Source organism: Mesobacillus subterraneus (genome assembly GCF_023715485.1).
Lineage (GTDB): Bacteria > Bacillota > Bacilli > Bacillales > Cytobacillaceae > Mesobacillus > Mesobacillus subterraneus_B.
In genome coordinates this window covers 173,015-288,357 of the sequence record NZ_JAMBOF010000007.1, presented here as the reverse complement: position 1 = coordinate 288,357, position 115,343 = coordinate 173,015, and the positions used below count along the sequence as shown (strand labels likewise).

The 115,343-nt window shown below is 41.0% G+C and carries 124 protein-coding genes and 1 riboswitch (2 of these 125 running past the window's edge); of the genes, 25 read left to right on the top strand and 99 right to left on the bottom strand.

All coding sequences use genetic code 11. The features are described from left to right. The 3 genes from M3204_RS12720 to M3204_RS12715 form a co-directional block, all read left to right on the top strand. Positions 1–557, top strand: partial view of a DNA topoisomerase III gene (locus tag M3204_RS12720; protein ID WP_251482311.1) — the final stretch only. Its footprint begins 1,537 nt before the window's first position; only the last 557 of its 2,094 coding nucleotides appear in the window; its start codon lies off the left edge, out of view; it ends in the stop codon at positions 555–557. Positions 558–732: 175 nt separating this feature from the next. After that, complete coding sequence (locus tag M3204_RS23715) at positions 733–864, top strand: hypothetical protein (protein WP_285856942.1); 132 nt, start codon at positions 733–735, stop codon at positions 862–864. Positions 865–992: 128 nt separating this feature from the next. After that, entirely contained in the window at positions 993–2,261 is a 1,269-nt protein-coding gene (locus M3204_RS12715) for an MDR family MFS transporter (protein ID WP_251482307.1), read from the top strand. Positions 2,262–2,530: 269 nt separating this feature from the next. Here M3204_RS12715 and M3204_RS12710 read toward each other — a convergent pair whose 3' ends face one another. Beyond that, positions 2,531–2,926 (bottom strand): hypothetical protein, encoded by a 396-nt coding sequence (locus M3204_RS12710; RefSeq protein WP_251482304.1) that lies wholly within the window; start codon positions 2,924–2,926, stop codon positions 2,531–2,533. A 219-nt stretch (positions 2,927–3,145) separates the two neighbouring features. Between M3204_RS12710 and M3204_RS12705 the strand changes: the two genes are divergently transcribed. Then, entirely contained in the window at positions 3,146–4,378 is a 1,233-nt protein-coding gene (locus M3204_RS12705; protein WP_251482302.1) for an aminopeptidase, read from the top strand. A gap of 162 nt (positions 4,379–4,540) precedes the next feature. After that, positions 4,541–4,813 carry an acylphosphatase gene (locus M3204_RS12700; protein ID WP_251482299.1) on the top strand — a complete coding sequence of 91 codons (273 nt, stop codon included), beginning with the start codon at positions 4,541–4,543 and terminating at the stop codon, positions 4,811–4,813. 280 nt (positions 4,814–5,093) lie between these two features. Here the strand turns inward: M3204_RS12700 and M3204_RS12695 are convergent, their stop codons facing one another. The 3 genes from M3204_RS12695 to M3204_RS12685 are packed head-to-tail and all read right to left on the bottom strand — an operon-like array spanning position 5,094 to position 7,340. Next, the gene (locus M3204_RS12695; RefSeq protein ID WP_251482297.1) at positions 5,094–6,359 is read right to left on the bottom strand and encodes a hypothetical protein; all 1,266 of its coding nucleotides are present in this window, start codon (positions 6,357–6,359) and stop codon (positions 5,094–5,096) included. Between the two features lie 12 nt (positions 6,360–6,371). Beyond that, positions 6,372–6,752, bottom strand: a complete 381-nt coding sequence (locus M3204_RS12690) for a DUF6114 domain-containing protein (protein ID WP_251482295.1) — start codon at positions 6,750–6,752, stop codon at positions 6,372–6,374. Positions 6,753–6,767: 15 nt separating this feature from the next. Beyond that, entirely contained in the window at positions 6,768–7,340 is a 573-nt protein-coding gene (locus M3204_RS12685) for a DUF6230 family protein (protein WP_251482292.1), read from the bottom strand. A 209-nt stretch (positions 7,341–7,549) separates the two neighbouring features. Between M3204_RS12685 and M3204_RS12680 the strand changes: the two genes are divergently transcribed. From M3204_RS12680 to M3204_RS12665, 4 genes are all read left to right on the top strand, one after another. Beyond that, entirely contained in the window at positions 7,550–9,049 is a 1,500-nt protein-coding gene (locus M3204_RS12680) for a response regulator transcription factor (RefSeq protein ID WP_251482289.1), read from the top strand. Between the two features lie 108 nt (positions 9,050–9,157). After that, on the top strand, positions 9,158–9,526 hold the full coding sequence (gene mscL / locus M3204_RS12675) for a large conductance mechanosensitive channel protein MscL (RefSeq protein WP_251482286.1): 369 nt from the start codon (positions 9,158–9,160) through the stop codon (positions 9,524–9,526). A 76-nt stretch (positions 9,527–9,602) separates the two neighbouring features. Further along, entirely contained in the window at positions 9,603–10,238 is a 636-nt protein-coding gene (locus M3204_RS12670; RefSeq protein WP_251482284.1) for a Bax inhibitor-1/YccA family protein, read from the top strand. Between the two features lie 992 nt (positions 10,239–11,230). Beyond that, positions 11,231–11,563: a DUF3243 domain-containing protein gene (locus tag M3204_RS12665; RefSeq protein ID WP_251482281.1), complete on the top strand. Its 333-nt coding sequence runs from the start codon at positions 11,231–11,233 to the stop codon at positions 11,561–11,563. A 121-nt stretch (positions 11,564–11,684) separates the two neighbouring features. On the opposite strand, the gene M3204_RS12660 is transcribed toward M3204_RS12665, so the two are convergent. Continuing rightward, on the bottom strand, positions 11,685–12,623 hold the full coding sequence (locus M3204_RS12660) for a magnesium transporter CorA family protein (protein ID WP_251482278.1): 939 nt from the start codon (positions 12,621–12,623) through the stop codon (positions 11,685–11,687). Positions 12,624–12,843: 220 nt separating this feature from the next. Here M3204_RS12660 and M3204_RS12655 point away from each other — a divergent pair, with 220 nt between their 5' ends. Next, positions 12,844–13,098 carry a hypothetical protein gene (locus tag M3204_RS12655; RefSeq protein ID WP_251482277.1) on the top strand — a complete coding sequence of 85 codons (255 nt, stop codon included), beginning with the start codon at positions 12,844–12,846 and terminating at the stop codon, positions 13,096–13,098. 80 nt (positions 13,099–13,178) lie between these two features. After that, positions 13,179–13,847: a TrkA C-terminal domain-containing protein gene (locus M3204_RS23875; protein ID WP_251482274.1), complete on the top strand. Its 669-nt coding sequence runs from the start codon at positions 13,179–13,181 to the stop codon at positions 13,845–13,847. 5 nt (positions 13,848–13,852) lie between these two features. On the opposite strand, the gene M3204_RS12645 is transcribed toward M3204_RS23875, so the two are convergent. From M3204_RS12645 to M3204_RS12630, 4 genes are all read right to left on the bottom strand, one after another. Then, a complete protein-coding gene (locus M3204_RS12645; protein ID WP_285856954.1) occupies positions 13,853–14,239 on the bottom strand; it encodes a DUF1284 domain-containing protein in 387 nt (128 codons plus the stop codon). Positions 14,240–14,354: 115 nt separating this feature from the next. Beyond that, a complete protein-coding gene (locus M3204_RS12640) occupies positions 14,355–15,686 on the bottom strand; it encodes a polysaccharide biosynthesis protein (RefSeq protein WP_251482269.1) in 1,332 nt (443 codons plus the stop codon). Positions 15,687–16,137: 451 nt separating this feature from the next. Next, the gene (gene abc-f / locus M3204_RS12635; protein WP_251482267.1) at positions 16,138–18,021 is read right to left on the bottom strand and encodes a ribosomal protection-like ABC-F family protein; all 1,884 of its coding nucleotides are present in this window, start codon (positions 18,019–18,021) and stop codon (positions 16,138–16,140) included. A gap of 166 nt (positions 18,022–18,187) precedes the next feature. Further along, positions 18,188–18,343: an RAxF-45 family protein gene (locus tag M3204_RS12630; protein WP_251482265.1), complete on the bottom strand. Its 156-nt coding sequence runs from the start codon at positions 18,341–18,343 to the stop codon at positions 18,188–18,190. Positions 18,344–19,090: 747 nt separating this feature from the next. Between M3204_RS12630 and M3204_RS12625 the strand changes: the two genes are divergently transcribed. Then, entirely contained in the window at positions 19,091–19,285 is a 195-nt protein-coding gene (locus tag M3204_RS12625; RefSeq protein ID WP_251482262.1) for a hypothetical protein, read from the top strand. 74 nt (positions 19,286–19,359) lie between these two features. On the opposite strand, the gene M3204_RS12620 is transcribed toward M3204_RS12625, so the two are convergent. From M3204_RS12620 to M3204_RS12595, 6 genes are all read right to left on the bottom strand, one after another. Continuing rightward, positions 19,360–19,542: a hypothetical protein gene (locus M3204_RS12620; RefSeq protein ID WP_251482260.1), complete on the bottom strand. Its 183-nt coding sequence runs from the start codon at positions 19,540–19,542 to the stop codon at positions 19,360–19,362. Between the two features lie 18 nt (positions 19,543–19,560). Further along, positions 19,561–20,193, bottom strand: coding sequence for a response regulator transcription factor (locus tag M3204_RS12615; RefSeq protein ID WP_251482259.1), 633 nt, complete (start codon positions 20,191–20,193; stop codon positions 19,561–19,563). Next, on the bottom strand, positions 20,186–21,232 hold the full coding sequence (locus M3204_RS12610) for a sensor histidine kinase (protein ID WP_251482257.1): 1,047 nt from the start codon (positions 21,230–21,232) through the stop codon (positions 20,186–20,188). Before M3204_RS12610 ends, M3204_RS12615 begins: the two co-directional genes overlap by 8 nt. Beyond that, positions 21,229–21,963, bottom strand: a complete 735-nt coding sequence (gene liaF, locus M3204_RS12605; protein WP_251482255.1) for a cell wall-active antibiotics response protein LiaF — start codon at positions 21,961–21,963, stop codon at positions 21,229–21,231. The genes M3204_RS12610 and liaF overlap by 4 nt, the downstream gene beginning before the upstream one ends. A gap of 135 nt (positions 21,964–22,098) precedes the next feature. Further along, positions 22,099–22,743, bottom strand: a complete 645-nt coding sequence (locus M3204_RS12600; protein ID WP_251482252.1) for a PspA/IM30 family protein — start codon at positions 22,741–22,743, stop codon at positions 22,099–22,101. Positions 22,744–22,815: 72 nt separating this feature from the next. Beyond that, entirely contained in the window at positions 22,816–23,160 is a 345-nt protein-coding gene (locus M3204_RS12595) for a flagellar basal body rod protein (RefSeq protein WP_251482247.1), read from the bottom strand. A 209-nt stretch (positions 23,161–23,369) separates the two neighbouring features. On the opposite strand from M3204_RS12595, the gene M3204_RS12590 reads away from it, so the two are divergent. Further along, the gene (locus tag M3204_RS12590) at positions 23,370–23,870 is read left to right on the top strand and encodes a hypothetical protein (RefSeq protein WP_251482244.1); all 501 of its coding nucleotides are present in this window, start codon (positions 23,370–23,372) and stop codon (positions 23,868–23,870) included. A 147-nt stretch (positions 23,871–24,017) separates the two neighbouring features. Here M3204_RS12590 and safA read toward each other — a convergent pair whose 3' ends face one another. Next, on the bottom strand, positions 24,018–24,629 hold the full coding sequence (safA, locus tag M3204_RS12585; protein WP_251482242.1) for a SafA/ExsA family spore coat assembly protein: 612 nt from the start codon (positions 24,627–24,629) through the stop codon (positions 24,018–24,020). A gap of 118 nt (positions 24,630–24,747) precedes the next feature. Between safA and M3204_RS12580 the strand changes: the two genes are divergently transcribed. After that, a complete protein-coding gene (locus tag M3204_RS12580) occupies positions 24,748–24,891 on the top strand; it encodes a hypothetical protein (RefSeq protein ID WP_251482239.1) in 144 nt (47 codons plus the stop codon). A 350-nt stretch (positions 24,892–25,241) separates the two neighbouring features. Here the strand turns inward: M3204_RS12580 and M3204_RS12575 are convergent, their stop codons facing one another. The 3 genes from M3204_RS12575 to M3204_RS12565 form a co-directional block, all read right to left on the bottom strand. Continuing rightward, a complete protein-coding gene (locus M3204_RS12575) occupies positions 25,242–25,799 on the bottom strand; it encodes a general stress protein (protein ID WP_251482236.1) in 558 nt (185 codons plus the stop codon). Positions 25,800–25,877: 78 nt separating this feature from the next. Continuing rightward, a complete protein-coding gene (locus M3204_RS12570) occupies positions 25,878–27,020 on the bottom strand; it encodes a trans-sulfuration enzyme family protein (protein WP_251482234.1) in 1,143 nt (380 codons plus the stop codon). Positions 27,021–27,089: 69 nt separating this feature from the next. Beyond that, positions 27,090–27,192: riboswitch (SAM riboswitch) on the bottom strand. Between the two features lie 184 nt (positions 27,193–27,376). After that, on the bottom strand, positions 27,377–28,624 hold the full coding sequence (locus tag M3204_RS12565; RefSeq protein WP_251482232.1) for a CBS domain-containing protein: 1,248 nt from the start codon (positions 28,622–28,624) through the stop codon (positions 27,377–27,379). A gap of 196 nt (positions 28,625–28,820) precedes the next feature. Between M3204_RS12565 and M3204_RS12560 the strand changes: the two genes are divergently transcribed. Beyond that, a complete protein-coding gene (locus tag M3204_RS12560; protein ID WP_251482229.1) occupies positions 28,821–29,687 on the top strand; it encodes a YitT family protein in 867 nt (288 codons plus the stop codon). Between the two features lie 204 nt (positions 29,688–29,891). Here the strand turns inward: M3204_RS12560 and M3204_RS12555 are convergent, their stop codons facing one another. The 6 genes from M3204_RS12555 to M3204_RS12535 form a co-directional block, all read right to left on the bottom strand. After that, positions 29,892–30,101, bottom strand: coding sequence for a hypothetical protein (locus tag M3204_RS12555; protein WP_251482227.1), 210 nt, complete (start codon positions 30,099–30,101; stop codon positions 29,892–29,894). Positions 30,102–30,160: 59 nt separating this feature from the next. Beyond that, complete coding sequence (locus tag M3204_RS23705) at positions 30,161–30,295, bottom strand: hypothetical protein (protein ID WP_285856941.1); 135 nt, start codon at positions 30,293–30,295, stop codon at positions 30,161–30,163. Between the two features lie 25 nt (positions 30,296–30,320). Beyond that, positions 30,321–31,808 (bottom strand): amidase family protein, encoded by a 1,488-nt coding sequence (locus M3204_RS12550; protein ID WP_251482224.1) that lies wholly within the window; start codon positions 31,806–31,808, stop codon positions 30,321–30,323. Positions 31,809–31,874: 66 nt separating this feature from the next. Continuing rightward, entirely contained in the window at positions 31,875–32,093 is a 219-nt protein-coding gene (locus tag M3204_RS12545) for a hypothetical protein (protein ID WP_251482221.1), read from the bottom strand. A 168-nt stretch (positions 32,094–32,261) separates the two neighbouring features. After that, entirely contained in the window at positions 32,262–33,407 is a 1,146-nt protein-coding gene (locus M3204_RS12540) for a DEAD/DEAH box helicase (RefSeq protein WP_251482218.1), read from the bottom strand. 386 nt (positions 33,408–33,793) lie between these two features. Then, the gene (locus tag M3204_RS12535) at positions 33,794–36,181 is read right to left on the bottom strand and encodes an immune inhibitor A domain-containing protein (RefSeq protein WP_251482210.1); all 2,388 of its coding nucleotides are present in this window, start codon (positions 36,179–36,181) and stop codon (positions 33,794–33,796) included. A 429-nt stretch (positions 36,182–36,610) separates the two neighbouring features. Here M3204_RS12535 and M3204_RS12530 point away from each other — a divergent pair, with 429 nt between their 5' ends. Then, entirely contained in the window at positions 36,611–37,663 is a 1,053-nt protein-coding gene (locus tag M3204_RS12530) for a M20 family metallopeptidase (RefSeq protein WP_251482199.1), read from the top strand. A 26-nt stretch (positions 37,664–37,689) separates the two neighbouring features. Here M3204_RS12530 and M3204_RS12525 read toward each other — a convergent pair whose 3' ends face one another. From M3204_RS12525 to M3204_RS12245, 57 genes are all read right to left on the bottom strand, one after another. Continuing rightward, positions 37,690–38,868, bottom strand: a complete 1,179-nt coding sequence (locus tag M3204_RS12525) for a hypothetical protein (RefSeq protein WP_251482198.1) — start codon at positions 38,866–38,868, stop codon at positions 37,690–37,692. Positions 38,869–39,009: 141 nt separating this feature from the next. After that, a complete protein-coding gene (locus tag M3204_RS12520) occupies positions 39,010–40,194 on the bottom strand; it encodes an HD-GYP domain-containing protein (protein ID WP_251482195.1) in 1,185 nt (394 codons plus the stop codon). A 231-nt stretch (positions 40,195–40,425) separates the two neighbouring features. Further along, positions 40,426–41,652, bottom strand: coding sequence for an ATP-binding protein (locus M3204_RS12515; RefSeq protein WP_251482191.1), 1,227 nt, complete (start codon positions 41,650–41,652; stop codon positions 40,426–40,428). Between the two features lie 176 nt (positions 41,653–41,828). After that, a complete protein-coding gene (locus M3204_RS12510; protein WP_251482188.1) occupies positions 41,829–42,182 on the bottom strand; it encodes an SCP2 sterol-binding domain-containing protein in 354 nt (117 codons plus the stop codon). 119 nt (positions 42,183–42,301) lie between these two features. Next, positions 42,302–43,093 (bottom strand): ABC transporter permease, encoded by a 792-nt coding sequence (locus tag M3204_RS12505; protein ID WP_251482185.1) that lies wholly within the window; start codon positions 43,091–43,093, stop codon positions 42,302–42,304. 11 nt (positions 43,094–43,104) lie between these two features. Beyond that, entirely contained in the window at positions 43,105–43,893 is a 789-nt protein-coding gene (locus tag M3204_RS12500) for an ABC transporter permease (protein WP_251482182.1), read from the bottom strand. Continuing rightward, positions 43,868–44,893, bottom strand: a complete 1,026-nt coding sequence (locus tag M3204_RS12495) for an ABC transporter ATP-binding protein (RefSeq protein WP_251482179.1) — start codon at positions 44,891–44,893, stop codon at positions 43,868–43,870. The genes M3204_RS12500 and M3204_RS12495 overlap by 26 nt, the downstream gene beginning before the upstream one ends. Positions 44,894–45,182: 289 nt before the next feature. Next, positions 45,183–46,721 (bottom strand): SulP family inorganic anion transporter, encoded by a 1,539-nt coding sequence (locus tag M3204_RS12490; RefSeq protein ID WP_251482373.1) that lies wholly within the window; start codon positions 46,719–46,721, stop codon positions 45,183–45,185. A 135-nt stretch (positions 46,722–46,856) separates the two neighbouring features. Further along, a complete protein-coding gene (locus M3204_RS12485; RefSeq protein WP_251482176.1) occupies positions 46,857–47,153 on the bottom strand; it encodes a DUF5658 family protein in 297 nt (98 codons plus the stop codon). A 54-nt stretch (positions 47,154–47,207) separates the two neighbouring features. After that, positions 47,208–48,200: a nucleotidyltransferase family protein gene (locus tag M3204_RS12480; protein WP_251482173.1), complete on the bottom strand. Its 993-nt coding sequence runs from the start codon at positions 48,198–48,200 to the stop codon at positions 47,208–47,210. 15 nt (positions 48,201–48,215) lie between these two features. Then, positions 48,216–50,027, bottom strand: coding sequence for an ABC transporter ATP-binding protein (locus M3204_RS12475; protein WP_251482171.1), 1,812 nt, complete (start codon positions 50,025–50,027; stop codon positions 48,216–48,218). Then, the gene (locus M3204_RS12470; protein WP_251482168.1) at positions 50,003–50,494 is read right to left on the bottom strand and encodes a S24/S26 family peptidase; all 492 of its coding nucleotides are present in this window, start codon (positions 50,492–50,494) and stop codon (positions 50,003–50,005) included. The genes M3204_RS12475 and M3204_RS12470 overlap by 25 nt, the downstream gene beginning before the upstream one ends. Then, on the bottom strand, positions 50,484–50,744 hold the full coding sequence (locus M3204_RS12465) for a PqqD family protein (protein ID WP_251482164.1): 261 nt from the start codon (positions 50,742–50,744) through the stop codon (positions 50,484–50,486). The genes M3204_RS12470 and M3204_RS12465 overlap by 11 nt, the downstream gene beginning before the upstream one ends. Beyond that, positions 50,744–51,226 carry a hypothetical protein gene (locus tag M3204_RS12460; RefSeq protein WP_251482162.1) on the bottom strand — a complete coding sequence of 161 codons (483 nt, stop codon included), beginning with the start codon at positions 51,224–51,226 and terminating at the stop codon, positions 50,744–50,746. The genes M3204_RS12465 and M3204_RS12460 overlap by 1 nt, the downstream gene beginning before the upstream one ends. Positions 51,227–51,561: 335 nt before the next feature. Continuing rightward, entirely contained in the window at positions 51,562–51,738 is a 177-nt protein-coding gene (locus M3204_RS12455; protein ID WP_251482160.1) for a hypothetical protein, read from the bottom strand. A gap of 158 nt (positions 51,739–51,896) precedes the next feature. Further along, positions 51,897–52,340, bottom strand: coding sequence for a VanZ family protein (locus tag M3204_RS12450; protein ID WP_285856940.1), 444 nt, complete (start codon positions 52,338–52,340; stop codon positions 51,897–51,899). Between the two features lie 133 nt (positions 52,341–52,473). Continuing rightward, a complete protein-coding gene (locus M3204_RS12445) occupies positions 52,474–53,640 on the bottom strand; it encodes an acyltransferase family protein (protein WP_251482158.1) in 1,167 nt (388 codons plus the stop codon). A 66-nt stretch (positions 53,641–53,706) separates the two neighbouring features. Continuing rightward, complete coding sequence (locus M3204_RS12440; protein ID WP_251482156.1) at positions 53,707–54,423, bottom strand: metallophosphoesterase family protein; 717 nt, start codon at positions 54,421–54,423, stop codon at positions 53,707–53,709. Positions 54,424–54,511: 88 nt separating this feature from the next. Then, on the bottom strand, positions 54,512–56,062 hold the full coding sequence (locus tag M3204_RS12435) for a lipopolysaccharide biosynthesis protein (RefSeq protein ID WP_251482154.1): 1,551 nt from the start codon (positions 56,060–56,062) through the stop codon (positions 54,512–54,514). A 1-nt stretch (position 56,063) separates the two neighbouring features. Continuing rightward, complete coding sequence (locus M3204_RS12430) at positions 56,064–57,095, bottom strand: glycosyltransferase (protein ID WP_251482152.1); 1,032 nt, start codon at positions 57,093–57,095, stop codon at positions 56,064–56,066. A 39-nt stretch (positions 57,096–57,134) separates the two neighbouring features. Next, a complete protein-coding gene (locus M3204_RS12425; RefSeq protein WP_251482151.1) occupies positions 57,135–58,328 on the bottom strand; it encodes a glycosyltransferase in 1,194 nt (397 codons plus the stop codon). A 19-nt stretch (positions 58,329–58,347) separates the two neighbouring features. After that, the gene (locus M3204_RS12420) at positions 58,348–59,442 is read right to left on the bottom strand and encodes a polysaccharide pyruvyl transferase family protein (RefSeq protein ID WP_251482150.1); all 1,095 of its coding nucleotides are present in this window, start codon (positions 59,440–59,442) and stop codon (positions 58,348–58,350) included. Positions 59,443–59,450: 8 nt separating this feature from the next. Then, positions 59,451–60,644 (bottom strand): glycosyltransferase, encoded by a 1,194-nt coding sequence (locus M3204_RS12415; RefSeq protein ID WP_251482148.1) that lies wholly within the window; start codon positions 60,642–60,644, stop codon positions 59,451–59,453. A 26-nt stretch (positions 60,645–60,670) separates the two neighbouring features. Further along, positions 60,671–61,105, bottom strand: coding sequence for an adenylyltransferase/cytidyltransferase family protein (locus M3204_RS12410; RefSeq protein ID WP_251482146.1), 435 nt, complete (start codon positions 61,103–61,105; stop codon positions 60,671–60,673). After that, the gene (locus M3204_RS12405) at positions 61,092–62,267 is read right to left on the bottom strand and encodes a CDP-glycerol glycerophosphotransferase family protein (RefSeq protein ID WP_251482144.1); all 1,176 of its coding nucleotides are present in this window, start codon (positions 62,265–62,267) and stop codon (positions 61,092–61,094) included. The genes M3204_RS12410 and M3204_RS12405 overlap by 14 nt, the downstream gene beginning before the upstream one ends. Before the next feature lie 55 nt (positions 62,268–62,322). After that, positions 62,323–63,366, bottom strand: a complete 1,044-nt coding sequence (locus M3204_RS12400) for a glycosyltransferase family 2 protein (RefSeq protein WP_251482142.1) — start codon at positions 63,364–63,366, stop codon at positions 62,323–62,325. A gap of 70 nt (positions 63,367–63,436) precedes the next feature. Beyond that, entirely contained in the window at positions 63,437–63,778 is a 342-nt protein-coding gene (locus tag M3204_RS12395; RefSeq protein ID WP_251482139.1) for a helix-turn-helix domain-containing protein, read from the bottom strand. A 26-nt stretch (positions 63,779–63,804) separates the two neighbouring features. Next, positions 63,805–64,986 (bottom strand): aminotransferase class I/II-fold pyridoxal phosphate-dependent enzyme, encoded by a 1,182-nt coding sequence (locus M3204_RS12390; RefSeq protein WP_251482137.1) that lies wholly within the window; start codon positions 64,984–64,986, stop codon positions 63,805–63,807. Beyond that, the gene (locus M3204_RS12385; RefSeq protein WP_251482134.1) at positions 64,987–65,631 is read right to left on the bottom strand and encodes an acetyltransferase; all 645 of its coding nucleotides are present in this window, start codon (positions 65,629–65,631) and stop codon (positions 64,987–64,989) included. It lies immediately after the preceding gene. Then, complete coding sequence (locus M3204_RS12380; protein WP_251482130.1) at positions 65,628–66,242, bottom strand: sugar transferase; 615 nt, start codon at positions 66,240–66,242, stop codon at positions 65,628–65,630. Before M3204_RS12380 ends, M3204_RS12385 begins: the two co-directional genes overlap by 4 nt. A 27-nt stretch (positions 66,243–66,269) precedes the next feature. Further along, a complete protein-coding gene (locus M3204_RS12375) occupies positions 66,270–66,419 on the bottom strand; it encodes a hypothetical protein (RefSeq protein WP_251482127.1) in 150 nt (49 codons plus the stop codon). A 14-nt stretch (positions 66,420–66,433) separates the two neighbouring features. Continuing rightward, the gene (gene galE / locus M3204_RS12370) at positions 66,434–67,516 is read right to left on the bottom strand and encodes a UDP-glucose 4-epimerase GalE (protein WP_251482124.1); all 1,083 of its coding nucleotides are present in this window, start codon (positions 67,514–67,516) and stop codon (positions 66,434–66,436) included. A gap of 14 nt (positions 67,517–67,530) precedes the next feature. Then, entirely contained in the window at positions 67,531–68,730 is a 1,200-nt protein-coding gene (locus M3204_RS12365) for a glycosyltransferase (protein WP_251482121.1), read from the bottom strand. Positions 68,731–68,758: 28 nt separating this feature from the next. Further along, positions 68,759–69,847, bottom strand: a complete 1,089-nt coding sequence (locus tag M3204_RS12360) for a glycosyltransferase family 1 protein (protein ID WP_251482366.1) — start codon at positions 69,845–69,847, stop codon at positions 68,759–68,761. 70 nt (positions 69,848–69,917) lie between these two features. After that, positions 69,918–70,988, bottom strand: a complete 1,071-nt coding sequence (locus M3204_RS12355; protein ID WP_251482118.1) for an EpsG family protein — start codon at positions 70,986–70,988, stop codon at positions 69,918–69,920. A 16-nt stretch (positions 70,989–71,004) separates the two neighbouring features. Then, positions 71,005–71,889: a glycosyltransferase family 2 protein gene (locus tag M3204_RS12350; protein WP_251482115.1), complete on the bottom strand. Its 885-nt coding sequence runs from the start codon at positions 71,887–71,889 to the stop codon at positions 71,005–71,007. A 12-nt stretch (positions 71,890–71,901) separates the two neighbouring features. Then, on the bottom strand, positions 71,902–73,005 hold the full coding sequence (locus tag M3204_RS12345; protein ID WP_251482113.1) for a glycosyltransferase family 1 protein: 1,104 nt from the start codon (positions 73,003–73,005) through the stop codon (positions 71,902–71,904). Next, positions 72,990–74,150, bottom strand: a complete 1,161-nt coding sequence (locus tag M3204_RS12340) for a glycosyltransferase family 4 protein (protein ID WP_251482364.1) — start codon at positions 74,148–74,150, stop codon at positions 72,990–72,992. Before M3204_RS12340 ends, M3204_RS12345 begins: the two co-directional genes overlap by 16 nt. A gap of 4 nt (positions 74,151–74,154) precedes the next feature. Next, positions 74,155–75,039, bottom strand: coding sequence for a UTP--glucose-1-phosphate uridylyltransferase GalU (gene galU / locus M3204_RS12335; protein WP_251482111.1), 885 nt, complete (start codon positions 75,037–75,039; stop codon positions 74,155–74,157). A gap of 13 nt (positions 75,040–75,052) precedes the next feature. Further along, positions 75,053–76,879 carry a polysaccharide biosynthesis protein gene (locus tag M3204_RS12330; protein WP_251482108.1) on the bottom strand — a complete coding sequence of 609 codons (1,827 nt, stop codon included), beginning with the start codon at positions 76,877–76,879 and terminating at the stop codon, positions 75,053–75,055. A 20-nt stretch (positions 76,880–76,899) separates the two neighbouring features. After that, complete coding sequence (locus M3204_RS12325) at positions 76,900–77,040, bottom strand: hypothetical protein (protein WP_251482106.1); 141 nt, start codon at positions 77,038–77,040, stop codon at positions 76,900–76,902. Between the two features lie 250 nt (positions 77,041–77,290). Continuing rightward, the gene (locus tag M3204_RS12320) at positions 77,291–77,947 is read right to left on the bottom strand and encodes a CpsD/CapB family tyrosine-protein kinase (protein WP_251482104.1); all 657 of its coding nucleotides are present in this window, start codon (positions 77,945–77,947) and stop codon (positions 77,291–77,293) included. Further along, positions 77,934–78,644: a YveK family protein gene (locus tag M3204_RS12315; RefSeq protein WP_251482101.1), complete on the bottom strand. Its 711-nt coding sequence runs from the start codon at positions 78,642–78,644 to the stop codon at positions 77,934–77,936. The genes M3204_RS12320 and M3204_RS12315 overlap by 14 nt, the downstream gene beginning before the upstream one ends. A 161-nt stretch (positions 78,645–78,805) precedes the next feature. Beyond that, positions 78,806–80,602, bottom strand: coding sequence for an ABC transporter ATP-binding protein (locus M3204_RS12310; RefSeq protein ID WP_251482360.1), 1,797 nt, complete (start codon positions 80,600–80,602; stop codon positions 78,806–78,808). Then, complete coding sequence (locus M3204_RS12305) at positions 80,599–81,801, bottom strand: nucleotidyltransferase domain-containing protein (RefSeq protein ID WP_435367723.1); 1,203 nt, start codon at positions 81,799–81,801, stop codon at positions 80,599–80,601. The genes M3204_RS12310 and M3204_RS12305 overlap by 4 nt, the downstream gene beginning before the upstream one ends. A 6-nt stretch (positions 81,802–81,807) precedes the next feature. Next, a complete protein-coding gene (locus M3204_RS12300; protein WP_251482096.1) occupies positions 81,808–82,266 on the bottom strand; it encodes a lasso peptide biosynthesis B2 protein in 459 nt (152 codons plus the stop codon). A gap of 6 nt (positions 82,267–82,272) precedes the next feature. After that, positions 82,273–82,569 (bottom strand): lasso peptide biosynthesis PqqD family chaperone, encoded by a 297-nt coding sequence (locus tag M3204_RS12295; protein ID WP_251482092.1) that lies wholly within the window; start codon positions 82,567–82,569, stop codon positions 82,273–82,275. Next, positions 82,570–83,496 (bottom strand): aldolase, encoded by a 927-nt coding sequence (locus M3204_RS12290; RefSeq protein ID WP_251482090.1) that lies wholly within the window; start codon positions 83,494–83,496, stop codon positions 82,570–82,572. Positions 83,497–83,625: 129 nt separating this feature from the next. After that, positions 83,626–83,751 (bottom strand): paeninodin family lasso peptide, encoded by a 126-nt coding sequence (locus M3204_RS12285; protein ID WP_251482088.1) that lies wholly within the window; start codon positions 83,749–83,751, stop codon positions 83,626–83,628. Between the two features lie 14 nt (positions 83,752–83,765). Further along, a complete protein-coding gene (locus M3204_RS12280) occupies positions 83,766–85,706 on the bottom strand; it encodes an asparagine synthase-related protein (RefSeq protein WP_251482085.1) in 1,941 nt (646 codons plus the stop codon). 219 nt (positions 85,707–85,925) lie between these two features. Beyond that, on the bottom strand, positions 85,926–87,596 hold the full coding sequence (locus M3204_RS12275; RefSeq protein ID WP_251482082.1) for an acyl-CoA dehydrogenase family protein: 1,671 nt from the start codon (positions 87,594–87,596) through the stop codon (positions 85,926–85,928). Further along, a complete protein-coding gene (locus tag M3204_RS12270; protein ID WP_251482079.1) occupies positions 87,593–87,958 on the bottom strand; it encodes a MerR family transcriptional regulator in 366 nt (121 codons plus the stop codon). The genes M3204_RS12275 and M3204_RS12270 overlap by 4 nt, the downstream gene beginning before the upstream one ends. Before the next feature lie 167 nt (positions 87,959–88,125). After that, on the bottom strand, positions 88,126–89,292 hold the full coding sequence (locus M3204_RS12265) for a murein hydrolase activator EnvC family protein (RefSeq protein WP_251482077.1): 1,167 nt from the start codon (positions 89,290–89,292) through the stop codon (positions 88,126–88,128). Positions 89,293–89,567: 275 nt separating this feature from the next. Further along, the gene (gene sdaAA / locus M3204_RS12260) at positions 89,568–90,473 is read right to left on the bottom strand and encodes an L-serine ammonia-lyase, iron-sulfur-dependent, subunit alpha (protein ID WP_251482074.1); all 906 of its coding nucleotides are present in this window, start codon (positions 90,471–90,473) and stop codon (positions 89,568–89,570) included. Between the two features lie 24 nt (positions 90,474–90,497). Further along, positions 90,498–91,163 (bottom strand): L-serine ammonia-lyase, iron-sulfur-dependent subunit beta, encoded by a 666-nt coding sequence (sdaAB, locus tag M3204_RS12255; RefSeq protein ID WP_251482072.1) that lies wholly within the window; start codon positions 91,161–91,163, stop codon positions 90,498–90,500. A gap of 161 nt (positions 91,164–91,324) precedes the next feature. Further along, positions 91,325–92,350: a GGDEF domain-containing protein gene (locus M3204_RS12250; protein WP_251482069.1), complete on the bottom strand. Its 1,026-nt coding sequence runs from the start codon at positions 92,348–92,350 to the stop codon at positions 91,325–91,327. Between the two features lie 335 nt (positions 92,351–92,685). Then, positions 92,686–93,390, bottom strand: coding sequence for a pseudouridine synthase (locus M3204_RS12245; protein WP_251482066.1), 705 nt, complete (start codon positions 93,388–93,390; stop codon positions 92,686–92,688). Positions 93,391–93,672: 282 nt separating this feature from the next. Between M3204_RS12245 and M3204_RS12240 the strand changes: the two genes are divergently transcribed. Together M3204_RS12240 and M3204_RS12235 are read left to right on the top strand one after the other, a co-directional pair. Next, a complete protein-coding gene (locus tag M3204_RS12240; protein ID WP_251482064.1) occupies positions 93,673–94,026 on the top strand; it encodes an ASCH domain-containing protein in 354 nt (117 codons plus the stop codon). A gap of 11 nt (positions 94,027–94,037) precedes the next feature. Continuing rightward, on the top strand, positions 94,038–94,478 hold the full coding sequence (locus M3204_RS12235) for a hypothetical protein (protein ID WP_251482062.1): 441 nt from the start codon (positions 94,038–94,040) through the stop codon (positions 94,476–94,478). A gap of 239 nt (positions 94,479–94,717) precedes the next feature. On the opposite strand, the gene M3204_RS12230 is transcribed toward M3204_RS12235, so the two are convergent. Next, positions 94,718–95,290, bottom strand: a complete 573-nt coding sequence (locus M3204_RS12230; protein ID WP_251482060.1) for a cysteine hydrolase family protein — start codon at positions 95,288–95,290, stop codon at positions 94,718–94,720. A gap of 189 nt (positions 95,291–95,479) precedes the next feature. Between M3204_RS12230 and M3204_RS12225 the strand changes: the two genes are divergently transcribed. Beyond that, positions 95,480–95,902 (top strand): Lrp/AsnC family transcriptional regulator, encoded by a 423-nt coding sequence (locus tag M3204_RS12225; protein ID WP_251482058.1) that lies wholly within the window; start codon positions 95,480–95,482, stop codon positions 95,900–95,902. 15 nt (positions 95,903–95,917) lie between these two features. Here M3204_RS12225 and M3204_RS12220 read toward each other — a convergent pair whose 3' ends face one another. The 7 genes from M3204_RS12220 to M3204_RS12190 all read right to left on the bottom strand — a co-directional run bounded on the left by M3204_RS12220 (position 95,918) and on the right by M3204_RS12190 (position 101,211). Then, positions 95,918–96,067 (bottom strand): MerR family DNA-binding transcriptional regulator, encoded by a 150-nt coding sequence (locus M3204_RS12220; protein ID WP_251482055.1) that lies wholly within the window; start codon positions 96,065–96,067, stop codon positions 95,918–95,920. Positions 96,068–96,467: 400 nt separating this feature from the next. Next, entirely contained in the window at positions 96,468–96,890 is a 423-nt protein-coding gene (locus M3204_RS12215) for a protein-tyrosine phosphatase family protein (protein WP_251482053.1), read from the bottom strand. Positions 96,891–96,905: 15 nt separating this feature from the next. Beyond that, positions 96,906–98,678, bottom strand: coding sequence for an arsenical pump-driving ATPase (gene arsA / locus M3204_RS12210; RefSeq protein ID WP_251482051.1), 1,773 nt, complete (start codon positions 98,676–98,678; stop codon positions 96,906–96,908). 15 nt (positions 98,679–98,693) lie between these two features. Then, a complete protein-coding gene (gene arsD, locus M3204_RS12205) occupies positions 98,694–99,041 on the bottom strand; it encodes an arsenite efflux transporter metallochaperone ArsD (protein WP_251482049.1) in 348 nt (115 codons plus the stop codon). 75 nt (positions 99,042–99,116) lie between these two features. Then, positions 99,117–99,536, bottom strand: coding sequence for an arsenate reductase (thioredoxin) (arsC, locus tag M3204_RS12200; protein ID WP_251482046.1), 420 nt, complete (start codon positions 99,534–99,536; stop codon positions 99,117–99,119). 19 nt (positions 99,537–99,555) lie between these two features. Next, positions 99,556–100,851, bottom strand: coding sequence for an arsenic transporter (locus M3204_RS12195; protein WP_251482043.1), 1,296 nt, complete (start codon positions 100,849–100,851; stop codon positions 99,556–99,558). 15 nt (positions 100,852–100,866) lie between these two features. Next, positions 100,867–101,211 carry an ArsR/SmtB family transcription factor gene (locus M3204_RS12190; RefSeq protein WP_251482041.1) on the bottom strand — a complete coding sequence of 115 codons (345 nt, stop codon included), beginning with the start codon at positions 101,209–101,211 and terminating at the stop codon, positions 100,867–100,869. Positions 101,212–101,480: 269 nt separating this feature from the next. On the opposite strand from M3204_RS12190, the gene M3204_RS12185 reads away from it, so the two are divergent. From M3204_RS12185 to M3204_RS23700, 4 genes are all read left to right on the top strand, one after another. After that, entirely contained in the window at positions 101,481–101,813 is a 333-nt protein-coding gene (locus tag M3204_RS12185; RefSeq protein ID WP_251482357.1) for an ArsR/SmtB family transcription factor, read from the top strand. A 74-nt stretch (positions 101,814–101,887) separates the two neighbouring features. Further along, the gene (locus M3204_RS12180) at positions 101,888–102,055 is read left to right on the top strand and encodes a hypothetical protein (protein ID WP_251482039.1); all 168 of its coding nucleotides are present in this window, start codon (positions 101,888–101,890) and stop codon (positions 102,053–102,055) included. Between the two features lie 25 nt (positions 102,056–102,080). Further along, complete coding sequence (locus tag M3204_RS12175; RefSeq protein WP_251482036.1) at positions 102,081–102,944, top strand: permease; 864 nt, start codon at positions 102,081–102,083, stop codon at positions 102,942–102,944. Positions 102,945–102,980: 36 nt separating this feature from the next. Then, positions 102,981–103,115, top strand: coding sequence for a hypothetical protein (locus M3204_RS23700; protein ID WP_285856939.1), 135 nt, complete (start codon positions 102,981–102,983; stop codon positions 103,113–103,115). Positions 103,116–103,198: 83 nt separating this feature from the next. On the opposite strand, the gene M3204_RS12170 is transcribed toward M3204_RS23700, so the two are convergent. The 4 genes from M3204_RS12170 to M3204_RS12155 form a co-directional block, all read right to left on the bottom strand. Then, entirely contained in the window at positions 103,199–104,464 is a 1,266-nt protein-coding gene (locus tag M3204_RS12170) for a hemolysin family protein (RefSeq protein WP_251482032.1), read from the bottom strand. 316 nt (positions 104,465–104,780) lie between these two features. Further along, positions 104,781–105,281 (bottom strand): flavodoxin domain-containing protein, encoded by a 501-nt coding sequence (locus tag M3204_RS12165; protein ID WP_251482029.1) that lies wholly within the window; start codon positions 105,279–105,281, stop codon positions 104,781–104,783. A gap of 133 nt (positions 105,282–105,414) precedes the next feature. Then, complete coding sequence (locus M3204_RS12160; RefSeq protein WP_251482026.1) at positions 105,415–105,939, bottom strand: methylated-DNA--[protein]-cysteine S-methyltransferase; 525 nt, start codon at positions 105,937–105,939, stop codon at positions 105,415–105,417. Beyond that, on the bottom strand, positions 105,929–106,492 hold the full coding sequence (locus M3204_RS12155; protein WP_353056040.1) for a bifunctional transcriptional activator/DNA repair enzyme AdaA: 564 nt from the start codon (positions 106,490–106,492) through the stop codon (positions 105,929–105,931). Before M3204_RS12155 ends, M3204_RS12160 begins: the two co-directional genes overlap by 11 nt. A 319-nt stretch (positions 106,493–106,811) precedes the next feature. Here M3204_RS12155 and M3204_RS12150 point away from each other — a divergent pair, with 319 nt between their 5' ends. After that, the gene (locus tag M3204_RS12150) at positions 106,812–109,859 is read left to right on the top strand and encodes a GNAT family N-acetyltransferase (RefSeq protein ID WP_251482020.1); all 3,048 of its coding nucleotides are present in this window, start codon (positions 106,812–106,814) and stop codon (positions 109,857–109,859) included. A gap of 11 nt (positions 109,860–109,870) precedes the next feature. Beyond that, positions 109,871–110,725 carry an amidohydrolase family protein gene (locus tag M3204_RS12145; RefSeq protein WP_251482017.1) on the top strand — a complete coding sequence of 285 codons (855 nt, stop codon included), beginning with the start codon at positions 109,871–109,873 and terminating at the stop codon, positions 110,723–110,725. A gap of 114 nt (positions 110,726–110,839) precedes the next feature. Here M3204_RS12145 and M3204_RS12140 read toward each other — a convergent pair whose 3' ends face one another. The 5 genes from M3204_RS12140 to M3204_RS12120 form a co-directional block, all read right to left on the bottom strand. Next, positions 110,840–111,367: a chromate transporter gene (locus tag M3204_RS12140; protein WP_251482014.1), complete on the bottom strand. Its 528-nt coding sequence runs from the start codon at positions 111,365–111,367 to the stop codon at positions 110,840–110,842. Then, positions 111,367–111,939, bottom strand: a complete 573-nt coding sequence (locus M3204_RS12135; protein ID WP_251482012.1) for a chromate transporter — start codon at positions 111,937–111,939, stop codon at positions 111,367–111,369. The genes M3204_RS12140 and M3204_RS12135 overlap by 1 nt, the downstream gene beginning before the upstream one ends. 25 nt (positions 111,940–111,964) lie before the next feature. Further along, the gene (locus M3204_RS12130; protein WP_251482009.1) at positions 111,965–113,575 is read right to left on the bottom strand and encodes a gamma-glutamyltransferase family protein; all 1,611 of its coding nucleotides are present in this window, start codon (positions 113,573–113,575) and stop codon (positions 111,965–111,967) included. Positions 113,576–113,722: 147 nt separating this feature from the next. Further along, on the bottom strand, positions 113,723–114,712 hold the full coding sequence (locus tag M3204_RS12125) for an ABC transporter ATP-binding protein (protein WP_251482007.1): 990 nt from the start codon (positions 114,710–114,712) through the stop codon (positions 113,723–113,725). Beyond that, positions 114,669–115,343 carry the 3' portion of an ABC transporter ATP-binding protein gene (locus tag M3204_RS12120; RefSeq protein ID WP_251482003.1) on the bottom strand. It continues 360 nt past the right edge of the window, so the window shows 675 of its 1,035 coding nt (coding positions 361–1,035); its start codon lies off the right edge, out of view; the stop codon is at positions 114,669–114,671. The genes M3204_RS12125 and M3204_RS12120 overlap by 44 nt, the downstream gene beginning before the upstream one ends.

Below are 115,343 nucleotides of genomic sequence, written 5' to 3'. Positions count from 1 at the left end.
CAACAAAAAAGGGCAAGCAGCTCATTGATCTTGTTAATGATGAACTTACTTCCCCAGAACTGACAGCAAAGTGGGAAAAAGAACTCGAGGAGATTGCACGAGGCAAAGGTGATCCTAAGCAATTCAAGCAGCGGATCCGCGAACAGACTGCCCGCCTCGTATCCGAAATCAAAACGAGCGATAAATCGTATCGCGCCCACAACCTGACAGGCTCAAAGTGCCCTGAGTGCGGCGAGTTTATGAAGGAAAGAAAAACAAAAGAAGGCCGCATTCTTGTATGCTCAAGCCCAGAATGCAGCTTCCGCAAGCACAAGGACCCTAAACTATCACAGCGCAGGTGCCCTCAATGCCACAAGCGGATGGAAATCCACAACGGCAAGGCTGGAGCGTACTTCCAATGTCGTCGATGCAATGTCGTCGAAAAGGCGGAAGACAAGAAAAAAGGCGTATCCAAGCGTGAAGAACGCAAGCTGAAAGAGAAATACTCACCAGCAGAATCCAATTTTGGAACGAGCCTCGGAGACTTGCTGAAAGCGGCCCTCGAGGATAAAGAATAATCAAATCAAAGCGGCCCATGTGCCGCTTTTTTTAGGCTGACGAAAAAAAGCTTTATTGAAGGATTTAACTTGTAAAATATTCCTGCCTAATAGTATGATATTCGTTGGTCTTATTTAGAGATAAGAAAAGCGCAAGCGCCTTGGTCAGCTCCGACAAGCGCTGGAGGGCCTGACAGTGAAGTCGTTCTTTGACTTCATTGGCAGGACCGAAATCGAATTGTGTAGCCGACTGCCCAGAAACGCAGAAACTGGAGACTCCGACAAAGAAGCGCTTTTTGCTTCTGCCGGCGGAGTTGAAGTTTCGTAGTTTCTAGGAGGCGACACTAGACAATTCGAAAAGCTGAGGCGACTGTTCAACTCCGACATGCGCTGGAGCTGGACATTTCTCGAAGTGAAATTTTACACTTCCTTATATATTAAAAAAGGAGAAACACCATGAGATTGAGAGATTGGGATCAAAATTTGAAGGTCCGCCTGTTTGGCGAGGCTTTGATGAATATTACATTTTGGATGTTTTTCCCGTTTTTAACTATTTATTTTGCTGAAAGCTTTGGTAAAGGAAACGCGGGATTCCTGCTCGTCTTATCCCAGGTTTTTTCGGTTTTTGCCAACCTAATGGGCGGCTATACCGCTGACCGGTTCGGACGCAAGCGCATGATGGTCCTGTCTTCCTTTGGCCAAGGTATTGCCTTCCTTATTTTTGCTTATGCGGTTTCACCATGGTACACTTCCCCGCTGCTTGGCTTCATCTGCTTCACGCTTGTCGGTATGTTTGGCTCGATTTACTGGCCAGCCAGCCAGGCAATGGTCGCAGATGTTGTACCCGAAAAGGACCGGAGCAGCGTTTTCGCGATATTTTATACATCGATCAATATTGCCGTAGTAGTTGGTCCGATTCTCGGAGCTATTTTTTACGTCAAGTATCGTTTTGAATTAATGGTTGCTGTGGGAATCATCTCGATCCTTCTTTCACTTGTCCTGGCAAAGTGGACTCGCGAAACATTACCTGCTTCCTCGCAACAGGAAAAAGCAGTTGATGGAAAATGGTATGATTTTTTGCTGAAACAACTTGCCGATTATAAAGTAATTGTTCAGGATAAAGTTTTCTTGCTGTTTATCATCGCAGGAATCCTGGCTGCACAAACCTTCATGCAGCTTGACCTGTTATTCCCTGTTTACACAAAGGATACTGTCACGAATCAAACGGTTCTTGAGCTCGGCAGCAAGGTTTTCACCGTGAATGGCGAGCAGGCCTTCGGTTTGATTCTTTCAGAAAACGGGCTGCTAGTCGCCCTCTTCACTGTTGTGGTGACCAAATGGATGATGCGTTTTCGCGAAAGGAATGTGTTTGTGTTGTCGTCCATCGTTTATGCAGTGGCGATTCTGATGTTCGGAGCAACGAATTGGATCTGGGGATTGATTGCGGCGATGGCCGTTTTCACATTAGCTGAATTGATGACAGCCGGCCTCCAGCAAAGCTTCATTTCCAATCTGGCACCTGAGCATATGCGCGGACAGTACTTCGCCGCAGCTTCATTGAGATACACAATTGGCCGGACAATCGCGCCAATCAGCATCCCGCTCACTGTCTGGATTGGCTATGGCTGGACATTTGCCATTCTTAGCATACTCGCGATTTTAAGCGCAGGACTGTTCTGGATGATGTTTCGGATGTATGACAGCAGGAAGTCAGCTGGAGTTTAGGTGACATTTATATCGTCGACAGTTTGGATTTTGGAATTGGCAGTTTGGATCTAAGCTGAAATTTGAAATCGGTAGCAAGGATTTAAGTTGTAATTATGGAGTTGGTCGATATATTCGTTTTTTCGCTGATATAGTTCAAAAAGTGGTCGATATATTCAATTTCCGCTGATATATTCCAAAATGTGGTCGATATATCTATTTTTTCGCTATTAAAATTTCACGGAGTTAAAAAAATCCATGCAGTACTGGATCTGCATGGATTTCTTCATTTATTTTACCTTTGCGTCGCTATATTTGAATGTCATGAACACAAATAACAGGAAGCTGAGCAATAATGTCGAGCCGCCGACAATGTAGAACACCATCGTGAAGGTTTCGGGCAGCGGGAATGGCTTGACGTTATATAGCCACATGCCAACAGTCAATCCGAAGCTTCCGAGGATCGCTGTCCAGACATGCAATAATGCTAGTTTGGAAGTTTTTGGTACTTCATAAGCACGGTAATAGCTGGAGAACGCAAACAGACTTAGCCAGCCGACAACCAAAATATGTGCATGGACCGGACGGACCGCATAATCGCCTGCACCAGCCATGTGTGAACCCAGGAAGGCCCCGATGAATGCGTAAATCGCTGATAACCTTAACAAGACTACATCGTATTTCATATGAAAAAGTCCTCCTAATACCCCTTTTATATACCGCTATATTTTAACCTACACTGCCCCTGGATGCCAGTATCATAGGCTAGCAAAATTAGACAACCAATCTCTATTAAAATGTTTCGCTTCCCTAATAAGTGTCTGTTAAAATCGAATGTCTTAAGTTTCTTTTTTCCTATAAAATCGTTACAATATAAAAGAACATTCAGAAAAGGGGCGAAATAGATGAGTGATTTCCAAACGAATTTAGAAAAATATGCTGATCTTGCTGTCAAGGTTGGCGTTAACATCCAGAAAGACCAGACGCTTGTTGTCAACACTACGATCGACGCAGCAGAATTTGTGCGTCTGGTTGTTAAAAAAGCGTACGAAGCTGGCGCTAAAAATGTCGTTGTTAACTGGAATGACGATACTGTTAACAGAACGAAATATGACCTTGCACCTGATGAGGCTTTCAACGAATATCCTGAATGGCGCGCGCGTGAGGTTGAAGACCTTGCTGAAAACGGTGCAGCATTCATGTCAATCGTTTCATCAAGCCCGGACCTGTTAAAGGGTGTTAAGCCTGAACGCATCGCGAATTTCCAGAAAGCTGCTGGAACAGCACTTTCAAAATACCGTAAATACATACAATCCGATAAAGTAAGCTGGACTGTAGTCGCCGCTCCATCTGAAGGCTGGGCAAACATGGTCTTCCCTGATGAGCCAGCTGAATCAAGAGTGCAAAAGCTTTGGGATGCTATTTTTAAAGCAGTTCGCGTTAATACTGAAGATCCGGTTGCTGCATGGAAAGAGCATGATGCCTCATTACATGAAAAAGTTGATTACTTGAACAGCAAACGCTATAAAAAGCTTCACTATAAAGCACCAGGCACAGACCTGACAGTCGAACTTCCGGAAAAACACCTCTGGGTTGGCGCTGGCAGTGTGAACGAGCAAGGCAACGAGTTCATGGCAAACATGCCGACTGAAGAAGTCTTCTCAGTTCCATCAAAAACTGGCGTAAATGGCTATGTTTCAAGCACGAAGCCGCTTAGCTACGGCGGCAACATCATCGACAACTTCAAGCTGACATTTGAAAACGGAAAAATCGTCGGCGTTGAGGCTGAGGAAGGCGAAGAAATCCTGAAGCAGCTTGTCGCAACAGATGAAGGCTCACATTACCTTGGTGAAGTGGCTCTTGTGCCATTCAACTCACCAATTTCCCAATCAAATGTATTGTTCTTCAATACATTGTTTGACGAGAATGCGTCTAACCACTTCGCAATTGGCAGCGCTTATGCTTTCTGCGTAGAAGGCGGCAAGCAAATGTCATCCGAAGAACTGGAAGCAAACGGATTGAACGAAAGCATCACACACGTCGACTTCATGGTTGGTTCCGATAAAATGGACATCGACGGCATTACTGCAGATGGTACTGCTGAGCCTGTATTCCGCAATGGAGACTGGGCGTTTTAAAACTTAAACCATATTTAGAACAGCCGTACACACAAAAAAGTGTACGGCTGTTTTTTTACCTTATACGGTTAAAACCAGTGTGCTATAATGAAATTAACAAGAAATCTTTACATATTATATTAGATATATTGTTAACCTAATTGTTTATCTGGGGGCGACGTCTTGATCCAATTACAAATTATTGTGTCAGGAGAAGTTCAGGGTGTGGGGTACCGGTATTATACACAAATGAAAGCCATTCAATTTGGAATTACAGGCTGGGTAAGGAATCTGCAGGAGGGCGGCGTGGAAATCCTTGCTTCAGGCTCAAAGGCTGATCTCGAAAGTTTTGTGGATGAAGTCCGCAGAGGAAACCCATTTTCAACTGTTGACCATATTGAAGTACTTGAAACCGAGAAAACCGAAACCTATAAATCATTCGCAATAAAATACTAAAAGAGGGTGTCCCAAAAGGTATAAACTTTTGGGCACCCTCTTGTTTTTTAGGCTTGCTTGTAAATATGGTCCGTTGATTTCCGTTCCAGGCGCTTCGCTTTCCGCGGGGCTGGCGCTGAGCCTCCTCGCCGCCGTTGGCGTCTGCGGGGTCTTACCTGTCCAGCTTGAGCCCGCAGGACATTGATTGACTTCCCCGAACCTTCCCACGCACGATGGAAATGCGTTAGCATTTTCGGAGGAGTCTTCGCGCCTTCCACTCCAATCAACTAAGGTTTATAGTCTATTCAAATTTAATAACCGATCCGTCAGGCTCTTTCGCAATTGCCTCCCGCATTTTCTTCAGCTGTTCTTCCTCACTTAACTTTATTCCGGCAAGCGACAGCAGGCCGAGTGAATCGAGCAGGTCCTTCGTCCATTTCTCAAGATATTGAGTTAAGGTCGTGTCTGTGGGGCATAGTTCTTCGAGCAGTTTGTTCTGTTCGAGCGCCTTGTCGATCAATTCCAGCGCCAGTTCTTTTGTGATTTTGCCATTTGCGGCCGCCAGTTTTTCGCATGATGTTTTGTCTGCTTGATCCAAGGTTTTCGTTACGGGTTCCACTACAGGCTCTGTCACATTTTTTGCTGTGTCAGCCGTTTTCTTTACGGTTTCTTTTACTGGTTCGGCTGCCTTCCCGACTGTATCTTTCACAGGGCCAGTCACTTTGTCTACCGTATCCTGAATTGGGTCGGTCACTTTGCCAATCGTCCCTTCGAGAGGATCCGTAATTTTGCCTATGGTATCTTCAAGTGGATCGGTTACTTTTCCAATGGTATCTTCCAATTGGTCCGTAACTCCTCCCGCTAGCTCATCAACTGGATCGCTCACTCCTTCAAGTGCATCCTCCACTGGGTCGGTTACTTCTGCAAGCTCCCCCTCTTCTTCAGGAGCTCCCTCGCACGTCAACGGTAATTGTCCAGAGGTGATTTTTTCGATTTCCTTTTTCATCTGCTCAAATGGCATTGAGCCCAGGTCCTGCAATATTTTCAAAGTTCCAGGCTTTTGGACTCCGCCATCGCCATTTACCGTCTGCAGCTGAAGCTGGTCGAGGCTGCTGCTGGCAGCATTCATGGAATGGGCGACCATTGTTACCCCTTCAAGTGCTGCATTCGGGACAACCTTTGCAGCATGGACACAGGCTCCTTTGAATGAAATTGCGCTTGTATCTACCTGCATTCCTTTCATATGGACCGGCCCGCTTGCTTTCATTGTGATACTGACTGTCCCTCCAGGTGTCTGGAACTGCTTGGTCAGCCTCATGCCATAAATCTGTGCTGAGCCATACGTGATCCTCAGCATCGGCTTGGCATTTGTCCCGGATGTTTCGCCGGCGCCAATCGTCGCCTTCATATTTTCACCAACAACTCTGTCTGCCTGGATGATGAATCCGCCAGAATCATCTGTGGCCGCATCTGCTTTTTGGATAAAAGGGAAAAAAGACAAAGCCGCAAGCTGAATACTCAATCCAAATAGAAATAATTTATGTCTTACCAGCCAGGAAAACTTCATTTTGTCTCTCCTTTACCCCGTTTTGGCAGGCTTTGCAGCCACGTCGCTACTTGGTGCTGCTGCGGGAACAATCCGCCAGGCAGTAAGCAGCGCGCCGCCGATGATTCCAAAGATCGTCCCGAACAGGAATCCGCCGAGCGCTCCAATCACCGATAAAATTGACAGGAAAATGACGATTATACCCAACGCTTTAGAAGCACTAGGCAAAAAGAAAGACATCAGCCCCATCAGCGTGATCAACCCGCCAAACAACAATCCGATCACAGCAACTGAGCCTGGAAGGAATGTGCTCAAATATAGATTGAGCGGCACCCATAAAATCATCAATCCGCTTAAGACAGTTAAGATTGCTCCGAAAACTGGCCTCGTATGCCTCCATTTTTTAAACACCATTACTCGTCACCCCGATTATTTCTTATCGATTTTCTCGACGGTCAATTTCATGCCGTTCATATTGATGGTTTCCTGAAATAAGTAATGCGTTTTCAGTTTTGCATTTTCAAGTGTAATAGTGCTGGAGGTCTGCTGGAATTGCTTTGTCCAGTCCGTGCTGTTGTTTTCTTCAAGAAGGAGGTTCTGGAACTTCGCGTTTGCTTCGATCAATCCGGCATCATGCTGCAGGCCAGAAATCTGCACTGGTTTGGATGCCTGGATTTTCACGCGGATCCATTCCCCGCCTACCTGAAAATCCTTGTACAGCTGCAGATTATCAATTGTAAGCGACTCAATTAAATTAGTGCCTTGAGGAGCAGCATCTGAACTGCTGGTCTCCCCCAGCTTCGGATAAAATTTGTACCCTTGCCCCTCAAGCTTGTCAAACTCTACATAGAAATCACCAACACCTGCAATTGGCACTGCATATGCCACGCCTGATAAACCGAAAGACACAAGCAAAAGCCCAAGCGCAAGGAGCCCGGATGCCAGAGCCCCCCAAAAAACCTTCTTATTTGTCTTGCTTTCCATCACGACAGCTCCGTTCAAGGAAGCCACCTCCGTTTAAATATTTTTAAAATTCAAAATTAACTAACTTACCCATACCCCATCCCCGAAAAGATACACTCACAACCGCGAAAAATATCGTTAACATCGTGTTAACCCCGTAAAATGTCGGGTATAGAAATGATAACGTACAAAAATCTGAATTTTTAAACGAATGATATTTTACGAGGAAACGAGAGAGAGGGCCCCTGATGGAACATAAGATTGAAGATTTAGCAATTAGAGGATTGTTTCTTCTGAAAGATTGCGAGAAACCTTTTCTTAAAGAATGGACCAATTTTAAGAAAGACCTAAAGGCGTGGCAGAACGAGCTCGTCTCGGAATTTGAACAAATGATTATGTTCGGCTTCAATAATATATCTAAAACTACTTTTGAATCTTTAAATGATTTCATCCTTGCGTTAGTACATAAATGGCAAAAGCGCCATCCTGAATTTGCCGATGATTTTGACGCCATCTTTCTGATCAGTGCGATTGAAAACTTATTCCATAAAGTCCTGGAAAAACAGAATGCCAGTTTCTTAGAACACCAGGCGATCCAGATTTTTTTCACAAGAATCCTGGATAAGGTGCTGCGCACACAACAGCTGGAGTACCAGGATGACAAGTGGCTGCGCACGATTCTAAATTTGCGGGCTGTTCCAAGCGATTGGCTCGCAATCATCCGGAATGAAAAGTCACAATATAAGGTAAGCAAAGTGGTATGCACTGATGCGCTTTCGGCGAATGAACAGTTGATTGCCATGTGTGAAGGGCTGCAGGCCGACAATCCCGGCGACCTATCGGTGGCCCTGTCACGGCTGCTGACTCCCGGACAGCAGTCCCCTCAAATCATTACCGTTCCTTGCATCACGGAAACACTATTGATTTGCGTGAAGGAACAGGCTGATACGATTACAGAGGAACAAAAAGAGACGCTGCGCAAGATGTATTTGAAACAGATGAAGCTCAACCACCTTGAGAGTGAGCTCGAATGGAAGGACGCCTCCCTGCTATTCCAGCAGCGCTTAATCCATTCACAAAGTGCCACAGATGCCGTCAAAATGATCACCCAGGGACTGGTTGATTACCTTCCATTTTCGCGGTGCGCTTTATTCATCTATTCGCCGGGCGAGCATAGCGGTGTCGGGGTCCATGCTCATAATGTCAACACGGGGTCTGTCCAGCATATTAAGGAGAGCATCGCTGATTTTCCGCTGCTTACCAAATACTTAAAGCTCTTCAGCCATTCTAAACCAATTTTTATCGAAGATGCGGCAGAGATATTGCCAGAGAAATATATCCGGGATTATAGCTTGAAGTCACTAGTTGTCCTGCCAATCTATGTACCTGCAGAAAATAAATTGATCGGCCTCGCCCTGCTCGACCGAGGCGAAAATACAGCATTCACCGTTAACAATCAAACACTCACCGCTCTGATCAAGTTCGGCCAATACGGCGGTGAGCTGTTAAATCAGTACTATGAGGATGCTGTCCATCTTTTTGGTGTGCAGCGCGCGGTCCTGACAATTCGCGAACGTGAGGTCCTTAAGCTGGTTGCTGAAGGTGCCTCCATCAACGAAGCAGCAGATGCCCTCCACCTTAGCAGCTATACCGTCCGGGATTACATCTCGGCAATCATTCAAAAACTCGATGCCAAAAACCGCACAGACGCTGCGGTCAAAGCCTTAAAAATGCGGCTAATTCAATAAAATCATGCTGGGCCTGAATCCTGTTTGCAGGGAGCAGGCCCTATTGCATTTAATTCGAGTTTCTCGCAAAATAGTAGAGATAAAAAAATTTTTAGGGGGTACCATTCCATGTGGGGAGAATTTAAGAAATTCGCCTTTAAAGGCAATGTTTTAGACCTGGCTGTCGGGGTCATCATCGGCGCCGCTTTCGGAAAAATTGTTTCTTCGTTAGTGGATGACATCATCATGCCGATTGTGGGACTTTTTGCAATAGGCGAGGATTTTTCATTACTTACATACAAGACTGTAAAATACGGAGCATTTATGCAATCCATCGTTGACTTTTTCATCACAGCATTTGCAATTTTTCTCTTCATTAAGCTCATTACACGTTATCGGAAAAAGGAAGAGGCAAAACCTGCTGATCCTAAACCTGATTTAAAGGAAGAGCTATTGATCGAAATCCGTGATCTTTTGAAAGAAAAAAATCGCATTTAATTGAAGATTTTGGATGAAACCTATAGTGCCTGTCATCCGTATATATAAACAAATAAAATTATGAGGTGACATTTTCATGTACGCTTATTCCGAAAAGAAATTGATGCCATCTGTTATGCGCACTTTTGCGCTTTCACTGGCAATTGCCTTCATTGGCACGATGGCAGGGGTTTTTGTACCGCCAGCGCTGTTCTTGCCATTAGTTATCATCGAAATTGCGATGCTGATCGGTGTGTTCTTTTTACGTAAAAAGAAAGCAATTTCCTACACTTTCTTGTATGTATTTACATTCATTTCAGGGATGACATTGTACCCGGTCATTGCCCATTATGTAGCTACGACTGGCGCTAACGTGGTAATCAACGCTCTCGGAACAACAACTGTCGTGTTCGCTGGTTTGGCGATTTATGCTACAAAAACAAAGCGTGATCTCAGCTTCCTCGGCGGCATGCTGATGGCAGCCTTGCTGGCGCTGATCGCCATCAGCATCTTTAGTTATTTCTGGCCGCTAAGCTCCACGGGAATGCTAGCCTATTCCTTCATTGGAATTTTAGTATTCAGCGGATATGTGTTATTCGATTTCAATAGAATGAAGCATTACGGTGTGAGCGAAGAAGAAGTGCCGTTGATGGCCCTTAACCTGTATCTCGATTTCATCAACTTGTTCCTATACATCCTTCGCTTTTTCGGAGTTCTATCAAGCAGGGATTAAAAGCTTATTTTACAAGGCAGCTCAATGGCTGCCTTTTTTACGTCTACCATTTTTTAGATGAAATACCAACTTTTAATCAAGTTTATTAAGTTTTCAGTTTTTTCTGCCGGGTATATAAAGAGTGCAAGGCCAATACAAAACAAAGAAGGGACTGGTTAAAGTGGAGAACTTTACGGCGACTTCAGAATATGTCATTGGCTTAGCAAATGGAGGAAGATTCGCGTTGCTGTCTCAAGGCACGCTGGTCTTAAATCGATGGACTTAATGTCGATTCACCCCAGTTAGGTTTTTGAGTAAGCGATAAACGAATACTCCTTCATAGTCGGTCCATTGGATCGACCAAGGCCAATTACTAAAACGGAAGGGACTGGTTAAAGTGGAGAACTTTACGGCGACTTCGGAATACGTCATTGGCTTAGCAAAAGGAGGAAGATTTGCGTTGCTGTCTCAAGGTACGCTGGTCTTAAATCGATATATTTAAGATCGATTTGTCCCAGTGAGTTATTTTGAAAAGCAATAACAGATACTCCTCCAAATTGTCCGCAGGATTAGTAATGCCAAGATCAACATAGAAGGGACTGGTTAAAGTGGAGAACTTTACGGCGACTTCGGAATACGTCATTGGCTATGCAAGCGGAGGAAGATTCGCGTTGCTGTCTCAAGGCACGCTGGTCTTAAATCGATATATTTAACATCGATTTACCCCAGTGAGCATATTGAATAGCAAAAACTGAATACTCCTCCCATTGTCCGTTTGTCGGACTTAAAAAAGGTGCTGGCCTAGTGGCCTGCACCTTTTTTAATGAAGCTCTTATCATCTTACTATTGAATCACAAACAAGGAAAAAATCGGCTTTTTGCAGTATGACTTCTATTTAAGTTCAGAAAGACCATGATCATCCACTCAAACCATACCTGGTAATGTGCTTCGCAAGGTTTATAAAATTTCAACAATGGATATTTAATTACTATCTTTCTCAAGGAGGTTTTACGATGGAAAAAGATCATATGATTCATAAAGACGGCGAGGTTGATACAAGCAAGGTGGATGACACTCTTGACCGCATGGATAGCGAGCAAGCTGATGAGATCCTTGGGGATTTCAACGAATTCAGGTCATATCTGAGCAAGCGTATCCAGCTTGGCAAAACGGCAGGACTGAATGAAGAACAGCTTGCTAATACGGCACAGAAGGTTGCTGACTACCTGGCGGATAAGGTAACACCTCGCAACAAAGAAGAGCAGCTGCTGAAAGAGCTATGGCTAGTCGGCACTGAAGAACAACAGCATGCACTTGCGCATATGCTTGTAAAACTAGCTGAATAACAACAAAATCGCCCTAATGGGCGATTTTTGTTGTCTAAGGACTTTTTTTATTCCTAGGTGATTGCCTCATTCTCTTTTCAGAAACCGCTTATACTTTTGCACCGATGTCTAAGAAAATACACTATTTAAAAAACCTGTTCTTCCCTTTTACTTTCAATATATCACCCATCCAGCCTTTCATTTTCAGATAAATGTAAAGACCCACAGTAGAAATCACAATCAAGGCTCCAGCAATCGCATATCCATACTTCCATTCCAGTTCTGGCATGACTTTAAAGTTCATGCCCCACAGAGCGCCCCATGACATCACAGGGGTAAATAGGATCGTCATTACAGTCAAGGTCTTCATGATTTCATTCCCGCGATGTGTAGATACCACTTCTTCTAGATTGATCATTGTATCGATCTCCTGCTGATATTCACTCAATAGTGTCCGTGCTCGATCAACTCGTGTAACAACCCGGCTGAATTCCGCCATTTCATGAATTTCCTTGCCAAACGCTTCTTCCGCAATGAATTTCAATTCAGTGACAGGCACCAATAGATTTTTCCAAATCAATAATTCATGCCTGTTTTCATAAATTTTCTCTAAAATCTCAAGGTTATTATGCTCTTTCATTTTCCACAAAAGTTCATGCAAGCGTTCTTCATATTCATCTATTCTAAGTAGGTAGCTTGATAAAATTTCACCGAGCAATATAAAAAAGCCTTCCACTCCATTTTCCGCCTGCTCCATTTGCTTGTTGACACCCATTGGATTAGCTTCCAGGACGGTGAAATCGAAGTCTATCGTGATAAAGAACTCTTTGCAAATATAAAAATGGAAGATATTTTTTTCGCGTTTCTCTTCTATATCCTGTCGATAAATCAATGAGCCCCAAATATATTCCTCTCCCCTAGTTTGTGTATTCAATTGGAGAAAGTTGGCCTTATTCTGTTTGATTTCAGTATACCAACTGTTACATGTTGGGTATTTGGAGGTAATCTCCTTAATTTCGTCTGTTCGTGCTTTCTCAAAATCATACCAAATCCATTTTTCCCCGTTAAATGTATGCTGCATAGGTTTCAGACCTTTCCGCTACTAAGATTCTTAAATAATAATTTTCCCTTATTTAAAATTTTAAAACGGCTTATCGTTAATACTTGGCAACACTTCCATTTTTAAAATGTTTCTTTATTTGTAAGACCGGGTAAACAAAAGACATACGAGGCAGACAAAAATCGCTTCAAGCCTCTAAGACACTTTTTAAAAAAGTGTTATTCATAGGAGGGACTTTACGATGCAAACAAAATCAGCAGTCATGTTAGGTGTAGGTGCTGCAGCATTATGGATGGCTATGAAACCTGAAAATAAAAACAAACTTACGAATATGGCAACTCAGATGAAAGACAAGATCATGCCATCAAAAACAGACGTAATACCTGTACAGAAAGCAGGAAACCCAGACCCGATGGATCTCGAAGACAACAAGATGGTCAGCGAAGGCTCCATGTACGGGGTTAACTACTACAACGAGAACTTACAGCATCAATAATCAATCCGGGGAATTCCTTCCCCGGACTATTTTTGTTTATTTTGACCCTCGACAACTAATACTATGAAGTATCGAGGGAGGTGGAGGTAATCGGTATTTTATTTATCTTTATATACCTTTTCATTGTGTTTACTGTAATTGAAATTAATACTTCCATTTTCGTCGCCACTGGACTTGATAAAAAAATCGCCAAATTCCAGGTGATTTCCATGCTTACTGGCACCGGTTTTACTACCGGCGAATCGGAGTTGATCATCGACCACCCCGTCAGGAGAAGATTGGGAGCTTTTTTGATTTTGTTCGGCGCTTTCTCGCTGGCTGTTATCATTTCCGCGATCAGCCAGCTTTTATCTGACAATTTTTTCGCGCTGGAAATTGCCTATATTGCAGGTGGTCTAGTCGTTCTGCTATTCCTTTTAAGGGCACCATTTACCCAGAACTTCATGTCTAAAAAGATGAAGAGTGAAATGGAGGAGAATTATGAGTTGGCCGACTTGCCAATCAGGGATGTCCTCTTGATGGATGATGAAGACGAGGTTCGGGAAGTTTCGATTGTGGAGGATTCTCCCTTCTCGGGCAAGACATTCGATGAAATCATCGCCAGGGAAGATGACCTCATGCTCCTATTCATTAAAAGAGGAGATATAAATATCCGCAACAAATCTTACGATACAAAATTAGAACCGGGCGACCGGCTCGTTTTATATGGCAATAATCCGTTAATCGATAAGAAATTTAAAGATGCCTGACCCCGTTAACTACCGTGGGACAGGCATCTTTTATTTTCACGCAGCTCGGCGATTCCTTCCTTGCACACTCCGTATGGCAGCCATGAACAGTTCTTGCAAAGATAATCGAGATCATCCGGTTCGACCTTTTCTGCCGTGAGTTTTACAAGCTGGGACTTCAAATAGCTTTTACCCGGTACGAGACCTAAATGGCGAATGATTTTTCCGTCCATCGACAGCACATGCTCATTCGATCCTTCGCTCGCTTCACAGATTTCAAGACCCCGGTGCGGACAAGACATGCAGGCATCATCGAACGCTGCCACAACCTTTATGAAAAAATCCTGCTCGGGATCGCGGATATCTTTCACGATGCTTTCCATTTTCTTAACGAACTCCGGACTGTAGCCCATCCCCCTGAAACCGTGAACGCAGAGGAGATGGTGACCGCGCAACACCTTTTCCACTCCATCACTCCTGAAAAAATATTATATGATTAAATTCTATGAATATCTTGAATCTCCTTCTTTAATACCGAGAGTCACTAATACTGCTCTTTGCCAGCCAGGTGATGCCGATTTTTTTGCAAATCGTCAAGTAATGCAAAAATAAAATCACCAGGCTGCCAGTATTCATTCCTACAATAACACCCTCCATCCCCCACTCAGGCCTCGACCCAACCAGATAGATCAGTGAAAAAGTAACTACCGTCGCGTAAACAGAATGTATGAAGGCGTCCTTGACCAAGCCAAGGCCAATTAAATAGGCCTGCATCGGTATCGTGAAATAATGGAACAGGAAGTACGGAGCCAGCAGCTGCAAATAAATCGCCGCATCTTTCGAGTGAAAAAACATATTGGTCATGGGCTCGGCTAAAAAGTAGAAGGCCGTGACAGCTGGCAGACCGTATAAGAATGTCAGCAGCATCACCTGCTGCAGCAATTTTTGCAGCTTATGGAACTCCTTTTCCGCATATGCCTTGGACACGGTAGGAATCAGGATAATCAAGAACGAATGGGCAATGAAGGCCGGAAAGAATCCAACTGTCATCGCGATTCCGGCTAGCATCCCAAACTGCTCTGTTGCCATTTCCGGAGATATCCCCGCACTTATGACCGCTGCTTTGATTAAAAATGGCTGGACGGCATGTGTCAGTGAATGGAAGATTCGCAGACCTGTCGTCGGAACAGAAACAGCAATAAGGTCTTTTCTGACTTCCCTCCCACTAACCGGCTTACCGGGAACCCGCTTGATCCTCTGGTAAGACATGATAAAAAGGTGCAATAAATAAAGAAAAACGACGAGCTCACTTCCTGCAAGCGTGCAAAACGCGACCAGCAGTGCCGTTTCACTGCCAAACGCAAAATACTGAAACACAACCGTCAGCAAGACAAGCTGCACTGACCTTCTGAGAAAATGGGAGATTGCAATCTTGCCCATTTCTTGTTTTCCCATAAAAAATCCCCTGGCAATGGCGGAAATCGTCATCACCGGAATGAGCGAAAGGACGACCCACTTCAACAAAGGATGATAATCGTTGAACACAGGAATAACTGGCAGCACGAATGCGGCTGCAATTAATAAAACGGCAGTAAACGTCACTGCCAGCCTGACTGCATGGCCGATCATGCTCCGGTGGTACAACTCGTCCTTCTCAGCGACCATCTTCGAGATCGAAACCGGCAATTCAAAGGTCGCCAGCATCATGATCAGAAAAATAGTCGGCAAAATCGTCATGTAATGCCCCATCCCGCTTTCCCCAAGCTCCCTTGCGAGAATCATATTAACGAGGAACTCCACCACTTCAGCCAAAAAGGTAGCAATAACAAGAACAGACATCCCTTTTAAAAAAGTACTCATCGCTTCTCTCCCAATCCTGTCTCATTTACTTTTATAAACATATGAGACAAGTCCGGATAATATTAAGGAAAGTGTGAGATGGGGTTCAATACGTTAAAAAAAGCTCATTTCGCAAGATGTATGCTTCGCAATAGCGTTATTTTTCATTGTTGTGGGCGCATTTTTTTTTGCTGAATTAAAAATTTTTTATAGCGGAACCATCTCTTTTTATCATTGAACCATCTCTTTTTATAGCTGAGCTTGCTGTTTTTATAGCTGAATCTTGTTTTTATAGCGAAAAAATCTTTTTAATAGCGAAAATGAAAATTTAATAGCGAAATCTTACTTTTTATAGCGAATTCCTACTTTTTATAGCGAAAATCAATTTATTATAGCGAACTGGAAATTCTTCGCGATTTTTCCCAGTAAATAAAAGGAAGAACTGCTATCCTCAGCAGTTCTTCGTCCGTCTCTATGATATCTCCTCAAACTTTGTATAAAGCTGATTACATTTTCTCTCTAACTCTTCTTTTTCAGCGTGCAACTCCTGAAGGATTGCCAGGTCGGTGATGGCAGCCATTTTATTTTCGAGTGCACCAATCGCTTTTTCCTGTGCTTCGATTTGTTCTAGCAACAGACTCTCATCCATCGCAGCAGCCGTTTTTTTCACAGCTGGCTGCCTGGCAGGCGTAACAACAGTAATAGGTGCTGCCTCCCACTGCTTCCGCTTTTCCGCCATTTTCACTCTTGCCCGGTTGTAATCGCCCTCGATTTCCGTCAGCTCTCCGCTCTCTAACCAGTAAATTTTATCGAAAAGCTTATTGAGGAAAAAGCGGTCATGCGATACAGCGAGCAGCGTGCCTTCAAAACCGTCCAGCGCTTCCTCGAGCACTTCGCGTGAATCGATATCAAGGTGGTTGGTCGGCTCATCAAGGATCAGGAAGTTAAGATCCTGGTGCATCAACTGCGCAAGGCGCAGTCTCATCCGCTCACCGCCGCTTAATTGCGACACCTTCTTAAACACAGCAGGGCCATAGAACAGGAAGCCGGCGAGAACATTCCGTGACTCTCCCTCATTCATCACGACTTCGCTTCGGAATGCATCTAGTACAGTTCCAGCCTTGCTGGATAGCTCCATATGCTGCGACAAGTAGCCAATTTTCACGTTGCTGCCCAGCCTTGCTTCACCTTCGTCAGGTGCAAGCTCACCCTGGATGAATTTCAGCAATGTCGTTTTTCCGGAGCCATTTTCACCGACAATCGCCGCCCGGTCTTGATACTGCAGCTGGATATTTACCCTCTCAAAAAGTTCCCTGCCGCCGAACGACTTCTTAACCTCCTTGATCACAAGCACATCTTTCCCGCTGCGCGCGCCAGTTTCCAGTTCGAAGTTCATTTTCTTCCTGTTTAAAATTGGGCGGTCGAGCTTTTCCATCCTGGCTAAAGCTCTCTCCATATTCGTGGCCCGCTTATGCATCGCGGAGCTTGGCGGATTCGAACGGTTAGCCCAATCACGCAGCCTTTTTATCGCTTCCTTCATCTTCTTGATTTTTTTCTGCTGCTCTTCATAAGCCTGGAATTCACGTAAAAGCTTCTCTTCTTTTTCTTTAAGGAATCCTGAGTAATTGGCATGATACAGCTCGATTTCACCATCCTCCATATCAAGAATCTTGGTTGCCGTTTCATCAAGGAAATAACGGTCATGCGAAATGATCACGACGGTGCCCTCGTATGAATTCAGGAACTCCGCAAGCCATTCCGCTGCCATGATATCGAGATGGTTCGTCGGCTCATCAAGCAGCAGCAAGTCTGGCGTTCTCAGCAGGCTAAGCGCGAGCCCGACCTTCGTTTTCTCACCGCCGCTCAAGCTGTTAAAATGAGAATCCAGCAACCCGCCAATCTTCAAGCCATTGGCAATCCGATCAATATTGGCATCCATTTCATAGCCGCCCTCAAGAGAAAACTTCTCCTGGAGCACCCCATACTTAGTCAGCAGTCTTTCCAGCTTAAGCGCATCCTCAGAGGCTGCTGTCATCTCATCTTCAAGCTTCTGCATTTCCTCATGAACATTCCTCAACTCTTCATAAGCGGTTGCTAAAACATCCCTGACCTTCATCGTCGCCTCGTAACCAGGAATCTGTGCCAGGTAACCAATCTTCAAACCCTTCTTCCAATGGATTTGGCCGCTGTCCTGCTCTTCCATACCAGCAATCAGCCGCAATAGCGTCGTTTTGCCGCAGCCATTCCTGCCTACCAGGCCAACCCGGTCTTTCTCACTTATTTCAAAGCTCAAGTCCTGAAAGATTACATTACCGCCGTACATTTTGCTTATATGGTTAACACTGCATGCTATCATTATTTTTTCCTCCTATATTACCTCCTCCACTTAAAAGCGTCCGAGCCACTAAATCTCTGTGCTGGAGAACGCAAAAAAGCCAGGGGCAGACTGCTCTGCCCCTGGCTTCAATAACTCAATGAATACAAAAGGAGGGCAAAGAGCCCTCCCCATTCACCGTAGCTTATTAAGCGGGAAAAGAGATGATCTCACCGTTTGTTTTCGATATTGAACTGCTCAAAAAGGGCATACGTATCCCGTTGGCAGCTGCAACAGCAAATTTTGCACGGCAAAAATAAAGGAATTCATTCCAGAATCCGTGCACTAAAACAGTCTTGATCATCTCTCTTCACCTCCGTTCAATAATAGTTTGTTTTATTTTACAATCACCGTATTATTTTAGCAAGTTTTTCCTGAAGTGTTCCTGATATGTTAGATTTCTTTTCTATTGAGGAAACCGGGCATTATAAAAAACGGATATGTGGCCGGTCTCGTGTTAAAACGGAATAACCGGGTACATAAACTACGGATATGTGACCGGTATCGTGATGAAACGGAATAACCGGGCACATAAACTACTAATATGTTCCCGGTCTCATGATGAATCGGAATAACTGGGCACATAAACTACGGATATGTGACCGGTCCCGTGATGAATTGGAATAACCGGGCACATAAACTACGGATATGTGACCGGTCCCGTGATAAAACGGAATAACCGGGCACATAAACTACGGATATGTGACCGGTCTCGTGATGAATTGGAATAACCGGGCACATAAATAACGGACAGGTGACCGGTCTCGTGATGAATCGGAATAACCGGGTACATAATTAAATAACGGACAAATTTTCGGCTTCAACAACAATTTCTGTCCGTTCAAAATCATCCAGCTTCAGCCACTGTTTCTGCCCGTTACTGTCTGATTCAATAGCATTTTCATTGTTAATCAAACGTTTGATTAAATTCTATTTAGCTCCGCTATCATAGGCATTTCTCAATTTTTCCCAAACAGCATAATCTTGTGGAATAAGCGTTTAAGCAAGCTCGTCCCGCGGGTATTGTTAACTAACGAAGGAGTGGGTGGCAATGCTTAGACACTTGGAACTTTCAGATTACCAGCTCTGGATGTGCAAAAAAATAAAGGAAAAGTTAGCTGAAAAGCATGACTATATAAATAGCGCTTCCCATTACCCAAATGAATTTGAAGAACGGGAAGTCATATCCATAGCCTTAAGCGAAATGCTTATGAAATTAGACGTAATCGACAAAAAAGCGAATTAGATTCCCAGGGGCCCATGGCCTCTTTTTTTTTTACCCTAAACTGTTGAATTTGCTTTAATCAACATAGCCTTTGGTTATTGGTTCAGGTAATCGTTATCCGTATTCTTCCTTCTCAGCTCTGCAAGGATATCCTTCATCAAGGCTTCTTGTCTCTTTGTGCTGGTTACGAGCATGATAAACAAGACAATCATGGCAATTGGCAATACTAGTGAGATCAATATCCCCATTAGGCCAAACACACCAATAAATGGTTCCATGCGTAACCCTCCCTTCTGTTATTTTACAATTGAATGCCTGAACGCATAGATGACCGCCTGTGTGCGGTCCTGCACCTGGAGCTTGCTCAATATATTGCTCACATGAGTTTTAACCGTCTTCAGGGCAATGAACAGTTCGTCGGCGATTTCCTGGTTCGTCTTTCCTTCGGCAATCAGCATCAAAACTTCCATCTCGCGTTCAGTTAACTCCTCATGTGGTTCAACGTTGTTTTTCTGGCGCATTTTCATCATCATTTTCCCGGTAACCTCCGGCTCCAGCACAGGCTGCCCGGAATAGGTAACCCTCACCGCATTTGCGATCTCGCTCGCCTTTGAAGTTTTCAGCATATAGCTTGTTGCCCCGGCTTCAAGCGCCGGATACACTTTTTCATCATCAAGGAAGCTCGTTACAATGATGATCTTCGCTTCTGGCCATTTTTCAATGATCTGCTTTGTCGCTTCAATTCCGTCCATTTCTTTCATGACAAGGTCCATGAGGATGATATCCGGGCGCAGCTCAAGCGCCATCTCGACACCTGTTTTGCCGTTATCCGCTTCGCCAATCACCTCGATATCTGGTTGAGCTGATAAATAGGAGGAAACACCGATCCTAACCATTTCATGATCATCCACAAACACAACTTTAATCATTTTTCTCACCTGCCACCACTAATATTGGAACCTTGACCTCAAGCCTGGTTCCTTTCTTTTCAACACTGACAATCTTCAATGTTCCGCCGATTTCCCCGGCGCGTTCGTGCATATTCTGGAGGCCATATGATCCTGCTTTCGTTTCTTCCACGTTAAAACCGAGCCCATCATCGACAACTCTCAAAATCGCCTTGTCGTCACGCTTGATCAGCAGCACTTCCAGCTGCTCCGCTTTTGAATGGCGAAGGGTGTTCGAGACCGATTCCTGTAGGATTCGGAATAAGTGGTCCTCTACTCCCTTATCAAGAGGGAACGGCTCCACCTTCCACTTTATATTCATGGTGACTTTTTGTCTTAATTCGATTAACAGCTCTTCAATTCCTTCCTGCAGGCTTTTTCCTTTCAACGCAGCAGGTCTAAGGTGCAGGAGCAATGCTCTCATTTCAAGCTGGGATTGATGGATCATATCCTCGACCATTTTCAGCTGCTTCGCTTCACGTTCCTCGGAAGGTCCCTTTGTTTCATTGATCGCCGACATCATCATGGATGCTGCGAACAGCTGCTGACTGACCGAATCATGCAGTTCCCGTGCCAGCCGGTTTCGTTCCTGTGACACGATCTCCTGGATGCGCGACTCCAGCTCCTCTGCTTTTTCAGTCGCAAGCCTTTGTGACAGCATCGCTTTTTCAGAAATCTGCTTGTGCAGCTTCCCGACCCTTTTCGAGATCGATGAAATTTCCGCATATGACTGAGTGTGTTCAATTTCGGGCTGCTGCCCTTCCTCGAGCTGGAACAGCCAGCTGTCCACTGTTTTGAACTGCTTCCGCCAGTATATTCCTGACGCCATTCCAAAGGCGACGCCAAGCACGATACTGATGCTGAATGTAAAAATGATAAAAGGAATATCCATCAATTCGCGGTTCCATAAATCGGACAGCCTTGTTACCGGAAAAACAAGCACAAAAGACAGCGTCAGCGCGATAAACAAGATTACTCCGAGGGTCAGCCCCCATAAAATCTGGCGCATGGCTGTTGTCATATCCGTTTCACCTCGACATTCCCCACCATCATCGACGTGAAAATTTTCACCTTTTGCTCGGCCAAGTCATATCCAGGCGTTTGCAGGAACAGGCTCTGGTTCAGAACCCTGCCTTCTTCATGCTCAAACACCTCTGCAGATCCGACTATCGCAGAGTGGCGGAGCGTCACTTCTAAATCATATGGCACAAATACTTTAACATTGCCAATGATATTCCTGATGAAGACCACCGTTTCCCCCTTCGGCAGCACAGTCAGGCTTAAATCAATCACACTGTCACCAACCCCGGTCTGGATATTGACGTCATTCCACTCATACACATGCGGCGGCGTTTCCTGATGTCCAAACAGGCGATTCTTAAATAGTGGCGGCTTTTCAATCACCGGCTCCTTCCGAAATTCCTTTTCAGGTTCCTGTAAAACTGGCGTTATGACTTCCGGCTTCTTTTTCGACTGGGCAAATTGATAGGCAAGATAAATTAGCACAGCCAATAGGAAAAACCTGAAGGTCATCATGCTGAAAACACTGCTCAGGAAAAAGAACAACCCTGCCCAGAACAAAAGCTTTCCAGATTTCCTCGGCGTTAAAGATCGGCCAAAATAGATCATCGCTCCACTTGCAAGAAGGGAGAAAACAAGACCTTCGTTAAAAAACGAAACCTCAAGCAAAAGCAGTATTAGTCCAGTAATCACAATCCAGCTGATATAATCATTTTTCAAGTTGTTCAACATGCTGTTTTCCTCCCTTCCTCTAACTTTACAAACTTGGATAATATTTTTATGAGGAGATGATATGAAGAAAGTTTGAGGTGGTATACCCAAAAGGCGCAGCTGCCTGCGCCTTTTAAGAATACCATGTTTTGCCTATTAAATAGAATGCGTTTCTTTACTTTTAAATTCTTTTTCAAGCTGTGCGATCCGGCCATCAATCGTGTTTCGGTAGTAAGAGCTGTTCACTTTCTGCTCAAGGTTATCAAGATATGTCTCCATTTCCGTGAATCTTGAATAGGCTTTGTCTGAATATGCATTGTTATCAAGGACCTGATCCATCCGGTGGTGTGCGCGGCTAACGTTCTCACGGCCCATCAATTCCATGCGGCGGATATGCATATCTTTTAACTTATGTTTCATCTCTTCATATTTCCGCTCCAGCTCCAGCTGCTGCTTGCCAGCGTTTTCCATTGCTTCCTTCAGCCTTGCAGCCCGTTCTTCATATTGAGCCTGTTCCTGGCTGGCAAAGGCCTGGAGTTCATTTTCTCCTGCTCTCATCGCGATCTCTGCCTGGTATTTACGCTTTTCCGCCATTTCCAGAGCTTCATGATGTTCGCGTGTGAACTGGTCCTTTAATTGTCCCTGGCGCTCAAGCAGCTTTCGGACTTTTTCTGTTTCGCCTTCACATTCGCGAAGATATTGATTCAGCAGCGTAATCGGGTTCTTTTTTTCCTTTTGGTCAAGTGCCTCATGCAGGTCCGCCATTACCGTGTTCTTGATTCTAGTTAATAGATTTGCCATTTTATTTCTCTCCTTTTAAATGTTTAGTAGTACGTTATTTCCAGAAACTCCAGATGATGCCCTGCGAAAATCTTAGTTGTTTTTCAATTGTGCCCATTGCTTTTCGAAGTTGACGAATGGATCGCTTTCTTCATGCACTGATTCCTCTTTTTTGTCCCAGTTTTTATACACCAGGTACAGGACATATGCAGCAGCGATGCCTAGGATAGCTGGTACGTTAGAGGCTGTTGCCATCAGGATGAAGAAACCTGCTGCCCCCCAGCCGATTTTCGCGGCAGTGGTATCCGTCTTTAAGAATTGCTTCACCACAAAATACAGCACCAGCAAGCTGACTCCAAGGCCGACTAATGGACCAAGGTTGGAAATCAGCACCATGGCAGCAACGAAACCAGCGACAAGCAAACCAAATTTTTTCATATTCAATTCCTCCTTATCTCTTATGGTTTAATCTTACCTTTATCTTAAAAAGTCTATAACGTGCCTGAGCTTGATTTTGAAGTAGGACCTGAGTCTGAGAGAGCGGCAGGACCGCTGTTTTTGTTTTGATGGGTATGGAGGAATAAATTAGCTGTTACAGCTTGATTTAAAAGGGTATCAGGTATAAGGCAGCATGAGGAGGTAAAAACATGTTTGGATTTCAAGATATCATTAAGTTTCTTTGGGCCTTTTTCTTAATTTTCCCTGTGGTCATTATCATTCATTTGCTAGGCCACATCACATTCGCCGCCATCTTTGGCGCGAAAGGAATAAGGGTGACACTAGGCAGCGGCAAGAGTCTGTTTTCCTTCTGGAAAATAGATGTTCATCAATTCTATTTCTGGTCAGGAGACTGCCAATTTGAATATGTAGCCTTCAATAACCGATTTTCTAAATCAGTCATTTTATTAGGCGGTTCTATTTTTAATTTATTAAGTATGCTTTTGGTCAATCTTTTGATTTGGTTTGATCTGTTCGAGCCATCGATCTTTTCATATCAATTCATTTATTTCTCTTTTTACTACGTATTCTTTGCACTGCTTCCAATGGATTACCCCGGCGGAGGGCACAGCGACGGCAAAGCTCTTTACCGCTTGTGGAGAAAAGGAGAACGCGGGGTTTCATCGGTTGACTGCCAGTACAAGTACTAGTTTTACAGGATTCTTTTTGTAAGCTTTGTTGCTTTAGGATTGGATCTTCGAAAAGAGCGTTGTGAAAGGATTCTATTCTCGAGCATAAAATCAAAATCGCAAAAGAAAAGACCCTGATGGATTTCCTCAGGGTCTTTTTGATGTCCTTTACTTTGAAATAAACAACTGTGTCCAGTAATGCCCGTATGCACCGCCTGATGCATAACCGGATCCCATATGGGTGTAAGAAGCATTCAATATGTTTTGTCTGTGGCCCGGGCTGTTCATCCAAGCCTGAACGACTTCATTTGCAGTCCTTTGTCCTGCGGCAATGTTTTCTGCCGCGCTTCGGTAATTAACCCCGAAGCTCCGTATCATATTGAAAGGGCTGCCGTATGTAGGGCTTGTATGGGAGAAGTAATTCTTATCCCTCATGTCAAAAGATTTGTATCTGGCTGCCCTTGACAGCTCCCAGTCAGCGGTAAGCGGTGTGAGTCCATGTTTGGCACGTTCAGCGTTTGTCAGCCTAATGACTTCATTATCAATACTTTTCGCTGCGCCTAAGCTGGGAATATCGATTTTTTGGCCAGGATAGATCAGATTTGGATTTTTTATCTGAGGATTAGCGGCGATGATCTCAGACAGCCCTATCTGGTAACGCACCGAAATTTTCCACATTGTATCACCTGCTTGAACAGTATACACCTGCTGCGCAAATGACATGGCCGGGACCAGCCAGAACAGCAGTAATATTGCCAGTATTACTTTCTTTCCCATCATTCATTCCTCCTCGAATGTTAGGATGAGAATATTCTTGGAAAATATACTCTTATTTCTATTCTGAATGAAAACATCGTAAAGGTGATGCATATAGTTTTATAAGGGAGGAATGCAAATTATGGGATATCTTTGGGTGATGACCATCGGTTTTGTCATTTGTCTCGGCTTAGTTGGCAGCGCATTTATGTACTTTATTTTATCTTCTTTTAATTTAGAAGACGCAAGTCGGATTGATTTGCATGATACGCGAAAAGAAGAATAATATTAAGCTGGCTTCCCTCTTTGCGGTAGCCAGCTTTATTATTTGGCTCTGTTAGATTAGACTGTTGATTTACGTTCCAGGCGCTTCGCTTTCCGCGGGTGGCCTGGGGAGCCTCCTCGGCGCTATAAGCGCCTGCGGGGTTTGCCCTGACCCATGCTCCCGGAGGAGTCTTCGCGCCTTCCACTTCAATCAACAGGGTTAAATAACAACATTGAGCTTAACACCTACTTTTTTAATCATACTGGAGTGGCAATCCAGAGCCTCTTTACTTAACTAAACTAACGCTCTCATTCATCCTAAAATGCCAAAAGGCCGCCAAATAATTGGCAGCCTTTTTTTATGACAGTGATTTAAAAGTCTTTAGTGTTGTCAAAACGAGTGTTGGCAGGGTTGTCCGAAGTCAGGGGTGCATCGACTGTGTCTACCACATTCGTTCTTGTTGTATCATTCAAGCCAACTAGATTTTCGTCGCGCTCAACAACAACAAGAATTTTCCCTTCTTTTACATAGCCTTCGTAACGGTCTGCTTCATCTTCAGGAATTCCCATTCCGATAAGTGCTCCAGCTAAACCGCCTGCCCCAGCTCCGACAGCTGCACCTGTAAGTGTAGCTGCGATTGGTCCCGCAGCCACGATCGGCCCGATTCCAGGAATCGCAAGCGCACCGATGCCCGCCAATAATCCAGTAAGGCCGCCTAATACGCCGCCAGTTGCTGCACCTGCAGCAAGACCTTCCTCAGTCTTCGTACCGGTTGCTTCATTAATGTGATCAACTTCATCATCGTTTTTGCCAATAACAGAGATATCCTCAGTTGAATATCCTTGCCTTTTCAAATCCTCAACTGCCTGGATTGCATCACGCTCGTTATCGTATACTCCAACTAGATGTTTTTCATGTTCATTATACATATTAATAGCCTCCTTTAGACGAGTAGTCCTTATTAAAGATACCCGCATACAGGAGGCGTAAACATAATGTCGAATGGTTTATTTTACGGCTGCATCCAAGGCCGCTTCGAATTGTTCGATTATATCAGCTGCATGCTCAATGCCAACTGAAATGCGGACTACTTCATACGTGATGCCGAGTTCAGCCTGGGCCTCAGGAGGAAGTGCGCGATGCGAGGTTTTCAACGGATGCGACACAGTCGTCTCAACACCAGCCAGCGTGGGAACAATCTTTACCCAGCCGAGCGATTTGAAAAATCGGTTTGTATCCACGTGTTTCGCAAGCTCAATCGTAACGATGGCACCATACCCTTTTTCCCCTTTTTCAAATGGATAATAGACCTTAGCGACCTTCTCGTTTCCACGTAATCTTTCAGCAAGCATTCTCGCGTTTTCCGATTGCGTCCTCATCCTTAAGGCAAGGGTTTTTAACCCTCTGCATGTTAGCCAGGCTTCAAACGGACTGAGGTTCGCACCGAGGTTCACGATCCTGGCACGCGCTTCGGCAATCAAATCTTTTCTGCCGACAACGACACCAGCAGTAACGTCGCTGTGACCGCCAATGTATTTAGTCGCACTGTGGACAACCAGATCCGCTCCTAACAAATAAGGACGGACATGAAGCGGTGTGGCAAATGTATTATCGATTAATACAGTGAGGCTGCGTCTCTTTGCCAGCGCGATAACATCCTCCAAGTTTTCAACACGGAGCAGAGGGTTTGTGATTGATTCAGTATATAACAGCTTTGTATGATCCTTGATTGCCCCTTCAACTTTTTTTAAATCGGAAAAAGGCACAAATGTCGTCTCGATTCCAAAGCGATCAAGCTCTGATTTTAGCAAATGGAAGCTGCCGCCATATAAATCATCCGCTGCAACGATATGTTCACCGTTTTTCACCACAGCAAGGACACCAGCAAGAATCGCTGAAAGTCCAGAGGAAGCTGCCACTCCATCTTCAGCATGCTCCAGCGCGGCCACAGATTGTCCCAGTTCATCCGTATTCGGGTTTCCGACTCTTGAGTACAAATAGCTGCCCTCACCCTGGTAAAAGCCCTCCAGCTCATCCAGATCATTGAATGTAAATGCTGAAGTCTGATAAATAGGCGTTGCCTTGCTTTTAATCCCCTCTGCTTTCTTATGTATTGAATGAAGAACTTCCGTCTCAAAATTCCCTGTCATCTCTTCCACCCGCTTTTCTAAAATGTAAAAAACCTCTTCAATAAGAAGAGGTTCCGCACGCAGCATCCTCTCTTATCTTCAGACGTAAATCTTCAGGAATTAGCACCTTTCATATTAAAATGAAGGTTGCCGGGCTTCACAGGGCCTGTCCCTCTGCCGCTCTGGATAAGAGTTATTGTGCTCTTTTTTTAAAAGAGCCTTTTTATATTAGCTGCAGTATATCAGCAAGGCTGGCGCCTCGTCAATGGACTATGTTCTTTTCGTAAACCAGGAGCCTTCGCACTCAAAAGTTTACGGGTTATTTAGCATTCTGGTTTTGGAACATCTTGAAATGAACATCTAATCGATTATGTTGATCAATCTTCCGCCGGGTCACTGTCGAGCAAGTCCCATGGAGTAATGACGCCAATCGGCTTCCCATGACGATCCCCGGTTTCTGTGATGATGACAGCCTGAAGCTTCTTGCCCCTTGTATGATAGCGTTCAAACAATTCTTCAATTTCGTATAGCGAAGCTTGTTCCGTTACGAACGTGACAAAATAATTTTTCCCCTTTTTCAGCAGCTCTTTGACGCGAACATCTTCAATAGTCACGACATTATCTGAAAAATGCTTGGCCATCCACTGGATGATTTCAGTCGAAGTAAGCAAAGCGACATATTTGTCGTCCTTGTCGTAGACCGGGAATCTTGTAAAATCGAACTTATTGATTACCTTTAGAACATCTTTGAGATACGCATCCTCGTAATAGTAGAACACCGGACTTGTTGCGATCGACAATGCCGTCTGCGGCTTCTCAAACTCCTTGCATATCTCCTCAATTCGTTCAACAACCTCAATGTGAGGCTCGGCGATATAATAATCCGCATTCACCCGCTCATGGACAATCGCATTCCGGAGCTTGGCGAACTGGTGCAGTTCACTCTTATATTTCCTGATCAATGAATGATTTTTATAGCCCGAGTACAGCAGCTCCACAAACGCATCGCTATCCGTCCCCTTGACCATTTCCTTCAACGATTTATGAATCCTGTTAAAAGCAGTCTCAAATTTCCCGGACTGCTCCTTATGCTTCACATCATGGTCAATGTTGGAATCTGCTTGGTTTTTATTTCTCTGCTCTGATTGTTTATTAACTTGGTTTCCATTCTCCTTTTGGTTTGCAGGCTTCTTCCCGTGATTGTTACGAGTTGACGATTTCTTGCTATCTTCTATTTGGTTATTGGTTCGGTTTGAAGTATTCTTTTTTTGATTAGGAGATGTTTTACGCATATCGCCTTGGTTCTCGTTGTTTTTAATGGCAGAATTGTCACTTTGACTTGAAGACTTCTTTCCATTTTGATTTGATGACTTCGTGTACTCAGATGTCCTGTCTTTAGATTCGGCTGCCTTGATCGTTCTATTGTCTTGTTTTTCAGCTGTTTCAAGCTTTATTTCAGCCCGTTTGGTTTTGTTTTGGTCTGCTTCTTTAGACTTTGGACTTGCTTTTAAATATTGCTTATCATTCAGTTTTTTATTTGTTTTTTCATCATGCTGGTTCTTTCGATTTGTTGAACCTTCTTGCTGTTTTTTCGATCTATATTTAACTTGAGTTTCATTAGCCAAAAATGGTCCCTCCAAAAATTCAAATATCCTACTCTCATCATTACCCAAAAATGCCGAATTTCTAATCCTGGTTATATAATCTAAAAATACCAGAACTAAGACTGAATAACCTTTTATTTTTTACCTATTTAAAAGTTTGCTACAATTAATACAAGCTTTAACACAATACATATAAATGAAAAGGGTTTGATATTCAGTGGCAGCAACGAAGAAAAAACGGGTTTTAAAAGAAGTTACAAAGTTTGTGACGATTACGATTGGGGCAATCATCGCCGCGTTTGGACTAGATCTGTTTTTAGTGCCAAATGCTATCCTGGACGGCGGTGTAATCGGCCTATCCATCATCGCAGCCGAATTGACCAACGTCTCGATGAGTATATTTTTAATCATTTTGAATCTCCCATTCCTTTATATTGGATACCGAAGAATGGGCTGGAAGTTCACGCTTCGCACTCTATATGGAGTCATCATTTTATCCAGCGCAACAGCCTTCTTTCACCATTTTGATCCAGTAACTGACGATCTGTTTTTAGCGACGGTCATCGGTGCAGTTATCCTTGGCACAGGTGTTGGCCTAGTCATCCGTGCAGGCGGCGCGTTGGATGGTACGGAAATCATCGCGATCCTTGTCAGCAAAAAGCGTACGATATCAGTGGGCCAGATTGTCATGATCATGAACTTGTTCATTTTTATTTTGGCCGCATTGCTAGTATTCAGCTGGGAAACCGCGATGTACTCAATCATCACCTATTTCATTGCCTTTAAAATGATTGATGTTGTCGTCGAAGGTATGGAAGAGCTAAAATCGGTCACCATCATATCGGATGTCCCAGAGGAAATAGCCGAAGCTTTACTGAAGCAACTTGGACGAGGCATGACCTATATCCAGGGCCAGGGTGTTTTTTCAAATGAACCGAAAAAAATCATCTATACGATTGTGAGCCGTATCGAATTATCCACCTTGCGCTCGGTCGTGGAGGATATCGATCCAAATGCCTTAGTGGCAATCGAGAACGTGGCTGACGTTTCTGGAAGTAATTTTGATAAGAGCTCGGGGCATTGATTTTGGGCTGAGGTTTTTTGAAATTTTAATCATTAACAATACAGTTTTCTAAAATTCGTTGCGAAATTTATGTTAATCGCTACGGTATCTACAATATCATTATGAAATCTCAGTTAATGGCTACGGGTTTCTTTAAAATCGCTGCGAAATGTATGTTAATGACTACCGGTTTCCTCAAACTTACGGCGAAATGTCTGTCAATCACTACGGAATCTGCAATTTCGTTATGGAATCTCTGTTAATGACTACCAGTTTCTGCAAACTTACTGTGAAATGTCTTTTAATCACTACGGAAACCAACGTAATCACTACGATATCTCTCATAATCACTACGAAATTCAGCACAATCACTACGAAATTCAGCACAATCACTACGAAATTTCCATTAATCACTACGAAATCAAGCAAAATCACTACTTTTTCCATTTATCTAGAAAAAAAGTGCCCTGGCATCCCGCCGGGGCACTTTGCTGTTAATCGATTGGGTTGTTCTGCTTCTTTTCCTTTTGTCCGGTAGTAAATTCGACCAGCTCTTCCGGTGTGTTGTTCCCTTTTTTCTTGTTGTTGTTTCGTTGCGCGTTAGCGTTGCCAAGCTTTGTTTTACCCATGCTCTCTCGCTCCTTTTGGATGGATTCAAGAAGTAGTATGGATTTTTTCTTCAGTGTTTATTCTGAGTTCAGGCGCTTTGCGTACCATCGTTGCCTGCTCGTACGCGTAAGCAAGTTTAATCAGTAACGGTTCGCTGAAGGCTGTCCCTGTGAATGTTATGCCAACTGGCTCACCTTCTGCAGTGAAAGCGGCAGGTACCGTCACAGATGGATATCCCGCTCTTGATCCGATTGTCGACCCATCCATCGGAAAAAGAATCGCGTCCACTCCGTATTCCTTCAATACATAGTCGACACCCTGCTCCCTGGACATATAGAGATTATATTCAAGCTCTTGCAAGTATTCAGCCTCCGTTAACGTCCCACTCGTCGCTTCTGATTCAAGCAAGACTTCCTGGCCGTACTTCAACATTTTTTCCCCATGCTGGTAATTGAACGCGATTACATCAGCAAGTGTCCTGACTGGAATATGCGACACCAAACCATTCAGGTAGGCGTTCAAATCCGCCTTGAATTCATAACTTAACACCTTATAGCCCCATGTCGCTTTTGAAGCAGGAATCGCAACATCGACAACATCTGCACCGAGTTCAACAAGTTTATCAACCGCTTGTTGAAAAATCTGCTCCTGTTCCTCGGTTAATTTTCCTATGTACTCTTCCCTTGCCACACCAATTTTGGCTCCTTTTAGTGCTTGTTCATTTAACAGCGTGTTAAGATCGAATTCAGGCAGCTCCACCATGGTTGCAGCATCACCCGGATCCTTTCCAGCTATTGCTTCTAAAAGATAAACAGCATCTTTAACCGTTCTTGCCATCGGGCCTGCAGTATCCTGAGTATGGGCAATCGGGATGATTCCGCTGCGGCTGACCAGGCCGACTGTCGGTTTGATGCCAACCAGTGAGTTTTGTGAAGCGGGATTAAGAATCGAACCGTCTGTTTCTGTCCCCACGGCAACTGCAGCAAGATTCGCCGCAATTGAAGCTCCTGACCCGGCACTAGAACCGCCTACATCAAATTGACCAGGACCATATGGATTCAGAACCTGGCCCCCTCGGGAACTATAGCCGCTCTTCATTTCATTAGCCATGAAGTTGGCCCACTCTGTCATATTCGTTTTTCCAAGTATGACCGCTCCCGCATCCCTTAGTTTGCTGGCAACAAACGAATCCTTTGGAGCAATCGAATCTTTCAATGCTAGCGAACCAGCACTCGTGTGCATTTTATCATGTGTATCAATATTGTCTTTTACTAGCACCGGAATTCCGTGCAGCGGCCCCCTCGAACCTCTGACTTTTCGTTCCGCGTCGAGCGCGGCTGCAATATGCAGCGCATCAGGATTTATCTCCAGCACAGATTTGATTGTTTTATCAAAAGCAGCAATCCGAGCCTGATACATTAACACCAAATCATGCGATGTCAGCTCACCGCTCTCCATTTTTGCCTGCATATCATCAATCGTCGCTTCCGGAAGCCAGTCTTCCATCAACGCTTTTAACCGTGGATTTTTCACCTTCAACAATTCCTTTCAAGCTAAACTACAGTATATATTCTTAATTTTTGCGGAAAATCCTTTTTATCAATACTCATTCCTTCTTCGAAACCATAGATAAATCAAAAGCCCAACGGGACCTGTAAGCATAGTCGCTAACCAGAATACATGCCTGGTTAATCCGTCGAAATATCGCTCAGAATTATAATAAACCCATATGGCCAAGACGATGAATATGCTGAAAAGGAAGGCAATTTCAATCTGGTAACCGCTAAAATCCGTGCTGTTTGCAACAGACCAACCCATATTTTTATCCCCTTCTTTCCCAGGAACTGATTTCCTTTGTTACGGTAAAAAGTGGAAAAGGTTTCACTTGAATGTTAATTTCTTCTCCTGGCACTCGCTTTCCGTTCCAATCAAGAAACAAATCCAATATAAAAAAGCTATAGGACATAAGCCTATAGCTTTGGAATGTTATTTATTCACATCAACAATTTTACCATGGTAAAACTCTTTCAGAACTGGATCGGCGTTGAGCGCCTTGCAGAACTTTTTCAAATCGCGTTCTTCTCTTTCGTTGACGATTGAGATGACCGTTCCTTCTGCTCCGAAACGCCCTGTCCGTCCAGAACGATGGATGTATTGGTCCTGCTCCCTCGGGAAGTCGAAATGAACGACATGGGTGACACCTTTAATATCGAGTCCGCGTGCTGCGATATCTGTGACAAGCAGCATTTCATTGTCGCCTTCACGGAACTTTTTCAAATATCTCTGGCGATCCTGCTTTGTGAGATCACTGTGAAGCTGTCCGACATGGATATCCTTGAACTTCAGCTTTTCTGCGGATATCGTCAGGTTGGCAATATCCTTGATAAAAACAAGTGTCTTCAACCCTTTAAGCCGCGCAATCTTCTCAAGGATTTTAATTTTTTCACGCTGCTCGCTGATAAAATAGATGTGCTCGACGTTTGCAGCATCGATTGTCTCATCCTTTTTCACCTTGATGACTTCAGGATCCTTCGCAAGATTTCTAACGGATTTTTCAACGGCAGGAGGAAGCGTTGCTGAAAATAGAAGCAATTGCCTTTGGTCAGCCAGCGTAGATTTTACGATATTTTTTACCGTTTCACTGTGCTCCGGTGTCAGCAGCTGGTCCCCTTCATCAAGGACAACCGTCTGGACTTTGTGCATCTTTAACTTTTTCTGCTTGATCAGTTCATACGTCCTTCCTGGTGTCCCGACGATGATATGCGGGCTCTTTTTCAGCTTATCGAGCTGCCTCTTTAAGTTGGCCCCACCGATCAGGGTTGCCACTTTAATATCAGTGCCCTCTGCCCATTTCTGGATTTCGGATAGGATTTGCATGACAAGTTCCTGGGAAGAAGCGAGGATGACGGCCTGCGTATTCTGCATCTTAGGGTCAATCTTATTTAAAACTGGCAGCAAGTATGCAAGTGTCTTGCCAGTACCAGTCGGCGATTCCGCAATGACATCTCTTCCTTCTATTAATAAAGGAATCGTTGTGGATTGGACAGAAGTTAGCGTCTGGAAGCCCGCCTTTTCCCAGGCCTCCTGCAGGAATGGTTTCAATTGCGCAATAATCGGTTGAGTCTCTGACATAATTTTCTCCTTCAAGTAAAGCATTGATAGTAATGATACTAGCTAAAATGGAGTGATAAGTCCAGTATTCCCCCGCTGTTTTGCATTTTTGCAGGTTGCCTTGCTGAAAATTTGATTTGCAAAGATCATTTCTTTGATTCGGATTAGATATAGTGTCGGTTTTATCCTGGATTATAGCGTTTATATTGAGAAATAATTATCTTTATAGCGAATTTTATTTTTTTATAGCAAAAAAAATTTTTTTATAGCGAATTTCATTTTTTTATAGCGAAAAACTATTTTTTATAGCGAAAATATCGATATTATAACGAACTGGAAATTTTGCTCGATTTTTTCCAGTTAAAAAGACATCAGGCGCAAGATGCCTGATGTCTTTAAACTAATTCTTATTTATGGATCCAGACTGCACCAGCAGAGTTATCTTTCGCTTCGCCGATTACCTGGAACTTCAATCCGTATTCAGGAAGTTTCTTTCCTGCATCTGGGATTAGTTCGTTGATGTACTTATTAGAATCATCGAACGTTGCAACGCCAGGTAGTCCTTCGTAATCATAGATTCCACGTGATGGTGAGTTGATGTACCATTCAGGAGCCTTATCTAGTGAGAATGCTGCATCAGCGATTTGGTAACGTGTGCTGCCTGTTACAGAATCCTTGCCATTCAGACTGCCGACAATTGCTTCTGGATGTGAGTCAACAACTCCAAGGAATCCTTCACCCGGGTGAACACCAACCCAGTTATCTGTGAAGCTGTCATCGCCGTACCAAACTACTAAACCTGTGTTGTACTTAACGCCGCGTCCTTCGATTAAGCCTTTATCAGCGCCAGCGTAGTTTCTCCATTCAAGGTAGTAGTAGTGGTCTTTGTCAAATAAACCATTTGTAGAGATAAAACCATCAAGAGTAACTTTTTCAGGGCCTTCAGCATCGTCAGCGAAAACCTCTGCGCCATCGACAGTCAGACTCAGATTATCCATCGCGAAGCCTTCAGGAGCAAGTCCGCCGTCTGTAACATAATCAAAAACTAATTTCACCTTCTGGCCTGCAAACTGGCTTAAGTCATAAGACTTATCTACCCATTGGCCTTGAGTCGTTTCCATGCCCCCAGCAGTGTTTTCGTCGCCGATGACATCTAACTCAACCTCTGTTCCATCTTCAGTCACACCATTTACGAATACATAGTCATAGTCATATTCGACTTCATATAATGTCTTGTAGTTGAAAGTTGCTTCAGTTGCGCTTGTAAGATCGAAAACTGGTGTTTCAAGAGCTGTATGAAGGTCATCGCCTTTTGTACTGTAGTAGTACTTCTCACCGAAAGCTGGCTCGATGCCTTTAACTTTCTTTTTAGGCAAGTTAACCTTTACAATTCCGTTATTCTTTGACTTCGTAACACTCTGGTCAAGAACTGCTGTTACACCATTCTTATTGATATCTTCATAATTCACTTCCGTAATGTTCGCCCAGTTGCCGCCCATCACTTTCTGGAAGTATTCCTTGTTCTGTGGAGAGAAGCTTGTAGGTTCTGTACCTGCTACTGCTCCATTCCAGCTGCCGCCGCTCATGATGGACCATGATGCAACTGGCTCACCTTGTCCGGTGTACTGAGTGTCGTACTCATCTGGAAGACCTAAGTCATGGCCAAATTCGTGTGCGAATACGCCAACTGCTCCGTCTTCAGGTTCGATTGTATAGTCATAAGCTGCCATTGATCCGCCCCAGTAAGGTACTTGAGCTGTTCCTTCAGTTCCAGGGACTCTATGAACCCCATTCAGCACCCAGCGGTGTGACCAGATTGCATCATCACCTAACGCTCCGCCGCCAGCTTCCTGCCCGACACCAGCGTGAAGGACCATCAAGTGGTCAACAAGGCCGTCCGGCTCATTCTGATCGCCGTCGCCATCAAGGTCATATAAATCAAATTGGTCAAACTCAGAAAGATCTGTGCCATCAGCTACTGCTGCTGCTAATGCATCTTTAACGAAGTCACGCGGTCCTTTTGGATTCAAGTTGTCATGACCGCCCTCAGGATTGTCATCACCATAATCAGCAGCATTTCCAGGTACAGTTACCCAATCAGTAACGTGCCCGTCAACAGTGTAGCTGCCGCCAGACTGTTCTTCATAGTATTGCTTGAAAGTTTGAACCTTTTCACCATTGAATAGAGTGAACTCTTCGTTTCCGAAAAGCATTTTTTCATAATGCTCGCGACTGAAGTCATCAGAATACATATAACCTTCTTCTTGCTCAATGCTATTGTGCTTGAAGTCTGCGAATTCAGCTAAAAGAACAAGAACCTTGTCTTCCCTGACTTCCCCATTATATTGCGCCTGTTTTGCAGAATCTACTTTCGCGTAGCCTGTAGGCTTTCCTGACTTGAAGTTGTCATGGCCTTTTTCAAGTTGTTTTGTCAGCTTGTCCTTTTGTTTTGTCAAAAAGTCCTTTGACTTCTTCGTCATTTCATCTTCAGCAGTGTGCTTGTCTGTCTTGCCCGCTTTTGTACCCTGCTTCTTTTTAATATATTCTGTTACTGCTTTGTTGACTTCCTCTGGTGAAGCACCTTTAGCAATCAAACCTCGTTCTTGCATTGCCTTTGCCAAACGATCCTGGTCTACTATGTTTAAATCTATCGGCGCGGATTCTGGCGCAGTTGCCGCAGCTACATTCTTAGGAGCTGCAGTCGACCCAGCAAACGAACCAGCAAATAAGGTAGAAGCGAATACCGCGCTTGCAGCTACGCTTGAAAGAACCTTTAACGTACTTTTCTTCTTCAAATGAATACCCCCTGCTATTTTCCAAGTTTCGATTTTTCATATTTTCTGAAGAATCTGTTTGAATTGTAGCAAGATTTTATAATATTGTAAATTTTTGAAATATAATAATATTTACCTATAAATTAACATTTTTTCTAGTAAAAATCGGTATTCCAAAAATCAAATCAGTCTTTTTACCTAAAAACCAATTTAAAATAAATGTAAAATTAACTATTTTAATAAAGTAATATATTGGGAAAATTTCTTCGAGTCTCTAAATTTGATTCTATTGGACTATCAGGTATATAATGGGATTTTTTATTGACAAGGGATAAAGCAAACCTGAAAATAAGTTTATCTGATTCAAACAACTGCCAACTATTTTGATGATTGAAACCGCATCTGAGTGGTATTGTAGTGTTAGAACCCTTTACGAGGAGTGTTTGTACAATGAAGGAACTATTAAAAGAACTGCTTTTGATTGACAGCTCCACGAAAGAGGGTGCCAATCAGGCGGTGGAGTTTTGCAAACAGTGGCTAATTGAGCATGAGTTACAACCTAATTTAATCGAGAATAACGGATATAAAATGCTAGTCTGTGAGATAGGCGAAGGAGAAACAACCTTTGTCTTCAATGGGCATGTCGATGTTGTCAGCGGAAAAAAGGAGCAGTTCGTTCCTGTTGAAAAAGAGGGCCGGATTTACGCACGAGGTGCAGCCGACATGAAGGCTGGGGTTGCGGCTATGATGTTCGCCATGAAAGAGCTGAGTAACCAAAGACTCGGCGTTAAAATCCAGCTGCAGATTGTATCCGACGAAGAAATTGGCGGTTATAATTGCTCGGGCTACCTTGTTGAAAATGGCTATCGCGGAGATTTCGTCATTTGTTCCGAACCTACTCAATTGGGGATCGCCTTGCAGGCAAAGGGCGTTTTACGGCTAGAGGTAGAAGTAAGCGGAAAATCCGCGCATGGCAGCCGGCCGTGGGAAGGTGACAATGCCATCGTAAAAGCTTATAAGGTCTATGAAAAGGTCCTTGAATTGCCTTTTACACAAGATAGCTCTGAGTTTTACCAGTCCCCATCAATCAATCTTGCCATCATTTCTGGCGGCGAGGTATTTAATAAGGTACCAAACCAATGCATTATGTCTCTCGATATAAGGTATCTTCCCGGGCAAAATCCGGATGTGATCGTGGAGCAAATAAAAAACATCTCTGGCGGTGAAGTGAGGATCGGCTTGAACGGAATCCCAGTTGCCACCGAGAGAGATAACCTGTTCATCACTCGGCTAAAACCTGTTTTGGAAAAGCACATTGGTGGAGAGGCGGTAATATTTGGCCAGCATGGAGCTGCGGATACCCAGTATTTCTCAGCACACGGAATACCCGCAATCGAATTTGGACCAAGCGGCGGGAACTGGCATGGGGATGATGAATTTGTGGAGTATGAGTCGATTGAAAAATATAAAGACGTCTTAGTGGATTTTATTAAGACTTACTGAAAAAGACAGCCTCACCGGCTGTCTTTTTAGCTGCTGTAACGATATTTCTTTGTCCAGGAATAAAGCAACAATCCCATTACCAATACAATTTGCAGCAAAAAGACAACCGAATCCCAAAAACGTATGCTAGAGATAGATTCTGTGAATCCAGGCAACATAATCTGATCCACGGCGAAAAAAAGTTGAGGAATGTAGTAATAGGCGGTGATGGCCATTGTAATAGCAACACCTGTAATATAAAAGCCCGCATATCGGCGGACGATTTTTTCCTCACCAGTAAATGTTTCTGTTTGTGAAACCTTAAGGAATGGCAGCCACTTTGCTAAAAAATTTTGCCCGTTTTCCATAAGATTATAGCAGCCGGTCTTGTTTTCAATCACATAGTATAAATCTGTTTTCATGAATACAGCAGCCTGATAAGTCAATCGAATGAATGTATCCAGCACAACTATCTTAAGCAGACCATTGAATACAGTACCTTCCATTTGGAAAAACTGAACAGTTAACGCCAGAAATAGAACTGCCATATCAAAATACATACCAGCGAGATAAAGTTTATTTCGCTTTTCAGCAGGCAATTTCCACACCTGCGACATATCCGTTTCCAATACGACGAAAAAAAGACGGTGGCCAAGTTCAATCTTTGCCGGCAGGCCCTCTGACCTCATCGCGAGTACATGGCCTAATTCGTGAAGCAGGACCAGCAAGAAGGAAATAAACAGCCATGCGGCCACGTTTTTGAGCATAAGATCGAAGACAAAAAGATCCGTATATCGCGGGAATAAGCCAGGATTTATTAACAACATGCCAATACTCGCAGCCAATAACCCTATATAGAGCTTTGCACTGATAGAATGAAAGAAAAAGCAGCCAATACTCGAAGGAATCCATGTAAAACCTGTGTTATCTTTCGGCTCTACAATCCTAGTTATCTCCTCACCATTAAGCTTACTCACCAGTTCAAGTTCTAGGAGCTGATGGATGAAGTCAATTATGTATACTACTTCCTCTGGATATCTTTCCTTAAGTTCATTTTCAATCACATCCAAAGGTTTACTTTGATCGATTAGCTCAATTGCATCAATACAGACTTTAGGCATTTCATAAAATTCGCCTGTCATTGTATCTTCTACAATGTAATGCTTTTTATCTTTTCGAATCACTAACGGACTGAGAGTAACTTCAGTGTCGTAGGTCAGCTCCATATGATCACCTTATTTAAATAATTAAGGGATGCAACAACACGCTAACATCCCCTCCCTATTATCAATTTGGTATAAATGCACACCACCAGCAAGTTGTTTTGATTTTGTTTAATTTGCGAATTTTCATGATGTCACCACCTCTCAACTAATATAATTTTGAACAGGAAGATCTTCATGCCATTTATATTTCACATGGAATGTGACCCATTCTGGAAAAACCTCTTTAAACTTTTCAACTAAGTCCGGATCAAACTGTGTACCTTGTCCTTCTACTATCCTTTTATAAGCATCTTCCACAGGCATTGCAGAACGATATGAACGCGATGATGTCATAGCATCGAAAGCATCTGCTATTGAAACTATCCTTGCTAAATAAGGAATATCATTACCTTTTAACTGCTCGGGATATCCCTTACCATCCCATCTCTCGTGATGAGATTTAATAATATCAATACTGTCACCGAGGCCCTTCACCTTAATAATAGCCTCTGCTCCAACTTCTGGATGCGTTTTAATAATTTCGTATTCTTCTTTTGACAATTTTCCGGGCTTCATGAGTATTGAGTCTGGTATATTTACTTTTCCTATATCATGTAATAAACACGCATATGTAAATGAACGCAATTCATCTTTTGTATATCTGCCAGTGGCTTCAGCAAGTGAGTTTGCATAGTACGCCACTCTTTCACTGTGGCCCTTAGTATATGGATCCTTTAGTTCAATAGTTGCAATAACACCTTTAACAATCCCCGATAGCTGATTATCATATGATGTCTTTATTGCTTCAACGTATCCTTGGTATCTCTTTAAAATTATGAAGCCTAATAAAGAAAGGATTATGATTACGGCAATTGGAAACAAAACCGCAGTTGTTTGAAGTAACAGTCCTAAAAATGTGTATTTAAAAATAGTTCCTAAAGAAACTGTCCAAAAGAATGCGGAATTCACAAAAATTGGAGCAAACAGTATTAAGAACACTTCCACAATATTTCCATTACTATACTCTACATTACTACCAAAATAAGTTACTGAATCGAACAGTATTGTTAAAAATGTAGAGCCTAGATAAAAAACATATTTTACCGAATAGAGTTTTCCCTTTCTTATCAAAGTCATTGCAATCGGAATTAATAATACGATTAAAAGGTGATAGTAATAGCGAGAATTGTCAAAAATCAATACTTCCTGCGACAAAACATATTTAGGATGTATATAGTAATAAAATATCTCAAATGAAATAAACAAAATATAAAACAATATCAAAAACCACTTAATTGCTCTTCTTTCCTCGTGGTGTAAGGATGGATCTTTTAATTTGTTTTGCATTTTATGTACCCCGCGTTTTCTGTCAAATGCCTAATTTACCTTCATATCGCCAGTATTCTTTTTAGTTTTATAGTTTTAGTGGAATAAGAAAAAAATGAATATAATTACCTAGTTTGACATACGCCAAATATCGACAATTTTCTTCATTATAAACCAAAAGGACTATCTGAAAAATAGTCCTTTTGGTTTATTTATTGGGTAATATTTCATTATTCTATTATAATTCTTCTTTTACTTTGCCAGAGGAAGACTTAATGTGACAGAAGATCCTTTTCCAAGCTTACTCTGTATTTGAAACAAACCACCATGTTCTTCAATAATTTTTTTCGTAACCATTAATCCTAGTCCGTTCCCATTTTGCTTAGTTGTATAAAAAGGTTCCCCAAGCTTAGCAAGCTTTTCAGGCTCGATTCCACATCCCTCATCGATTACAATGACCTCAGCAAAGTCTCCTTTTATTTCGGAATGAATAGTTACTGTGCCCCCGTCGACCATTGCTTCCATAGCATTTTTTATCAAGTTTATAAAAACCTGCTTTAATTGATTTTCATCACATAACAGCACTGGCGAATCGGTTAATTCTAGTTCGATGTTTATTTCTTTTCTTTGGGCATGTGGATCTATTACATTAACGACATACTGAAGAATATCCACCAAATTTTTAGGACTCTTAATTGCTGTACTAGGCTTTCCTAGAATCAGCAGATCCGTTACGATTGAGTTAATCCTGTCTATTTCATTAAGCATAATAGGATAGTATTGATCGTCCCCTTTATCCTTTTCCTGCTGAAGCTGAGTAAATCCTTTTAATGAAGATAAAGGATTTTTAATTTCGTGGGCAATAGCAGTTGCCATTTGGCCAATTACAGCTAGTTTTTCTTTTTGCCTAAGATCGTTATGAATCGAGGTAATGGCACTAACGTATGATTGAAAACGTGTAAGTAATATCCACGAGATTATAGCGATAAAAATAATCAATCCCAAAGCAACTATAACTTTAGGGGATTGGAACACTAACCCGGAAATCAGATATTTAATAAAAAATCCTAGAGTCATAGTCCAGAAAAATCGTTTATCTACAAAAATTGGAGAGAACAATATAAAGTATATTTCTAATACATGTCCACTGCTTAATTCTTGGTCGGATCCCCAGTAAATCATAAAGATATTAATAAAGTCCACCAGTATAAAAGAAAGAAAATATAAATATTTTATCCTTTCAGGCATACCTTTCCTTACCAAGTAAATCGCTAAAGGCAGCAACGCGAATAGAAGAATATGAAAGAAAAACCCTAAACCACCTGATGGTAAACCCACCTCTGCTTTGTTAAAATAAGGGACTACATAATAATAGATTAGATCATAAGGTAAAAGAATTAAATAAAAAGTCCATAAAAAAAACTTAACTGCTTTTACTTCCTCATATAATAACGCGGTATTTTTCTTAAATTGTTCCATAAGGAATCTCCTTAATTCTCATAAATAGTTAGCCTTATTATAACAGGATGTGTCACATCTTGTTACTTTTTGTCAGATTATAGTGCTGATTTTTAATAAATATTTTTTATGGATTGAAAAGAGTTTTTTATGGAATAAAAAATGGACCAGGCATTTTTGTGCCTGATCCTTTGTCATTATGCAGTTTCATTAAGGTTATATTCGTTTAAAATTCCTTCCAGCTTAAGGGCTAGCCCCATGCTACCCTGTACTTTCAGCTTGCCAGTCATGAAAGCTGCTGTTCCGTTCAGTTTGCCCATGATCATCTTCTTGAAGTTTTTGTCTGAAAGCTTTAGAGTGCAATCCGGATTAGCCTCTGGCCCCTCGATAACACGAGCCGTTCCGTAAGAGATCAGCAATTGGAATGTTCCGCTGTCATCTCCTGTTATGTCATACTGATATACAACATTCATTTCCAGGATTGGCTCTGGTTTTTCATTCATGACCCTCTCGATTTCCTGCCACACTTCCCTGATTGATTTGCTTTCCAACAATCTCGCCACCCCTAACAATCTATTTGTTTCATCATATTCGACCGAACTCCCATAGGGCAATCCGATAATGGCAGGGGTTATAGAAAATCCCCTACATTTATCGGGTTGATTTCAGCTTAACTGCCAGTACTTGCGAAGGCTTTCAGTCCTCTGTTCCAGAATGCATAGGCAATCACGCAGCAAACAATCGCTGCAACCGGGGTCCAAAGGGCGAATTCTTTGTAACCTGACTTATCAATAAAATAAGCCGCTGGATAAAATGCTGTGAATCCGTATGGAACAACCCAAGTGAGGAACATGCGGATGCCCTTGTGATAGATTGTCAGCGGGTAGCGCGCAAAGTCGCTCATGTTAAAAACGGCCCATACAATTGGCAGGCTGTCGATCATCCAGAAACTGAACGTCGCGAAAAATAAGTTTATCGCCACAAAGATCAAGCCCGAAGAAATAATCATTATAACCAGCATCCCGATTTCTGCTGCTCCCCATACTAAATCAAGCTGTGGAATAGCTGTGCCGAGTATAATCAATCCAATAATCAACTGGCCGAACCCGTCTTGATGGAGGCGGTCCGCCACGACATGGAACAACGGATTCACTGGCCTGATCAATAGACGGTCGAGTTTCCCCGGCCTGATGTACTGCCAGCCAAGCGTCCATAAATTATCAAAGAAAATCTGGTGAATCGACCTGCCCGTTGCTGCGATGCCGTAAATGAACAATATCTCGTAAAACGACCATCCATTGATCTGCTCAATGTGGTCGAAAACCACTTTTACAAAAAAGATGGATGCGAACTGCTCGAGCATGACGGAGAATACCCCGATCAAAAAGTCGATACGGTACTCCATCATCACCTTCATATGGCTCTTGGCAAACTCCCAATATAATCTCGTATAACGGCGCATATAATCGCCTCCTAACCTCCAAAAATCGTAATCTGTTTAATCGCCTGGGTCCAGATTACCCTTACCAATACATATAATGACACCAACCAGAAAAGCTGGATTCCAAGCGCCATATAAGCTTCAGTTCCGGTGATCAGCCCGGAATAAATCGAAACCGGCAGATAAACCATCGCCTGGAACGGCAGAAACTCTGTGATGATTCTGAGCCAATCAGGGAAAAGCGTGATTGGCACCAATGCCCCTGAGAAAAATGTAATCAAGGATTCCTTCAGCACCCTGACTCCCCAGACATTAACGGTCCAGAACGCAAGCACTCCGACCAGGAAATCAAAGAACGTGCCGATCCAAATACCTATAAGCGCACTAAGTGCAAAAAGTATGATCGTCTCAGGCGATTTTGGAAAACTTAAATCCATAAAAAAGTAAGCAATCAACACCATAGGGATTGTTCCCTGGATTAGGTACATGATTTTGCTGCCGACATCGACTGCAAATAATTTAAAAATCATATCGTAAGGACGCATCAGCTGGATTGCGACCTGGCCATCCTTGATATTCTCGGCGAGCTCATTGCCGACGCCGCCGACAAACCCCTGCAGCAGCATCGCAATCACGATATACGTCAGCATCGTTTCGAGATTAATATTTTGGATTGTTGTCTGGTTTGCATAAACCGCCTGCCAGAAGAAATAAATAATCAACAGCCGCATCACCGCAGACACGGTCCCTGCCCAGTACCAGGCAGAATAGGCAGTGTTCTCCTGCATCCGCCCTTTAGCTATTTGCCAATATTTCCTCATGCTTCCCCCCCTGTTCCTGCTTGTTGTAGAGCTCCTCTACGATTGTCTCAATCTTCGGATCCGCAATATTCAAATCACCAATTTCATACATGCTCATCATTTCTGATATGACGAACGAGCTCTTTACCGTCTCATGGTCAAAAGACAAGCTGACCTTCGTTTCTTCTTCGTTCGGTAAAAGTTCCACCTGTCCATCGAGTGACGCTGGCAGTACAAATTTTTCTTTATCGGCCAGTTCAAAATGGATGACACGCTTTTGGCCGAACTGCTTTTTAATTTCATCAAGGCCACCGTCATACAAAATCGTGCCGCCATCAATGATGATGATCCTGTCACAGATTTCTTCAATATCCTGCATATCATGTGTAGTCAGCAGCACTGTTGTGCCCCAGCGCTGGTTCATTTCTTTTATAAACTTGCGAATCTTTACTTTTACCGCAATGTCGAGACCGATTGTCGGTTCATCCAGGTAGACAACGGATGGCCTGTGAAGGAAGGCTGCAGCCAGCTCACAGCGCATTTTTTGCCCAAGCGAAAGCTGTCTGACCGGGATGCCGAGCAACGGCTCAAGATTCAAGACCTCCGTGAACATCCCGATCGTTTCCTCATACTCGTGCTCAGGAATCTCATAAATGTGTTTTAGCAGATTATAAGATTCACGCACTGGAATATCCCAGAACAGCTGCGTCCTCTGTCCAAAGACTACCCCGATGTTCACCGCGTTTTTCTGGCGGTTCTCATACGGCACAAGCCCATTCACCGTTACCTTGCCAGATGTCGGCGTCAGGATCCCAGTCAGCATCTTGATAGTCGTTGACTTGCCGGCACCATTCGCACCGATGTAGCCAACCGTTTCCCCTTGCTCGATGGAAAAATCAATCCCCTTCACCGCATGCTTAGTCTCATACTTCCTGTTAAATAGCGACTTAATCGCTCCTTTTAGACCTGGATCACGCTTAACTAATTTATATTCCTTTTTCAAATTTTCAACTGTAATCATCTATATCACCCTTCCATTAAAGAACGTACATTCGTTTTTAGACACAAAAAAACCACAGACATGCAGTCTGTGGTTGACGCAGTAATTTTACATAAAAAAATAAACGCTACTACACACAATACAGGCAGGCCGAAGGTAAAACATATGAAATTGATTTAGTTGCTTGATTAAGATCAATCATTTCGACTGCCTCCTTTAGAAATTTGAATACTTTCATATTGTACCTTTATATGAAAAATATGGCAATAACTTTATGAATAATAACAAGAGGCTGATTAGCCCCTTGTTATTATGATGGAATTAACACTTCTCCATTATTGTTGTGCAGATAAAGTAATAATTCCTCCATTGTATTAAAATGCCCGGTGGCACCAAACTTCTGGAATATATTCATCTTTCGCAGAATACCACCAAGGTCTAAGTCATTGCCGACAATATAAAGGTTCTGGCCTCGTTCCTTCAGCTGATCCTTGAGCTGCAGCAGGAGCAATGCACCAGAAGCATCAACTATTGTAACTTTTTCTAAGTCAATCACTATGTCATGGCTGTTATCCGAACTTATTGTCTTTGTTATGAGCTCTGTTGCTCCAAAATATAGCGGCCCTTCCAAGGTGTATACATTTAAACTATTTTTCGTTTTACTATTAATCTTAAATCCTTCATCACTCATCCGTTTCATGAAAATCAGCGCACTCATGACAATGCCGACACCAACTGCTACCATCAAATCGATAGCTACTGTCAAAATCATCGTCACCAGCATGACCGCTGCGTCCGTACGAGGCTCATCCTTGAGGATTTTCAAACTGTCATAATCGAACATCGTGATTCCAGTCATAATCAAAATTCCTGCCAGGACTGCGAGTGGAATTTCCTCTGCTAACGGACCGAACACAAGCATGAATAACAGCAAGGCAACACTGTGGACCATTGCCGAAATCGCTGTCTGCCCACCACTGCGCAGGTTTACTACGGAGCGAACAGTTGCGCCGGCACCAGGCATAGCGCCGAATAATCCAGCAAGTGTGTTACCGATCCCCTGGCCAATTAATTCCTTATTGCTCTTGTGTTTTGTACCTGTCATATTATCCATGACAACCGAAGTCAGCAGTGAATCGATCGATCCTAGCACAGCAATACTTAAAGCAGCTGGCATTAGCTGAATTAATGTACTTAAATCAGCTACAGGCAGATGGAATTGAGGCAGTCCTTTTGGGATTTCCCCAATTCTTGCAACGCTGTCAAAGAAGATAAAATCATTGATAAACGGCAGAGTGAAATGGACAGCCGGTACTACTTTTTCCAAAAGAATAACAACCACTGTTCCTAAAATCAGCGCCATCAAGCTTGGCGGAATGAACTTTATCCATTTTATCGAAACGAGCATAAATATAATGGTCAGTAGCACGACTAAAAAGCTGCCCGTCACATATTGCAGCTGCCCCATAATGATGATAATGGCAATCCCGTTCATAAATCCACTTACCACTGGCAATGGAATGAATTTTATATAATTGCCCGCCTTCAAAATGCCGAAAAGAATTTGAAAAAGCCCGCCAAGAAATGCCGCAATAAAGGCATACTCAAGGCCCTGTGTTGCAACAATACCAGTAAAGATAATCGTAATCGGTCCAGTCGGACCTGTAACCTGGCTCTTCGTCCCGCCAAATAAAGCAGCAAAGAACCCCGTGATAATGGCACCATACAAACCAATGATGGCCCCATCAGAATTACCCGTCGCCTGCATCCCAAAAGCCAATGCCAGCGGCAGCGCAACAACCGAAACTGTAATCCCGGCCAATAACTCACGCTTCATGGTTTGAAACATCAACCATACGCCTTCTTTCTTATACATGATAAGAAAATTATACTCCTGGAAAAATGGATATTGAATATGAAAATAGTAAAAAGAAGTGAACTTTTTCGAGGGTTAGTTAGAAGAGAGTAACATAGCTCTGACTGATCAGATGAGCTGGATCAGCCAGAATCCATGCAAGCATATCACTGAGGTATAACAAACAGCAGCAAACAAAGTCAGAGCTTTTATCAGATTTGATTTTGGAACTCTTTTATAGAAGATAAACAACCACAACGTCACAGAGAGAAGAATTTTTACCATGATGAAAACTCCCTGGTCCAGAGAATACAAACTCTCCATCAGCGGATTCACCTCTGTTATAAGCGAGTTTTCGAGTCCAGCCACTGTCAGGATTGCGTCGGCTAGGTTGAGAAGGGAAAGATAATAGAATAACAGGACCAAGTACAACACCTACCTTTTTCATATTATTATTCCCACCCCTCCACTCTCATAACACTATTTCTTACCGGGAAAAATCGTTTCAATCACTTCATTTAAAATATGGCTCGGAGTATCATAGCTGAAATATTGATAATCAATATAATCTGCATATTTCTTATAAAACCTGCTTCCATCCTTTTTAACACTTAAATTTAAGTAGTGCTTACCAGATTTATACGGGAAAGGCTTGATTTTATCTAGAAAAGGAAACTCTTGATATACAGTGGTAAGTGTCCGTACAATCCTTCTTCTTGTTTTGTGAGTTTCAGCAATTGCGACTAATTGTTCAAAATCTATTTCCTCTTTTAAACAATGAATTAGCTGAATAATATCCATAAAGTATTTCAGAGAATCCAAGTTGTGCCGCCATCCATGCAAGGTAATCATGTAAAATTCATGGGATGCGGATAATTCTTTAATAAAATCAGAATGTCCATGTTGTGTGGCTGCTCGCCAGAAATCATGTATAGAGAAATTCGCAGTTGACTCCTTCAGCAAATCCCAATGCAATTCAACAACCAACGGAATTTCCGAACCTGGCAGTTGCTTGCTGTAACTGCAATGGAAATGACCAGGAATCCTTTCCTCTTCAGTTGTGAAGCCGAGATTTTTAACCATTTTTACTGCTTCCTCAAGATTCTGTTCCTTGATTAACAAATCTATATCAGAAGTCCTCCGTGCACCCAAGTTTCCAAAATAAGTTTCTGCAAAAAAGACTCCTTTTAGCGGAACAACTTCTATTTTGTTGTCTTCAAATTGATTGAGAAGTAAATTAGTTTGATGTTTTACAAATAAATTGAGCTGCAAAGTTTGAAGGTATTGCTTCTTCAAGTACTGATAAAAAAAGCCAGGGATTTCACCGAGCTTATCTCGCTCTTTTAACAAATGATAGACCTGCGGCGCAATGGAATCGAAATCCTGATTACGTAAGAGCTGTTTATAATAGGAATCATCATTTGGCAACGCCATTCCCGGCATATACAATGCTTCCAGCAATTGAGTTGTCATGATTCGAACCTCCACTCATTTAGATACCAAGTATAAATGTTCCGCCTTCTTAGGCTTTAGTACAGTTGCATTCAGTTTTTGGTAGAGGCCCTCCTGTGCAATCAACTCTACATGTGTGCCAATCTGTACTACTTCCCCTTCGTCCAAAACAACGATTTGGTCCGCATTCTGGATTGTTGAAAGCCTGTGGGCAATCACAATTGTTGTTTTATCTTTCATTAAATGCTCGAGCGCTTGTTTTACCATGGATTCAGTATTGCTATCCAAAGCAGATGTCGCTTCATCCAGCAGCAAAATGGGCGCATCCTTTAAAATAGCCCTCGCAATCGCGATTCGCTGCTTCTGTCCGCCAGATAATTTAATTCCTCTTTCACCAATCTCGGAATCATATCCTTCAGGAAGCCCTATGATAAATTCATGGATACAAGCCTGTTTTGCCGCCTCAATCATTTCAAACTCAGTTATTCCCGGTCGCGCCATTAATAGGTTATCTCGGATACTTCCAGCAAATAAGAACGTTTCCTGAGGAACATGGGCAATTGCGCTTCTTAATTCTGACAGCGTCATTTCGTCTGTCGAAATCCCATCTATCAAAATCTGTCCCAATTGCGGCTGGTAAAAACCTTGAAGGAGATTGAACAATGTCGTTTTCCCTGCCCCGCTCGGCCCAACAAGAGCGACCATTTTTCCCGGTTCAATTTGCAGATTCAAGTTAGAGAAAATCGTTTTATTTTCATCATAACTGAATGTGACACTCTTAAATTCAATGGATTTTATGTTAGATTTTACAGGCGAGTATGCCGGGAGTTCTGATGAAGCAACAGGCTTTTCGACCAAATCAATGATTCTCTCGATCGCAGTAATCGACCTCTGAAATCCTGCCCACTGTCCTGCAATCCCTGTTAAAGGATAAACAAGATAGCCTACGAGATTCGTAAAGGTCAATAAAGAACCGATGGTCATTTCTTTTTGATAGACAAAATAAGCCCCCAGCGAGAGACAGGTAAGAAAGACAACAGAACTGATCAAGTAACCCCCGGAATAATACCAGCCCTGCAGCTTGGCGTTCTCTAGCTCCAATTTAAAGTAATCATCGTTTTCGCGTGTGAATTTTTCAAATATCTTCTTTTCCAATGTAAAAGAACGTATGACCTGGAATCCCTGGAATGTTTCATTCAAGGTGTTGTTGATCTCAGCAATCAAACTATGAAGCTTGCGGCCATTTCGTTTCAGCAGCAAACCAAAACCGGCACCTGCTACAATGGCAATAGGGGCAATCAAGACACTTATCAAGCACAAAACCCAGTTTATTTGGAATAGATAAATGAGGACGGCAATATAGGTGATCGGCAGTCGAATCAAATTAATCAAACTACTCCCCGTAACACCATCAATGCTGTGTATATCATTGGTAAAATACGAAAGAAGATCGCCGGAACGAAGGTTGGAGGCAATTCCTGCAGGCAGGCTGAGAATATGCTTGAATAAATGTTCTTTTAAATCCTTTTTCAAGCCATTTGAGGCAATCGTTTCAAAATAAATATCACAGAAGTTTGAAATGATATTCAGAACAGTAAGCCCAATCCCAATCGGAATCAGTCTTTTCAAATCTTCAAAATCACTTCGGATCGCTGCATCGGTAATATTTCCAAAGAACCATGCGAAAGCAAGGGTAAAAAAGATATCAAACCCTAATAAAAAAAGGAGTGCCGAATAAGCCTTCCAATGTTTATGAAAAAATGGCTTCAACATCGAAAAGGTCTTACGGATATCCTTCATTGAAAAGTATTGATTCGCAATCGTTACAAGCTGTTCAATTTTCGCCATAGCGTACTCCACAAATATGTATAGTGAGATTTCCAAATAAGATATTTTCGTAGTGCCCCTGAAAGGATGGGCAAGGCCAGAAGAAGTTTTCCCCACAGTTGAGGAGTGGAATCATCGGTGGATATCTCTTGTTGGTTCTTTTTGATAAATGTAAGCCTTCCAATCAGCTGATCTGCTGTAACTGGCTGATCATACCCCAGGTTCGTGTCCCCTTTGAACAGATAATGACGGACATCGTTATTCGCTTCCACCTCGATAAACCGGTGGGCAATCAGCTGTCCATGATCGTTGTGGAATAAAATGATGTCTCCCTTCATCAAGGAGCCAGGGCTGCATGGCACAAATCTGCATACATCCCCTCTCTTGATTAACGGAAACATGCTATTCCCATGAGCAGGCAGATCAAGAAATCCATCCTTCTCAATCGCAACCTTCAAAAAAAGAATCGTTTCCTGATCAAATAGCATGACTAATCAACCCACATTTCATTAAATCGGATAAGAAATTATCAATAGAAGTTTTTTCACACACCGCACCAAATTCCTGATCAATTGCCTCGCGGAGAGTATCCACCGACTGAGCCTCTTGAAGCTTCAGCCAGCAGAATCCCCCAAGCTCATTCAGCCTCGTGACCGTAAATTGTTCAGTATCCAGAATGATCCACTCATCCTCAATATGGGTCGCATCAAAGCTATTCTTTTGAATAAATTGGACCATTATGAAATCAGCTCCCAAAATGTAGGATCTTTACGGAAATACAGCTCATAAACCGGGACCTTCTCTACCAAAGTACGCAATAATCCCATAATCCGTTGCGTCTCCACCGGATCATGGCTCCAATAAAACACCTTATCCATCAGCGATAAAAGCGCATCTGGTTTGCGCGTCTTTTCCAGTCTATTCGTATCTGCCTGATGCAGAAGCTGGATGCCTCCTAATGGGCTTGGCTGTTGATAACCTGTGGATTGCAATTCACTGCGGAAAGGAGAATCGAATACAGTGATCTCATCTTCCGTGATTTTAACGATCGTTGCTTCGTCCGATAGTAGATCCCGAGGTTCGGAAAGCCTTGCAGCCGTCGACTTCCCTGCTCCCGAATGACCGGCAAAGATATGCGCCTTGCCATTCTGGACTGCGCATGACGAATGAATTATCAAGCCCCAGTTGTGGTAGACGATGTAGGAGCTATAGAGGTTCATAAGGGCGTGCTTCAACGCTAGTTCGTCGTGGACGTGGATGGTAGCTGATGTGTAGTCTGGGGTGGATTCTATTAGGTAATCGGATCTTTGAAAGGTGATTTTGTCTACTTGTTTTTTTATTGAAACTTCGTAGTCGGTGAATGAGCTACCGTAACTAGTTAAAATATTTACTTTCAAGTCTGGTACTTGAAATGTGTTTTCTATCTTTCCAAAAAACTTCTCACAATGGATAGATGGTGAAGTCGCGACGGAAATCTCGACAGTATGTTCTCCCATTTTACTCAGATATTTAAACATGACAACTCCAATATAATTAGTGTTTTTAATTCTATTTTCTAAGGCTTTTTTGGATGGTCCTTTTTTGGTTCATATGGATCGTGTGGATATTTGTCACCATCGCTCTTTCCAGGATCGCCCGAAACAGGACCGTGTCCTTTATTCCAGCTTTGTGAAGTTTCGAATTGAATTGGTTGGTGGCTTAAAACTAACGGCTGACCATTTAATTTTTCCACTTTCATAACCCCCTAACGTTCATTATATAGAACATTGAAATAAAAAATAATAGCGCGAATAACGCACTTATCTACCAATACAGTAAATTATAAAACAAGAGGTGTTCTTTTTAAAGAAAATCATTTCGACAAATAATTTATAAAAAAGTTATGCTATTTTAAGTTACACTTCTTAACCATCGGCCTATTTTTGAACTCTTTTTATAGAAATAACTTCGGTGCACCACCCACCAAAACACGACAATTCCAATTGTATCCTTCAATAGGTCTGCTATTGAAAAAGATCGAAACGGAACATACAACTGATGTATTTCGTCGACTATTCCGTAAGCAAGAGCGATTACTGCAGCAGTAACCTCTTGCCAGGTTCTCAACCTACCAAAACTGAGGAAGATTATCACTATACACAAGTACAACAAGCCAAATTGAAAGAGATGGGCGAACTCCAAACTTGCGCCGATAAGCAAATATACAGTTCTGTTTAACGTACTTGAAAAACCAACTAGACTCTCAGGGTCAAACTTACTTGATTGGATCCAAATGAAAGACATATAGCTAATGGTCAGAAATATAAAAAACAATCTTTTAAAAATCAACAGCATGAGTACCTTCCTTGGAATTAGGCATATAAATAGAATCCTATGGCTATCTTTATATCATTCTTTTCAAATTTTCTTTCTGTAATCAGTATACTGAATCAATTCCCCTTCACATGACAATTTGTTCACTTTCTAATTACACTTCACTATTCCTCGCTTTTGTTCTCCAGGCATTTTGATAATCTATATTAATATTGATTAGTAATTTACCAAGTTTAATAGCAGGCTTCTCTACCCAATAATACATAAAAGAAGACACGATTAAAGTGATTACAATGACGAGTAATAAAATCACCCACATTGGAAGAACCCCATATAATAAATGAATACTTGCGAATAGAACAATAAGATGTGTAAGGTAAAGACTGTATGAAATATTGCCTAAAAAGATAATAAGATTGTTCTTTAATATCTTTGAAAAAAGAGAAGAAGAAATTGCTAACATAATCAAAATCCCTGCTCCAAATGAAGTAAACCAAGAGTCTATTACAGTTCTGTAAAAAGGGGGGAAATCATTATATATGATACTTAAGATAAATGATGGATGAGCGTATAAATATAAACAGATTCCTGTAAAGAATAATACTAATTTCGATGTAATCTTAAAGGAAGAGATCTTATGACTTATATTGTCTTTGTACCTTGCCAATAGTGCACCGACTATAAAGATTGCTGAGTAATGAATTGATACATACGATTCTGTACCTGTAAAGTTTGGGCTTGTTTGCCAAAAGTAAATCATACTTAGTACTGATAACAAAAATGCAAATAATAATCCTTTCACAAAATTCATCCTCATTAAAATATACATAATAATTGGGAAGAAAAGTGAAATTCTCATTTCATGTACCAATGACCAAATAACATTATTTAGGTTACTCATAAAAGTTTTTACTAAAACAATATGAACCAATATAGTATTAAAATTTATAGATTGTGACCAATTTACATTAAACCAATTGCTTAGTCCCACAATTTCTTTAGTATAAAATAACCTCCAACTTATAATGGCTAGTAAAAAGGCAGCTAAGTAAGGAAGGTAAATTCTACACAGTCTTTTGATAAAATAGCCAAAATAATTAAAGGGTTTGTTAGTAATAAAAGGGAAAGACAAAACAAATCCACTCAAAACAAAAAATAATGTGACAGCCTCACTGCCTGCAGTAAATACACGTAATGGTCCGTATTCAAAAAGAATTTTCATTAGTAAAGTCTCATTAAATACTAAATAGATATGGCTACAGAACACAGTTAACGCTGCTATTCCTCGGAGTGAATCTAATTCTACTAAACGATTATTCATATATACCTCCCATATAAATAAAAACACCCCACTAATCAAGTGAGGAGTGAGCACCATAAAATATCTTTATATTTTTGCCTTTTGCAAGAGGTTTATCATGAAATCCTTGTTAGGATAATCTGATTCTCGAAATTGATTAATAACCTTATTGACATCATACTCAACTCTAATTATCGAGGTATGAAAGTTGCCACTATTAACTTCTACAACAGCATATGATGCTTTATTCAACCCATCAAAAGGAAGTCCCACACTGCCTGTATTAATAATACACTTCCCCTTTAAATACCTTATATAGGGCTTATGAATATGAGCATATACATAAAGATCTGCATCTTGAACTATCTGAGTTTTCATCAGTTTTTCCTCAGATTCATCAGAAGATACAACATCAAACAAGCTATTCGGGGTAGCATGATAAGCATGTATTTTGATGCCTTCGATCTCGATCTTCAATTCTGATGGTAGGTTGTATAGATAATCAACACTCTCCCTATCCATACGAGATAAAGTGTAGCCTCGTTCCTTATTCATTATTTCAAGAGCGGGATCCGGTACCTCGCCCTTTTGGATGCCTCGAACGATCCACTCATCTGCATTCCCTTTAATGACTGCTGTATTAAGCTTTCTCACCAACTCGACTGAACGTCGGGGTTCTGTCCCTCTATAACATATATCTCCTAATACATACACATTGTCGACATTCCGTTCTTTTATATCTTCCAGCACCGCTTCTAGAGCTGTGGCATTTCCATGGATATCTGATATAAATGCAATTTTCATATATTCTCCTTCTAAAGAATTCACTAAATTCTTGATCATTTAAGTAAAGTTTAAATAACTAAATAAAAGGAAAGAGAGTATTTTTTCCTTATCCCATAACTTTTGTTTTATTAAGCTTTACTTTATTTTTAATTTTTAGTTTTACTTTTAGTACATTCATTAAATACATAAATTCATCCGTTTTGTGAAATATAATAAAATAAATAATATTAATTATTAGTAGGCAAACTATCCCCTTGGAAGCTAAAGATACAAAGTTATTCTGAAATGGAATCCAAGTACAAAAGAATGTTGTTACACTACCTGCAATAATAGTTAATACAGCATAAAAAACATATTTCTTATAATAAATATTGACTGGTCTATTGAAGATTTGCTGAAAAACCAAATTAGGTGCTTTCCAAAATACAAATAAAATACTTATAGTTGTACCAAGAAAAATCCCGGTTATTCCTAATATCTTCACTAATAATATTGAAGTCACTAAATTAATCCCAGCACCTATCAATGGCATATATTTATCTTCAACAAAAATCCCACCTTTTACCTTAAATGTAAAAACCGAGGACCTTAGCCCACTAATGTATATATTTATAAGTAATATCACTACAGCTGATTTTTCTATTAAGTATTCCTTTCCGAGCCACCAGCTAATAAAGGGATCTAATAGATTATATAAAAAAATAACACTTACGGAGTAAACCCAAAAATTTAAAAAATATACCACATTAAAGACTTTGTATCTATTCGTATTGCTTTCTATCGCAATTAAATTTCCAACACTAGCACCTATACCATTAAATAAAGGTGCTAAAAAAGCAGTTAGCTGCCCTGTAATCATTGAATAATTTGAATATAATCCGACTGTAGTAAGTCCTAAAAAAGCTGAAATCAATATATTATCGCTACCATTTAGTGCAAAGCCTCCAATATTATGTATAAATAAGGCTTTTACTTTAGTAATGATACTGGCTTTTTCTTCATTTTTTATTAAGAATTTTTCCTTTGTATTGATAAATGGATACCTTTTTGAAACGATTAAACTACTTATAATGTTTTGCAACATAAATATAAAAAGTTCGATTAATAGATATATAATATAATTTCCAGTAATTATTAACACCAAGATTTTTGCAATAGTAATAGTTATTTGGAAGACTAAATTCAATGAAGTTAACACATACCCTTTTTGATCAGAAATTATTAGAGATATTTTATGTGCATTTAAATATGTAATTATATTTTTTGCAACAAATATAAAATATGCTACTGTAATATATGAAATTGACACTTCACCTTTCATAAAATAACCAAGGAAAGGATATAAAAAGATACTAAAAATAAGAATAATCAAAGCAATTATTTTATAAACTTTCTTATATAATTGAACTAAAGCAATAACTGTATAATTATCCTTAATAGCTAAAGGTTTATATAATGAAAATACAATAGCCGTGCCAATTCCACTTTCAACCAATGCTAGCATCGACAAAACATTAGTTAATAGGCCATTGATTCCAAGATACTCCGCACCTAGACTATCTAAAAATACCTTACGAGAAATAAATCCTAATAAGACTATTACAAGTTGGGCAAGTATACTAATAAAAATATTTTTAATTGAGTTATTAGTTCTCATATCATGCTAACCTATCTATATAACTTTGTAATTTATACTTCGCATTTACAATATTCATAAACAAATTTTTATTATTAATAATACATACTATTTTTAATACCTTGTAAAAACTTGAGGGACATTTATAGGCAATAATATCTTCTTTAAACTCTTTATCATTAAGAATTTTTGATAATATTTTATCTTTACTTTTTTTTGGGAGACTTTGTCTAACTACATCTTGCATATGCATTAAAGTGACCTCCATATAATGGTTCCGTACAATTTTTATATACTGGTTGTAATTATAGTTGTTACAAAGATCAAGTAATAATTTTTTATTCCCTAATACATATTGATACAAATCCGCTCTAAATATCTTAGTTAACGATTCCCTTTGGTGAATATAATAGTTATATAAGGGTTTATCAATAAAAACCATCTTTTTAACTACCGTAAGTAAAATTATGTTTAACTTAAAATCCTCACTATGATTTTTATTTTCATCAAATAAAATATTATATTCTTGGAATACTGATTTCTTATAAAGTTTATTGACACTGGAGACTAAACTAAAGGTACTTCCTTTTAATATTGATGGAAGTATATCATTAATAATAGTAGGTTGATGTATTGGAGAATTGATCACAGGCCATATCCTTGATAAGGAAATCGAATTATCAGATACATTTATAGACTTTATTGGACATATTACAATATCCGGATCATATTTATAAGCTGCCTTCATAAACTCTTTATACATATTAGGCTCAATAGCGTCGTCTGGATCTACAAACGCTAAATAATCACCAACAGCGTTTCGAATCCCCATATTTCTCGCTGAGGAAACTCCACCATTTTCTTTATGGAAGACACGCACTCTTTTATCTTTCATACCATAGTAATTACATATCTCTCCACTCTTATCAGATGATCCATCATTCACTAAAATCAACTCAAAATTAGTATATGTTTGTGCCAAAATCGAATCTATACATTGATGTAAATAAATTTCCACATTAAAAATTGGCACGATAATACTTATTGTGCTCATTTTATTCTCCTTTGAAATAGACGTAATTTAAACCTTTACTTATTTATTCATTAATGTAAGCAACTTATCTATTTGTCTTGTATTCTCTACTTCAACATCATGCAAATTTTCACTTAGCATTTTACGTAAACTTGGAGATTCCACCAATAGTTCAATCGCATCATACAACTGGTTTTCATCAATATCGACAATAATCCCGGTCCTACCATTTATTATTTGTTCATTTACACCATTTACTTTTGTAGATACTATTGGTTTCTCTAGACACCTAGCTTCAATAACAGTAATACAATAACCTTCGTATCTAGAAGGCTGCACATAAATATCACATTGTTCCATATAGGGATATGGATTGGTATTTGCGCCAAGGAGTATAAAGTGATTTTTCACCTTGTATTTTTCTATTAACCTTTCATAATCTTTTCGTTGGTGTCCCTCCCCTACACAGTACCATCTCACCCCATGTCCTTTTTTTATTAATTTTGCTAACACTCGTATTGCCATATCCTGTCCTTTTTCGCTTGATAGCCTTCCGACAGTTAATATTCTTATACCTGTAAAATCATCTTCAAATCCCGAACCATTCTTTGATTTTGAACGAATTTCATATGGTGATACAACATTATAAAATTCTGTTGTTAGGTCTTTTAACTCTGGAAGAGTGGTAACTAACTTGTTTTTTGCTTCTTTTGAAACAACAAATAACCTATCAAATTTTTTATATAATCTCTTCGCGAATTTTTTATTAAAACCTACCTTAGTAATATCAAAATGTATCCACTGTATTTTCTTTTTAGCGTTTATTTTATGAATAACAAAAAAGCTTATGAAGTCCATCGGACCTGCATAAGCTATAGCAGCATCATATTTGTTTTCCATGACTGAATGACCTCGAAGAATATATTTCAGCAGAATACTTCTTTCCCCCGAAATAAAGGAGATAAAAAATAGTACCAAGTATATAAACGCTTTTATAAACTTCATTTGCTTTAATAACTTTACAAGTGAAGTTTTAGGTGGATCATTAAGTAGTTCTTTAAAATTTTTATAACTATCCACAAATTCAACCTTAACTTCTTTCGGAATAAAATCCATCAATCCGCCATATTTCTCTAACATGAGTATTGTAATTTCATACTTCTCTTCTGGTAACTCGGAAATCATATTAAGTAACGCTTTCTCAGTACCACCAATATTCATATTTATTACCATAAATAATATCTTTTTTTTCACCTAAAAAACTCACTTTCTGTTAACAAATGAATTCATCTAATTTCTCAAATTGACTACTTGCGTTTAAAATCAGGTTATTTGAGCTAAGCCTATTTACTAAAGATGCAGAAGTTACTTCACTTACCTTAACTTTACTTATGTCCTTGATATAGCAACCATGCTTTTCCATTTTTAAATCTTCTAATATATTGTAAGTCTTATCGCTATATATTAACGGAAAAAAACTTTGCCCCAACACCAGGGCTAAAATAATTGAATGAAATCTAGTTCCAACGATAGTCTCACATGTGTTAAATTGATTTAAAAAATAATCTATATCCTTATCGTATTCAATTATTTTTATATCATTTTTATATTTTTCATTCATGAGATTTCTGATATGTTTAATGATCTTTAAATCTCCCTCTTTTTCACAAAAAGAAAACAATTTAATTTTATAACCAAGGTTAATATACTCTTCCATTAATTGAATAATCTTTTGATTATAGGAATTAAAATGTCGATTTAAACCTTTCCTTTTCTCAAGATCAATTATGGAAAACCCAACACATTTCTCTCTTACTTGATATTGCTTAATATCTAAATTAAAAACTATATCAGGAGCAAACCTTACATTTGGGAGTTCCTTGAATAAATTATGTGAGAGAGAATCTCTAAAACATATATCATCAAATTTTCTAAAAAACTGTTTATGTCTCTCAATAAAAAAGTCATCCTTGAAAGGTCCAAAGTTCGCTCCAAGAATAAATATTTTCTTATTATTTTTTTTAAATATATTAGGCATTAAATCTCTGTCGACTAAACCTCTTTTCCAATTTGGACTTTCCATAAAAATAGATCCACCTATGTTTAAAAATGCATCAAATTTTTTAAATTTTAAAAAGTTCATATTTATTTTAGAAAATATATCTACTGACCTATTCCCAAGCATCAAATTCATTGTTTTAATGATATTTACATTTTTATATTTTTGGAAAATCTTTAGGTAATCTTTATCTGCTGTAAGTAGATAAAATTCAGCTTGTGGATAGCGGTCAAAAAGGATTTTTAAAAATAAATCGTCCCCTAAATTTTTTGCATAGTAAGCATTTACTAATATTTTCTTCTTAGTCATATCTTCTCCTACCCTATTAATTGATAAAACTTTTCTAGTTCCTCAGTATTTCCCTTCTTCTCTGTCTTCAGGTACTGGACAATATTCTCTTTAAGTTCATTATTTGTTATTATCCTAAGAATACCTTCATAAACAGCTACCGGATTCATATCAACTACCAATCCGTTTTTTTGATCAATCATCTGATTAAAGACAGCATCAAATTTCGTAGTAACAACCGGGACATTCAGCATTCTGGCTTCTGCAATCGCTAATCCAAACCCTTCAAATCTAGAAGTTTGCACATAAATATCTGCATTTTTTATAAAGGGATAAGGGTTTGATTTAACTCCCAATAATTTAAATTCTTCCGTTAAACCTTTTTGCAGGATTAACTCTTTTATTTCTGATTCTAATGGCCCTTTACCTAATGCATACCATCGGAAATTAACACCTTTTTCCTTTAGCTTCTTGCATGCTTCAATTGCAATATCATATCCTTTTTGATGAGCAAACCTTCCAATGGTTAGAATTCTAATTCCTTTAAATCCATCCTGATAAATATTCTTATCCAGATTGGCCATTTCAGTTATAAGATATGGATTATTTATGTCGTATATCACGTCGATTTTATGGGCGAAGATTGGAAAGGTTTCTAAGAGGATTTCTTTGGTAGATTCTGAGACAGCAACAATGCGATCATATTGCTGATAAAATTCTTTTTGAAATTCCTGGTCTTCTTCATTTAATCTATAACTTACGTTAACCCAGGCAAACTTTTTAGCTGCTTTTACTTTTTCTGCAACATAAAACGTTGGAATACCTTGTGCATAACTGATCGCAATATCATAAGCTTTAGGATTTTCCTCAATTACTTGTGACGCACTTTGCCAATATACTCTAGCTTTCTGAGCATTGCTATATTTCTTTCTCCTGATTTCGACCGTGTATCTTAGCCTTGAAGATAACATGTCATATTGAAATTTTTTTGCAGAATACCATACGGCACTTTTAAGTGGCATATTAGTAAATTCTGTATAATGCAAAGGTTCCAGTATATTTACATATGAAGGAACTAACTTTTGTAGAGCTCCTCCATGCCCAAATAACATTAGATCCACATTATATTTAGTATGATCAATTAATGATAATAAAGTTACGAGGCTCTTTTCCGCACCTGCACAATCCAGTGAGTCAATAACAAAAAGTAGTTCTTTTTTCATCTTTTATCACTTCACTTTGTATATTTCTATTGGATTACTTTTTCTTTAGCTTGAATTATATGCTTAAGTTCTGTAGACGAAACCCCTTTTGTATAAGGAAAATAAACAATCTCCACTCCAACTTGTTTAAATTTTTTCTCTACTTCACTGAATAATGGACTGCCCTTCCAGTCATCGCCAACAAACATGGCATCAAATTTGAGGTTTTCCCATGCCGAAAATTTATCGCGATTCACTTGGGGGACCACCATGTCTACATATTTAATTCCTTCTATAATTTCTGCCCGATCTACATATGGAATTACTGGTTTCTTATTCTTGTATTCCATTACCAGCTCATCAGTACTGACACCAACTATTAAAAATTCACATTCCTCTTTCGCTTTCCTTAAAATGTTTAAATGACCTACATGAAACAGGTCGAAAACACCTGTTGTATAACCGATTTTATACTGCTTCATTCATTACTCTCCTTTCTTTGCCAAAACAGATTTCTTCTAGGCGGGTAGCCAGGTTCTTTGCTGCATAACCATCTTCATAGGATCCTATTTTTGATAAGAAGCTCTCTAACTCTTTTCTATAAACTGTCTCATCATAACTTTGAATTTTCCGCATAAGTTCTTCGTTGTTTAAAACACTAGTAAACGGCAATTCCCTCAAATCAAAATATAAACCTCGTTCGTTTTGTGTGTAATCTTCCAAGTCAGGGACATATAAGAAGCAAGGTTTTTTAGTGACTGAGTAATCGAATACCAAAGACGAGTAATCTGAGATAAGGAAATCGGTGATACTTAATAGTTCCTGGATGTCATCATATTGGGTAACATCCATAACTAAATCATTAGCTGTTATTTGATTTGACACTGACATAAGGTGAGGATGCAGCTTCACTAAGATTATCCACTCTCCTCCAAACCTCTTAGCCAGTGTTTCCTTTACTTTTGAAAAATCGAGGTTATAGACATCAAGGTTTTTATCTTTTCTGAAGGTTGGTGCATAGAAGGCAACTTTGCAGGATGACGGAATATTAAGTTTAAAAAGTATTGATGACCTCATGTCGTTATTTGCATGGACAAGGATATCGTTTCTTGGGGTACCATACTTAAAAATCTCTCCACCATACCAAAAGGCCCGCTTAAAGATTTCGGTACTATAATCACAGCCGGATAGCAATAAGTCACACTTTTTCGAATCTTTTTTTGCTATTTGTACATAGCTGGCAGGAAGATTTCCCTCAGCATCTTTTTCGATCTGTTTTAAACGCAGTGAACTATGCCAGGTCTGTATGTAGTATTGCTCTTTCCTTTTTATAAACAAGTCAGTAGTTCTGAAGTTTGTTATTAACACCTTGGATGTACAAAGCTCATAAAAATAGCGAAGCGACATAGTTTTCACTTTTCTTATCCCTTCAATATCCACCTTGGAATCTGGGTCATTGAACGCCCAAACCAAGTCGAAGTAATCTTTTGGATAAGTTTTTAGAATATATTCAGTAATATACTTCGGACTGCAGCCATATTGGCTTCCGTAGTAACTGAACAGGAAAACTTTATTCTTCTTAATAGGTAAACAGTTAAAAAGATAGATAATTACCAGTGAGATATACTTTTTAAGGAATTCCATAAAAATCTCCTAATTATGCATAGTAAAAAAACTTCTTCAATTTTGGAGAAGTTTTTTAGGTTGAATATTCCTTTTGGGTTATTGGTACTGTCTGTAGTCCTGACGGTTCAGAAATTAGTTGCCTCAGGACTTTCTTTCCTGCAGAAAATACAATATTCAATATGGGGTGCAGCAGAAACATTGATAACTGAGTTTTAAGGAATTTATCATGATCTACAGCCTTTTTAAATTTTGCTGAATTCTTTCTAATATTGTCTCTTATCTCTTTCCGATACGACCCTCTTTTATCTTTTCTCCAATTCAGAATCAACAAGTTATAGTGAATCAAACTGGTTCTTAATATGACCTTAATAGATTCATCTACCAAGTCTTGATACTTTTCTTCTATAAATTTGTGTCTTTCTTTTAAACCTGCCAGGATATCCAGGTTCCTCGGTGTATATGAAGCAACAATACTATCGCTTCTTTGCATATAGAAATACAATGGCTGATTTATAAGGACAAATTTTTTGACACGGTCCATCACATGATGCGCCCAAAACACATCTTCAAACAAAACGCCCTTTCTAAAAGGAATGCCATGGAGAATACTAGTTTTATAAAGCTTTCCCCAGGCAAAATTCTTAACTCGTTCATTTTTAACTAGTTCCAACATCAATGACTCCCTATTAAGTATCATAGGTTTTCCCTTCGGACTATATTGCTTGTGGTCAAAAAGCAGATGGTCTTCATAGGCATAATAAAAAGCAGATTGTACTACATCCGCTTTATAGCTCTTACAGGTGGTTATTAACATGTCAATTGCACTGGGTGCTAACCAATCATCACTATCTACAAACATAGTATAATTGCCTGTAACCTGCTCCATTCCTGCATTCCTTGCATCTGATAAACCGCCATTTTCTTTATGGATTACTTTGATTCGTGGGTCAGCAGCGGCATATTCCTCAGCGATACTACCGCAGCGATCTGGGGAACCATCATTAACTAGAATAACTTCAATATTTTTATAGGTTTGCTTCAATATACTATCAATACATCTATTCAGATATTTTTCTACTTTATAAATAGGAACAACTACACTTACTTTATCAGGCATTCTCTTTCCGCCTACCTTCGCATTTTTTTTTAGGAGTTGGACGAAAGTCGGCTGATTGACCACTCCTTATTTATTTGGATACTTTCTCATTCTGCCACTTGATAAATTCTATAAGCTGTTTATATTCTTGGATATTATCCTTTTTAATGCCTGTTTTTTTCAGCTCTTCTGCAAATTCGTAAAGTTCTTTATCATGGCGAACTCTTTCTGTACTATTACCGTTTATCAACAATGCTTTAAGGTCTACATCTAAAACATCCGATATCTTCTCCAAAATCTGAATGGAGGGATTTTTATGTACATCCCGTTCTATGTTGCTTAAATATGACTTGGAGATGCCGGATCGATCAGATAGTTCAGAAAGGCTCAATCCCTTTCTTCTTCTCAGTTCAGATAAATTTTTACCAATCATGTAAGCTACCTCATTATCCTTGGATATTAAACGATCTTTCTTTCATCCTCTTTTACCGAAATTAAGTTTCTTATACAATTGATGACTCTTGTTTGGTCCAGTTCCTCCATATTTGAACCGGATGGCAAGCATATTCCATTGGAGAATAATCGCTCTGATACACTTTCTTTTTCGTTATGTGCGAAATACATATTATCCTTGAACAATGGCTGCATATGCAGCGGTTTCCATACAGGTCTTGCTTCTATATTTTCTGCCGCTAACATCTCTATTAGTTGGGTTACAGAAATACCTGCTTCTTTTTCGTCAACCGTCATGGCTGTCAACCAGCGATTAGAATAAGTCTCGTTTATTTCCGGCATAAATTGAATACCCGGTATCTCGGATAGTTCTAGCTGATACCTCTCAAAAATAGCTCTTCGTGCTTGGACTCTTTTCTCTAAAACCTCCAACTGTGCTCTTCCAATTCCCGCTAATACATTGCTCATTCGGTAGTTATAGCCGACTTCGCTATGCTGATAATGAGGTGCAGGGTCTCTCGCCTGTGTCGCAAGGAATCTGGCTTTATGGATTGCAGCTGCATCGTTTGACACAAGCATTCCACCACCTGAAGTGGTAATGATTTTATTACCGTTAAAAGAAAAAATCCCAAATCGTCCGAACGATCCGCTTGGTTTCCCTTTATAAGAAGAACCAAGGGATTCTGCAGCATCTTCTATCATTGGTACTCCATACTGATCGCATAATGAGGTCAACGCATCCATCTTTGCGCTTTGTCCATACAAATTGACCACAATAACGGCTTTAGGAAGCTTTCCATTTGAAGCGGCCTCCCTAAATGCTCTTTCAAGCGCATGCGGCGACATATTCCAGGTTTCTGGTTCAGAGTCGATGAAAACCGGCTCAGCACCTAAATATAAAATGGGATTAGCGCTTGCGATAAAGGTTAGCGTCGAACAAAATACTGTATCACCTTTGTCTACTCCTAATAAAGAAAGAGCCAGATGAATCGCTGCCGTTCCAGAACTGACGGCTGCAGCTTCATTGACTCCTGTATAAGCGGCTATTTCCTTTTCAAATGCATCCACATTTGGACCAAGAGGGGCAATCCAATTTGTTTCAAATGCTTCATTAATATATTTCTGTTCATTTCCACTCATATGTGGTGAGGAGAGGAAGATTCTTTTTTGAACAGTTGTATTAACCATTTATACACCCCCAGTTACTTCTTTCATTTTCACAACCGCAGGAACCCCAACAGCCGTACTGTTTGCAGGAATATTATGAATCACTGTCGCACCTGCTCCAACCATCGCCCAATCGCCAATTTCTAAACCCGGGATGACGGTCGCACTTGCCCCTACCTGCGCACCTTCTCTCACAGTGACATTTCCAGTTAGAGTCGCATTTGGAGAGACATGAGCGAAATTTCCAACAATGCTATCATGCTCGACAACTGCACATGTATTTATTATTGTGTGGGATCCGATTTGTACGTCTGTATTTATCACAGCACATGGCATCACGACACTTCCTGGACCTATCGAAGGCTCTGAGCTTATTTGAGCTGTCGGGTGAATTAAGGTTGCATAGAACTCATCGGAAATCCCTAATCGCTCTACAATCTGCTTTCTAACTCGGTTACTTCCAACCGCAACGAAAAATCTAACCTCAGGAAAATCTTCATTGATCATTCGTGCAGATTCCACCGGCCCATAAAATACCTGTTCGTGATAAAACTCAGTAGTGTATTTGTCATCCAGACAGCCGACAATTTCTGCCTCTCCCATCGCTTTAATGATGTCTCGAACGACTTTGCTATGCCCTCCCTGACCAATAATGGCAATCTTCATCCGTGTCCCTCTTTTACGATAGTTTTTAAGCCTTTGAACGGTTCCATCGTCACATTGCCCGGCTGTGTGACACCCTCTGTCTGGATGACCTTATATACTGTTCGCCATAATATTTTCAAATCTAAAAGGAATGTTTGATTCTGGACATACCAAACATCTAACTTGAACTTCTCTTCCCAGGATAAAGTATTTCGCCCGCTGATTTGGGATAGCCCGGTAATACCCGGCTTGACAAGATGGCGTTTTGCCTGTTCCTTTGTGTAAAGTGGAAGATATTCCATTAACAGTGGTCTAGGACCAACTAGACTAAGCTCACCTTTTAACACGTTGATCAGCTGTGGCAGTTCATCAAGGCTGTATTTCCTTAAAAATTGTCCAGCTGGTGTTAGACGAAGCTTATCTGATAGTAGATTTCCGTTCCGATCTCGACCATCTGTCATAGTCCTGAATTTATAAAGGTAAAAGGGCTTCCCATATAATCCAGGTCTTTTCTGCTTAAACAGCACCGGTGCACCTAGCTTCACTTTTACAAACATTGCGGTAAACAAGATGATTGGTGACAACAAAATAAGAAGTAAAATAGAACTAATTAAATCTAAGAGCCTTTTCATTTTTGCAACCCCTAGCAACAAATATTATTAATGATTCTTTTCTAGAACTGCTGAAAGCTTCTTTTTAATTTCTAAGATCAATTCATTCGTTTCAATATGTTCAGCTTCTTGCCCAATTACATAAATGTCCTGCAATAATTCCTTAAATCTTTGTTGTGTCGTTTCCTGTGCATCCATTTTCTAATCCTCTTTCAATCAATTTTGACATGAAAAAAATCCCCACTTTTCGAGTGCGGATTGCCTGTTCCAGTTTGTATTAAATTTTCATCGTATCCATTCGGATTTTTTGACTGCCATCTCCAAGAATCCTCGCACATTTCACGGAGACTTTTTTCCGCTGCCCATTCCATTTCTTTTCTCGCTTTCGATGCATCGGCAAAGCAGATCGCGGCATCACCAGGTCTTGGGGTGACAATTTTATATGGGACTGAGACTCCTGTAGCTACTTCAAATGCTTCAACCATTTCTAGTACACTGTATCCCTTCCCAGTGCCAAGATTATACGACTCAATTCCATTGCTTGTTGATACTTTTTCAAGAGCCTTTAAATGCCCTTTGGCCAGATCCACCACGTGGATGTAATCCCTTATTCCGGTTCCATCAGCTGTTGGATAATCATTGCCGAAAACACTGAGTTCTGGCAGTTTACCCACTGCAACTTGTGTGATATATGGCATTAAATTATTAGGAATCCCATTTGGATCCTCGCCAATCATGCCACTTTTATGGGCTCCGATTGGATTGAAGTACCGCAATAAGGCAATGCTCCATTTATGGTCAGATTTATAAAGATCCGTTAATATTTCCTCAATCATTAATTTCGTTCGGCCATATGGGTTAAGGGCACTTAAAGGGAAGTCTTCTGATATCGGAACCCTCTCCGGCATGCCATATACAGTTGCTGAGGAACTGAAAACCATTCTATTAACATCGTATTTTTTCATGATGTTTAATAGATTGATTGTACCGGTGATATTATTATGGTAATACCTGAGCGGCAATCGAACAGACTCTCCAACAGCTTTAAGACCAGCGAAGTGTATGACAGCATCAATCTCATTTTCAATAAAAACCTTTTCAAGTTCTTGCTCATTCAATAAATCAACCTGGTAGAACGGAAAACTCTTTCCGGCAATTTCACTGATTCTGCTTAATGATTCTTGTTTGCTATTCATCAGGTTATCCACAACTATTATTTCATAGCCTGCATTGAGCAATTCAACACAAGTATGACTGCCTATGTAGCCTGCACCGCCTGTTACAAGGATTGGCATAGATCCACCTCCGTTTATACATTTATTAAGCTGTAAATCTTCTCGACCTCATTTTCATTTCCATAATCCATTGAGTTTGTATTTTTAATTAGCTCATCTCTTAAACTAGGATTATCAAGTAACTTTTGCAGCCCTTCAACTATCCCTTCAACTCCCATGGGCGTTATAAGACCATCTAACCCATCCTTCACCTGGCTTTTTGCCGTTGGAAAATTGGTAATGACGACTGGTTTTCCCAGTATTTGTGCTTCACGTATCGTTACTGCCTTCCCCTCATACCTTGAAGGTTGAACATAAATATCGCATGCTTTTATGTAAGGATACGGATTCATTTTTTTACCGAGAAGAAAAAAATGATTATCTAGTTCTAACTCGGATATAAGCTTAAGCAACTCAGATTCCAGCGGACCATATCCTACAACATACCAGGCAATATCATATCCTTTGTCGACTAATTGCCTGCATGCCCTGATTGCTTTATCAAAACCCTTCGCGTGAGAAAGCCGGCCAACAGACACAAGGATTGTTTTACCGCGTTCTTTTTTGATCTCCTGTGCACTCTGTATTTCAGCTTGCTTTCTTACAAAATCCTGCGAGAGGATATTTTCTATAACCAGTGTCTTTTCCTTAAAATGAGGGAAAAGTCTTATGAAGGTGTTTGAACATTCCTCTGAAACTGCGACAATTTGGTCTAGATTTTCCCACATTTTACTTTCCGTCTTTTTATCGACAAGAATATTGGAATAGTCCGTATGAACCCAGCCGACCTTCCTTTTCGCCTTTACTTTTTCCCCGATGAAATGATGCGGCCATAGGAATCCAATCGCGAGATCATACTCTTTTGTTATTTCAGGTAAAAATGGTCGTGACAGCTCCCAACCATATTGGATTATTAAATATCCTGGTTCCTCCGCCTTCATCAGTTTTCCTTTAATGCCGCCTATATACTTGGCCAATAATCTTGAAACGGCAATAGGATATCGCCCATCCCGGATTATCTGGGAAATCGATTTTCTGAATGTACTGTATGCAGGATTTTCCGGAAGCAGATTGGGACCTTCAGGCAAAAGTGAAAAGAATTCACCTTCATGCTTAAAGAGCATCAGATCAACATCATATTGTTGATAGTCAATGCTATTCAGCAACCCGATCAGACTTCGTTCCACCCCGCCTATCGCTAAATCAAATGAAGCAATCAATACCTTCTTCTTCATTCATCACTCCGCCTAATATTGTAGAATTCTATCCAACTCTATAAAGCTTCATCCATTCCTCAATATTCTGTTGAATACTGAAGCCTTTTTCAGATAGCGCTTTAACTAAAGCATCTTTTTCTGGCTTCTGTATATTGATTGCTTTTTCTACTTCTACTCCCCATTTCTCAGGTTTCTCTTCCAGACTTAAATACCTTACTAAGTCGAGCCCCATATCTGTGCTAATTGGAACCGAGTCTGACATGATACAGGGAGTTCCACTTATCTGTGCCTCAACTGTAACAATCCCGAAGCCCTCAAATATAGAAGGGAAAAGAAAAACATCAAAAGCCTTCATCATTCTGGGAATATCAGACCGTACTCCTAAGAAACGAACATGATTGGAAAGGCCCATAGTTTCTGCTTCTTGTTCAATCGTCTCTTTTAACGGGCCATCTCCAACCAGCAGAGCCACATACCTTTTATCTTTCTTAATCAGATCTTTGAGTATCTTAAGAATAAAAGCCTGGTTTTTAGACTTTGAAAACTTTCCAACATGACCGATGATCTTAGCATCCTGATCGAGACCTAGTTCTCTAATCACACTTGTTTTAGTAATTGTTTCATCAAGATACTGGCCTAAATCAATGCCATTTTTAAGGAGGGTTACTTGATTGTTATCAACTGCCTTTTGACCAAATAAAAAAGCTCCAGCCTCTTGACTGCAGCTGCAATATTGAGTTGCTGAGATTTTAATGATTGACTGCAAACCCTTTAGTAGAAGTTTGTGTTTAAAGCTGTCAACCATTGGCCAGTTGTTGCTGTGAGAGTGACAGATACGATGCGGAATTCCTGCAATTTTTGCTGTAAGGGCAGGAAATCCACTTTGGTAATCCGTATGTGAATGAACTGCAATATAGGAATTTGACGACATAATCTCACGTAGTTTCTTAACATAAGATATCGGACCAGCAATTCCTAAGCTGGGAACGTTATAAATTTTTCCACCTAGTTTGCGAATTTCATTATCGTAATCTCCTTGGTCAGCCCGATGGACAATAAAATCAAATTGAAGCTTACTTCTATCCAGGTTTCGATAAACATTCATAAGTAATGTTTCCGCCCCGCCTCGATCCATCGCGCTGACGATATGCAAGACCCTATCGATATGTTTTTCTTCCACTTTTTATCCCCCTATCAATACGCACTTAAAAGGTGATATAGTCGCTCTTATAGTGAATATTTAAGCTAATTACACTCTCGTAGTAGTAATAAAGGAAATAACAAACGATTATTCCTAAGTAAACTAATCGCTGTTCTTTTTCATGAAAAAGCTTTACGATCCACCCTATTAAAATTAGCTGATACAATTCAAAATAAATATTAAATCTAGCAAAAATCCAGTTTTGAGTAGATACAATCATAAAAACAAATCCAATTAGCGCCATATTCACGATGTAATCACTTTCTGGAAAGATATCTCTTAACTTTTCTCTTCCGAAGAAGGCAATGATAAGAGGTGTCCCGAAAACTGCAACACGAATTATATTCGCTCCACCTTCCTGGAAATTTTTATAATGACCATACTGTGTATCTTCTAAGCTTGAGAAAAGTATCGACGAAAACTGATCAAAACCTATCACAATAACAACTGCAATGACCAATAACATTAACGTTGCTCTTGACCAGGCTTTATATCTAACCAAGAAATAAATGGGGAGAAGAATGAGCGCACTCTCATGAAAAGTAGAAGCAAATAAGACTATTAACGCATAGGCTAAGAAATTTCCGCTTATGATAAACCTGGTGGCCATAAAAATAATAGCAGCTGTAAGGCTTTGCCGAATTCCGTTCATTGTCACTAAATACAGTCCGCCAGTGATATATACAAACACGCTTAACTCAAAGTGCCTTGAATACTTCGAAAATACAAAAATAATGAGTATATTCGTTATAATTGCAGCAGTAAATATCAAAATCTGTGGATCCTCAGAGAATCTCTTCAAAAACATTTGAAATATCCAGAAGCCAATATTCTCTTGATTCTTCACCTGTTCCCATGTAAAATCATTTACTTCAAATGCATGCTTATAAAAGTAAGTATCTCCTATATTAGAGCGAAGACCTGAGACAAGTGCTAGTATCAGAACGGATCCGAAAACGTATATTTTGTGCAATGAAATAGTAGGAATCGAAGCATTATTAGCAGGTGTAGCAAAATACCTTGCAAAGAATGAAAAGAAAAAGACAATAATTAGATTTAACCAAAGAACTTCCATTTTCTATTCCTTTCAATTAAATCGTTCTTGTTTTTGTCTTAATAAATAGAAATAGCATTATTCCTAAGGGCACGGCTAATGTGGTTAAGACCTTGTTTGGGGCTTCTTTAATAAATTGAAAATTTTTATCTAGTAGACAACTGGAAACATAATGGATAGCCTGTCGAAACTTAAACTTGCTATTTGCGAAAGGTAATTTCATAAGTTCTTTCCTGTAGAATGCAAACCCTTTTGGATTTTTACGGTATTGTCCCAACATATTAAGTGATGAACCGTCTTGAAGATATTCTACACAACATAAAACCTCATTCATCAGGAGCATCTCATAGTCTCGATCCAACATATGATATTTGTAAGCTAGCCCAACATATTTTTCATTTTCAAAGATTGGATAAGGAAATCTCTTTGTAAGTTCGGTTCTATAAACTAACTTTTTATCTCCAGTAACTCCATACTTGTGATACAAGTCAAAAAGCGTAGATGTCATTGGGACACTGGGAAGGTTCGTTCCTATCACTTTCCCATCTGTATATGAATCTAAGCCAATGATCCCACTGACATTTTCACTGCCAAAAATCTTCCACATGGTTATAATCTTGTGAACTGCATCATCAGGCATGTAATCATCAGAATCAATACATACATTCAACTCTGTTTTAATAGAATCATAAGCAGTATTATGTGCTCCATGCATTCCTTGATTCTCTTGCCAGATATACTCAATTTCTATTAGGTTTGTCTTTTTCCATTTATCAACTAATTCTTTGGTATTATCTGTAGAGCCATCATCAATAATCAGCCACACGAAATCTTTGCAGGTTTGGCGTACCAGACTCTCATAACATTGATGTAAACAATAAGCCCTGTTAAAAGTAGGAGTAAATACCGTTAGTACCTTCACCTAGCTTCACCCCTATACCGATAAATAAAATTTTTCAAGTTGAGAAGCAGAATCTTTTATGTTGTACCCCTTTTGTTTTAGGGGTTCAAAATTAAACTCTCTGCTATCTGAGATTGAGAGCCTTTTTTTAATTCTCTCAATCCATAAACTCTTATTATTTAAGGGAAGAAATTGAACAAGATTCATACCCATATCCACTTCTTTAGAGATTTGGTCAGATATGAAACAGGGCAATCCCGCACCCTGTGCTTCAATTAATGACACTGGCAGCCCTTCATGTAGAGATGGAAATAAAAATAAGTCAAGAGCTTGTAAAATTCGAGGGATATCAGATCGTACTCCTAAAAACTTGACTTTATTATGAATTTTTAAGTCAAAGGCTTTCTTTTCAATTTCTTCCCTTAATGGTCCATCCCCAACTAGTAATAAAATCGAATCCTTCTCACATTTGCTAAACTCGGCAAAAATATCAATCAGGAATTGGTGGTTTTTTTGATGAGCAAACCTTCCAACATGCCCAAAGACTATATCATGTTCCGATAGTTGTAATTCCTCTCTTATTTCTCTTCTGGTTTGTGGTGAATACTTGAAATGGTCAATATCTATTCCATTCTTTAATATCGAAGCTGATGTTGATCTTCCTTTAAAGAGCCATTCTCCCGCTACCTGAGAACAAGCAAAATAGTTTGTAGCGTGAGAATTAATCAGTTGTCCTATATACCATTTATAAAGTTTGACGGCCATACTTCCTTCGCTGCTTGTATTATGGCTATGGGATATCCTTACAGCTATTCCTGATTTCTTGGCAGCTTTCAATACCAAACCGCTCATTTTATCAAGGTGAGAATGAACGATTTTATATCCAGAATGGTAATTAAAAAATTCCTCAAGAGTTTTTCTATACTTGAAGTGTCCCACATCAGTAATATAAGGAATCCTGTATACTTTTCCTCCCAGTTCCAATATTTCTCCATCAAAAACACCTTCTTTACAGGTTAGGAAGTCGAACTGGATTTTTGTCCGATCAATGTTTCGATAAAGATTCATCAGTAGTGTTTCTGCTCCACCGCGATTCATGTTGACGACTACATGTAAAACTCTTATAGGACTGCCCACTGTGCATCCTCCGCTTCTGCCATATACGTTTTGTAAATCTCACTTTTTTCTTGGAGTATTTTATTCGTGCTGAATTGATTCATAATCATCCCGCGTCCAGTCGAGCCCATTAGCGCTCTTTGACCTGGATCCTTTGCTAGTAACTTTATCTTCTTCCCAAATAGTTGTGGACTATTATCCTGAATTAACCACCCATTCTGTTGGTCTGAAACAAGTTCCCTATGTCCCCTGTTTTCTGTAGCTATAACCGGAAGTCCACAAGCCATGGCTTCCATAATATTTACAGGGAGCCCTTCTCTGAAACTTGACGCTACTGCTATATCAGATATTTGTAACAATTGTTCAATGTCCTTTCTAAATCCCAGAAATTGAACTCGATTCTCTACACCTAGTGAATGTGCCAGTTTACGACACTCAGGCAATAATGGTCCTTCTCCAGCGAATAAGAGTTTTGCTTTCGGAACCTCATCTTTGACGTGGGCAAGAGCCCGAATTAGAAGCTGTTGGTTTTTGTTTTTGTTAAATTCAGCAGCATAAAACATCAAAAAATCGCCAACGTTGTAACCGTAGGCGATTCTTAATTCCTTTTTATATTCTTTCTCTGCGGGTTTGAATTTTTCTGGGTTAACGCCCACTCCATGGATATGTTCAATACGGTCCGCCTTGAACTGATGCTGATTAGCTCGATTGAAATCTTCTTCATTAATGGTAATCAGGCAGTCTGTATATCTTGCCAGCCATTTTTCGATAGGATAATAGATTAGCCAGTTTAATGCAGGCGATCCTTTGCAAAAGTGAAAACCATGTGCTGTGTACATCACTTTTGTTCCATTTTCTCGGACAGTCCTGGACGCCAGTCTGGCAAGCACACCACCCACCGGTGTATGGCTATGGATGATTTTATACTCATTTTGATGGATGATTGTTTTTAATTCACGGTATGCCTGAACATTTTGCAGACTAAATGGTGACCTTTGAATCGGTAAATTGTATTTTTTATCAACAAAAGGAAGGTCCATATCACCTTTAGCGGCGACATGGACCTCCCACCCTTGTTCTTTAAACCATTTCATATAGGGCAAATGGAAAGCATTAAAATGATAATCAACCGTTGCACAGAGTAAGATCCGCTTTTTCGCACCCATACAATTAGCTCTGCCTTGCTTTTTCAAGATTTAAAATCGATGAAAAGTAATCTAGCAGATCAGTTCGTAAATCATCTCGCTGTAGAGCGAAATCGATTGTCGTTTTGATAAAGCCCATTTTTTCACCTACATCGTACCTGGTGCCTTCAAAATCGTAGGCATATACAGCTTCATATTCATTCAATCCTGCGATTGCATCGGTCAATTGAATTTCTCCACCAGCACCAGGCTTTTGTTGATCCAAGACATCAAAAATTCTAGGATTCAGGATATATCGTCCCATGATCGCAAGGTTTGATGGCGCTTCTCCAATCGCTGGTTTTTCTATTAAACTGCTAACATTGTAAAATCTGTCGCCGATACAATTACCATCCACGATCCCATACCTTGAGACTTCGTTTGGATTTACTTGCTGTACTCCGAGAATGGATGCGTTATACCTCTCATATTGCTCAATCATTTGCTGCAGGCACGGCTTTTCTGCCTGGACAATATCATCACCCAGTAAAACAGCGAACGGTTCATTGCCAATAAATTTCCGGGCACACCAAATCGCATGGCCAAGACCTTTTGGTTCCTTTTGTCGAATGTAATGGATATCAACAAGCTTTGAAGATTTTTGTACTTCGTTTAATAATTCGAACTTCCCTTTTTCAAATAGGTTTTGTTCCAACTCAAAGGAATGATCAAAGTGATCTTCAATCGCTCTTTTTCCTTTTCCAGTAACAATGATGATATCCTCGATTCCTGACTCGATCGCTTCTTCCACTATATATTGAATCGTTGGTTTATCTACAATTGGCAGCATTTCCTTCGGCATTGCCTTCGTTGCTGGCAAGAACCTAGTTCCCAGACCAGCAGCTGGGATAATTGCTTTTTTTACTTTCATTTTACTTCCACCCCTAAACTGAAATTGACATTAATGGAGAGTTCGCAACACGATTATTCGCCAAAGCTAGCAATCGATCTCTTAATTCTTCTTTATCCATACTAGAGAAATTACCAATAATCTCCTCAATCTCGGATATATACAATTCTGACGTCTTGCCTACATAAATTTTCGGATGAACTTGATGCTCTCCTACTTCTTCATCCTTTAAAAGCTCTTCATACAGCTTTTCGCCCGGTCTTGTTCCTGTATATTCTATTCCGATTTCTTCAACAGAATAACCGGACAGCTTAATCAAGTTTATGGCCAAGTCTACTATTTTTACAGGTTCCCCCATATCCAATACGAAAATTTCTCCTCCCTGTGCCAAAACCCCGGCCTGAATCACCAGTCTTGATGCCTCAGGAATCGTCATAAAGTAACGTATCATATCTGGATGCGTTACTGTCACAGGACCACCTTTTTCAATTTGTCTCTTGAATAATGGGATAACACTTCCACGGCTTCCAAGGACATTCCCAAATCTTACAGCAACAAACTTTGTATTACTGCTTTCATCCATATGCTGTACAATCATCTCTGAAAGCCTCTTTGTAGCACCCATCACGCTGGTCGGGTTTACAGCCTTGTCAGATGAAATCATAACGAATGCTTTCACTCCATGCCAGCTGGCAGCATTTGCGACATTCAATGTTCCAATCATATTGTTTTTCACAGCTTCTTCAGGATTTCGTTCCATCAATGGTACATGTTTGTGGGCCGCTGCATGATAAACAACATCCGGCTGGAATGTCTCCATCACGGACATCATTTTTTTGGCATCCTGAATTTCCGCTATAACAGGAATAAATTCAATCTTTGAATCTTGGAAACTTTCCTTTAGTTCCATCTCGATTGAATAAATACTATTTTCACCATGTCCTAGTAATATTAATTTTTTAGGATTAAACCGGGCTATTTGCCGGCAGATTTCAGATCCAATTGATCCCCCAGCGCCAGTAACTAGCACTACTTTATTTGTGATATCTCCTGAGATTCTGTCATCATTCAAAACCACAGGATCTCTTCCCAATAAATCCTCCACTTGCACATCTCTGAATTGGTTTACTGACACCTTTCCGGTCATTAGATCCTCTAACATCGGGATTATTTGTGTTTTTGCATCAGTTTTTATACATTCTTGAAAAATGATATTAAGCTCCTTTTTACTTAGTGAAGGAATCGCAATGACGATATTTTCAATTTGCAATTCCCTAACAACACTTTCAATTTTGTTGACTCCGCCAAGGACTGATATGCCCAGAATATCAAGATGATGTTTTTTCACATCATCGTCGATAAAACCAACAGGCTGAAGATCTGTTTCATTGTTCTTGAGCAATTGCCTTGCAACCATAATCCCTGCAGAACCAGCACCAATGATTAGGGTTCTTTTGTTATATGCCAACCTAGTTAAATACAAATCCCTATAGATCCGCCAGCAAAACCGTGACCCTCCAATGAACAATACCAATAGTAGTCCTGTTACTGACAGTCGTCTAATAAAGATTTCATTCAGTAAAACTCCCTGGAAAATAGAAGCTGTTAGAATCGAAGCTGATGCAGTTTTTAAAATGATGATTAATTCCCCGACACTTGCATATTCCCATGCCTTTTTATAAAGTTTGAATTTAAAAGAAAATATATGATGGCTGACCAAAATAGTCATTGCACTAACAACATAAAACCATGGAGAAGTATTGATTGTACCGCGGACAAGTAAATGACTAATGAAGATCGCGGTTAAAACAATCGCTGAATCAATGAGAATGAATAATGAAAGCCTCTGCCTATAGGTCATGCTTTTCCTCCTCTCTTGTCTTAATCTATTCTCACGCTTCGCAGCTTAATGGCATAGTCAATCAGCTTCCTGATTTCTTCCAACTGCTCTTTGCTGGCATCTTGTTTTATGTACCGTACTGCTTTTTTAATTGATTTTGGGAATTTATCTATTTCCTTCATATGAACACTCCTTAAAAATAAAGTTCTTATTTATTTGTTCTGATTGAAAAACAAATAAGTAAAAACTTTATTAATAAATGGGGCATTTAACCCCTCCTCACATCACACTCTCGACGACCAGAGCGTCTAAGGTTTTTTAACCCACAGCATGACCGAGTGCCTCCTTTGATAACGGCTAGGAGACATCACCATAACACAGCGAACATTTATTTCTTAATAACGAACAAAAATATTAAAAAAATATGTGTTTCTACATCTCATTCAGAATAACCCCATAAATCTTGGCTTTTGCGAACTCAAGAGCCTTTTTAGCTTCTGTCGCTTTTTCAATAGCTGTTTTTCCTTCACCTATAACCAGGAGTACTCCATCGCTTTTATTTGCTAGTAATTTTGTATCCGTCACATCCAGAACAGGCGGTGAATCGATTAAAATCATATCGTATTCTTGTAGTGCTTGTTGAAATAATTTTTGCATGGATTCTGACCCAAGTAATTCCGCTGGGTTGGATTCGAGCTGGCCACTTGTTAAAATCGCTAAGTTCCCTATTTCAGTGTGGTATACAGCATCAGCTAATTCTTCCTGACCAGAAAGTACATCCGCTAATCCCTTCCCGTTTGATATCTTAAATATAAAATGAATATTTGGATCTCTTAAATTCGCATCAATCAAAAGGACTTTTTCTTTTTGCTGCGCCATAGATAATGCAAGGTTCGCTGCAGCTGTGGATTTCCCTTCACTCGAACACGGGGATGTTAAAAGCAAAATACTCTTTTTCCCGCCAGTTAAGAAGTGAACATTGGTACGAAGTGTTCTAAATTGTTCAGAGATGATTGAATCTGGATTGGAATAAACAATCAAATTTCTCTTTTGACTTGCACTTGTTGACCTTCGTTTACTTCGGAACACCGGTATCACCTCCCAGGAAGTCTATAGGATGAATACTTTGCTTTTTAATATTCTTTTTGGTCATTTTCGAAATCCTGCCTACTACTGGAAGACCTAGATAATCCTCAACATCCTTTTGGGATCTGACAGTGTCATCTAATGAATCCAAGAAGAAAACGAATCCAATCCCTGCAATTACTCCAAAAACCACCCCAATAATGCCTGATTTACTTTTTTCCTCATTTATTGGATTTGAATTGATTTTTGCAGGCGAAAAGATCTCCATATCATTAAAATCAAGCAATCTAGTTATCTCAGTTTTAAACTCTTCAGCTGTGGTATTGGCTATATCTGCTGCTCTATTTGGATTGGTATCAATCACACTAATATTTACAACCTTCGAACTATCCAGGATTCCTACACTAATTTGATTTGCCAGCGATTCTGGACTTCGATTTAAATCCAGCCTTTCAACAACCTTCTCTAATACAACTGGATCTTTCAATATTACTTGCAGTGTATTCATATCCGCTTCTTTACCAATAATGATTCGAGCTGAGGATTGGTAAAGGAGAGTGATGTCCTTTTCACCATATAAATATCCAGCAATTGAAGACAAGGCAGTTATTATAGCAATGATCCAAAGACGCTTTTTAATGACAGAGAAGATTTCTTTTAGATTGATTTCTTTAGCAATCCCTTTTTTTCCATTACTCATTGCTCATTTAACCCACCTTATAACTTAATGCGTTCTAGATAAAGAACGTTTGGTGTAAAAAAATATACGTTCTCAATTACTAATGATATATACCTATTTTAGTTCTGTATAAAGAACAAGTCAAGAGCATTTTATTATTTTCTGACAACTCACGAAGAATGTTAGACTGCTTCCATTTGTTTTTTTAGGAGATTATTAAAGATACTCTGTTGCTCAGATGCTAATTCCTTAAATCCACCCTGTTGAATGATTTCTCCTTTATCTAAAACAATCACTTGATCAGCATTTTTTATTGTAGATAATCGATGAGCTATAACAATGATCGTCATTTTTCCTTTAAGTTTCTCCAGAGCACACTGAATCTTAGATTCGTTTTCACTATCAAGAGCACTAGTTGCTTCATCAAGTATTAGAATCGATGGATTTTTTAAAATTGCACGAGCAAGAACAAGTCGTTGGCGTTCTCCACCAGAAAGCTTAATACCTCTATCCCCAATTTCTGTATCAAGTCCATTAGGCAACTTTCTAACAAAATCAGCTGCCGCTGAGAATTCTAATGACTCCCATATCTGTTGGGGTGTTACGTCTGGGCTAATCATTTTAAAGTTCTCTTTTATACTAGTATTAAACAAAAAGGGCTCCTGTGGAACATAACTAATTGCTTTTCTTAATGAAATTAACGATTCATCTGTAAGAGTCTTATTATCAATTATTACTTTCCCCTGTTCAGGCATATGAAGGCCCATTAATATATCAACCAATGTGCTTTTCCCAGCACCTGACCGACCCACAATCGCAGTCATTTGGTTTGCCGGTATTCTTATATTAATATTTTGCAAAGCATAGGTTGATATGGAATGATCGTATCTAAAATAGACACCCTTGCATTGGATCTCATTATTCAATACGATTGGCAGTACTTTCTCGTTTTTCAAATCAGATAACACTTCTCTTGCCGCATTACATTCTGCCTCAAGGGCATTTAATGACCTAAAGGCTGGGATTGTCGATGCTAATTGCTCTAAATTAGATTGAATCCCTATAACCCTTGGCCACAAACGAGAAAATATCACAATAATTAATAAGAACTGTGATGGCTGTGAATTGAACATTTTTACTGAGAAAAAAATAAAAGTTGCTATAAGAATAGCTGAGGAGATTTTATAAAATAGCTGAGATGAAATTTTATTTCTTATATACTCAACTTGCTCTGTATACATTCCTTGAACGACTGATTGTAGCCAGCTCATCTGTGTCTCTTCTAACGTATTGCTTTTAATATCCTTAATACCATTTAATTGATCTGTTATCCCTGCTAGGTATTCCTGGGATAGTAATGAAGTTTTTTCACCTAGCTTTTTCGCTTGTTTAATAAATTTTCGAGAGAATAATGATAATATAAGACCACTGAATAGAACGAATAATGTCATTTTTGCGGAAAGCCAAAGGGCAAAGCCAATTTGGATTATACTAAATATAATGGAGGTTAATAGTTGAATAAATTGGTAAATTCCTCCTGAAACTCTTGCCAATTCAATAGTCATAATATTGATCAGATCGGACTTTCTTTTCTTTGTATAAAAACCCCAATTAGCACCTAATAATACCTCATATGTGTCTATTCTTAATTTCCCTATAAACCCATGCGCAATTTTGACATTTCTTATATTTAAGTTTCTATCAACAAAGTTTTGTCCAATGATTAATAATACGAAGGCAAGAAGGATGAAGGGGAACCTTAATGCTTCAGGCATCAAATTCCATAATCCGAGATAATTCGCTAGTGTATCGCCTCTGGAATCCAAATTCATTATCCCGCTTAAGCTAAGTAAGGGGACTAGTAACAGTATACTAAGACCTTCTATAAAACTGATCAAAGCCATTCCAACGATATTCCAATAGAGAATGTTACCTGAGTAATTAAATAATCGTTTTATATAATACAAAAAGGGTTTCATGTGACATCCTCCTGCAACATTGCCTGCTTCCTTTTTCTTCTTATCGCCCAAAGAATCGGCCTCAAAGGAAAATATAAAAAATGAAGCACCCTTGGCAATGGGAAAGCTAGAGCATCTTCAGGATATGGAAATAAGAAACTAAGAATAAATAATACTTTTTGCTTAAACGACATTAATGAAAATAAATGACTCTTATGGTAGTTTGCGATTTCTTCTGGCAAAGGTTCGATATGGAGGTTAACCAATTGCTTAATGTAAAATAAGGCTCCTTTAGCCAGTCTTTTTGATTTTTTCGAATTAGATATTTCCTTTAGTTCGTGTGGACTATAAGAACTCAACAATTCTGAAGAAAGGAAAAGAGCTTGCCCTCCTACTTGAGTAAGTTGATATTTTTTCAGAAGCCTTTTTATACAGTTCCAGTTCAAATCCCGACTTACCAACCTGTCGATATCTACCAACCAGCGAAGACGAGACCAACCATGACGTGCTCCATGTGACACCAAAAATAAAAATAAATCTTCCTCACCTAACATATACAAAGGAAAATCGGTGATGGAACTTTCCTTCTTTCTTTCCCATAAGTCCTCAAATGACTGATTCCATGATGGACCTGGGTTTAATCTCCAATGTATTTCCAACTTTATTTTCTTTTGCGGGTGCATAAAAGTGATATGGTGATGTCTCCATTTCCAATCATTCAAGACAGTCAGTATATAATCATCTTTTATATAACCAAGGTTTAAGAGCGTCGATTCAGCTCGCTCTAAATCTTCAATTGGTATTAGTACATCAATATCCGAAGATGTTCTTAAAGAAAGATCCCCATACAAATGCGCGCCAAGAATAGAACCTTTTAAAAATAATGTTCGAATTTTTTGGTCAATAAAAATTCTGGATATGCTTTCAGATTCTCCTGTTAGCTTCAGCATTTGAAAAATGTTTGTTTGATAATATTGCTGCAGCTTTCCTATTACCTTTGCTGGGATAAGATCACCATTTAATTCCTTGATCCTTATATAAAGAATAGGATAAACACGGTGATGTAGTGTTAGCTGTAAAAAATGATTCCAATCAATATCTTTAAATCTCTCTTTCTCTTTTGAGAGATTCTTATCTTCAAATTTAGAATCCAAGAAAAAAAGCAGGAGCTGTAATTCTTTTGAAAAGTGCTTTTTTTCAACCATAATTTCCATGGTAATTTCCTCTTATTCTATAACTTTTTTATTTGCAAACTTGCTTACTACGGTAAAACGTTTCATTTCTTCAGCTCCGCTAACGAAATATGATCCACTTCGCAGCCATGCATGGGCAATCATCTTCCCATTTTCATCTTTTGCAGTTCCTAGATACAGTGTACTTTCAATACCTCGCCTTTGAAGCATTTTCATACCTGCGATTGCTTTAACTAAACATTCACTTTCCCAGAATGTATATCTGCTCATGATATGAATTGCACTAGAGATTGATTTGATAGTGCCGTATGCAGAAGGATTTTCTTGAAAAGAGGATTCACACATATGCTTACCTAAGGTACGTGTCAACCTTTTAAAAGGCATTACTTTATGGAAACGCGCCAATGCCAAGAATAGTATGGCCTCTAAAAAAAGAAATTTTTCCATCCTACTCAGATTAAATAGCGTTACCAGTTTCTGAGGATATAACATTTTACCTCACCTGTTTACAACGGAAATTAAATCTTCGGAATTTAACTTGTTTATAAATAAAATTACTTGATTCTCACAATCCATTTTATCAACATCATATTCTAGAAGAAGGTAATTAATTAACTCATCAACAGAAATAGGTTCTTTTATCATCTCCCAAATAACCCCGCCCATTTTACCAAGGTTATAGTAATTTCCATTATCAATATTAAGCATTACTTTCTCTCCATCCATGTCACTAACGATACATCCTGGCTTCTGTACGATTTTACTTTCCAATATTAATTTTTCCTTTATCAGCATTTAGTTCATCTCCTCATTTATCATTTTTAATATTTTCTCTAATAGTTCAGGTGCTGTAAAAACATTTGATGGGCGATGTACTTGATACATCTTTATTTTATTTATAATCCCTGCCGATTCGGTAAAATGCCACTCCATTAACCCTAGACGCGGGATTAAAGATTGCCTAAAAGTATGGTTATATAGTGTGTGAAACCTTTCCAAATTTTGAATTGATTTTATTTTCGCATGATTTTCCTCTGTTTTTGTAATCTCAAATACTCCCCCAAGTGGTAATGGATCATTACAGTAACTGGAGTGGACTGGAATAGCGAACTTTGTTTCTCTTTCGAATAACGGACTAAAAGCGGAGGAATTAAATCCAAATTTCTGAAGGCTTTCCTGCCATAATTTTTGCTGAGGGTAGGTAGGGATTACGTTAGGACACCCTTCTTTATCTATTATTACAGGAATAATATCATCACTTAACAGTTGATAACCTTGATTAATAAATGTAGAAGCCAGGGTAGACTTACCTGCTCCAGAATGTCCAATAAATGCATATGCCTTTCCATCAATTGCAATAGCACTTCCATGCAGTGCTAGGACTTTCCTTTGCATTAGTAAGGCACCCATACATGTTCCAAGAATAAAAAGGCGAATCTTATTATCATCAGAATCCTTTATAGGGGATACAATTATTTTTTTACCATCTTTTATTAAAAATGTGGCTGTTTCAGGGATTTGAAACATTACCATCTGATGATCAACAATGAATTTCCCTTGTTCACCTTTTTTCAGCCACAATTCATTTAATTCATCAATTTCAATCTCCACTTCTGCCATATCTAATGATTCATTTGAAGCAACTAATTCTGGCAACGGAATAGTGCTTTTGATTTTGAGCCCAAAGGCATGGTAAATCATGTTTTCTTTTGCTACAATCATTTGACTCACTCCATTAATCCTTTAATCCATTAATCCATTAATCCGTTAATGGGTATTTTAAAAAGCCCTCATACTGAACTAAATGTATAAGGGCGATTTGCGATAAGAATCCATAAATAAGGTTTTGGATTAGCTATAGTGAATCGATTCATCAGGATCAGGTTGAACACCGTCGGGGGTTTTAAACCCAGGTCCAGCCATTGTCATACTAATTTTAAGTACTTCTAGTTCTGGTTTTTGCCATTGTTTTTTCATTCTTTCACCTCCTTTCAAGAAAAATTATTTAAAAAGCGATAGAATATTAAACTGCGCATTAATATCCTAAAGTCAAAGTCAAAGGCATATTCGGGATTAGTACTATCTTTAATTTTTATAATCGCTGCTTTAATTACTTCGGGATTCAGGTAATTGCCAATAGTAGCATCATTACTCATTTGTTCAAGTTCACCAATAAATGTGTTCCAATAACTAGACATTCGATGAACTCCATCTGCTCCTTGTACACCTCTTGAGCGCATGTTCAGTCTAACTTTGTCTGGCAAATATGAGTTTGTTGCCCTTCTTACAAGCGAACGATCTAAACCCTGCCGTACAAATTGATCCTCTGGTACTGATAAACAAAATTTAATTAACCGCAAATCATTAGTTGGATCTCTGTCCCATACTGAATACCGCAAAGAAAATTTAGCCCCGTAAGTCCCTGTTATACTCCAATAATATAGTTGCCTAAACTGTCTATCCCTTACTTCATAGGCAGTGGGAAGTTTAGAAAGTGAAACATCGACACCCTGATTATGAAGTTTATTGAAAACGTCTGTTTGTTTTGCAAATTCACGATTGATAATTATTGGGAAATGAAAGGGCTCTTCAGGATTTAACAAATCATATATATAAGGAAATGCTTTTTTTCGAGCAGCAGCCATTATCTTTGATTTATGAACCCCAATGTTATTGCTGTACTGATTTAATTCTTGATAAAGTTTAATCCATTTTATTTTCTTTATGAGGTTAGCGTAATAATCTAAAACTGGCCCCCATGATATAGTCCAATTACCTCTCTGACCATTTAACAGCACGCCAATATTTTTCTGTTGAGCTTGTTCATACATCCCCCTTAACCAGAAAGTATTCTCAAAGAACTTATATGGCATTTCCATCGTTTCCAGCCAATCGTCAATCTCAGTATATGGACTTCTATCTGCAAAGCTTAAATATTGATCATTAATATTACCAATATGATTTACTGTAGCTTTAATATACGGGCTTTCATCGGCTATTCTGCTTTTATTAGTCCAATCTTCAAATCCATCAACAGGAACGTAACTAAAAGTATTTAGCATTTTATTTTCTTGTTTCAATGCTTTTGATGCAAAGCTTACAACTGAACCAGAATCCAATCCTCCACTTAAGTGTGCACCTACATTATGATGTGTTCTAATTCTTGCTTTGACAGCCTTTTGGAAAACATAGCGAAAAGCTTCTTCGTATTCTCCGTCTGATTTAAGCTTTAATTTCTTATTCTCTTCCATTAAGTAACAATATCTTGATAACCTAACTCTACCTTCACGAATTGTTATAGAATGAGAAGGAGCTAATTGTTCTATGTGTTTATATGTAGTTGAGGAAGGATCAACAGATTCGAAGTTTACAGGTATCGCCAAAAACTCCGCCATCCACTGCTCATTCAATTCCTTCTTAACCCCTGGCAATGTAAACAAAGGCATGATTGTCGTACAAAACGCAAACCTTTCATGATCCTTGTAATAATACAAGGTTCGGGAACCAGAGAAATCCCTCGCACCAAAAAGCTTCTGATGCCGTTCGTCCCAAATCATATAGGCGAAATCGCCGACTAGATGCTTAGGTGATTCTTCTCCCCATTTATAGTAAGCTAGCAAAATGAGCTGGCTGTCTGGCATTATTTTTTGCTTTGAACGCTCGACTTGCAGCTTCTCGAACAGTTCTTCTCTATTATCAATTATGGCATCTGCGGTAATGACGCATTGTCTCTCGGAATCATAGAACGGCTGTTGTTCACCGACTGATTCTGGTGTGATCCATTGTGCATGGTTTCCAATGAAGGCGTTGTGTTTATGCCAGACTTGTATATCGTCTGCAGGAAACTTTTCAAGACCTTTCATAATGTTCCTTCCATGCTCAAATGGAACCGGCTCTTTTGTTAAATGAATGATTCCTGCAATTGCGCTCATTTTTTCCTCCTGCCGTGCTATTAGGCTCATGCATCAAAATATCTTAATAAAGAATTTTATTGTTCTTTATATAGAACATATGATTAAAATACCATCTCTAATAAACAGTGTCAATAACATCAGAAGAATTTATTTTTCTAAAAATTTTAAATGGCAAAAACCCCTAAATCTCGACAAAAAAACAAGCCTTGAATGGAATAAGGCTTGTTTTTTCTACTATTAAAGAACAGCTTCTTTTTCGGTTCTCTCCAATACAATCTCTTCAAAGTAATCCACAGATTTCAGCTGGTCCGCAAACTCATTCTTGGAGGCCCAAGTCTCTTTAACAAAAACCTTCATCACCTTCTGTGCCCTCTCATCCCCACCAACACCATACTCCAAAGCATTCACACTCTCAAAAACCTTAACCATCAATTCCGCTACCCGTTTCGAGTGAAAAGTTTTATGGTCGTGAGATGCACTATGCAAAGCCATCAGCAGTTTCTCCAACTGCTCTATTCCATCACCAACCTTGCCAGCAAACTCTCCCTCCATCGCAGAAATTCTCTCCCTCATTTCCTGCAAAAACAACTCCCCAGCATTAAACTTCTCCATCAATCTTAATACCTCAAGCCCAAGAATGTTAGCCGTCCCTTCCCACACGGTCAGCACTTGTGCATCCCTCAATAACCGTGGAGTGACAAAGTCTTCTATATATCCGTTGCCTCCGTGCATTTCAATCGCTTCGTGTGCAAAATGGACGGCTTGTTCTGCGGTTTCTTTTTTCAATAGGGCGATGTAAAGCCTGTTTAGTACGATTTCTTTTTCTGTTACTCCTGGTTCGTTCCTCATGACTTTTTCAAACAACGGCAGGTACTTGAAGACTGTTCGGGTTTCGACTTCAAGTTTGACGGCCATTTTAGCTAAGGTGTCTTTGATCATCGGAAAATCCGCTAGCTTCTTGCCGAAGGCGTCCCGCTTCAGTGCGTACTGTCTCGCTTCACTGTATGCTCGGCGCATGATTCCGAGTGAGGCGACGGTGTTGCAGACACGGGAGAGATTGAGGGCTTCCATCATGTAGTAGAAGCCTTTTGCCGGGTCGCCGACGACGAATGCTTCTGCTCCTTCGAATTCGACTTCGGCGGATGGCACCGCCCTTACGCCTAGTTTATCCTTTAGCCGGCGGATTTTGATGCCGTTAAGCTTTCCGTCTTCTTTACGCCAAGGAACTGCAAACAGTGTCAAACCTTTTGTTCCGGAAGGAGCTCCTTCCTTTCTTGCTAAAACCATGGCGACGCCGCACATTCCTGCGTTTGAGGCGAAGTATTTTTCACCGTAGAGCTTGTAGCCGTCTTTCGTCTGGACTGCCTTTGTTTCGTTGGCGCCGACGTCTGATCCGCCCTGGCGTTCGGTCAGGAAGGTTGCGCCTTCGTATAGGGTTGTTTCTCCGGTGGATAAGACGTGGGGCAGGAATTTTTCTTTGATTTCTGATGAAGCATATTGGTCGAGCAGGTAGGCTGTTGCCATCGTCAGTGTGACCGGGCAGTAAAAACCTGGCTCTGTCTGGGATAACAGATAGCCCTGAGCATAAGAGTAGATATAATTCCCGCGCCGCCCAAGCTCGGGGATTTCCTTATGGACATAGCCGACAATGCCGGTGTTATATGAGTCTTCAACTGTTTTGCGATAGCCATCATTAACCCATACTTCCGAGATGTCTTCGCCGTAGGCATCGAATTTAATCAGCTTAGGCTGCCCTTCGCGGTCGGTGAACCTGGCGCGCTGGTCGATTTCATTGGCGCTTTTTTCGCCGAACTCAAGTAATTCCTTGTCAGCGTACGCAAAAAATTCTTCATCCAATAATTCCATCAATAACGCACGAAACTGCGGTTCTTCCTCGTAAAAATTCATTTACTTAGCCTCCCTTTAAAGTCCATTAACAATCTTTCGATTTCTTCCCTGATTTCAACCAATTCACATATTCTTTCGTTCACTGCTGCCAGCTTCTCTTGTCCATACTCAATGGTTCGCTCCAGCTGTTTTTCACCCGTCCTGTCCTCGTCGAATAACAGTACCATTTCCTTTATTTCCTCGAGCGAAAATCCAAATCGTTTACCTCGGATGACAAGCTTCAACCGTGCCAAATCCCTGCTCGAATAAATACGCCTTCCACCTTCGGAACGTGCTGGTTTCAACAAGCCCAGCTCTTCATAATAGCGAATGGTCCTTGTCGTAATCCCAAATTCCTCAGCCAAATCGGAAATTGAATACATATTTAAAACCTCTTTATATCAGTATAATCAGTAAATTAATTATACCATTGACGTTAACGTAAAGAACAAGCAGAAATAAAGCCAGACTTCCCGAGAAATCTGGCTTCATTATGGTACTACTGCAGCGGATTTACTTATTTTTAAAAATGCAGCAGTAAATCTAGTTTTTATTTTTCCAAATACTTTAGCGGATCGACGCTATTTGATTTTTCATAGTTCCACTGGCCTTCATGTATCTCGAAGTGGAGGTGCTTGCCTCTGCTGTCACCGGTATTGCCCATAAATCCGAGCATCTCGCCTTTGCTGATTGATTGCCCGGTGGTGACAGTGCTTTTTTCCAAATGGGCGTACAGGGTGGTGAACGTCATGCCGTCAATTTTATGTGTGATAAGGACGCAGTTGCCGTAGGTTGCGGAATAATAGGAGCGGATGACCGTACCTGATGCGGCGGCTACAACAATGGCGTCCGGGGATTCGTCGGCGATGTCAATCCCCGCATGGAGTCTTCCCCATCTAGGACCATACTCTGAAGTCAGCTCGCCAGCTGCTGGCATGATAAAAACATCCTCGGGATTGGCGGTCAAATACTCCACTCTTTGCTCTTGATTCTCTTTTAAAATCGCAATCTCCTGAGATGCCAGATTGACATAGACTTCATACATGTCCATAAGCTCGGATTCGCTTTCCTTCCTTTCTTTCTGGACGGAATCAAGCAAGCGCTGCTTTTCATCGGCTTTCTCTTGCAGCTCAGCTTTTAACGACTGCATTTCCTTCTGGTCATTTTCGAGCGAAACAATCCTTTTCTGCAAGTCCTTTTCCTTTTCCTTCATTATTAAAAGATCAGCTTGATGTTTTGCGATTAAGTCCTTGTCTGCTTTCATGATCGTACTAATTGCCTTCGCGGCATCGAACAGCTGGGACAGGTTTTTAGAGTCGAAGATGATATCCACATACAGTCCTAATCCATCTTGAATCTGCATTGTGCGTAAGCGTTCTTTAATCAGCTTTTCACGATTCACGATTCTTGCGTTAAGCTCTTCGATTTCTTTTTTCATCATTTCAGCGGTCTGATCTGACAACTCTACGACAGTATGAAGGTTACGGATCTTTTCGTTCACAAGAGCTGCTTCATCGTCCAGCGCTTTCAATTCAGTCAGATATTTCTGTTCCGCCTCACCCATTGCCTCGATGTCTGCTTCTTTCTTCATTACATCTTGTTTAAGATCCAGTCGCTGATCCCGTATCTCTGGCAATGTTTCCGATGCCTCAACTAGGATCGGCCCGGAACAAACTATTCCTATGATCATCGTGAGAAGCAATTCACGTTTTTTCATCTAACTCCCTCCGTTCTTAATAGGAGATTTGAACACTTATGTATTCTTTCAACCAGTATATAATGACTATTTTGCTAATTCTGTCGAGTGCTGTAGCAGGCTTGGAGAAAAAATGATTAATTTCACTAAAATTCCATAATTGGATAGGTATTTTCTCGGTCGATGCTATTAATCTCTCTCCCTTACAAGGAATATAATCTCTCGCAAAAGTGGTATTTCTCCCTAGGAAAAAACACAAAAAAGCCACGCTCCATTTAAGAGAGTGGCTGCAAATATTATTTCGTAATCAAATAATCTACTAACTTAGTCTTTGGCTTTCCAAAGATTTCTTCTTCCAGTCGACGGCCTGTTGGTGTGGCAGCGAGTCCGCCTTCTGCTGTTTCCCTTAGTGCGGATGGCATCGTCTGTCCGATCGCGTACATCGCGCCGATGACTTCGTCGCATGGGATTCTGCTTGTTACGCCTGCCAGTGCCATGTCGGCAGCAGTAATCGCGTTGGATGCGCCCATCGCATTTCTTTTTACACATGGAACTTCAACCAATCCGGCAACTGGGTCACAGACTAGTCCAAGCATGTTTTTTAAAGTAATCGCAAAGGCTTCTGAAGACTGCTGAGGTGTTCCGCCGGCCATCTCAACAATGGCGGCCGCGGCCATTCCGCTTGCTGATCCTACTTCTGCCTGACATCCACCTGCAGCACCGGAAATGGAGGCGTTGTTTGCAACGACAAATCCAAAGGCGGCAGTCGTGAACAAGAACTCAATCATTTCCATGCGCGTTGGGTTCAGCTTTTCCTTCACGGCAAAAAGAGTGCCTGGGACAACCCCTGCAGATCCTGCAGTCGGCGTTGCGCAGATGATTCCCATCGCTGCATTCACTTCATTCGTAGCGACAGCCTTACTGACGGCATCCAATAATAGATTGCCAGAAAGCGACTTACCGGTGTTAATATAGTTTTGCAGCAATACCGCATCTCCGCCGGTAAGGCCTGAGTGAGATTTTACTCCATTCAATCCACGTTCAACAGCACGTTCCATGACGGAAAGGTTATTGTCCATCTGGGCGATGATATCTTCCCTCGAACGGCCTGAAACTTCTATTTCCTGCCGAATCATGATTTCGGCGATTTTAACCTGGTTTTGTTCAGCTAATTCAACAAGCTCGGCAACATTACGAAACATGGCCAGCCCTCCTGATGTTTTCTTTTAGTCGACCAATCGGATGACCTGATCGACGCCTTCGAGCGAACTTAATTCGGCAAACACTCCCTCTTCAAGTTTGTGGTCCATTTCTATCACCATAACGGCCACGTCACCCTTTTCTTTCCGTGAGACTTCCATGTGGCCAATATTAATTTGATATTTTGATAAAACGCTAGTTACAGCTGAAATCAAGCCGAACCGGTCATGATGCACGACCAGAATCGCAGGATGAGCTCCTGACAACTTCAATTTAAAGGAATTGATTTCGATGATCTCAATTGTTCCGCCGCCGATGGAGATCCCGACGATTTCAAGCTCTTTACCTGCATCATCAAATAAATTTATTTTTACCGTATTCGGATGCTCCGTGACAGCATCTTCCGTGATAAATTCAACTTCCAAACCGGATTGTTCAGCAATTTCCAACGCTTCAGGAATCCGTTCATCAAATGTATCAAAGTCCATGATTCCTGCAACAAGTGCCAAATCTGTCCCATGCCCTTTGTATGTTTTCGCAAAAGAACCGTACAAGGAAATGACCGCTTTCGTCGGCTGTTTTTCGAATAATGTACGAGCGACTCTGCCTATCCTTGCAGCGCCAGCTGTATGTGAACTGGACGGCCCGATCATCACCGGACCAATAATATCAAATGCAGATCGATATTTCATGGTGCACTGCTCCTTTTATCAATCTATTAAAATGCTATTGAAAGCGATTTCATATAAAACCATTGTTAAAGAGTTTTAACCATAGTTATCTTACCACAATATCTATAGAGTTTAATCAAAAATTTTATAGAAAGAAAAACCATTCCCGTAATCGGAAATGGTTAATTCATGCTCACTTTATTCCTGCCGCTGTTTTTCGATGTATATAAACCTTTGTCTGCTCGATTTAATAATGAATCAATATTGTCTCCAGGCTGGTAATCCGTGACCCCGAAGCTTGCGGTCAAACTGCCAGCACCCTTGAAGGTCTTGTTCTCGACCAGCTTGCGGAGTTGCTCCGCTTTTTCATAGGCTTGACCACCTGTACAATTGTTAATAAGGATGAATTCCTCTCCGCCCCAGCGGCCGAACAGGTCTCCTTCTGACAGATTGCCAGAAATGGTGGCAGACAGCTCCTTCAGGACACAATCGCCGATTTTATGGCCGTACTGGTCGTTAACTTTCTTGAAGTGATCAATATCAAAGAAGATGATAGAAAACGGGATCTCATCCTCATCAGCATCCTCAAGCTTTTCTTCGAGCCAGACATCAATCTGGTGACGGTTGGCAACCCTCGTCAGAGAGTCAATATAGGCATGCTTTTTAAAGAAATCCCGTTCCGTGAATGCCTTGAATATATTCTGGGCGTAAAAGAGGACCAGAATATAAACAATGTTTGCAGCATGGAATTGCGTAAGTGAATCAATGGATTCTGGAGGCATTTTCCCACTATACATCAATCCGATCCCAAGAGTAATGGAGAAGATGATGATCGAGAAGTAAAGTCCCCTTTTTGTCCCCAGAACTAAAAAGAAAAACATGATAATCAATGGAATCCAAACGATGAAATCCCCTAGAGATCCACCCGTTTTTGCAAGGTCATTATGTACGACATCGAACAAAGTTGTAACGTGGTATAGACTCACTAATAATAAGTTGGAATATTCACCAAACCGTATGGCAAGATTCAGATACACTAAAAACCAGCTGACAGAGAACCAAAAGATCAGAGTTGTGTTGACGATTGTATCAAAAAGGCTCTCATTATTCAGGAAGCTATTGATGACTAAAGCTATAGTAATGATCGGCAGCAGCCACATGTAGACAATTCTTTTCAGCTCATCAATCGTGTCAAATTTCTTGAACATTTTACTCATCTCCCAAACTAACCTCAATGGATTAGCAGTCCACAAATATGGCAGCAGCGCAGCCCGCTTTGATAAGCAGTCCTGTTGGCTTGAGCCATTGTTTATCTCTATTGCTTTGAAACCAATCATCTTGAATTAGAGGGAAAACCTCTTTAAGAAAGTCGAATTCAGCTCTATCCTCTACTAAAAAACAAATGTTCTTTCTATACTTCCATTGTACTAGAAAACTTTATTTTAGTATATTTCAAAACGCAAAAGAAGAAGCAAAAGTCCCAGATAGGACCCTGTTTCTCCTTATTTTTTAGTATTTAAGGCAGAACAGCAAAAAACACCGTTCACGAATGAACGGTGCCATCTAATTGGGCAAGCATATCGTCTAATTCAAAATTTGTAAGCTCCCGCCATTTCCCTTCAGCGAGGCCATCCATTGATATGTTCATGATCCGGATCCGTTCCAGTCTTGTGACCCTGTACCCACACTCTTTTGCCATCCTGCGAATCTGGCGGTTGAGCCCTTGAGTGAGTATAATCCGAAACTCGTAATCACTATTTTTTGAAACCTGGCACGGATTTGTCTTCGTGCCAAGTATCTCAATACCGCCTGACATTTTTCTAATAAATTCTTCAGTAATCAGGCGATCAACAGTGACTACATACTCTTTCTCATGCCCAAACTCCGAACGCATCATTTTATTAACAATTTCTCCGTCATTCGTCATTAAGATCAGCCCTTCGGAATCTTTATCCAGCCGGCCAATCGGAAAAACCCTGATAGGGTAATCGATGAAATCGATAATATTTCCTTCTACCGCTTTTGCAGCTGTACACGTTATACCAACCGGTTTATGGAGCGCGATATAGACAGCTTCTTCCTTCTCAGGAATAACAAGACCATCAATCAGAACCACATCTTCTGGACTAATCATTGTCCCTGGTTCACAAACTTCTCCATTCACCGTTATTCTTCTTTCTGCAATCAGGCGATTGGTCGCCCGCCGAGAGCAAAAACCCGTTTCGCTTATATATTTATTGATTCTCATAGCTGCTCCAATCATGCCGATTTATTATATATTTATGACGAGGGATTTTTTCCAGGGGTGGTCAGTCTTCAACTTTACCCTTTTAAAAATCCGAAGAGTTCTCCTGCTTATCAATCACTGTTTTAATACATTTTTGAGATACCGTTTAACGATACAACAAATCACACACATATAAAAGGCAATCATTCATAATATAGCTTCCATTTATTTAGCCCCACCCTTGGATTTCCTTTTTCAAAATATGGTACATTATATAGGAACAAAAGGAAGGGAGTTTTTTCAATGACAAATCATGAAGAACAAAAAAACGCTTTACCGCCAAAAACATGTGAGATCGAGCGTCTGGTAACTATGGAAGACGACATCAATAAAGTATTGGAAGGCAAAAAAACTGCGACTCGCCGTAACGGAAGATATGCTGACGTGGGCGAGATCATGGAATTAAAAGGCCAGAAATTCGTAGTGGACAAGGTGTATTCCCAATCACTTGGAGAATTGACTGACGAAGACGCCCGCCGCGAAGGCTTTGAAACAGTTGAAGAATACAAGCAATCCATTTTAGCCTACCACCCAGGAATGCCTTGGCTTCCACAAATGAGAGTCTGGGTCCATGAGTTCAGCCCTGTTAACGAATAATAGGCGTTGAAATGGATTTACTTTATCGAATCATCATTTATTTGCACGTAGCAAGCGTGATTGCTTCAATTGGCCCATTCTTCATTCTCATGCCAATTGTTAAAAAATTGCCTTCTGCTGAGGGAAAACTGCTGGAAGCATATTTGGCAACGTTAAAGTCAGTTGTCCGGCTCTCGAAGCATGCAGGCCATGTGCTAATTGGAACTGGTGTGCTGCTCGTCATTCTAGGCCCATGGACATGGAAAACGCCTTGGATCGTCGGAACACTGGCGCTGCTGTTCGCTTCCCTGTTCTTCCTCGCGAGGGCATTCTCGCCAACGCTTCGGAAATTCACCGAAGAAGGCGCCGACAAGCTGGAATTAGCCGCAAAGCTGAAGCGGACGATTTGGACATACATAATCTTATTGATGTCGATGCTTTGGTTCATGGTCGTGAAACCGAATTTGTGGTGAATAAGATGAAGCCCGGGCGGCGTTGCCCGGGCTTTTGAAATTGGCGGAATGAACGCCTTGGTCGATATAATCCGGAATGTGGTCGATATTTTTGGAAATGTGGTCGATATAATTCAAAATCCGCCGATAAAATGAAAAATATGGTCGATATATTTAATTTTTCGCTGATAAAATCACAAACATGTGCGATATTAACGAATTTCCGCTAAATCACTTCTACTTCAGTACGAAGACCTTCTTCATTTTACTTGAATACACTCGTTTAATAGAGATTCAGTATCCATAATTACCGCAAACTCCCCGTTCAGGTTCGCCATAGTCATCGCATGAATCAATTCTGCTTCGTAGACTTCTCCATTAATCCCTTTCCGGTCAAAGGTTGCCGTTGCATCGGAAACGAGGATTGGGTTAAACCCGTAATTTCCAGCCATGCGAGTGGTCGTTTCAACACAGTGGTTCGTCGTCAATCCCGTAACGACAATATGCTCACTCTTCAGATCAACGAGGATTTGATGCAAATCAGTCCCGATAAAAGCACTGTTCACAGATTTTGTGATGACCATTTCCTCCTCCAGCGGCTGTATAAAGTCCATGAACTCAATGTCTTCTTTCTTTTTATAAAAAAAGTAGGAACTCTTATTTTCAGAGACATGCTGCACGAAGATAATCGGCCGCCCCATTTCCCGCCAATGCCGGATCAGTTTATCAATGTTTTCTTCCGCATTCGGATTGTTCCTGTTCCCCCAGGCCGGGTTAAAAAAGGCCTTCTGTACATCAATAACAATCAGCGGATCATTTTTCGTAAATCTCATATCCATCATCCCCTTATCATTTATAAGGTAATTTTAATAATAAAAGGATATAATTTACATGAAGTTTCTACGTTATTTAAAATCATCTCCTTTAAAATTTACTGCATTTAAGCCATTTTTCCTTAAAAACAAAAATCAGGTTTCTAACCAGAAAGTTCTTGCTTAAAAAAATATAAACGGGGTGTCATTATGGACCAGGTTGATAAAAATATTCTTCACCATCTTCAGGAAGACGGCAGGATTTCGATGACTGAACTAGGCAGGCGAGTGGGGTTATCCGTCCCTGCGGTAAAGGAGCGAGTAAAACGACTCGAGGAAAATGGTACGATTCTTGGATATCGTGCGATTCTCAATCCCAAAAAAGTGAATAAGCATGTGCTGGCTTTTATCCTGTTCGATTCAAAGCGCTGCAAGGAGTTTCGCGAGTTCTGCATCGAGCATCCAATGGTCGTCGAATGCCACAGACTAGCTGGACAATATAGCTATCTAGTGAAGGTTCTCGCAGATTCTGTGGAAAACCTCGAAGATTTTATTGATGATTCAATGATTTACGGTCATCCTTCAACATTGATTAACCTGTCTTCACCTGTTGAATTTAAACATATTACATAAAATAAGGCTGCTTTCTTATAAAAGGCATAGGAATCCGTTGTTATAATAGCGGTACTTATTATTCGGGTTGATGAATACAGGCTCGAGCAGCTTGATCTCCGCATAATACCTGAGCGTCTCCTTGCTTAGCCCCGTCATTTTGGAAAATTCGCTTACCTTGTACATTTCGGCCCCCTTATAGAAACATCTTAAACTATGTAGTGCACTACAGGGTCAAATATTTTATGTAAAAAAAGCCGGTGCATGAGTTCATACACCGGCTCTGTCTTCTAACAACAATCTCTTTCATTCCCAGATAACACGAACCCGTCTGCATTCGCGTCAAAATCGAGCGTTGATTCCTTTGCTTCGATTTCGATCGATGGATCGATTGCTACTCTGATTCCATTTGATTCAATTACTTCATCATCTGATTCCGGCTCATCCAGAGCCAGGCCTAATTTTGGGCTTCCTCAACTGATGCCGGCAAAAAACACACGGATGCCAGTTGCATTCTGCTCTTGCAGCAGCTGCTTTAGGCTGTCACGAGCTTGATCGGTGATTTTCAAAAAAACTTCCTCCTATCCTAAGCGCCAGGGAATAATCTTCCGAGCGCCGCTTTCATTTCAGGGTTCACTTTGATGACGTCACGGATTCCCTTTGCCTTTGCTTCTGCTTCCTCGATGCTGTTAGCTTCTCCAAGCTTCAGCAATGTCCCGATGGCCACGGTACCTGTCCTGTTTCTTCCGCCAGAGCAGTGGAAGTACACATTCTTACCAGATTCGTATGCGTTGATCACCTCGTCAATGGCCTGCTTCACAGACTCATCCTGGTGCTCGGCATTGTCGACGATTGGCTGGTGCTTCCGATTATAATCATAATAGCCTTCCGTGTTTTCTGCACGCAAATCATATACTACATCGATTTTTTCCTTCTTCAGTAATTCTGGAATGGCATCAGCACCGCCAATGTAAATCCGTTTCGGAATTAATTGTTGGTATTCACTCATTTATATATCCACCTTTCAATGATTGATTAAGTCCTTCATTTTATCGTACCCCAGTTTTTCTTCTGGCTGCCAGGGAACAATGCTCGTCCTCTCAGCAATTTCTTCGCTGACTCGCTTGATCCAGGCTTTTTCAGCATCAGCCCGACTCTGTAAAATCGGATCCGTCGTTTGCTGCGCATACAGGCTTTGATTGATCACCCACCACTCTGGCTCGATCGATGCCCGTTTTAAATCATCGCGCAGCCGCGTCGCTTCAAGAACCGGCGTGGCTTCTGGCAGGGTAACGATCACCACGCTTGTTTCCTCGGGATTACGCAATTTCGGCAATAAATACTTAACACTCTCCGAGACTGTACCCGTCGAGCGGGAAATTTCTTTATGATACGATTCCGCAGAGTTCAACAACAATAATGTGTGCCCAGTAGGAGCTGTATCAATCACGACAATCTCCTCCTTCGACTTCTCCACAATATCGGCAAATGCCTGGAACACAGCTATCTCTTCGGTACAAGGGGAATTCAGGTCTTCCTCAAGATAAGCAAGGGCATCCTCGTCTAACTGGCCCTTATTTTGTGACAATACCGCTTCCTTATAAGCCTCCACTTCCTTCTTCGGATCGAGGCGGCTGATCGTCAGGTTTCCGCAGGCATCCTTCTGCTGGAAGGTGTAATCGAGGTGAGCGGCTGGGTCGGTTGTCGTCAAATGGACCTTCAGCCCTTTTTCAGCAAGTCCTACAGCGATAGCTGAAGCCATCGTCGTCTTGCCGACGCCGCCCTTCCCCATTGTAAAAATGATCCGCATATCGTTTTCGGCAAAATCATCAACAAGTTCCTGTAATGAATGCAGACGTGCTTCAGACAGTTCCACTTCGCTTCTCTCAGCTGAATCCGTCGCAGGCTTGAACATCTTGCGAAGATTGTCCACACCGGTCAATGAAAAAGGCACAAATGGAATCGAAAACATCCCGACCTGCTTCAGATTTTTCGGCAGATCCGTGAGCGCTTTCCGCTGTCGGTCATAGAATGCTTTTGAAATCGGATCTTCTTTTACGTGATTCTGTAGTAGCCCATTGATGATGACAACCTGATTTTCCATTCCGATTCCCTTCAGCTCAGCTGAAGCCCTTTCTGCTTCTAGCATTGAGGATGGTTCCGGCCGTGTAACAAGAATCAGTGTCGTCATCTTCGGATCAGACAGCGCTTTTACCGTAGAAGTATACAGTTGCTTCTTCTCCCCAAGGCCGGATAACGGACCGAGGCAGGAAGCTCCATGAGTGCTTTCCTCCAAAAAGCTGCTCCACGCGGTCGGGAGTTGAAGGAGCCTGAGCGTATGGCCTGTCGGAGCCGTGTCAAACAAGATATGGTCATACTGGCTTATCAAATCCTGGTCGGTGAGCAAATTGGAGAACTCATCAAAAGCGGCGATTTCCACCGTGCAAGCACCGGAAAGCTGTTCTTCCATCGTCGCGACCACACTTTCTGGCAGGGCATTGCGATAAGGAGAAATCACTTTTTCCCGGTATTGCCGTGCCGATTCCTCCGGATCTATATTGCAGGCTGATAGATTCTGAACGGAAGGGACTTCGACTGGCTGATTGCCGATCTCGATATCAAATACATCCTGCAGATTCGATGCCGGGTCTGTGCTAACAATTAATACCTTTTTACCTGTATCCGCAAGTGCAACCGCTGTGGCACAGGCGGTAGAGGTCTTGCCCACTCCGCCTTTCCCGGTAAAAAAGAGATAAGGGGTGTTGACTACATATTTCGGATGGAAAGTTTGGAACATGGCTATTCTCCTTCCTTAAAGCAGCGTATTACGCGGTTTCTCAGGGGTCAGATCTTTGACATCCACTCCAAGCCAGCTTGCAAATTCTTCATTGGCAGGGTAGCTGCCTACTTTCTCTACCTTTCCATCCACGATAACAAGCGGCAGTGCCTCCGGTCCTTTTTCATGCAATAGCTGATTAACTTCTTTATGTTCAACGAATGCGGCTGGGTCATTGGCAAGATTATAGCGGCTGATTGGAAAGCCTTTTTTCTCCAGGATAAAAATTGCAGAGGCTACCCTCGTTAGTTCCGGGTCAACACTAGGCCCGCACACTCCTGTCGGGCAGCACAACGCCGGGTCAAAGATTTTGATTGTCTTCATCGCATTTTCTCCTCTCGGTAAATATGTATTTAAAACAACAGCCAAGAGCGATTCCCCTTGGCTGTTTGTTTCGGTTTATTTTCCAGTCTCAGCAAATGTTTTGATGCGGTCGCTGATTTCGTCGCGCACTCGCTGGAATACGGCCCACTTTTCTTCTTCTGTTCCCTCAGCTTTTGCAGGATCATCAAATCCCCAATGTTCACGTTTCACATGTGGAGGTGTTACCGGGCAATGCTCATCCGCATGGCCGCAAAGTGTGACGACTAGCTCAGCATTGTTCAGGATTTCAGGATCAATGACATCAGAAGTATGGCTCGTAATATCGATGCCTACCTCATTCATCGCTTTGACAGCGTTCGGGTTCAATCCATGGGCTTCAAGACCCGCGCTTTTCACTTCCCACTCATCACCTAAATATTTCTTAGCCCATCCTTCAGCCATTTGGCTTCTGCAAGAGTTTCCAGTACATAAGAAGTAGATCGTTTTTTTAGCCATAGTAGATTCGCTCCCTTGTTTAAATTATGAGTAACCAAATATATAGACCTACCAAAGTGATGAACAAAGTAGGAATGGTTAAAATGATTCCAGTTTTAAAATAAGTGCCCCATGAAATCTTGACGGCTTTCAATGAAAGAACGTGGAGCCATAAAAGTGTTGCCAGTGAACCGATTGGCGTAATTTTCGGGCCTAAATCGGATCCAATGACGTTCGCATAAATCAGCGCTTCGCGTACAACACCGGTTGTGTTAGTATCCGCAATTGCCAGCGCATCAATCATGACGGTTGGCATATTGTTCATGATCGAAGAAAGAATCGCCGCGATGAAGCCCATGCCAATCGTTGCGACAAACAAGCCCTGGTCGGCCGCAGCCTGGATGACATCGGCAAGGATGTTCGTCAATCCAGCGTTACGCAAGCCGTAAACAACGACATACATGCCTATTGAGAAGAACACGATCGCCCATGGCGCGCCTTTTACGACGGTTGACGTATGGACAGCCGGACTCCTCCTTGCCATCATCAAGAAGAAAATGGCTACGATACCGGCTATGAAAGATACCGGTATGTTCAGGAATTCACTAGCGAAGTACCCGACAAGCAGGACCCCCAGAACAATCCATGATAAGCGGAACATCTTCATATCCTTGATCGCTTCTACCGGCTTTTTCAAATCGGACATGTCGTAATTCTTCGGAATGCTCTTACGGAAGAATAGATATAAAACCAAAATACTTGCACCTAGTGAAAAGAAGTTCGGCACAATCATGCGAGATGCATATTCGACGAATCCAATATTGAAGTAGTCGGCAGATACGATATTCACCAGGTTGCTGACAACCAGCGGCAGCGAAGTCGTATCGGCAATGAACCCGCTCGCCATGATAAAAGGGAAAACCATTTTTTCTTCAAATTTCAAATTTCGCACCATTGCCAAAACGATTGGCGTCAAAATCAATGCGGCGCCATCATTGGCGAACAGCGCGGCAACAGCCGCACCCAGCAGAGTCACGTACACGAACATCTTGACTCCGTTTCCCTTGGCAGCCCTCGCCATATGCAGGGCGGACCATTCGAAGAAACCAATTTCGTCTAAAATCAATGAAATAATTATGATTGCGATAAACGCGAGTGTCGCATTCCAGACAATCCCGGTAACATCGATCACGTCCTGGAAATCGACGACACCAAAGGTCAATGCTAAAATCGCTCCACCTACTGCTGACCAGCCGATCCCCAGACCCTTAGGCTGCCAGATGACCAATGTCAGCGTCACGAGGAAAATCAATGAAGCTATAATTGCTAAAGACAAATCCACACACCTCCGTTATTCACAAGAAATCCGTTTCCCTTGCTTTTCTAGTTCTGATAATTTCTCTTCCTGGCTCGGAAGTGCATTCATAAGCAATTGAACAAAATCAAAATGCTCGTACTGCTGGTTCAGTGAATAGAATACCCACTGCCCTCTCCTGCTTTCCTTTACCAGACCTGCGTCCTTCAGCTTCCGAATATGCTGGCTGATCGCTGGCTGGCTTGTATCGAACATTGCTACAAATTCACAGACACAGCAATCGTGGTCTGCGAGAATCCTCATCATCGTCAAACGAGTCTTGTCGCCAAGCAGCTTTAAAATCGCAGCAGCCTGATCCATTTCAATACTTTGTTTAATCAATTACTCTCCACCTCCAATAACGTCATTATCATATAATAATATGCTTATATGTACAATAGTTTTTCTTGTTAAGTTTCTGTAAAGATTGAATCCTCTATTCTGCAAGCCATAATTTAGTCAAAAGCTAACGTAAGAAAGTAATGGAAAAATAAATCAAAAATTTTTGATTTAACAGTTGCAAACTGGATTCACAGGAAATATAATACAATATATCAAGAGATTTTGATTAAGGAGAGCTGAAAGTGGAGAAATTCATTCCTTTAACCGACCTGACCAATCCCAACAAAGCCACAGAGGAACCGCCGCTTCAAAGCACCTTTGAAAAGTATGAAAGCAAGTTCAAAGCCCTGGCCGACCAAAAACGCCTGCACATACTGAATCTGCTATGCCAGCAAGACTCCAGCTGTGTTTGTGATTTAAGTGAACTGATTGATATGCCGCAATCCAAGCTGAGCTACCATTTAAAAATTTTGCTTGATGCCAATCTGATCACCAAGGAAACAAAAGGTACCTGGAGCTACTACAAAGTAAACACCACAGAAATCAACCACCTATTATCTCCAGAGCTTTGCTGCCTTTTCAGACCTAGTGATTGTTGTTAGGTTTTCTTTTTAAAGTATTAATCAATTTTTTTTGATAAATAAATCAACATATTTTGATGAAGGAGAGGATATATATGTTTTATCATGATTATCAAGCATTGGCACAGTTAAGAAAGCAGGAAGTTGAAAGTAAAGCAAAACACGCCTGGAAGTTCTTCGAGCAGCCTGAAATGAAACGAATTTCTTGGCCGACTATCTCTAAACAGCAGCCAAACTGCTGTGCAACACCAGCTAACGCTTAAACTAATTGGAAGAAGGTAGAGGAAGATGATTGAATTTCTAAAAAGCTTTTTATGGATTGCCCTAGAGTTAACAGTGCTTTTTGTCGGGATCTCTTTTTTGATTAGCCTGCTGCAGGGATATATTCCATACGAAAAAATTGAAAAAAAATTAACAGGCAGCAATAAATTGTTCGCAAGCTTCGCGGCTATCCTGTTCGCTTTTATCACACCATTCTGTTCCTGCTCTACGATTCCGGTAGTGGTCAACATGCTGAAAAAGAAAATCCCGTTTTCAATAGTCATGGTTTTCCTCTTCGCTTCTCCAGTTCTTGACCCGACAATTTTAACCATCATGGGCGTGGTGATGGGCTGGAAGGTCACGATACTTTATACCGTTATCACAAGTATATTTTCAATCGTCATCGGCTTCACGCTCGATAAGCTTGGATTCCAGCGTTACGTCAAAAATGTCATGATGTCAGGTTATGAAGAAACGAACCAGAAATTCAATTGGCGCTTCGCCCTGAATGAAACGTGGTCTTTAATGAAAAGTGTCTACCCTTACCTGATTATTGGCGCAGCAATCGGTGCTGTGATTCACGGACTTGTTCCAACTGAATTCATCACGAATTGGTTCGGCCACGACGCATGGTGGCTGATCCCTATCGCAGCCGTTGTCGGAATACCGTTATACATTCGCCTTTCAAGCATGATCCCGATTTCACAGATGTTAATTTTAAAAGGTATGGCACTTGGCCCTGTCATGGCCATGATGATCAGTTCAGCCGGCGCAAGTCTTCCCGAAGTCATCCTGTTGAAATCGATTTTTCGAAAACAGCTCGTCTTCGCATTCATTGCATCCGTCATCACAATGTCTACTGTATCCGGATTCATCTTTTATCTTGTATAATTAATCAATTTTTTTTGATGAAGGGAGGTGAGATTTATGGCTAATTTCATTCAAATTCTTATGGGCAGCAACAAATCAAAATCAGACTGCTGCAACATCGAAATAAAAGAAGTCCAGGAAAATGAAGAAAAGAACGAAGCATGCTGCAACGGCGATACTTCTTGCTGCTAATACATCCCCTATTTTAATGATAGAATGATTTCAAAGGAAAAAAGGTGGAGCCAGGCCGTAAAAAGCCCAACTCCACCTTCTTTTTATTCCTCAATTTCAATAACTGGCATTATTTCAACTTTAATTTTACGTATTCGGTGACTTTCAACTTCCTGGACGATGATCCGCAGGTTTTCATAATCAAACGTATCACCGTTTTCAGGGATGCTCTCCAATGTCTCGAAGATCCAACCACCCAAGTTGTGATAGTTCGTTTCCGGCATTGGAACCTTGAACAATTCCGCAAAGTCATCGAGGTCGAACTGGGCATCGAATTCGTATGTGGCCTCATCGACCTTCGTCATGATATTAACCTTCTCATCATGCTCATCCCAAATCTCGCCTACCAACTCTTCAAGGATGTCTTCTAGTGTAATCAAACCGGACGTTCCGCCAAATTCGTCGACAACAATGGCCATGTGGCTCTTCGTCCTTTGCAGTTCAGGCAGCAGTGTCGCGATTTTCATCGACTTCACTACGAACATTGGCTGTCGCAGTAGCTCGCGGACATTTACATCATTATGCTGGATTAGTTCAGCAAAAAATTCACGTTCGGATAAGAATCCGATGATATTATCTATATTTTCTTCATAAACCGGAATCCGCGAAAATCTTTCTTCAAGGAAAATCTGTTTGATTTCCTCAAGCGGCTGGTTTACGTCGATTGTAATCATATCCATTCGATGCGTTAAAATTTCGCCAACAAGGATTTCATTAAATTCCAGGGATCGGTGAACAAGCTCTCTTTCATTCTTGTTAATGACGCCCTCTTCCTCACTGATGTCGACCATCACCTTGATTTCTTCTTCAGTGACAGATGGCTGCGCTTCTCCATCCTTAGAGAATACCCTCGAAACAAATGCCTTCAATTTACTGAACAGGAAATTGATTGGCGTTAGGATTTTAATCAGCAGAAGCAGAATTCCAGATATTTTTAAAGAATAAGTTTCTGCATTTTCCTTGGCGATTGACTTCGGTAAAATCTCACCGAAAATCAGGATCAGTATGGTCATCCCGAAGGTACTGATAATCAGACCAGTGCTCGGCCCGAAAATATCGGTAGCGACCTTCGCAGAAATACTCGCCGCGGCGATATTCACAATATTGTTACCTACTAGAATCGTAGACAGTGCATCATCAAAATTCTCTGCAATGTACAGCGCATTCTTACTGCCGGAACGGCCTTCTGACGCATAGTTCCGCAGCCTGATTTTATTCACACTGGAAAAAGCGGTCTCTGCCGAAGAGAAAAAGGCAGATAAAAGAATTAAAACAGATAATAAAATGATTAAACCTATGGGAACTTCCAAAAAAATTCACTCTCCGAAAAAAATTTTGTCATTAATAATTTTACTGTTCTGACGGATATAAATCAAATACTCTAGCTCAGCCTCAGTTATATACGATTTACACGTTGTGAAGGTTTCATAATCAAAGACTTTTCATTTCCTTCCCTGGGATGGAAATAACTTCTTCACTTCTTGATAATCTACTAATAAAACTTACATTCGGGATCAGGCGATAAACGAGACTCTCCCTGACAGTTAATTCAATTATACAACAATGGAAATATTTTCTCTTGATAAAAAAATACGCCAGATACCCTATTGGTACCTGACGCATTTTTTATACTGGCAAAAATTTATTGCTTCTATTAAATGTGGTCGCAAATTCCCTGATTGCTTCTACATCTAAGGTTGACTTATCATCTGTTGAACCGCTTATGCTTCTTGCGATGATTTTTTCAAAGAAATTCATTCTGGAAAATGCAAATTCGCCGCCAAACAACCCTTTCACTACTGCCGCTTCTCTTAAACGGTGAGGGAAAACATTGTCAAACTGCTTGAACGCTTCCTCCCCTTCTCTCATACAGCAGAGAAATAACCCAAGGTTCTTCCTTTGAAGCACGTGATCATTCTCTTTCATGAATTTCCTGATTTTCCCCTGGATGCTGCCGGCATGGATGGAACCACCGATAATCACCGAATCAAAAAGCTCAAGATCCGAATGAAGCTTCGTCTTCTCCAAATTTATGACAATGACGTCCCCTTCAATCTGCTTCCGCAAGAGATGCGCAGCTTTTGCAGTCGTACCATGTGTTGAGCAAAAAACAATCAAACTCTTCATTAGATCGCCTCCATTATGCTCTCTGGTATCTTAGTGAACTCACCCGTGCAATTGTCCATTTGGGTTAATTATATCTTTGTGTTAAATAAAAAGCGTGAAGGAAGTTTGGCAATCTTCCAACAATTTTATCTGATTACTCACTTGGATTTCCTCTATGCTCTCTTTCAAGATCCAACAGATACTGCTTCATTTCTGTTCCACCCCTGTAGCCTGTGATGGCACCATTTTTGCCAATTACCCTGTGACAGGGGACTGTGATCAATACCGGGTTTGCACCGATTGCAGTTCCCACAGCTCGAACCGCCGCAGGTCTGTCAATTTTCTTCGCAATGTCTGAATAAGAGAAAGTCTCTCCATAAGGGATTTCCCTTAACGCTCCCCAGATCGCCTCCTGGAAAGGAGTGCCTTTTACATCAACGGGCTTTGATAAAATTTGACGCTTCCCTTCAAGGTACTCTCTCAATTCCTCTAAATAGGGCTTTAATGCTTCCTCGTTTTCCACTAGTTCAGCATAGGGAAAGCGTTTATATAGAATTTTTGCAAACTCACCGAAAGATTGTCCTGGTGAGCCTACATAGCATAATCCTTTTTCTGTAGTCGCAATATATAGTCTGAGCTGGTCGTATTTAAGAATCGCCCACTCTATTTTATTTTTCAAGATCGTTCCCCACCTTTCTTCGATAAGCTGCGGGTGTGCAGCCATGTTTTCTTTTGAACAAAGTAATAAAATAAGGCGCACCCCGAAAACCAACTTCTTCCGCAATTTGCGCTATCGGCTTCTCATCTGTCACCAACAGAATCATTGCCTTTTCCAGCCGCAGTTTCTGGATATACTCCGTTGGTGTCATTCCATTTACTCGCTTAAACAGTCGCTGCAAATGAAACGGACTACCATGGAAAAGCGCAGCTAATTCGGCCAAAGTAATGTGCTCATTATAATTTTGGTCAATCCAGTCCGTGATTTGCTTGATCCATTCCTCTCCCGGCATAATCTTTCCATCAGGCTTGCATCTTTTGCATGGCCGAAAATTTTCATTTAAGGCCTGATAGGAATTATTGAAAATACGTACATTTTCCCGATTCGGCAATCTCGACTTACATGATGGCCTGCAATAAATTCCTGTTGTTTTTACAGCATAAATAAAAGTCTCATCATATGAAGAATCGCATTCAATAATCGCCTTCCAATAATCATCAGGAATACGTAGCACTTGATTCACCTCTAGCTTCAGTATAAACCAATACACTGTATATAAGCGGTTTGTTGAATAAAAAAGCAAGATAACGAAATATAGTAGTCATTGCGCTTTCTAAAAAACACTTCACACTTTTTACCGTTTGTAATGATGGTTAGTTTTTAAAAAATAATGTATTCTAAATTTTCTTTACACTTAACTTATTACCCTTTACGATGGAAGTGGAGTGGAAAAACATTCCTATTAAATAAAAGGAGGCTAAGTAGCATGGACAATTCAAAAAAGAAGCTAATTTTATCTAAAAAGGAAGATGGCCCATAGTTAGGGGAGGAGAATGATCGTGAAGCATTTGAACAAGGTAATTGAAATAAAGAAGTACCATGAAGGACTGGCAGAACAAGTCGCAAAGATGTGGAATTTGAGTCGGGATGGCTGGGGCGGAGATACGCGTGTCATGACCGAAGATGAAGTAAAAAAGAAAGAGGCCAACTCTGATAACATTGAGCTTTACCTGGCGCTGGACGGTGATGAAGTCGTCGGCTACTGCGGCTTGTCAGAGTATAAGGAAGATACAGGAGCGCTGTACATTCCCCTGCTGAATGTCAGGCCAGATTATCAAGGGCACAAAATCGGAAAGAAGCTCGTGCTTCAAGCTCTTGAAAAAACGGTAGAGCTTGGATGGCCGAGGCTCGACCTGTACACCTGGGCAGGGAACACAAAGGCCGTGCCGCTTTATAAAAAATGCGGTTTTTTCTGGGAGGACCGGGACGACTCTACCCATTTGATGAATTTCATCCCCCAGGTGCTGAATACACCTTTGTTGAAACCCATTTTTGAAAGACTGGATTGGTATGATGCGAGCACTAGACTAATAGAAGTAAAACCGGATGGAATCAAGGGAAATGGTTTTACCTTCTATGAATATAGCTGGCAGAACGGCAACACTTATGCACGGATCCAGTTCGAACGCACCAGCCGCGGCATCAGCTTGATTGAAACGGATGATTTCATCCTGCAAATGAAACTGGCGGACCATGAAGTGATCCATGAAGAGGAGCGGGAATTCGAAATCAAGATCGTGAATAAGGGCACGGAGCCCCTATCCTTGAAGGCGAGCGGTACGGGAAACGACCGGATCCACTATGATTTCACCACTGACATCATAGTAGATCATGAATCTACTATATCTGCCGCATTCACCGTGCAGAAGGGTGAAGAACCGAGTGTTTGGCGGACACATCCAAGCATCGACGCCAAAGTTTGGATTAATGGACTTGAATGCGAATTGAAGCTGGGGGTTTTCCCGATTAACCCTGCTAAAATAGAAGCTAGCTATTCTGGAAATCTATGTTTTTTGAACAAGGCCACCTCTATTGATGTGGAAATTACAAATAACTTGAAGGAAGAAGCTGTGTTTCATTTATGCTTTCCTGTAGATCAGCTAGTAGTTTTACAGAATCAGAACATCGAAGTATCTGTCCCTGCACGTGGCCGAAAAACCGTTGCTATGCCTTTAACCGTAAAGCAGCATGGTTTTTATAAGCCAGTCCTTATGATCACGGCAAAAAAGGAAGATGGCCAGGAGCTGACATTTGAACAGGAAATAACTGTTGCCTTCAAAGGACCTGGCGAAAGGTTCGGCGGTGAATCGAAGGATTTCTGGCATATTTTCAACGGCCAGGGACAGATCAATGTCCGGAAACGCGACCTGCTGACGACGGCGGCTAAAAATACTAAAAAGCAGCAGCCTTTTGCCTTTTTGACTCCGAAACTCGGAAAACCGTATTCGCTCGAGTTTACTAAGAAAAAACCTACCAGCGTCAGATGGGAGACGAATGATTCTTCAATTGACCTGATCATCACCCTGGAATCCACCGAAATGGATGGGCTCTTTTTAACCCAGACATACCGATTGTTCGGCGATGGAATGCTCCAGACCTGGGCTGAGGCAGAAAATACAGGATCGGTGGTTCACCCGGACGTAGCATTCAGCCAGCCTGTCTACCATGAAATGGAGGAGGTGTATTTCCCGCTCGACGACCAGGTTGTTCATTTTTCAGGAAACCGGATCATGGAGTTTGGGGATTTAGATGCAAAAAGCATCACCGGAAATTGGTATTTTTCCGAAGGTCCTTCAGGGCCGATCGGGTTGGCCTGGGCAGAGACCAGCAACGCCGCGCCAGAGGGCTGGCAGTTCATGATTGAGGACCAATTCGGCAAGATGGAGCCAGGTGCGAAAGCCTTATCGGGAAAGATCACGCTATCACTCGGAGCAATCCAGCATGTCGACGAGTTCATCGCTTTTGCCCAACAAACTCCTTTTAAGAAAAAACTGGAGACCAGCAGTGAATTGAATTTCCACGCTGACCAACTGGTGATTCAGCCTGATAAGGAAGTATCTTTTACCTTGAAAACATTCCGCAACAGCTACCTGGATGGATCCCTGACTGTCGAAAACGAAACTCAAGTGATTTCTTCCGACCTCGAGAAAACGTCGTTTTCCTTGACGTTGGAGTCTGAAGGACTAGAAGCGGTATCGATTATTGAAGCCGATTTTAACGGAAATGGCACTGAAACGGCATTCAGAGAGATGCTCCTCTCGCCTTCCGGATTGGTTTCTTCTGATACATTTGATGGATCTTTCATTGTTGATAATGGCATCATCCGTTTGAAGGCAGATCCGGACTTCTATCCTGGGGTCTACTCGATGAACGTGAATGGGCAGGAATGGTTCGACCATTCCTATCCGGAACTGACGGCCAAAAGCTGGTGGAACCCATGGGCCGGCGGCATGAAGACCGCACCATACGGAATAAATACCTTCTCGATGTTAAAAGAAAGCAGTACTGCGTCAGTGGTGGAATTGTCGGATCGCGAAGGCAACAAATGGACTGGTCTGGCCATCAACACGGAGTTTAAAGAGCATAAGCAATGGAAAGGCGTCCGTTACGTCCAATATTATGTGATGCTTCCAGGTATCCCGGTTGTCGCTTCTTTCGCCGAAGTGAAGGACAATGGCAGGAAGAATTTAGCCCATGAATTGTGGATCACCGACCTGTTCCTTGGCGGGGATGAGCTTACGGATCTGAGCATTTCAGTCCATGACAGGCAGCCTGGCCATACGTATCATGCCGGAAGCCAGGAGATCCCGTTAAGGCTGGATGGAGATTCCTTTATCGGTATGGACCGTACGCGGGATAAGCTTTATTTTATTCCGAATAACGATTCCGTACTGGCAGAGGCGTATACCAATAAAGAAGTTTTGCAGCTCGTCTCCAAGCATCAAGGGGATTTTGCGAAGAGCGCTCCCCTGTTCTTGTTATTCGACGAGCGGAAGCTAACAGGAGATTTATTGAAAAAACTGAGAAGAGTTCAATTTTAAAAGGAGAAACTATGAAAATCATCGATGCCCATATGCACCTATCAAACATTAAATCCTTTTATGAAACGGCCGAGAAGCTGTCGTTCGTCGATTACTCCGCAGCCGGCATCCTGAAGGAATACAAGGATGCCAATGTGGTCCTTGGCATCGGCATGGGCCTGACCGAGACAGATAAAATGGGGTTCCCAGATTATGAAGCCCGAACACCGATGGGGCTGGACCTAGAGGATGATGTGCCTGCCAATATTGTTTGCTGCGCCGGGGTCAATCCTTATGACCTCGACGCAGCAGCCCTTGTCCGCCTTGAGGAAGAGCTGCAAAAATTGCAGACGGTCGGTATCAAGATTTATCTGGGCTACTACCCTTTTTATGCCTATGACGAAGTGTACGAACCGGTCTACAAGCTGGCGGCGAAATACCAGCTTCCCGTCGTCTTCCATACGGGCGATACTTATTCGGAACGAGGTTACTTGAAGTATTCCCATCCTCTGGCGATTGACGAGGTCGCGGTCAACCACCGTGATGTGAATTTCATGATGGCCCATTTCGGCGATCCGTGGACACTGACAGAAGCGGAAATCATCTATAAAAACCCGAATGTTTTTGCCGATTTGTCAGGATTGATTGTCGGCACAAAGGCAGAACTGGATAAGCGCAGCCAGGGCCGCTTCCTTGACCACCTGCGCCATGCCCTTGAATTTGCCGACTCCTACGACAAATTACTGTTCGGCACGGACTGGCCGCTGATTCCAATCGGCCCATATATCGATTTTATCAAGGACCTGATCCCGCCGGAGCACCATGAGGATGTATTTTATAATACGGCTCTTAGGGTGTTCCCTAAGATCAAGCCATTTGTTGAATAAAGACAGAAGAGGGTGTCCCATGATAACTTTTGGGACACCCTCTTCTTGAAGTTACAAATACCTTACCTGCCAGTCTGATAGTACCTTAATAGCCTCTACCCTCATGGGATGAAGTTATAGAAATAGGCCGCCATATGCTAACGAAACAGTGATTACGTAAGCAGGATGTACTTTCCATTTTTCGAGAAGCAAATAACTGGCAGCAATCAAAAATATTGTCTGCCATACACCTGCATCGAGATAAGACGTAAAGAAAAAGTTAAAAGTCATCACACCAAGCAAGACTGCAATGATTGGACGGATATAATTCGTCATCCTTTTAACCTTTGGTGAGTCTTTGTGCCGGTATAATAGACCAAGCAGGACAATCATCAAGATCAGCGAAGGAGCAACGGTTGCAAAGATCCCAACAACTGCACCAAGTATTCCTCCTTGATCATATCCGATATAGCCTGCCATTTTAGTAGCAATCGGTCCTGGCAGTGCATTTCCTATTGCAAGTACTTCACTGAACTCCTTTACCGTCAGCCAGCCGTATCGGTCCACAACTTCGTTTTCGACTAAAGGAATAGAAGCAGGTCCCCCTCCATATCCGACAATACCCGGTATGAAAAAGGCAAGGAATATATGCCAATAGATCATCACCCTACCTCTCTTTCAGCTTTCTTTTTACTTACATGAACTTTATCCTTTTTTACCAGGGCAAGGACTAATAAAACGACGATCAGAATCGCTGGATGAACATGCAAAACTTCCATTAATATAAGACTGCCTATGACAATGAGGCCAGAATTGAAAGTACCTAATGTTTCATTGGACTTCTTATAATAATCCCATGTCATCGTTGCCAGCATTACGCCCACAACCGGAACTACAGCCTTTGTCATCCCAGAAACCCATGTGAGGTTTTTAAAGGATGACAAGGATGTCAATAAAACAATCATTAATACAATGGTAGGAACGATTGTAGCCAGAACTGCGTTAATCATCCCAGTCAAGCCGCCCACTCTATATCCAATATATCCTGCCATTTTAGTTGCAATTGGTCCTGGCAGGGTATTCGCTAAAGCCAGTACATCAGCAAACTCATCATCATTCATCCACTTAAAATTGCCAACAACCTCTTTATGGACAAGTGGAATAGAAGATGGCCCTCCTCCGTACCCTAACATTCCAGACCGGAAAAATGCTATGAACAAATCAAGCTGTTTCATATCTCATTCAACACCTTTTTTGAAATTACCAAGCTGCAATCGCACCATCAGTCCTTGACTCTGTTCCACCAGAAAGGACTCCTGTTTCAGGGTCTCTCCAGATAATCTGGCCTCTGCCAAATCCACCGCCATCTAATGCGAATTGAATATCGTGGCCTTTTCTCGCAAGTGCCTGGGCTATATGGGCCGGGAAGGTATTTTCAACAAGAACCTTATTGCCCTCCATCCATTGCCACCTTGGTGAATCCAATGCTGCCTGTGGATTCAGGTTGAAATCGATTGTGTTCATGATGACTTGGGCATGACCCTGCGGCTGCATATAACCGCCCATGACTCCAAATGGACCAACCGCTTCATTATCCTTGGTCAAAAATCCAGGAATGATTGTATGATATGTCTTCTTTCCAGGCTCAAGGCAATTATCATGGGATGGGTCTAATGAAAAATCGGCTCCCCGGTTTTGCAGCCCAATTCCTGTTCCCGGGATGACGATACCTGATCCAAAGCCCATATAATTACTTTGAATGAAAGAAATCATATTCCCTTCTCCATCCGCTGCAGCCAAATAAACAGTTCCTCCTTTAGGAGGTGTTCCAGGCTCCGGCATCAGAGCGGAATCGCCAATTAAGCTTCTCCTTGCTTCCGCATATTCTTCAGATAATAGCTGTTCAGCTGTTACCGTCATTTTCTCTGGATCAGTAACGTATTTCATGGCATCTGCAAATGCAAGCTTCATGGCTTCAATCTGTTTATGGTATGTATCAACAGATTCTTTTTCTTTTAATTCATATCCCTTAAGCATGTTAAGCGCCATTAAAGCAACGATGCCCTGGCCATTCGGCGGAATCTCCCAGACATCATAGCCTTTGTAATTAACCTTGATCGGCTGGACCCACTCCGGCTTGTATGCTGCCAAATCCTCTTTAGAAATGAAGCCACCATGCACTTTAGAAAATTCATCTATTTTATCCGCCAGCTCCCCGCGATAAAAGCTTTCCGCGTTTGTTTCCGCAATCTTGCGCAATGTACTGGCATGGCCCTCAGATTTCCAGACCTCCCCTATTTGCGGTGCCTTTCCGTTAGGAGCGAACGTCTCAAACCAGCCTTTATACTCGTCGCCTGAAAAGATGTCTTTAAATTTCTCAAACGCAACATTCCAATATTTCCCCAGGACTGGCGACAGTGGATAGCCTTTTTCTGCATAATCAATCGCAGGCTGAAGCACCTCTGTTAAAGGCAGCTTTCCAAATCGTCTTGATAGTTCAGCCCATGCTGCAGGAACACCAGGAACAGTAACAGGGACCAAGCCGAATGTCGGCATTTTTTCATGTCCCTTTACCTTTACTGCATCAATGGAAATGGTTTTCGGTGCTGGCCCGCTGGCATTCAGGCCGTGCAGTTCACCTTTTACCCATACTAATGCAAAGGCATCACCGCCAATTCCATTTGAAGTTGGCTCGACTACGGTTAAGCAGGCAGCCGTAGCGATTGCTGCATCAATTGCATTTCCTCCCTTTTTTAAAATATCAAGTCCTGCTTGTGCCGCTAAAGGCTGAGAAGTCGCCACCATGCCATTCTTGGCGAAGGTTACGGTTCTTTGTGATTGGTATGGGTAATTTAAATAATCTAAGTTCACGAATGATAATCCCCCTTACGAGTTTCGTTTGTAAGTCAATTTAACTTATTTGCTTTACAAATGAAATATTCCCTTTTTTATAAAACATAGATAAATAAACATATCGAAACAAAATGTCCTTACCAACCTGGTAAGGACCTCTCCAAGTTATGCATAATGGCAAGCAGCGAAATGATTCACGCTAACCTCTCTGAATGCCGGCTCTTCTGCCTTGCATCGATCCGTAGCAATCGGACACCTTGTATGGAAACGGCAGCCACTAGGAACATTGATCGGACTTGGCACATCGCCCTTCAATATGACTCGTTCTCTCTTCTTTTCATCCTTTGTAGAAGGAATCGCTGATAGCAATGCCTTTGTATAGGGGTGAAGCGGATTGTCATAAAGATCCTTTTTATCAGCAAGTTCAACCATTTTCCCTAAATACATGACGGCAACCCGGTCGCTTACATGCTTAACAACGCTAAGGTCATGGGAAATAAACAAGTATGTCAGCTGGTGCTCCTTTTTTAAGCGCTGCAATAGGTTCAGGATTTGTGATTGCACAGAAACGTCTAATGCAGAGACGGCTTCATCACATACAATCAGCTTTGGGTTCGTGCAAAGCGCACGGGCGATACTAACGCGTTGGCGCTGTCCCCCGGAAAACTCATGTGGGAAGCGATAATAATGCTGTTCTGATAGTCCTACTTCAACTAGCAGTTTACAAACATAATCATACAATTCTTTTTTCGGAACAATCTTATGAGTTTCAACAATCTCGGAAAGCATTGCTCCTACAGTCATCCTCGGATTAAGGGAACCATACGGATCCTGGAAAATGATCTGCATATCCTTGCGATTGTCGCGCATCTGTTTCTTGGAAACATTGGTTATATCTTTTCCGTCGTAAATGATTGTTCCCGAGCTTGGTTCGTGAAGTCTGAGGATGGCCCGGCCCATTGTTGATTTACCGCATCCCGATTCACCTACAATCCCTAATGTTTCCCCTCTTTTTAAAGAAAAGGTGATCCCGTCCAGGGCCTTTACAACCTGTTTTTCGCCAAAGAAACCTTGGTCACCAACAGGAAAGTGTTTTGTCAGGTCCTGTACATCAAGAAGATTTGCTGACGGCGATTTCTCTAATAGTTGGCTCATTTGCCTCACCTTCCTTCCATTGATCAGTGTATTTCCAGCAGCTGACTGTGTGTTGAGGATCCACTTGCTCGAGATCCGGAGAATGTGTCCTGCATATCTCCTGAGCAAACGGGCAGCGATCCGCAAATCTGCAGCCTGCAGGCATTGCGTCAGGAGATGGAACAGAACCTTTTATGACAAAAAGCTCCTCGACATCTTCATCGGCATCTACATCTGGAATGCACTTCATCAAGCCTTGTGTATATGGATGGAGCGGATTTTCAAATATTGAATCCCTGCTGCCATATTCAACCGCTTTTCCTGCGTACATGACCAGTACCGTATCTGCCATTTCAGAAACAACCGCCAGATCATGGGTAATCATAATGATTCCCATATCCAGATCCTTTTGCAGGTTCTTCATTAAATCGAGGATTTGCGCCTGGATGGTGACATCGAGCGCAGTTGTTGGCTCATCAGCGATCAGCAGTTCAGGGTTGCAGCTAAGGGCAATCGCAATCATGACGCGCTGTCTCATTCCGCCGCTCAATTCATGAGGATATGCATCAATACGTCTTTCCGGCGAAGGAATCCCCACAAGCTGAAGCATTTCAATCGCTTTTTGGCGTGCTTCTTTTTTACCTGCATTTTG

Bases quoted from the DNA above. Each gene is read 5' to 3' on its own strand.
- M3204_RS12715 (WP_251482307.1), top strand. From the start codon at position 993: ATGAGATTGAGAGATTGGGATCAAAATTTGAAGGTCCGCCTGTTTGGC.
- M3204_RS12710 (WP_251482304.1), bottom strand. From the start codon at position 2,926: ATGAAATACGATGTAGTCTTGTTAAGGTTATCAGCGATTTACGCATTC.
- M3204_RS12705 (WP_251482302.1), top strand. From the start codon at position 3,146: ATGAGTGATTTCCAAACGAATTTAGAAAAATATGCTGATCTTGCTGTC.
- M3204_RS12695 (WP_251482297.1), bottom strand. From the start codon at position 6,359: ATGAAGTTTTCCTGGCTGGTAAGACATAAATTATTTCTATTTGGATTG.
- M3204_RS12690 (WP_251482295.1), bottom strand. From the start codon at position 6,752: ATGGTGTTTAAAAAATGGAGGCATACGAGGCCAGTTTTCGGAGCAATC.
- M3204_RS12680 (WP_251482289.1), top strand. From the start codon at position 7,550: ATGGAACATAAGATTGAAGATTTAGCAATTAGAGGATTGTTTCTTCTG.
- mscL (WP_251482286.1), top strand. From the start codon at position 9,158: ATGTGGGGAGAATTTAAGAAATTCGCCTTTAAAGGCAATGTTTTAGAC.
- M3204_RS12670 (WP_251482284.1), top strand. From the start codon at position 9,603: ATGTACGCTTATTCCGAAAAGAAATTGATGCCATCTGTTATGCGCACT.
- M3204_RS12665 (WP_251482281.1), top strand. From the start codon at position 11,231: ATGGAAAAAGATCATATGATTCATAAAGACGGCGAGGTTGATACAAGC.
- M3204_RS12660 (WP_251482278.1), bottom strand. From the start codon at position 12,623: ATGCAGCATACATTTAACGGGGAAAAATGGATTTGGTATGATTTTGAG.
- M3204_RS12655 (WP_251482277.1), top strand. From the start codon at position 12,844: ATGCAAACAAAATCAGCAGTCATGTTAGGTGTAGGTGCTGCAGCATTA.
- M3204_RS12645 (WP_285856954.1), bottom strand. From the start codon at position 14,239: ATGGGCTACAGTCCGGAGTTCGTTAAGAAAATGGAAAGCATCGTGAAA.
- M3204_RS12640 (WP_251482269.1), bottom strand. From the start codon at position 15,686: ATGAGTACTTTTTTAAAAGGGATGTCTGTTCTTGTTATTGCTACCTTT.
- abc-f (WP_251482267.1), bottom strand. From the start codon at position 18,021: ATGATAGCATGCAGTGTTAACCATATAAGCAAAATGTACGGCGGTAAT.
- M3204_RS12630 (WP_251482265.1), bottom strand. From the start codon at position 18,343: ATGATCAAGACTGTTTTAGTGCACGGATTCTGGAATGAATTCCTTTAT.
- M3204_RS12625 (WP_251482262.1), top strand. From the start codon at position 19,091: ATGCTTAGACACTTGGAACTTTCAGATTACCAGCTCTGGATGTGCAAA.
- M3204_RS12620 (WP_251482260.1), bottom strand. From the start codon at position 19,542: ATGGAACCATTTATTGGTGTGTTTGGCCTAATGGGGATATTGATCTCA.
- M3204_RS12615 (WP_251482259.1), bottom strand. From the start codon at position 20,193: ATGATTAAAGTTGTGTTTGTGGATGATCATGAAATGGTTAGGATCGGT.
- M3204_RS12610 (WP_251482257.1), bottom strand. From the start codon at position 21,232: ATGACAACAGCCATGCGCCAGATTTTATGGGGGCTGACCCTCGGAGTA.
- liaF (WP_251482255.1), bottom strand. From the start codon at position 21,963: ATGTTGAACAACTTGAAAAATGATTATATCAGCTGGATTGTGATTACT.
- M3204_RS12600 (WP_251482252.1), bottom strand. From the start codon at position 22,743: ATGGCAAATCTATTAACTAGAATCAAGAACACGGTAATGGCGGACCTG.
- M3204_RS12595 (WP_251482247.1), bottom strand. From the start codon at position 23,160: ATGAAAAAATTTGGTTTGCTTGTCGCTGGTTTCGTTGCTGCCATGGTG.
- M3204_RS12590 (WP_251482244.1), top strand. From the start codon at position 23,370: ATGTTTGGATTTCAAGATATCATTAAGTTTCTTTGGGCCTTTTTCTTA.
- safA (WP_251482242.1), bottom strand. From the start codon at position 24,629: ATGATGGGAAAGAAAGTAATACTGGCAATATTACTGCTGTTCTGGCTG.
- M3204_RS12580 (WP_251482239.1), top strand. From the start codon at position 24,748: ATGGGATATCTTTGGGTGATGACCATCGGTTTTGTCATTTGTCTCGGC.
- M3204_RS12575 (WP_251482236.1), bottom strand. From the start codon at position 25,799: ATGTATAATGAACATGAAAAACATCTAGTTGGAGTATACGATAACGAG.
- M3204_RS12570 (WP_251482234.1), bottom strand. From the start codon at position 27,020: ATGACAGGGAATTTTGAGACGGAAGTTCTTCATTCAATACATAAGAAA.
- M3204_RS23705 (WP_285856941.1), bottom strand. From the start codon at position 30,295: ATGGGTAAAACAAAGCTTGGCAACGCTAACGCGCAACGAAACAACAAC.
- M3204_RS12545 (WP_251482221.1), bottom strand. From the start codon at position 32,093: ATGGGTTGGTCTGTTGCAAACAGCACGGATTTTAGCGGTTACCAGATT.
- M3204_RS12540 (WP_251482218.1), bottom strand. From the start codon at position 33,407: ATGTCAGAGACTCAACCGATTATTGCGCAATTGAAACCATTCCTGCAG.
- M3204_RS12530 (WP_251482199.1), top strand. From the start codon at position 36,611: ATGAAGGAACTATTAAAAGAACTGCTTTTGATTGACAGCTCCACGAAA.
- M3204_RS12525 (WP_251482198.1), bottom strand. From the start codon at position 38,868: ATGGAGCTGACCTACGACACTGAAGTTACTCTCAGTCCGTTAGTGATT.
- M3204_RS12520 (WP_251482195.1), bottom strand. From the start codon at position 40,194: ATGCAAAACAAATTAAAAGATCCATCCTTACACCACGAGGAAAGAAGA.
- M3204_RS12515 (WP_251482191.1), bottom strand. From the start codon at position 41,652: ATGGAACAATTTAAGAAAAATACCGCGTTATTATATGAGGAAGTAAAA.
- M3204_RS12505 (WP_251482185.1), bottom strand. From the start codon at position 43,093: ATGCGCCGTTATACGAGATTATATTGGGAGTTTGCCAAGAGCCATATG.
- M3204_RS12500 (WP_251482182.1), bottom strand. From the start codon at position 43,893: ATGAGGAAATATTGGCAAATAGCTAAAGGGCGGATGCAGGAGAACACT.
- M3204_RS12495 (WP_251482179.1), bottom strand. From the start codon at position 44,893: ATGATTACAGTTGAAAATTTGAAAAAGGAATATAAATTAGTTAAGCGT.
- M3204_RS12490 (WP_251482373.1), bottom strand. From the start codon at position 46,721: ATGTTTCAAACCATGAAGCGTGAGTTATTGGCCGGGATTACAGTTTCG.
- M3204_RS12480 (WP_251482173.1), bottom strand. From the start codon at position 48,200: ATGACAACTCAATTGCTGGAAGCATTGTATATGCCGGGAATGGCGTTG.
- M3204_RS12475 (WP_251482171.1), bottom strand. From the start codon at position 50,027: ATGGCGAAAATTGAACAGCTTGTAACGATTGCGAATCAATACTTTTCA.
- M3204_RS12470 (WP_251482168.1), bottom strand. From the start codon at position 50,494: ATGCTATTTGATCAGGAAACGATTCTTTTTTTGAAGGTTGCGATTGAG.
- M3204_RS12465 (WP_251482164.1), bottom strand. From the start codon at position 50,744: ATGGTCCAATTTATTCAAAAGAATAGCTTTGATGCGACCCATATTGAG.
- M3204_RS12460 (WP_251482162.1), bottom strand. From the start codon at position 51,226: ATGAACCTCTATAGCTCCTACATCGTCTACCACAACTGGGGCTTGATA.
- M3204_RS12450 (WP_285856940.1), bottom strand. From the start codon at position 52,340: ATGCTGTTGATTTTTAAAAGATTGTTTTTTATATTTCTGACCATTAGC.
- M3204_RS12445 (WP_251482158.1), bottom strand. From the start codon at position 53,640: ATGAATAATCGTTTAGTAGAATTAGATTCACTCCGAGGAATAGCAGCG.
- M3204_RS12440 (WP_251482156.1), bottom strand. From the start codon at position 54,423: ATGAAAATTGCATTTATATCAGATATCCATGGAAATGCCACAGCTCTA.
- M3204_RS12435 (WP_251482154.1), bottom strand. From the start codon at position 56,062: ATGAGAACTAATAACTCAATTAAAAATATTTTTATTAGTATACTTGCC.
- M3204_RS12430 (WP_251482152.1), bottom strand. From the start codon at position 57,095: ATGAGCACAATAAGTATTATCGTGCCAATTTTTAATGTGGAAATTTAT.
- M3204_RS12420 (WP_251482150.1), bottom strand. From the start codon at position 59,442: ATGACTAAGAAGAAAATATTAGTAAATGCTTACTATGCAAAAAATTTA.
- M3204_RS12415 (WP_251482148.1), bottom strand. From the start codon at position 60,644: ATGAAAAAAGAACTACTTTTTGTTATTGACTCACTGGATTGTGCAGGT.
- M3204_RS12410 (WP_251482146.1), bottom strand. From the start codon at position 61,105: ATGAAGCAGTATAAAATCGGTTATACAACAGGTGTTTTCGACCTGTTT.
- M3204_RS12405 (WP_251482144.1), bottom strand. From the start codon at position 62,267: ATGGAATTCCTTAAAAAGTATATCTCACTGGTAATTATCTATCTTTTT.
- M3204_RS12400 (WP_251482142.1), bottom strand. From the start codon at position 63,366: ATGCCTGATAAAGTAAGTGTAGTTGTTCCTATTTATAAAGTAGAAAAA.
- M3204_RS12395 (WP_251482139.1), bottom strand. From the start codon at position 63,778: ATGATTGGTAAAAATTTATCTGAACTGAGAAGAAGAAAGGGATTGAGC.
- M3204_RS12390 (WP_251482137.1), bottom strand. From the start codon at position 64,986: ATGGTTAATACAACTGTTCAAAAAAGAATCTTCCTCTCCTCACCACAT.
- M3204_RS12385 (WP_251482134.1), bottom strand. From the start codon at position 65,631: ATGAAGATTGCCATTATTGGTCAGGGAGGGCATAGCAAAGTCGTTCGA.
- M3204_RS12380 (WP_251482130.1), bottom strand. From the start codon at position 66,242: ATGAAAAGGCTCTTAGATTTAATTAGTTCTATTTTACTTCTTATTTTG.
- M3204_RS12375 (WP_251482127.1), bottom strand. From the start codon at position 66,419: ATGGATGCACAGGAAACGACACAACAAAGATTTAAGGAATTATTGCAG.
- galE (WP_251482124.1), bottom strand. From the start codon at position 67,516: ATGCCAATCCTTGTAACAGGCGGTGCAGGCTACATAGGCAGTCATACT.
- M3204_RS12365 (WP_251482121.1), bottom strand. From the start codon at position 68,730: ATGAAGAAGAAGGTATTGATTGCTTCATTTGATTTAGCGATAGGCGGG.
- M3204_RS12360 (WP_251482366.1), bottom strand. From the start codon at position 69,847: ATGGATCGAGGCGGGGCGGAAACATTACTTATGAATGTTTATCGAAAC.
- M3204_RS12355 (WP_251482118.1), bottom strand. From the start codon at position 70,988: ATGGAAGTTCTTTGGTTAAATCTAATTATTGTCTTTTTCTTTTCATTC.
- M3204_RS12340 (WP_251482364.1), bottom strand. From the start codon at position 74,150: ATGGGTGCGAAAAAGCGGATCTTACTCTGTGCAACGGTTGATTATCAT.
- galU (WP_251482111.1), bottom strand. From the start codon at position 75,039: ATGAAAGTAAAAAAAGCAATTATCCCAGCTGCTGGTCTGGGAACTAGG.
- M3204_RS12330 (WP_251482108.1), bottom strand. From the start codon at position 76,879: ATGACCTATAGGCAGAGGCTTTCATTATTCATTCTCATTGATTCAGCG.
- M3204_RS12325 (WP_251482106.1), bottom strand. From the start codon at position 77,040: ATGAAGGAAATAGATAAATTCCCAAAATCAATTAAAAAAGCAGTACGG.
- M3204_RS12315 (WP_251482101.1), bottom strand. From the start codon at position 78,644: ATGAGTAATGGAAAAAAAGGGATTGCTAAAGAAATCAATCTAAAAGAA.
- M3204_RS12310 (WP_251482360.1), bottom strand. From the start codon at position 80,602: ATGAAACCCTTTTTGTATTATATAAAACGATTATTTAATTACTCAGGT.
- M3204_RS12300 (WP_251482096.1), bottom strand. From the start codon at position 82,266: ATGTTATATCCTCAGAAACTGGTAACGCTATTTAATCTGAGTAGGATG.
- M3204_RS12295 (WP_251482092.1), bottom strand. From the start codon at position 82,569: ATGCTGATAAAGGAAAAATTAATATTGGAAAGTAAAATCGTACAGAAG.
- M3204_RS12290 (WP_251482090.1), bottom strand. From the start codon at position 83,496: ATGATTGTAGCAAAAGAAAACATGATTTACCATGCCTTTGGGCTCAAA.
- M3204_RS12285 (WP_251482088.1), bottom strand. From the start codon at position 83,751: ATGAAAAAACAATGGCAAAAACCAGAACTAGAAGTACTTAAAATTAGT.
- M3204_RS12280 (WP_251482085.1), bottom strand. From the start codon at position 85,706: ATGAGCGCAATTGCAGGAATCATTCATTTAACAAAAGAGCCGGTTCCA.
- M3204_RS12275 (WP_251482082.1), bottom strand. From the start codon at position 87,596: ATGAATTTTTACGAGGAAGAACCGCAGTTTCGTGCGTTATTGATGGAA.
- M3204_RS12270 (WP_251482079.1), bottom strand. From the start codon at position 87,958: ATGTATTCAATTTCCGATTTGGCTGAGGAATTTGGGATTACGACAAGG.
- M3204_RS12265 (WP_251482077.1), bottom strand. From the start codon at position 89,292: ATGAAAAAACGTGAATTGCTTCTCACGATGATCATAGGAATAGTTTGT.
- sdaAA (WP_251482074.1), bottom strand. From the start codon at position 90,473: ATGTTTCGTAATGTTGCCGAGCTTGTTGAATTAGCTGAACAAAACCAG.
- sdaAB (WP_251482072.1), bottom strand. From the start codon at position 91,163: ATGAAATATCGATCTGCATTTGATATTATTGGTCCGGTGATGATCGGG.
- M3204_RS12250 (WP_251482069.1), bottom strand. From the start codon at position 92,350: ATGTTCAAGAAATTTGACACGATTGATGAGCTGAAAAGAATTGTCTAC.
- M3204_RS12245 (WP_251482066.1), bottom strand. From the start codon at position 93,390: ATGAGAATCAATAAATATATAAGCGAAACGGGTTTTTGCTCTCGGCGG.
- M3204_RS12240 (WP_251482064.1), top strand. From the start codon at position 93,673: ATGACAAATCATGAAGAACAAAAAAACGCTTTACCGCCAAAAACATGT.
- M3204_RS12235 (WP_251482062.1), top strand. From the start codon at position 94,038: ATGGATTTACTTTATCGAATCATCATTTATTTGCACGTAGCAAGCGTG.
- M3204_RS12230 (WP_251482060.1), bottom strand. From the start codon at position 95,290: ATGAGATTTACGAAAAATGATCCGCTGATTGTTATTGATGTACAGAAG.
- M3204_RS12225 (WP_251482058.1), top strand. From the start codon at position 95,480: ATGGACCAGGTTGATAAAAATATTCTTCACCATCTTCAGGAAGACGGC.
- M3204_RS12220 (WP_251482055.1), bottom strand. From the start codon at position 96,067: ATGTACAAGGTAAGCGAATTTTCCAAAATGACGGGGCTAAGCAAGGAG.
- M3204_RS12215 (WP_251482053.1), bottom strand. From the start codon at position 96,890: ATGAGTGAATACCAACAATTAATTCCGAAACGGATTTACATTGGCGGT.
- arsA (WP_251482051.1), bottom strand. From the start codon at position 98,678: ATGTTCCAAACTTTCCATCCGAAATATGTAGTCAACACCCCTTATCTC.
- arsD (WP_251482049.1), bottom strand. From the start codon at position 99,041: ATGAAGACAATCAAAATCTTTGACCCGGCGTTGTGCTGCCCGACAGGA.
- arsC (WP_251482046.1), bottom strand. From the start codon at position 99,536: ATGGCTAAAAAAACGATCTACTTCTTATGTACTGGAAACTCTTGCAGA.
- M3204_RS12180 (WP_251482039.1), top strand. From the start codon at position 101,888: ATGTTTTATCATGATTATCAAGCATTGGCACAGTTAAGAAAGCAGGAA.
- M3204_RS12175 (WP_251482036.1), top strand. From the start codon at position 102,081: ATGATTGAATTTCTAAAAAGCTTTTTATGGATTGCCCTAGAGTTAACA.
- M3204_RS23700 (WP_285856939.1), top strand. From the start codon at position 102,981: ATGGCTAATTTCATTCAAATTCTTATGGGCAGCAACAAATCAAAATCA.
- M3204_RS12165 (WP_251482029.1), bottom strand. From the start codon at position 105,281: ATGAAGAGTTTGATTGTTTTTTGCTCAACACATGGTACGACTGCAAAA.
- M3204_RS12150 (WP_251482020.1), top strand. From the start codon at position 106,812: ATGATCGTGAAGCATTTGAACAAGGTAATTGAAATAAAGAAGTACCAT.
- M3204_RS12145 (WP_251482017.1), top strand. From the start codon at position 109,871: ATGAAAATCATCGATGCCCATATGCACCTATCAAACATTAAATCCTTT.
- M3204_RS12140 (WP_251482014.1), bottom strand. From the start codon at position 111,367: ATGATCTATTGGCATATATTCCTTGCCTTTTTCATACCGGGTATTGTC.
- M3204_RS12135 (WP_251482012.1), bottom strand. From the start codon at position 111,939: ATGAAACAGCTTGATTTGTTCATAGCATTTTTCCGGTCTGGAATGTTA.
- M3204_RS12125 (WP_251482007.1), bottom strand. From the start codon at position 114,712: ATGAGCCAACTATTAGAGAAATCGCCGTCAGCAAATCTTCTTGATGTA.